This window comes from Microbacterium meiriae (assembly GCF_032364335.1).
Taxonomy (GTDB): domain Bacteria; phylum Actinomycetota; class Actinomycetes; order Actinomycetales; family Microbacteriaceae; genus Microbacterium; species Microbacterium meiriae.
In genome coordinates, this window is sequence record NZ_CP133984.1 from 3,044,356 (window position 1) to 3,155,489 (window position 111,134).

Genomic DNA, 111,134 nt, shown 5'->3' on the forward strand with positions numbered 1-111,134 from the left:
CGCCATGGACACGCGGGCGGACACCGACGCCGACAGCTTCCGGGCCACGGGATCCTCCGTTCACAACTCCGTCATGTTGACGTTAGCACGCGGCCCGACCTACCATGTTGACGTGAACACGCCCGAATCTCCTGAGTTGCGCACGGAGCGTCTCGGCGCCGGTGTCGTCAAGCGCCCGACCACCCTCGCCGACGGCCGTGAGCTCATCTACTACGACGACCCCGACACGACCCTCGGCGCGGAACGGTCGGTCGACGCCCGCACCCTCGCCCCTCGACCCGACACCGCGACCATGCGGCTCGACGTTCTCACGGGCGACTGGATCACCGTCGCCGCCAACCGCCAGAACCGCGTGATGATGCCGGGAGCCGACGCCGACCCGCTCGCGCCGCAGACGCCGGCGAATCCGTCCGAGGTGCCGTCCCGGTACGACGTGGCCGTGTTCGAGAACCGCTCCCCCGCGTTCGGCCCCGCTCTCGCCGAGCCCGTCGGCACCGTCCCGGGGGCGACGAACCCCCCGCGCGGCCTCGACGACCTCGCGGCCCTCGGACTCGGGCGCACCCGCACCGCCGTCGGCCGCTGCGAGGTCGTGTGCTTCAGCCCCGAGCACTCCGGCTCCTTCGGCACCCAGACCGCGACCCGCGCCCGCACCGTGATCGAGGCCTGGGCCGACCGCACGGCCGCCCTGTCCTCCCTGCCCGGCATCCAGCAGGTCTTCCCGTTCGAGAACCGCGGCGAGGCGATCGGCGTGACCCTCCCCCACCCGCACGGGCAGATCTACGCGTATCCCTACGTGACCCCGCGCACCGCCCGGGTGCTGGACGCCGTCGACCGCACCGCACCCGACCTCTTCGCCCGCATCCTCGCCGAGGAGCAGGCCTCCGAGCGGGTGGTGTTCCGCGGCGAGCACTGGACCGCGTTCGTGCCCTTCGCGGCGCGGTGGCCGCTCGAGGTGCACCTCATGCCGCATCGGCACGTGCCCGACCTCGCCGAGACCACGGCGGAGGAGCGCGACGAGCTCGCCCCGCTCTACCTCCGTCTCCTCCGCGGCGTCGACGCGCTCTACGACAGCCCCACCCCGTACATCGCCGCGTGGCACCAGGCTCCGGTCCACGTCGGCCGTGAGAGCGTGCGCCTGCACCTGCAGCTCACGAGCCCCCGCCGCGCCGCCGACAAGCTCAAGTTCCTCGCGGGCTCCGAGGCCGCGATGTGGGCCTGGGCCGCCGAGGTCGCCCCCGAGCAGGGGGCCGCCCGACTCCGCGAGGCCCTCGCTCGCGCCGACCAGGAAGCCTCCGCATGACCTCCGCACACGACGCCGCCGTCGACCTCTTCGCCGCCCTCGCCGGGCGCACGCCGGACGGCGTCTGGTCGGCCCCGGGGCGCGTGAACCTCATCGGCGAGCACACCGACTACAACGACGGCTTCGTGCTGCCGTTCGCGATCCCGCAGCGCACGGTCGCCGCCGTCGGCCGCCGTGCCGACCGGCGGCTCCGCGTCGCCTCGACCTTCGCGGACGAGCCGGTCGAGATCGCTCTCGACGACCTCGACCGTCTCTTCCCCACCCCGCCCGGCACGGCGCCCGCGGTGCCGGAGTGGGCGGCGTACCCGCTCGGCGTCGCCTGGGCGCTCCGCGCGACCGCCCCCGCGGCCACGGTCTCCGGCCTGGACATCGCGATCGCCTCCGACGTCCCGGTCGGGGCCGGGCTCTCGTCGTCCGCCGCGATCGAGGGCGCGACGGCCACGGCACTGAACGAGCTCTGGGACGCCGGCCTCGACGCGGTCGCCCTCGCCCGGATCGGACGCACGGCGGAGAACGAGGCCGTCGGCGCGCCCACCGGCATCATGGACCAGATGGCCTCGATGCTCGGGGAGCCCGACGCCGCAATCTTCCTCGACTGCCGCTCTCTCGCCGCCGACGTCGTGCCGCTGGGCATGGCCGACGCCGGCCTCGCGGTGCTCGTGATGGACACCCGCGTCACGCACGCGCACTCCACCGGCGGCTACCGGGAACGCCGCGCCGCATGCGAACGCGGAGCCGCGATCCTCGGAGTGCCCGCGCTGCGCGACGTCGCCGTGGCCGACCTCGCCCGCGCCGAGAGCCTGATGGACGACATGACCTTCCGCCGCGTGCGCCACATCGTCACGGAGAACCAGCGCGTGCAGGACACGGTGGCGACGCTGCGCACCGCGGGCGCACGCGGCATCGGCGACCTCCTCGTCGCGTCCCACGCGTCGATGCGCGACGACTTCGAGATCTCGACGCCGGAGCTCGACGCCGCGGTGGAGACCGCCCTCACCTCGGGGGCGGTGGGTGCGCGCATGACCGGCGGCGGCTTCGGCGGTGCCGCGATCGCCCTCGTCGACCGCGGTGCCGTGCCTCACCTCGCCGACGCGGTGCGGGGGCGGTTCGCCGCCGAGGGCTTCGTCGCCCCGTACCTGTTCGAGGTCAGCCCGTCCGCAGGTCCGCGCCGCGACGCCTGACACAATGAAGGGTCGAGCCGCCACCGCCGCGGCAGGAGAGGAACGCATGTCCTGGATCGTCACCGGCGGCGCCGGCTACATCGGTGCCCACGTCGTCCGCGCTCTCGCAGAGGCCGGTCTCTCCCCCGTCGTCCTGGACGACCTCTCCAGCGGCGTCGCCTCCTTCGTGCCGGAGGGCGTGCCCTTCGTGCAGGGCAGCATCCTCGACCGCGCCCTCGTCGAGGAGACCCTGCGCACGCACGAGGCGGAGGGCGTGATCCACGTCGCGGGCTACAAGTACGCCGGCGTCTCGGTCCAGCGCCCGCTGCACACCTACGCCCAGAACGTCGAGGGGACGCGGATCATCCTCGAGGCGATGGCGGCGGCGGGCGTCGCGAACATCGTCTTCTCCTCTTCGGCGGCCGTGTTCGGCACCCCGGACGTCTCCCTCGTCGTCGAGGACACCGCCAAGAGGCCCGCGAGCCCCTACGGCGAGTCGAAGCTCATCGGCGAATGGCTGCTCCGCGACCAGGCGATCGCCACCGCCGACTCCGACCGCCCGCTGCGTCACACCTCGCTGCGGTACTTCAACGTCGTCGGCTCGGCCGACCCGTCGGTCTACGACGTCAGCCCGCACAACCTCTTCCCCATCGTCTTCGAGGCGCTGATCGAGGGCCGCACCCCGAAGATCTTCGGTGACGACTACGACACCCCTGACGGCACGAACGTGCGCGATTACGTGCACGTCGGCGACATCGCCGCCGCCCACGTCGCCGCAGCGCAGCGCCTGGCCTCCGGCGCCCCGATCGAGCCCGCGTACAACCTCGGCTCCGGCGACGGCCTCAGCGTGAAGCAGATCATGGATGCGGTCGCCCGCGTCACCGGCATCGACTTCACCCCTGAGGTCGGCCCTCGCCGCCCCGGCGACCCGGATCGGATCGTGGCGACCGGCGAACTCGCGGCCCGCGACCTCGACTGGACCATGCGCTACACCGTCGACGAGATGGTGCGCACGGGCTGGGAGGCCCGCCGCGCCGCCGGCTGACCTCAGAGGTCGCGCGTGCGGATGGGGTAGAGCCAGAAGCACAGCCACCCGACGGCGGTGAACGCCAGGGGGATGACCGCCAGCATCAGCCGGATGCCGCCGTCGACGGCCTCCGGCTGCGCGTCGCCGAGCCCGGCGTCGAAGCCCGTCGCGGTCAGCACAGCCGCGGCGACGATCGCCTGGAGGACCACGGAGCCGCGCACGACGAACCCGTTCACGCCGAAGTACGCACCCTCGCGACGGTGGCCCGTGCGATGCGCGTCGTCGTCGATGATCTGGGCGAGCACGACCTCGAGGAGCTGCAGCAGCCCGCCGACGCCGACACCGACTGCGATGCCGACGAGAGCCGCCGCCCCCACGGAGGTCGGGACCAGGTAGCCGAGCACCGCGACCCCGAACACCGCGACGCTCCACAGCAGCGCCGTGCGCGGGGAGGTGCGCCGGACCACCGCGCTCCACAGGACGATCGACGGGATGGCCGTGAGGAAGATGGCGCCGAGCAGGAGGCTGCCCTCGCCCTCGGCCGCCCCCAGCGAGTAGCGGACGTAGAACGGGACGGCGGCGAGGATCACGGCGATCGAGGTCTGCACGCAGAGCGAGCCCAGCACGTACGGCACGAAGGCGCGGTTGCGGAACGTGTAGACGAGCTGGTCCCGCCAGCGCATGGCCTCGGAGGCGGCCTCGGGCACCCGGCGCTCGATCATCCCGCCGAGGAACGACCAGGCGAGCAGCACGAGACAGACGCCGGACAGCACGAGGGCCATCCCGGGCCAGCCGATCGCGTCGTAGAGCGCGGGGGCTCCTGCCGTGCCGAGCACCATGCCGAGGATCGCGAAGATCTGCCGCGGCACGTTCCCGCGGGCGCGCTCCTCCGTGGTGCGGAAGATCTCCGGGAACAGCGCCGAGATGTTCAGCACCACCACGACGAAGGCGATGTCGTAGACCGCGACGACCACGAGGAACCACACGATGAGCCCGGCCGCCGGGAGCGCGGGCGGCATCCAGACGAGGGCGAACGCGACGACGAGCGGCACGATGCCGAGCCCGATCCACGGGATGCGGCGGCCCCACGGCGTGCGGATCCGGTCGGAGAGCGCCCCGACGACCGGGTTGAGCGCCGCGTTGAGGATGCCGTGGGCGATCATCGCCGCCGCCACCCACCCTGCGGGGACGGCGAGGTGCGAGACGTAGAAGTACACGACGAACGCCGAGAACGTCTGCGTCATCAGCTGCGTCGGGAACCCCGAGGCCCCGAAGGCGATGGTCTGGGAGCGGGTGGGAGCGGCGTCGAGACGGCGGTCGCGCAGCCGTTCGCCGAGCGCCGTCACCGGGCGTCTCCGCGCTGCAGCTCCCGCAGCGCGCGCCAGCCGACGCGGACCAGGCCCTCCTCGGCGATCGTCTGCTGCACGAGCGGATCGTCGAGCAGCCGCAGCTCGTAGCCGCGCTTGGCCGCCGCGAAGTCCACCGCGGCGCGCAGCTCCTCACCGTCGGCCATCGGGTGCAGGTAGATCTCGGTGACACCGGGCGGGACGGCGCGCAGCACCGCGAGGAACCCGTCTCGCACCTGTTCGTACGACTCCTCATCGGCGGTGCCCTCACCGCGCAGCTCGAACGGATGCGTCCAGAGTCGATCGACGATCTCCACGCCGAACGCATCCGCCACCGCCGCCGCCTCGGTGAGCTTCGCCTGCAGCATCGGATCGGCGTCCGCTCCCTCCATCTCGCGGGGCAGGCGGAAGGGGAGGCCGTGCCGGGCGGCGAGGTCGAAGACGGCGCGCAGGAAGTCCCGGCCGGTCAGCAGCCCGTAGACGGAGCCCATGTGGTTGTCGAGGTGGGTCACGTCGACGCCGGCATCGAGCGCCGCCTGCAACTGCGCGGCGATCTCGGCGGCGACATCCTCCTCCGACGCGTGCTGCTCCACGGTCGCGACGTCGGCGGGGAAGAAGCCGTCGGCGTCGACGAGGGTCGACGAGCCCGCGGTGAGCGGACGCCACCGGTATCGGCGCCACTCGCTCGTGAGGACGAGGTGCACGCCCACGTCGAGGTCCGGGTGCGCGGCGGCGAAGGCGAGTGCTTCCGGGGACCAGGCACAGGGCACCATCACCGTCGCCGAGTCGATCCGGTCACGCGCCAGGAGTCCGGAGATCGCCGCGTTCGCGGCATGGCACATCCCGAAGTCGTCGGCGTTGAGGATGACCGCCCTGGCACCGGACGGCAACCCGAGTCGGTCGGCGAGAGCGGAGGAGGCGGTCATGGCGTGTCCTGTCGGGCGGTCAGCGGCCGGTGGCGGGTGCGCGGGAGGGTGTGAGGATCCGGGTGAAGACGTCGGCGCGGAGCGCGGAGGCCGCCTCACCCACAGCTCCGACGAGCGGCGCCTCCGGACCGAACGCCGAGGCGAGGAAACGGAGCGGCAGCTGCGCGGCGAACTCGTCCGCGACCCGCTCGATCGCATCCAGGAGCGCCGGGTGCACCGCCTCCCCGCCGAGGATGAAGGCCTCGGGATCGAGCACGAGGGCGACGCTGCCCGCCGCGAGGAAGAGCCGTCGTCCGATCTCCGCGACGAGGGCCTGCGCCGCCTCGTCTCCGCGTTGCGCCGCCTCCAGGTGGGCGAGGAAAGGCGCGTCGACATCCAGTCCGAGCCCGAGGGCGAGGTCGCGCACCACCGCGGCGCCCGCGACCGGGGCGCCGATGGGCACCGGCGTCTGCGGGAGGTACATCACCTCGCCCGCCACTCCCGAGAACCCGCGATGCAGCGCCCCGTCGATCACGATCCCCGCCCCGAGGTCGTCGTCGAGCAGCAGGAGCGCGAAGCTCGCGAGGTCGATGCCGACACCGGTGGTCGACTCGGCGAGCGCGGCGAGGTTGACGTCGTTCTCGACGCGGACCGGACAGTCGAGGGCTGCCGCGAGAGCCGAGCGGAAGGCGCCGCCGTCCGGTCCCTGGTCGTCGCGGATCGCACCGTCCGACGCGACGATGCCGGGCACTCCGACGACGGCGAGGTGGAGTGCGCCCTTCACGGATCGGCGGCAGGCCGCGACGAGGGCCGCGATGTGCGCGACCCGGTCCTCGCCCGCGGGGAAGGCGCCGTGCCGTTCGGCTCTGATGGTGCCGGTCGCGTCGACGAGGACGACGTGGGCGGCGTGATGGTCCACGTGCACGGCCGCCGCGACCCCGAGGGCGGGGTGCAGAGCGACCCGGCCCGCCGCCGGTCCGCGGGTGTCGCGGTCGACCCCGGCCGCAGTGACGGCTCCCGCGGCGTCGAGCATCCGCAGTACCTGGGTCACGGCCGTGCGGGAGAGGCCGGTCGCCGCCATGAGCTCGGCCCTGGTCTGCGGTCCGCTCCGGGCGAGGCGCTCGAGGATCGCGCGGCCGTTGAGCGTGCGGAGCAGGGTCTGCGGTCCTGCGAGGGGTCGTGACATGCGGCGGAACCTCTGGGGGGTCGATTCTCGTGCGGAGTCGGTGCCCGCCAGCCTGCCACATCGCGTCGCACCCGTCGACCCGTCCTTCCCGGCTGCGTCGCCTGCACGACCCGGGCACGGCCGCACGACAGAACTCGGGATTCCTCCCCACAGACGCACCCGTGTCGTGCAGATGTGACCGGGGAACCCGGAAGGACGTCGGCGGGCCCGCATAGGGTGGAGGGATGACGCCCCTGGTGATCCGAGACGCCGTCGCCGACGATGCCGAGGCCGTGGCCGGAGTGCATGTGCGCTCGTGGCAGGCGGCCTACGAGGGCCTCATCGACCAGGAGGTGCTGGACGGCCTGTCCGTCTCGGAACGGGCCGACGGGTGGCGCCGCATCTTCGCCGACCCGCTGCCTACGAGCCTCGGAACCCTGGTGGCCGAACGCGACGGCACCGTCGTCGGCTGGGCCTCGTTCGGCTCCGGCCGCGACCCCGACGGCCTGGACGACGCCGAGCTGTACGGCATCTACGCCGACCCGACCGCGTGGTCGACGGGGGCGGGGCACGCCCTCCTCGACGCGGCCGAGCAGCGCATGATCGATGCCGGCCACACCCGCGCCTACCTCTGGGTCCTCGACGGCAATGACCGCGCCGACGACTTCTACGCCCGGCACGGGTGGGAGCTCGACGGGGCCACGAAGATCGATCAACGCCCGCAGTTCACGCTCCGGGAGCACCGCCGCGTCAAGCTCCTCGCCCCGCGCTGAACGACCGCCGCGTCAGTCGAGCGCGCTCATCACGTGCTTGATGCGGCTGTAGTCGTCGAAGCCGTACTGCGACAGGTCCTTCCCGTACCCGGAGTGCTTGAACCCGCCGTGCGGCATGTCCGACACGAACGGGATGTGGGTGTTGATCCAGACGCAGCCGAAGTCCAGGTCGCGGGAGAAGCGCATGGCCCTGGTGTGCTCCCGCGTCCACACCGAGGCGGCGAGCGCGTACGGCACGTCGTTCGCCATCGTGAGCGCCTCCTCCTCGGTATCGAAGGGCTGCACGGTGAGCACGGGTCCGAAGATCTCGCCCTGCACGACCTCGTCGTCCTGCTGCACGCCGGTCACGATGGTCGCCTCCCAGAAGTAACCGCGGTCGCCCTGCCGCCTCCCACCGGTGGCGATGGTCGCGTGCGCCGGAAGCCTGTCGATGAAGCCCTGCACCTGAGCGAGCTGGGCCGCGCTGCTCAGCGGCCCGTACAGCACGCCCTCTTCGTCCGGCACCCCGGTCCGCGCGTGCGTGCGGGTCCGCTCCACCAGTGCGGCGACGAGCTCGTCGTGCACCGACGCGTGCACGAGCACCCGGGTCGCCGCGGTGCAGTCCTGGCCCGCGTTGAAGAAGGCCCCGGTGACGATGCCCTCGACCGCCTTCTCGATCGACGCGTCCGGGAAGACGATCGCGGGCGCCTTGCCGCCGAGCTCCAGGTGCACGCGCTTGACGTCGTCGGCCGCGGAGCGGGCCACGGCCATCCCCGCGCGCACCGAGCCGGTGATCGCCACCATCTGCGGTGTCGGATGCTCGACGAGGGCCGCTCCGGTCTCGCGGTCGCCGAGCACGACGTTGAGGGTGCCCGCGGGGGTGTGCGCGGCGACGATCTCCGCGAGCAGCAGCGTGGTGAGCGGTGTGGACTCGGCCGGCTTCAGCACGACGGTGTTCCCGGCGGCGAGCGCGGGAGCGATCTTCCACACCGCCATGTTCAGGGGGTAGTTCCACGGCGTCACCTGCCCGATCACGCCGATCGGTTCCCGGCGCACGAAGGAGGTGTGCCCGGGGAGGTACTCCGCGGCGGCTCGACCCTCGAGGCTCCGTGCGGCCCCGGCGAAGAACCGCAGCTGGTCCACCGACTGCAGGATCTCGTCGGCGACGAGCGTCGCCCGCGGCTTGCCGGTGTCCTTCGACTCGAGGTCGGCGAACTCCTCGGCCCGCGCGGCCATGTCCTCGGCGATGCGGAACAGGGCGAGCTGGCGCGCACACGGCGGGGTGTCCCGCCAGGTCGGGAACGCCGCCGCGGCCGCGGCATACGCGGCGTCCACGTCGGTGCGGTCGGAGATCGGGATCTCGCCGTAGGCTTCCTCCGTCACCGGATCGATGAGCGGCAGGCGCCCGCTCCCCGATGCGGTGACGGCGCGACCGCCGATGAAGTTCTGCAGGGGCACGGTCATCGTCGACGGTGAGGACATAGCGACATGGTAGCCATCCGAGCGCGGAATCTGTAGCTTTTCGTCCACAGATCGACGGAATCAGTTGCGAAGGGCGGGTCAGAATGTCACGATCGGTACATGAGTCCGAAGACGCCTCCCCCCGCCCTCGACGACATCTCGAAGCGCATCGTCGAGCTGCTGCAGGAGGACGGGCGGCGTCCCTATGCGGAGATCGCCCGCGAAGTAGGGCTCAGCGAGGCCGCGGCCCGCCAGCGCGTGCAGCGCCTGACCGAATCGGGCCTGATCCAGATCGTCGCCGTGACCGACCCGCTGCAGCTCGGCTTCCACCGCATGTCGATGATCGGGATCCGGGTGTCCGGCGACCCCCGCGCGATCGCTGAGGAGCTCACGGCGATCCCCGAGCTGGCGTACGTCGTCGTCACCCTCGGGACGTTCGACATCCTCGTCGAGGCGGTGTGCGAGGACGACGACCATCTGCTCGACCTCATCGCCACCCGCATCCGCACCATCCCCGGCATCATCCAGACGGAGAGCCTGCTCTACGCCGGCCTCTACAAAGACCTCTACAACTGGGGAACGCGCTGACGCGCTCCCCTCGCATCGGAGTGAACATGGGCACCACGGTCTTCGAACGCCGTCGTCCTTCGCAGTCCGTCGTCGACGACGCCCTGCGCGACACGGCCCTGTCGGTCTTCTGGCTCGACGACGTCGAGCGGCCCGCGCATCCGCCGCTGCGCGGCACCGTGCACACGGACCTCGTGGTCGTCGGCGGCGGCTACACCGGGCTCTGGACGGCCGTGCGCGCGAAGGAGCGGGATCCGGAGCGGAAGGTGGTCCTCCTGGAGGCATCCCGCGTGGCCTGGGCGGCATCCGGACGCAACGGCGGCTTCTGCGAGTCCAGCCTCACGCACGGCCACGAGAACGGCGTGAACCGCTGGCCCGAGGAGATCGACCGGCTGGAGGAGCTGGGCCACGAGAACCTCGACGGCATCGCCGAGACCGTGCGGCGGTACGACATGGATGCCGAGTTCGAGCGGACGGGCCAGCTCGCGGTCGCCGTGGAGCCGCACCAGGTCGAGTGGCTGCGCGAGGAGGAGGGCTTCCTCGACCGGGAGGCGGTGCAGGCGGAAGTGCATTCCCCCACGTTCCTCGCCGGCGCGTGGGACCGGGAGGGCAGCGCTCTCGTGCACCCCGCGAAGCTGGGCCTGGAGCTCGCACGGGTGGCCGTCGAGCTCGGCGTGGAGATCCACGAGCACAGCCTCGTCCGGCGGATCGAGGGCGCGGACTCCGGTCCGGTGACCCTCGTCACGGAGCACGGCCGGGTGACCGCCGACGCGGTGGCGCTCGCGACGAACGTGTTCCCCTCGCTCCTGAAGCGCAACCGCCTCATGACGGTCCCGGTGTACGACTACGTGCTGATGACGGAGCCGCTGTCGGCCGAGCAGCTCGCGTCCATCGGGTGGCGCAACCGCCAGGGGCTCGCCGACAGCGCCAACCAGTTCCACTACTACCGGCTCACCGCCGACGACCGGATCCTGTTCGGCGGCTACGACGCGGTGTACCACTTCGGCGGCAAGGTGCGCCCCGCGTACGAGGATCGGATGGAGAGCCACCGACGCCTGGCCTCGCACTTCTTCACCACCTTCCCGCAGCTCGCCGGCCTCCGCTTCACGCACCGCTGGGCCGGAGCCATCGACTCCTCGAGCCGGTTCTGCGCGTTCTTCGGCACCGCCCGCGGCGGTCGGGTCGCCTACGCCACGGGGTTCACCGGACTCGGGGTCGGGGCCGCGCGGTTCGCGGCCGATGTCATGCTCGACAAGCTCGACGGCGAGGAGACCGAACGCACGCAGCTGCGGATGGTGCGCGAGAAGCCGATCCCGTTCCCACCGGAGCCGGCCGCGTCCGTCGGCATCAACCTCGTCCGCGCCGCGATGGACAGGGCCGACCACAACGAGGGGCGCCGCAACCTGTTCCTGAAGACGCTGGACGCCCTCGGCATGGGCTTCGACTCGTGACTGCGCTCACCCCGGGAGCCGTCGTCGACGCGGGGAACCTCGCGCTGACGCACGCCCCGCTGCCCGACGAAGACGTCCGCGACGGCGCGCCGACCACGGCCTACACGGTGCTCGACGATGCCGGCGGGATCGAGATCGGCGTCTGGGAGATGACGCCGGGCACGGCGGTGGACGTCGAGGAGGACGAGGTGTTCGTCGTGCTCTCCGGTCGCGCGACCGTGACATTCACCACACCCGCGCTCCCGCCCGTGGGACTCGGCCCAGGGTCCGTGATGCGGCTCACGGCCGGCATGCGGACGGTCTGGACCGTGAACGCGACCCTGCGGAAGGTCTCGATCGGGATCTGACGGCTCGTGCCGAGCGCGTCCCACTCAGGCCCGGCGGACCTCCGCGTGCGGGATGCGTGCGGCCATGACCCGCACCGCTTCCGGGTTGTCGTCCACGAGCACCGCCTCCCGACCGAGTGCGGAGGCCACCGCTCCGGTCGTGCCGCTTCCGGCGAAGAGGTCGAGCACCCGATCGCCCGGTCGGCTGGACGCGGTCACGATGCGCCGGAGGATGCCCTCGGGCTTCTGCGTCGGATACCCCGTCTTCTCCCGTCCGGTCGTCGGGACGATCGTGTGCCACCAGACGTCGGTCGGGAGCTTGCCGCGCGCCGCCTTCTCCGCGGTCACCAGCCCCGGAGCCATGTACGGCTCCCGGTCGACGTCGTCGGAGTTGAACACGTACGTCCGCGGGTTCTTCACGTACACCAGGATCGTGTCGTGCTTGGTGGGCCACCGCCGCCGGGATTTCGCGCCGTAGTCGTACGCCCAGATGAGCTCGTTGAGGAAGCAGTCCCGGCCGAACACCGCGTCGAGCATGACCTTCGCGTAGTGCGCCTCGCGGTAGTCGAGGTGCAGGTACAGGGTGCCGTGGTCGGCGAGCAGCCGCCAGGCCTCCTCCAGCCGCGGCATGAGGAAGGCGCCGTAGTCGTCGAAGCTGTCGTCGTACGCGCGCAACATGCCGCGCACCCGCTCGTACCGGTGTCCGTGGAAGCCGTGCCGCACCTCCGGCCCGCCGACCGCGTGTTCAGAACTCAGGAGATCCGACGCGGTTTCGGCCGATTGGGGGCTGCCCCCGTCCGGATCCGCCGATTCTTCCGGAGTTGTGAACGTGCGGCGGGCGGTGACCACCTGCCGCTCCCGCACTCTTCCGGTGTTGAACGGCGGGTCGAGGTAGACGAGCGTGAAGGACCCGGACGGCAGGGTCGCCGCGACGGCGAGGTTGTCCCCCTCGATCACCGACACCCGCCCCGGAACCTGGACCCCTGAGCCACCACCCTGGGTCCCTGAGCCTGTCGAAGGGCTTGAGCCTGTCGAAGGGCTCACGGAACCCGATGCAGCCACGCGTCGGTCGAGAACTTCGACTCCACCAGAGCCTGGGCATCGGCGTACTCGTCCGGCGTGATGCCGCCGTCCTCGGCGGAGGTGAGCGAGCGGAACGTGTCCTTGAAGCGCTCGATGATCTCGGCGCGCTCCAGTCCGGTCTGGCTGCGCAGGGGGTCGACGCGCTTGGCGGCCGAGGTCGTGCCCTTGTCGCTGAGCTTCTCCCGGCCGATCCGCAGCACCTCGGTCATCATCTGGCCGTCGATGTCGTAGGAGAGGGTGGCGTGGTGCAGCACACCTCCGTTCGCGAGGCGCTTCTGCGCGGCGCCGCCGATCTTGCCGGTCGGGCTCGCGATGTCGTTGAGCGGCTGGTAGACGGCGTCGATGCCGAGCGAACGGAGCGCCTGCAGCACCCAGTCGTCGAGGAACGCGTAGGAGTCGGCGAAGGTCATTCCGGCGACGAGTGACGCGGGGACGTACAGCGAGTAGGTGATGATCTGCCCCGCGGCCATGAGCATCGCTCCGCCTCCGGAGATCCGGCGGACGACGTCGAAGCCGTGCTTCGCAGCGCCCTCGGGGTCGACCTCATTGCGGTACGACTGGAACGACCCGATGACGACGGCCGACTCGTCCCACTCCCAGATGCGCAGCGTCGGACGCCGACGCCCCTCGCCGACGCGGGAGGTGAGCACCTCGTCAAGGGCGAGGTTCATGCGCGGCGAGACCGCCTTCTCGTGGACGATCTCCCAGTCGAAGTCGCCCCAGCCGGGCGCCGTGACGAGCGCGCGGCGGACGGCGGTGCCGACCGCCTCGGGGGTGAAGCCGAGCAGCTGGGCCCCCTCGGGGAGGGCGCCGCGGACGGCCGCGGCGATGGCCGTGGCGTCGGACTCGACGGGGAGACCCTCGACAGCGGCGTTGATGTCGTCGAGCGCGGAGTCCGGTTCGAGGAAGAAGTCCCCGGCGAGCCGGAACCGCGCGATCCGGTCGTTCTCGACCTCGAGGTCGACGACGACGAGCTTGCCCCCAGGAACCTTGTATTCACCGTGCACGGATCCAGCTTAAGGCGCGCGGTGCCCCCGTGGTCAGCCGCCGAGCACGACCACGCGCTCCCCTGCCCTGATCGGCGTGGAGTAGCGGTTGCCGGGCGTCGGCAGGGGGCAGACGAACTGGTCGGAGAACGCGCAGGGCGGCAGGTACGCCCGGTTGAAGTCGAGCACGGCGGAGCCGTCGGCGGCGGGTTCGTCGACGGGGAGGAACCGGAACCGATACGTCTCCAGCCCGTTCGTCCCGTCCGCGAAGACCGCGCTCAGCGCTCCGCTCCCACTGCGGGTGACGGTGAGCTCGTGCGGGGCCCCGGCGAGTTCGAACCGCAGGCGTCCGGCGATCGCGGTCTCGCGCTCCTCACCGTCGACCGAGGTGACGACGATCCGCTCGTCGGGCGCGGGTTCGAACGTCGCGGGGAGCCGCCAGCGCTCGTCCGGGGCGTACGCGTCGATCGCCGTGAACCACTCCCGCTGTGGACGATCCGGATTCCAGACACGGAGTGCCAGCAGTCCGTTGCGATCGAACACCCGCAGCTCGCGCCGCCCGAGGCGCAGCGTCTGGGCGCCGCGGAGGGTGACGACCGACCCCGACGGTCCGAGCTCGCTGCCGCGGATACCGCCGTCACCGGTGAGGGCCCAGAGTCCGGGGACGCCGTCGACCGCCGCGGGTTCGGTGATGAGCCAGTTCGTCGACTCCAGCGCGGACGGCCCGTACTCCGACCCCGCATAGCGTTCACGCGCCGCATGCCACTCATGCCAGTCCGTCAGGAAGCTCATCGCCGCGGGCCCTCCCCCTCGCTCGTGCGGATGTGCCCCGAATCTAGGGCTGCCCCCACCTCCCGTGGCCTCCCTCCGTCACACGCCTTCACCGCGCGTCATCCCACGTCACACTCCCCCGCGGTCCCCGCGCACCTCCCGCGGGATCAAACCCGTCCCTCGACGCACCTTCCCCCGCCCGTTCCTGATCCCGCCACCCGTGCGCAGCCCCCGCGCACATCCCGCGGGATCAAAACCGTCCCCCATCGCACCCTCCCCCGCCCGTTTCTGATCCCGCCACCCGTGCGCAGCCCCCGCGCACATCCCGCGGGATCAAAACCGTCCCCCAGCGCGCCCTCCCCCGCCCGGTTCTGATCCCGCCACCCGTGCGCAGCCGCCGCGCACATCCCGTGGGATCGAAATCGCCCCCAGCGCGCCCTCCCCCGCCCGTTTCTGATCCCGCCACCCGGGGTCGTCCGCGGCGCGGCGGAAGCCGAAGATGCGCCGCGCCTCCGCGCCCCCTATTCGCGGGGCGCGGGTGATTCCCGCCGCCACCGGCGCGCGATTCACCGTGCGTGTTCGAGAAGGCTCTCCCGAGGTCCGTCCCGGGCACGAAAGTGATCCCGCGGCAGTGGCGGCAGGCACAACATTGATCCCGCGGGATGTCCGGAGGCTCGAAGGTGTTCTCGCGGGCGGTGACGGGAGGCGCGGCCTTGACCCGACAGGTCATCGTGGACGCGGACTCACCGGCGCACCCACGCACAGTGCGTGTTCGAAAACGTTCCGCTGGGGCCTGTGCCACGCGCGAAAATGATCCCGCGGGACCGGGGGAAGGGGCGAAAGTGATCCCGGACCGTAAAGGGACCGGAACCGGACCGGGACGGACCGGGACGGGACGGAACGGGACTGAACAGGCCGGGGAAGGGCCGGACCGGGATCGGCCCCGAACCCGGGACGGGAGTCAGCGGGCGGGGATGTGGGCGTCGAGCCAGGCGAGGACGTCGGCGCGCACCTCGTCCTGCTGCAGCTCCTGGAAGATCTCGTGTCGGGCGTCGGGGTAGACGAGGGTCGTGACGTCGGTGAGTCCGGAGCGGCGCCGGTACTGGTCGGCGAGCTTGTGGACGCTGCGGGGACCGCCGACCGGATCGTCACGGCCGACGAGGAGGAGCATCGGGAGGTCGCGCGCGAGGTGCGTCGCCGGACGCCCGTACAGTCGCGCCGCGTCGAGCAGACCGAAGAGCTTGAGCAGAGGCACCCCCGTCGTGAGCGGGTCCTCCTCGAAGGCCTTCCACACCGCGGGGTCGCGGCTCAGCCACTCGTACCCGGTCGCGTCGTCCGCGGCCCACGCGGCGTTCAGCGGCGCCGGGTTCAGGGAGCGAGGCGTGCGCAGCGCCGAACCCGACAAGATCACCGCATCGAAGGCCTCGGCGTGCTCGTTCACCAGCATCTGCGCGAGGAACGACCCCCACGAGTGCCCGAGGAGCACGAGCGGAAGGCCCGGGTTCTCGTCGCGGATGATGCCGGTCAGCTGCCAGATCGCATCCTTGGCCGCCCGGAGACCTCCGGGCCCGAGCCGTCCGAGCCGGGCCGGATCGCCGTGCTGGCGCATGCCGGTGCGCCCGTGCCCACGGTGGTCGTCCGCGTAGACGGTGAACCCGGCTCCGGTGAGCGCGGCGATCAGCGCCGGATACCGTCCTGCGTGCTCGCCCACCCCGTGCAGGAGCTGGACGACACCGCGGGGCGTGCCCTCCGCGGGGTGGACGTCGTAGACGATGGCGATGCCGTGGCTGTCGGTGTACTCGCGGGTCTCGGTCATGGGTCGGCCCTACCGGTCGGTTCCCGCGAGAGCGTCCCGGATCGCGAAGGCGATGTCGCGGTCCGTCACCTCGTAGCCGCCGACCCCGTCGGAGGCGGAGCCCATGCGCACGCCGCCGTCCTCGGTCACCGCCCGCTTCGCGGAGAAGTGGAGGGCGTCGACGCCGGCCGCGGCGAGCACCGGAGCGCTCGCGACGTCGACGCCACTGCCGGCCATGACCTCGATCTGCCCCTCGGCCGCGGCGACGAGCGCGCGCAGGGTGTCGATGCCGTCGATCGCGGCCGATGCCCCTCCGGACGTGAGCACGCGCCGGAGCCCGAGCTCCCTCGCGGCCCGCAGGGTCGCCACCGGGTCGGCGGTCACATCGATCGCGCGGTGCAGCGTCGCCGGAGCTCCCCCGGCCGCATCCCGCAGCCGCGCCATGGCATCGAGGTCGAGCCGCCCCTCGGCGTCCAGCGCGCCGATCACCACGCCCGACGCGCCTGCGTCGACCGCGTGCCGCACGTCGCGTTCGGCGACGGCCAGCTCGTCGGCGCTGTAGTGGAAGCCGCCGGCGCGCGGACGGATGAGGACGTGCACCTCGGGGCCGTTCGCCCCCGCGGCTTCGAGCGCGAGCTCCAGGGTGGCCGGCGACGGGGTGAGCCCACCCAGGGCGAGGGCCGTGGCGAGCTCGACGCGGGCGGCGCCGACCTCGGCGGCGATGCGCACTCCGGCGGGGTCCTGGACGGCGATTTCGAGAGCGATCGTTCGGGTCACCCCTCCATTGTGCCCGCTGGCCTCGGCTCCTCCCGCCCCCGCAACGGAAATATTAGATAGACTAACTAAGTATGTCTGCGTCCGATGATTCCCTGCACCTCACCGCCACAGACCTGCGCATGGCCACGTTCCGGCTCGCCCGCCGGCTCCGCTGCGCCCGCGCCGCCGACATGATGAGCGACACGCAGCTCGCCGTTCTCGCCGAGCTGCGCATGAACGGCCGGCGCACGATCTCCACCCTCGCCGAGCGCGAGCGCGTGACCGCCCCCTCGATGACGAGCATCGTGAACGGCCTGGAGGAGCAGGGCTTCGTCGCCCGCACCCCGGACGAGGACGACCGCCGCCGCGTGCAGGTGGACATCACCGCCGCCGGCGTCGAGGTCGTCGTCGAGACCATCCGCCGCCGGGACGTGCTGCTGGCCGACATGCTCCGCGAGGTCGACTACACCGAGGAGGAACTGACGACGCTGCGAGAAGCGAGCGCCCTGATGCGGAGGGTGGTGGAGCGATGAGCGCCATGTTCCGTTCCTTCGCGAACATCAACTACCGGATCTGGTTCGCCGGCGCCCTCGTGTCGAATGTCGGCGGATGGATGCAGGCCACAGCCCAGGACTGGGTCGTGCTGACCGAGCTCACCGACAACGACGCGACCGCGATGGGCGTCACCATGGCGCTGCAGTTCGGCCCACCGCTGGTGCTGGTGAGCCTGACCGGCTGGGTCGCTGATCGCTTCGATCGGCGGAAGATCCTGCTGACCACGCAGACGGCGCTGCTCGGCCTCGCGATCGCGGTCGGATCCCTGCTGCTGGCCGGCGTGATGACCCTGCCGATGATGCTCGCGTTCGCCCTCGGGTTCGGCATCGTCAACGCGTTCGACGCACCCGCCCGGCAGGCCTTCGTGTCGGACATGGTGTCCGCCACGGAGACCTCCAACGCCGTGGCGCTCAACTCCGCCTCCTTCAACCTCGCCCGTATGATCGGCCCCGCGGTCGGCGGTCTGCTCATCGTCGCGATCGGCTCCGGTTGGGTGTTCATCGTCAACGCCGCGACCTTCCTCGCCATGATCGTCGCGCTGATGCTCATGCGCACGCACCTGCTGGCGCCGCGGCCGAAGAACCGCAGCCGCGGCGGACTCGCCGAGGGTTTCCGGTACGTCTGGGCGCGCAGCGACCTCAAGGTCGTGTTCGTGACGGTGTTCCTCATCGGCGCGTTCGGCATGAACTTCCCCATCTTCGCCTCGACCATGGCGCTGGAGTTCGGAGCCGGCGCCGACGGGTACGGGGTGCTGAGCTCGGTGCTCGCGATCGGCTCCCTGATCGGCGCCCTCCTCGCCGCGCGGCGGGATCGCGCGAGGGTGCGCGTCGTGATCCTCGCGGCGGGCGGCTTCGGGATCGCGGCCTTCGTCTCGGCCGCGATGCCCAGCTACCTCTCCTACGCGGTCACGCTCACGTTCACCGGCTTCATGATCGTGACGCTGCTGACCACGGCCAACGGCTACGTGCAGATCACCACGGATCCGGCGCTCCGCGGCCGCGTCCTCGCCCTCTACATGGCCGTGATCATGGGGTCGACCCCGGTCGGCGCACCGATCGCGGGCTGGGTGGCGGACACGTTCGGCCCCCGCGCCGCCATCATGCTCGGCGGGACGGCCGGCTTCATCGCGTGCGCGATCGGGGTGACGTGGGTGCTGACGTCGGGGAGGCTGCGCCGCGAGGAGAGCAGCCGCTTCCGCCTGACCCTCGACGAGACGCGCCCGCTGCGCGTCGTGCAGCCGGTCGAGCCGGTGGACTACACGGAGAAGGCCGCGGCGACGACGCCCATCCGGCTTCCTCGACGCGACGACGAGTGAGCTGCGGGCGGGTTTGTCAACGCCTTCCTCATCACGGCCCGGCGGTCGTAGCGTCGTGTCATGGACGAGAACATGAGCACCCCGCACCCGCAGGATCCGGCCGAAGGCGCTCCCGGCGTCGACGTCCCTGACGAGAACTCCGGCCAGGGCGACGGCACCGGCGGCGCGATCCAGGGCGACAGCTCCCGCGGCGAGTCGACCGGCGGCGCCATCCAGGGCAGTTCCGGCCCCGGCCACGACGCGCCGCTGGGCGGCGACGAGAACACCGAGGACGAGCTCGCGGCCGACAACGCCGCCGAGGAGGACACCCTCCGCACGCTCGACCCCGACTCCCCGCCGGCCTGAGCCGTCGACCCACCCCTTTCGAGACGAGCCACCCCCTTGCGAACGTTCGCAAGGAGGTGGCTCGTGCAGAAGGGGGTGGGTCGGCCGCGGTCAGGCGTCGAGCACCACCTTGAGCTGCTCGATGGCCCAGTCGAGCTCGGTCGCCCGGATGACGAGCGGGGGCGCGATGCGGATGGTCTGCCCGTGCGTGTCCTTCACGAGCACACCTCGGTCGAGCAGCTTCTCCGCGATCTCTCGGCCCGAACCGATCGCGGGGTCGATGTCGACGCCCGCCCACAGCCCGGCGATGCGCACGCCCGTGACACCGTGGCCGATCAGCGGCTGCAGCGCCTGCTCCAGGTGTGCGCCGAGTGCCCGCGCACGCTCCTGGAACTCGCCCGTCTGCAGCATCTCCACCACGCGCAGGCCGACGGCCGCCGCGAGCGGGTTGCCGCCGAACGTGGAGCCGTGCTCGCCGGCACGGATCACGCCCAGCACATCGGTGTTCCCCACCACGGCCGAGACCGGGAGGATGCCACCGCCGAGCGCCTTGCCCAGCAGGTACAGGTCCGGAACGACACCCTCGCGGTCGCACGCGAACGTCTCGCCGACACGTCCGAGCCCGGCCTGGATCTCGTCGGCGATGAACAGCACGTTCTTCTCGTCGCAGATCTCACGGATGCGGCGGAGGTACCCCTCCGGCGGGATCACCACACCGGCCTCGCCCTGGATCGGCTCCACGAGCACGCCCGCCGTGTCCTCGGTGATCGCCGCGGCGATCGCCTCCGCGTCGCCGAACGGCACGCGGTCGAAGCCGGGCGTGTAGGGACCGAAGTCGTCGTGCGCGGTCTCGTCGTCGCTGAAGCTCACGATCGTCGTCGTACGGCCGTGGAAGTTGCCCTTCGCCACGACGATCCGCGCCTTCCCCTCGGGGATGCCCTTCACGCGGTAGCCCCACGCCCTGGCGACCTTGATGCCGGTCTCCACCGCCTCGGCGCCCGTGTTCATCGGCAGGACGAGCTCCTTGCCGCAGAGCTCGGCGAGCGCGGCCGCGAAGGGCTCCAGCATGTCGCTCTGGAACGCCCGGCTGACGAGCGTGACCCGACCGAGCTGCTCGGTCAGGGCCGCGACGAGCGCGGGGTGACGGTGCCCGAAGTTGACCGCGGAATAGGCCGCGAGCAGGTCGAGGTAGCGCTTGCCCTCGACATCGGTCACCCACGCTCCCTCGCCGCGCGCGATCATCACCGGCAGCGGGTGGTAGTTGTGCGCGACGTGCGGCTCCGCGACCGCGGTGGGTCCCTGAGCCTGTCGAAGGGTCGCTGAGCTCGTCGAAGCGCCCGCCGTCTGCTCGATCGTCACTTCGCACCCCGCAGCTCGAGCGTGCAGCACTTGATCCCGCCGCCACCGAGGAGGAGCTCGGACAGGTCGACGGTGATCGGGTTGTAGCCGCGCTCCCGGAGCTGCTGCTCAAAGCCCTTCGCCCGCGGCGAGATGATGACGTTGTAGCCGTCGCTCGAGGAGTTCAGGCCGAACACCGCGCCGTCCTCGTCCGACACGAGGATCGCGTCGGGGAAGCGCTTCTCCAGCTCGGCACGGCTGGCGTCGTCGAAGGCTCCGGGGAGGTAGGCGATGTTCGCCCGCTCGGGGCCGCCGTTCTCCACGCCCTGCACGGGGTCGAGCACCGCGATCGCGGTGTCGAGGTGGTAGAAGCGGGGGTCGGTGAGGTTCAGCGACACGACCTCGCGGCCGAAGACCTCGCCGACCTCGCGGTGGCTGTCGCCGGTGGAGCGGAACCCGGTGCCGGCGAGGATCACGTCGCCGACGAGCAGGAAGTCGCCTTCGCCCTCGTTGACCTCCTCCGGCATGACGGTGTCGTAGCCGGCGGCGCGGAACCAGTCGGCGAAGGCCGGAGCCTCCCCCTGCCGCTCCACGAACCGGAACTCCGGCACGTAGGCGCGCCCGTCGATGAGGAAGCCGCCGTTGGCCGTGTAGACCATGTCCGGGTAGCCGGGGAGCGGATCGATGAGCTCGACCTCGTGGCCGAGCTCGACGTACAGGTCGTAGAGCTTCTGCCACTGGGCGACGGCGTTGGCGGTGTCGGTCGGCCGCGACGGCTCCATCCACGGATTGATGGAGTAGTTCACCGTGAAGTGCTCGGGACGGCACATCAGGTAGTGGCGGCGGTGCGCGGTGCGCGTGGGGGCGGTGGTGACGGCGGTCTCCGGCGTCGACATGGATGCTCCTCGTGTGAACGGGCGCGGCGGACGCTGTCCAGGGGCCCGGCGGTCCTTCGACCCCCTGCTCGGAAGAGGCGGAGGGGAAGATGCGACTCGGGCACGCCGGTGACCATTGTGCCACCGGACCCTGGGCGCCACCAGCATCCGTCCCGTGTCGCCGTCAGCCCTCGCGCTGCGTCACCACGACCTTGCCGACCGTGTGCCCGGCCTCGACGTGCGCGAGCGCCGACACAGCATCGTCGAACGGGTATGCGCGCTCGATCACGGGGACCAGGTGCCCCTCCTCCACGAGCTCGAGCAGCTTCGCGAGGATCTCAGGGCGCGGGGTCGCCGCGAGGGACACGACCCGGGGTCCGCGGACCGAGAGCACGGCGGCGCGGATCATCCGCGGCACCGGACCGAGTACCCGTCCGCCGTCACCGGTCACCAGCACCACGCGACCGCCCGTGCGGACGAGGCGCTGCAGTTCGCGGATCGGCACACCGCCCGCGAGGTCGATGACGGCGTCGAACCGGGCGGAGGGCAGGTGTGTGAGCGGAGACGTGCGGTGGTCGAGCGTACGCACGGCTCCGAGGCGCTCCAGCAGCAGGGCGTTGTGCGCGCCGCACGTCGCCCAGACCTCGGCCCCGCGGAGCGCCGCGAGCTGCACGGCGAAGGTCCCCACGCCGCCCGACGCTCCGATCACGAGGACCCGCTGTGCGCGGTGCCGCAGCCCCACCCCGGCGGCGTCGAGCGCCTGCCACGCGGTGCCTCCGGCGATCGGCAGGCACGCAGCCGCCTCGGGTGTCACGTCGGGCGGGACGGGCACGACGCGGTCGGCCGCGATGCGCGCGGCGCCGGCGAGCCCTCCTCCGCCCTGCAGCTCCCCCACCACGAGTTCGCCGAGCTCGGCGTTCACCACGTCCGCGCCGACCGCCACGACGGTGCCGGCGACGTCGAGCCCGCGCACGGGGTTCTTGGGGCGGGCGAGCCCGAAGAACGGCCGGACCAGCAGCGGGTCGCCGAGGAGCAGCCGCACGTCGCCGGCGTTGAGGGCGGTGGCCTGCACGCGCAGCACGACCTCGCCCCGACGCGGCTGGGGGACGGGCTGCCGGGTCAGTGCTGTCCCGGCGGCCGGGCCGTAGGTCTCGCGGGTCCAGGCGGGCATGGTCTCGGTCATGCGGCACCTCCGGGGTCGGTCGGATACGCGAACAGATCGTCGATCCCGACGCCGAACGCCCGGGCGATCTGGAACGCGAGCTCGAGTGTCGGCGAGTACTTCTGCTGTTCGATCGCGATGAGGGTCTGCCTGGTGACCCCGATCGTGCGGGCGAGCTCGGCCTGCGTGAGTCCGGCGCGCTCGCGATGGGCGCGGATGGTGTTGGAGACGAGGGTGGGCTTGACCATCAGCGCAGCCCTCGGCGGTACGCGATCGCCCGGGCGACACCGCCGACGACGGCCGCCACGAGGAACCCGGCGAACATCGTGTTCGCGATCCAGAACACGTCGGCGCCGAGACCGCAGAGGACGATGACCCCGAGGCCGGCGATGGTGACGAAGGCCTGCTCCACGCGGGCTCCCATCCGGCCGATGTCCCGGTCGCGGATGTCGGAGCGGCCGACGCCGTCCGGATCGGACATCCCGGCGATGATGCCCCAGAGGATGCTGATCAGGATCGTCCCGACGATGCCCCCGCCGATCGTCCACAGCATCAGCGGGAACCAGTCCGACGCGGTGAGCGGTCCGCCACCGGCCTGCTGCATGAGCAGCAGCACGTAGACGACCGCGACGATCGGACTGACGATGAGCCCGGCCCAGACGTTGCGCTCCTCGTAGACCATGCGCTTCCCCTCGTGTCAAAGATTCTTGACACGAGAGTACGTCCGCATCACACCTGTGTCAAGAATCTTTTACACCCGCATTCCGTCCCGCGCAGTCTCTTCCGGGATCACAATCGCACCCCCGAGCCGCCGCTCCCGCCCGTTTCCGATCCCGCATGTCCTGCGCAGCCCGAAGCGGGATCGAAAACGCGCCAGCCAGGGGCCGGGAAGGCACCTTTTCGAGCCCGCACCGCACTGGCACCGGCACCCGCACCCGCACCGGAACGGGCGGGGGTCAGATGACGGAGGCGCTCCAGGGGTCGGGGTTTCCGTAGCGGTGGGCGGTGATCGAGACGGACTGCTCGTGCACGAACGGGAGGAGCTCGATGCGGGCCGCCGCCGTCACCTCCGCGTCGTACACCGCGAGGTCCGGATCACCGCCCGTCGCCACCGCCAGCGCGGAGCGCAGCGCCGCCACCGACTCCCGTCCGCCCACGAGCCGCACGCGCTCATGCCGCGGAAGCACCGGAACCCCCGCGTCTCCCGATGCTCCAGCCTCCTCGGCCACCCGCATCCGCTGGAGCCACTCGGCCTCGGTCTCCAGGAACACCACGGCGTCGAGGTCGCCCAGAGCATGCCGCACGCCCGCCGGAAGCCCGACCGGAGTGGACACGACGGAGCCCGCCCCCGCACGCACCCCCGCGATCACGACCCGCAGCAGGTCGTGCAGGGCGGCGTCCTCGGTGGCGCGGATCTCCACCGGCACGGGCCGATACCGGAAGAGGTTGCGCTCGATCTCCAGCCGCGAGACATCCCGCACCCGGCCGAACTCCCGGTCCCAGGCCAGCGCGTCCGACAGGGCGGACCGTCGAAGCCACTCGAACGACTCGAACGGGAGGGAGGGCTGCGCGGCCTCGATGAGCCCCGTGATCCGGGAGTCGAGCCCGCGCAGGTGGAGGGTGCTCGACGCCGGGGACCCGTGCTGCGCGCGCCACGTTCCGAGCCCGATGAGGTGGTTCGGCCCGCCGGGCTTGGCACCGGCGCCGACGGAGGAGCGCTTCCACCCGCCGAACGGCTGCCGCTGTACGATCGCTCCCGTCGTGCCGCGATTGACGTAGAGGTTCCCGGCCTGCACGCGGTCGAGCCAGAAGGCCAGGTCGTCGGGATCCTGGGTGTGGAGCCCCGCCGTGAGACCGTAGGCGACCGCGTTCTGCAGGTCGACGGCCTTCGCGAGGGTCGGGGCGTGCATGATCCCGAGGACCGGTCCGAAGAACTCCTCGGTGTGGAAGCGGGAGCCGGACTGCACGCCGACCCGCACGCCGGGGCGCCAGAGCCGTCCGCTGCCGTCGTCGGCGGGGTCCAGGGCGGGTTCGATAAGCCACCGCTCGTCGCCCTCCAGCTCGGAGAGGGCCCAGGCGAGCTTGCCCTCGGGCTTCTCGATGACGGGGCCCACCTCGGCGAGCGGATCCGAGGGCCACCCGACCCGCATCGAGCGGACCGCGTCGGCGAGCTGACGCGCGAAGCGCTGCGAGCGCCCCACCGGCCCGACGAGGATCGCGAGCGACGCCGCGGAGCACTTCTGCCCCGCGTGCCCGAACGCGCTCTTCACGAGGTCGGCCACGGCGAGGTCGAGGTCGGCCGAGGGCGTGATGATCATCGCGTTCTTGCCGCTGGTCTCCGCGAGCAGGGGCAGGTCGGGGCGCCAGGAGCGGAACAGCGCCGCGGTCTCCCACGAGCCGGTGAGGATCACCCGGTCCACGGCCGCGTCCGTGATGAGGGCACGGCCGAGGTCGCCTTCCTCGATGTCGACGAGAGCGAGGGCCTCGCGGGGCACGCCGCCCTCCCACAGCGCCGCCACGAGCACCGCCGCGCACCTGCGTGCCTGCGGGGCGGGCTTGAGGACGACGCCGGACCCCGCGGCGAGCGCCGCCAGAACGCCACCGGCAGGGATCGCGAGGGGGAAGTTCCACGGCGGAGCGACGACGGTCACCCTGGCGGGGACGAACACGGCACCGGAGATCGCATCGAGCTCGCGGCACGTCGCGGCGTAGTACCGGGCGAAGTCGACGGCCTCGCTCACCTCGACGTCGGCCTCGGCGAAGACCTTGCCGGTCTCCGCGGCCGCGACCTCGATCAGCTCCCCGCGGCGGGACTCGAGAGCGGCCGCCGCGCGCAGCAGCACCTCCGCCCGCTCGGCCGCGGGACGTGATCCCCACGCTGCCGCCGCGCCCTGCACGCCGCGCACGATGCGGCCGAGGTCATCGGCGTCATCGACACGGGCCGCGTCCAGGACATCCCTCCCGACCGTCGAGTCCACGAGCCTCGCACGGATCCCCGCCGCCCACTCGCGATTCGCGGGGAGGGCGAGGTCGGTGTCGGCCGTGTTCACGAAGCCCGGCGCGCCCCCGGTGTCCTCCCCGCGCTCGCGCGCGGCGTACACGGCGGTCTCGAGGTAGGCGCCGGTGTCGGTGTCGTCGGAGCCGCGCACGATGCCGAGCACCGCCTTCGTGAGGTCAGCCTCCGCCGCCGGACCGACCGGGGCGGGGCGCACGGACTCGTGCACGGGCGCGAGGCGGTCCTGGGTGCGCCGCGGGCCGAGGCCGAGGGCCGGGTCCCCCGCCCGGTCTAGGGCGTCGAGGAAGCGCTCGGCCTCCCGCGCGAAGAGAGACTCGTCGTCGTGCAGGTGGAACGCCGCGGAGAGGAAGTTCTCGGACGACGCGTTCTCCTCCAGCCGCCGCACGAGGTAGCTGATGGCCACATCGAACTCGGCGGGCGCGACGACCGGTACGTACAGCAGCACCGGACCGACTTCGCGGGACACCGCCTGCACCTGCCCCTGGGCCATGCCGAGCAGCATCTCGAACTCGACCGCGTCGCGGACGCCCCGCTCCCCGGCGAGCAGCCACGCGTGGGCGATGCCGAAGAGGTTGTGGCCGGCCACCCCGATCCGCACCGAGGTCGTGTGCTCGGGCTGCAGCGCCCAGTCCAGGCAGCGCAGGTAGTTGGCGTCGGTGTCGAGCTTCGTGTCGTAGGGCGCGGGCGTCCATCCGTGCAGGGTCGCCTCGACGTGCTCCATCGCGAGGTTCGCGCCCTTCACGAGGCGCACCTTGATGCGGGCCCCGCCGTGGATCACGCGATCCTGTGCCCAGGCGGTGAGCTCCTGCAACGCCGGCAGCGCGTCGGGCAGGTAGGCCTGCAGCACGATCCCGGCCTCGAGTCCGGTGAGCCGAGGGTCCTCCAGGATCCGCGTGAAGACGGCGATCGTGAGGTCGAGGTCGCGGTACTCCTCCATGTCGAGGTTGATGAAGGTGCCGTCTTCCGCAGCCGTCACGTAGAGAGGGAGCAGCCGGTCGATGACCCGCTCGACGACCTCGTCGAAGCCCCACATCGAGATGCGGCTGACGATGGCGGAGACCTTGACCGACACGTAGTCGACATCCGGACGCCGGATGAGCTCGTGGATGCCGTCGAGCCGCCGCTGCGCCTCCGCCTCCCCGAGCACCGCCTCCCCGAGGAGGTTGAGGTTCAGTCGCGACCCCGACTCCCGCAGCTTCTCGATCGCGGGTCCGAGCTTCGCGGGCCGGGCGTCCACCACCAGGTGCCCCACCATCTCGCGTAGCGCCCGCCGCGCGATCGGCACGACCGGCGTCGGCAGCACCGGGGCGACCCCGCCGCCGAGCCGCACGGCGGAGCGCAGGTACCACGGCAGGAACTCCGGCACGATGGGCGCGATGCGGCGCAGCTGGGCGGCCGCAGCGGTCAGGCTCTCCGGCCGCATCACGCCGTCGACGAAACCGAGGGTGAACGGCAGGCCGTTGGCGTCGCGGAGGACGCCGGCGAGACGCTCGGCGGCGGGGTCGACGTCGGCCGCAGCCGCCTCGATCACCCAACGGCGCGCGAGTTCGACGGCCTGATCGGCGAGGGATGCGGATGCCCCCGCCTCCGCGGAGGATGACGACGACTCTGCCATGTGACCACCCTAGGTCTCCGGTCGCGGAATCCCGGGGTGCCCGACCGGGCGGGCCGCAGCCGGGTCAGTTCCAGATGCTGGGGGCGGGCGTGCGCACGGGAGGCAGAGCGGACGCGGCGGCCCAGTCGTGCACCCACGCGTCGATCTCGGGCACCCCGTCGGGCTTGCCCACCGCGGCGAACAGCTCCTCGTTGCTGACCGTGCCGCCGGACCGGCGCAGCACGCGGGCCCGCACGATGGCCCTGGCGTAGACCTCGCCGGCGACCACGGCCCGGTGCTCCAGGAACAGCGCCTTCTCGTCGTGCCCGATGAAGCGGGACTGCACCTCGAACCGCTGCCAGAGCTGGAGCGACTTGCGGAAGGTGATGGTCTCGCTGGAGACCACCGCGTACCAGCCCTGCTCCTTCATCACGTCGAACAGCCCCGTGCGGATGAGGTGGTCCCAGCGGCCGAGGTCGAACAGCGACAGGTACCGGCCGTTGTTCATGTGGCGGAGGATGTCGAGGTCCGTGGGCAGGGTGGTGACAGTGACGGTGCCGACGGCGGTCGGGTCGAGGGTCTTCCCCTGCCGTACGCGACGACGCGCACCGAGGATCACGAGGAGGGTCCGCCAGATCACATTCACGAGCACTGATCGTAGCCATCCGCGCACGACGGTCGAACTTCGTTGTCCGATTCCTCCATGCCGTCGAAGGGCCTCCCACGGGCCGTCACCCCGATTTCCGATTTCCACGGACCCGCCGTAGAGTCACCGCATGAGCGCCGAAGCCCAGCCCGAAGTCATCGTCCGTCCGGTCCGTGATGTGGATGCGGAAGCCCTCGGTCGCGTGCATGCGCAGTGCTGGCACGAGACCTACGATCACCTCATCAGCAAGGCGGCGCTGGAGAAGGTCTCGCCCCGCCGTATGGCCGAGCTGTGGACGCACTGGGCCTCGCAGGGCCCCGACTTCAAGATGAACGCGGCGCTCGTCGACGGCGAGATCGTCGGCTTCGTCGGCTCGGGTCCGGCTCGCGACAAGGACGCCCCGGCGTTCCGCGAGCTGTACTTCATCTACCTGCTCGACGCGTACCACTCGACCGGCATCGGGCAGAAGCTGTTCGACGCGGCCGTCGAGAAGGACGAGCCGCTCTACCTCTGGGTCGCCGAGGACAACCCTCGCGCGCACCGGTTCTACACGCGCAACGGGTTCCACCTCGACGGCGCGGCGCACACCGAGCCGTTCCTGGGCGAGACGCTCACCGAGGTCCGCTTCGTGCGCCCCTGACCCTCGTCCTCACCGAAAGGGCCGCCCCGCGGGGCGGCCCTTTCGTCTGCGCTCAGAGGCGTTCGATGATCGTGACGTTCGCGACGCCGCCGCCCTCGCACATCGTCTGCAGGCCGTACCGTCCGCCGGTGCGCTCCAGCTCGTTGAGCAGGGTCGCGAGGATGCGGGTGCCCGTCGCGCCGATCGGATGCCCCAGTGCGATGCCGCCGCCGTTGACGTTGACCTTCTCGTGCGGCGCACCGGTCTCGCGCATCCAGGCGAGCACGACCGAGGCGAACGCCTCGTTGACCTCGAACAGGTCGATGTCCTCGATCCGGAGTCCCGTACGCTCCAACGCGTGCCGGGTCGCCGGGATCGGTGCCGTGAGCATGAGCACGGGGTCGTCGCCGCGGACGGAGACGTGGTGGATGCGGGCCCGCGGCGTGAGGCCGTGCTCCTGCACCGCCCGCGCGCTGGCGATGAGCACGGCACTCGACGCATCGCTGATCTGCGACGCGACCGCAGCGGTGATCCGCCCGTCGGGCGCGAGCGGCGGCAGGCCGGCCATGCGTTCGAGGGTGGTGTCCCGGCGCACGCTCTCGTCGTGGTCGAGCCCGGCGAGCGGCGCGATCTCCGCCGCGAACCGCCCGTCGTCCTGGGCCTGGGCCGCCCGGCGGTGGCTCTCCAGCGCGTACCGCTCCATCTCCTCCCGTGAGATGTCCCACCGCTCGGCGATGAGCTCCGCTCCGCGGAACTGCGAGATCTCCTGGTCGCCGTAGCGCTCCTGCCATCCGGGCGACTCGGCGTACGGCGTCGTGAAACCGTACTCCCGGCCGACGGTCGCGGCGGCGGTGAGCGGGATCCGCGACATGTTCTGCAGCCCGCCGGCGATCACGAGGTCGCTGGTGCCACTGAGCACCGCCTGCGCGGCGAAGTGCACGGCCTGCTGACTCGATCCGCATTGCCGATCGATCGTGACGCCCGGCACGTGTTCCGGGAAGCCGGCGACGAGCGACGCGGTGCGCGCGACGTTCCCGGCCTGCCCGCCGATCGCATCGATGGCTCCGAGGATCACGTCGTCCACGGCGCCGGGGTCGATGCCGGTCCGGTCGACGAGGGCCCGCAGACTGTGCGCGCCGAGGTCGGCGGGGTGGATCTCCGCAAGAGCGCCGCCACGGCGTCCGACCGGCGAACGGACCGCGTCGACGATGTAGGCCTCTGCCATGATCTCCCTCTTCTCAGTCCTCCGTGCCGGCCGGCAGGAGCAGCCGGAAGCGCTCGCACAGCACCGGCATGTCGGGTTCGTAGCCGCGCGGGTTCTCGGAGTGGGTGCGCCAGTAGCGCTCGTGCACCTCGCGCCAGTGCGCCAGGGTACGATCCCCCTCCCCCTCGGCGAAGGCGTGCGCCTCGTCGACCTCGTCGAACGGAACGATGTCGATCGCCGTGGTCTCGATCACGGCGCGCGGAGCGCCGGTCCCATCGAGGATGATGCTGAGCTCGCCGACGGTCGGCAGCGGATCCCCCGACTCTTCGTAGTCCCAGAGAGAGGACGCCGTGCCCACCTTGATACCCGCGAGCACGAGCTCCAGGAGCTCGTCGGCGTGCTCCGGCGTCGCGCCGAAACCCCACGCCTCGGGAAGAGGCTCCGGCAGGTGGGGCAGCGCGATGCGGGCCTCGCGCCAGTAGTCCTCGATGGCGGTGCGATCGGTCATGGATCAGCGCCCCGAGACCTTGCCGAACGCCTTCGCGATCGGGGCGAGCACGAGCGGACGCGCAGCGACCCAGGCGACCGCGATCACGACGAGCGAGGCGATGAACACCCAGAATCCCGTCCACGTCGCGGCATCCTGCGCCGCGAACATGTGGTTGAGGTTGCGCAGGAAGCCGGTCAGCATCACGAGCGCGACGTGCGCGATGATGAACGCCACGAAGTAGAGCATCACCGGGAAGTGCAGGGCGCGCGCCCACTCCACCGGGTACGCCTTCGACAGGCGCTCCGCCCTCTTGGGCCAGAGCCCCGACATGCGGAACCCGGTGACCGCGGCGAGCGGCGCCGCGAGGAAGACGGTGACGAAGTAGGCGAGCTGCTGCAGGCTGTTGTAGTTGTTCCAGCCGTTCTCGTGCGGCCAGTCGAACGAGATGTACTGGAGGGCCGCCGACAGCGCGTTCGGGAACACCTCCCAGCTCGTCGGCACGATCCGCACCCAGTGCCCGGTGACGAACAGCAGGACGACGAAGATCACGCCGTTGACCAGCCACAGGATGTCGAGCGCCTGGTGGAACCAGAGGTTCAGGCTGATCTTGCCCTTCGGGTTGTTCCGCGGGGACCAGAACACGCTCGGCCGCTTCTCGGTGCGCACCTGCAGCCCCGAGCGGATGATCAGCACGATCAGGAACATGTTGAAGAAGTGCGCCCAGTTGACCCACGGCGCGAAGCCGGGCTCGACCGGGATCGGTGGCTCGTACTCGCCAGGGAAGGCCGCCAGGAAGTCCTGCATGAACGGGAGGCTCAGCAGCGTGCGGACGAGGGCCACGGCCGCGGCCGCGAGCACGCCGAGGGCGGCGGCGCCGAACAGCGTCGCGATCGCCTGGGTCCATGTCGGGCGACGGCGAGCGCCGGAGACGGTCGATGAGGCGGCGGCCGGGAGATGCCGCGGTGCTCGACCGTTCCAGACCGTACGGGTCCAGGGCAGCGGCGCGCTGATGTCGGCGCCGGTGGCGAGCGCGGTCCCCGGGACAGCGGCCGGCTCGGAGACGAGGGTCGCGGACGGCGCCGCCGTCTCCGGGATCGCGGAGACATCCGCCGCCACGGCCGGGGACGGAGCGGAGGTCGGACGGGCGGGCACGGTCCCCGCGGGGGGCCAGGGCTCGCCACCCGGGACTCGGGGCAGTCCGCGGCGGACGCTCTCGCCTGCGGCGGGCGTCTCGGGAGCGGGCGCCGCAGCAGGAGTCCGAGCCGGCGCGGCGGACGACGCGGCGGCAGCGGGCGCGGCAGGAGGCGCAACGGGCGCGGCGGACGCCGCGGCGGAAGGTGCGGTCTCGCCCGGCACCACGGCGGGTGCGGACGGCGCCGCGGGCGCGGCCGCGACCGTAGACGGCGGCCAGGGCTCACCGCCGGGAACGCGCGGGAGACCCCGGCGGAGCGCCCGACGCGGCGCGGCGTCCGGCTGCGCAGCCTGGACGCCGGTGGCGTCCGGCGTGACCGCGGTGGGGTCGTCCTCCCCGCCCTCCGGCGTCGCGGAGACCGGCGTCGCCACCGGCGGATCGACGACGATCTCGGCCGGGCCCGCATCGACGGTCTCGACCGTCGCATCGGCGGGCGGCCACGGCTCGCCGCCCGGCACCCGCGGAAGCCCGCGGCGCAGCACCCGCGTCGCCATGACTACTTCTTCCGTGCCTCGAGCGCGGCGATCACCTGCGGGACGATCGCGAACACGTCGCCGACGATGCCGAAGTCGGCGACGTCGAAGATCGGCGCCTCCGGGTCCTTGTTGATCGCCACGATGTTCTTCGACGTCTGCATGCCGGCGCGGTGCTGGATCGCGCCGGAGATCCCGAGCGCGACGTAGAGCTGCGGCGACACCGAGACCCCGGTCTGCCCGACCTGGTGGGACTGCGGGATGTAGCCCGCGTCGACCGCGGCGCGCGAGGCACCGACGGCCGCGCCGAGAGCGTCGGCGAGCTCCTCGACGAGCACGAACTTCTCCTTCGACGCGAGACCGCGGCCACCGGAGACGACGCGGGTCGCTCCGCGCAGCTCGGGACGAGACGAGGTGGCTTCGACGGTCTCGACGGGGCCCGCCGTCGCGGCGACCGCTCCGGACGGGGTGACCGCGAGCTGCTCGACCTGCGGGGAGGCGACCGCCTCGGCCCTGGCCTCCACCGCGCCCTGGCGCACCGTGACGATGAGCGTGCCGTACGTCGCGGCCGCATCGACGAGATACGCCCCGCCGTAGACCGAGTGGTGGGCGACGATGCCCTCGTCGTCGCGGGAGACCCCGACGGCATCCACGGCGAGAGCGCTCTTCGATCGCACCGCGAACCGGCCGGCGACATCACGCCCGGAGATCGAGTTCGAGATGAGGACGGCTTCGGGCTGCACCTGCGCGGCAGCGGCCTGCAGCGCGTCGACGATCGGGACCGTGAGCGCCGACGGGTCGCCCTCGGCCGTGAGCACGACCGCGGCTCCGGCCGCCGCGGCCGTGGCGACCGCGGTCTCGGAACCGCCGACGATCAGCGCCACCGGGGTGCCGATGCCCGCCGCCGCGCCGAGGAGTCCGGCGGTGCTGCTGGCGAGCTCGCCGGACGGGTCGACGTCGAGGAGCACGAGGATCGGGTTCTCGGGGTACGCCATGTCACACCAGCCTGTTCTGCACGAGGAACTCGACGAGCTTCTCGGCGGCATCGCCCTCGTCGGTGATCTTGACACCGGCCGCCCGCGGAGGCTTCTCGGAGACGGCGGTCATGATGGTGCGCGGAGCCGCCGCGGGGTCCGCCGACACGTCGAGTTCGGCAAGGGACAGCACCTCCAGCGGCTTCTTCTTCGCCGCCATGATCCCCTTGAAGTTCGGGAACCGGGCGTCAGGGAGCGCCTCGGTGATGGAGATCACGGCGGGCAGCGGCGCGGTCACCTGCTGGTTCCCCGCGTCCGCACCCCGGGTGCCGGAGATGCCGTCGGCCGTGATCTCGACCGCGGAGAGGGCGGTGGCCTGCGCCCAGCCGAGGTGCTCGGCGAGCATCGCGGGCAGGACGCCACCGGCGCCGTCGGTGGACAGGTTGCCGGTGATGACGAGGTCGGGGGCGCCACGGCGGATCGCGGCGGCGAGCACCTCGGCGGTGAGTCCCAGGTCGGCGCCGACGAGCTGCTCGTCGACGATGTGGATCGCGGAGGCGGCGCCGATCGCGAGGGCGCGTCGCACCGACGCGGTCGCGCTCTCCGGCGCCATCGTGAGGGCCACGACCTCGGTGCCCTCGTTCTTGTCGGCGTAGGAGAGAGCGACCTCCAGGGCCCGTTCCGTGATCTCGTCGAGGACCACATCCCCGGCGCTGCGATCGGCGAGGCCGGTCTCCAGATTCAACGTGCGATCACCATAGGTGTCCGGCACCTCTTTGACCAGGACGAAGATCTTCATCGAATGCTCCTCACGACACGCTGAGTCTATCCGCCCGCTCTTCTATGTAGCCAAAGGCAGAGGGATCCGCAGGCTGCACCCGACATTTCGGTCACGAATGTATACATAGTCGACAGTTGCCGTCCTCGGCTCGCCGCTGGCGACCGGGGGCGCCCTACGCCGGTACCGTAGAGACGTGGTCCGACCCCGCCCGCTTCCCGTCGACCCGCTCGCCGAGGCGAAGCGGCAGTGGATCGCGCACGGCTGGACCGAGGCCGCAGACGGCATGACGGTCGTCACGTCGGTGATGCGGGCCCAGCAGCTCCTCCTCGCCCGCGTCGACGCGGCCCTCAAACCCTTCGCGCTGAGCTTCGCGCGGTACGAGGTGCTGCGGCTGCTCGCCTTCAGCCGGGCCGGACGACTGCCGCTGTCGAGCGTCGTCGCGCGCCTGCAGGTCCACGCCACCACCATCACCAGCACCGCCGAACGGCTCGTGCGCGACGGCCTCGTGATCCGCGAACCGCACCCCCACGACGGACGCGCCGCGATGCTCGCCCTGACCGACGCCGGGCGCGACCTCGTCGAGCACGCCACGACCGCCCTCAATGCCGACGTCTTCGCCGACCCCGGCATGAGCGAGGCCGACGCCGCGGAGCTCGTCGCCATCGTCGCCCGCCTGCGCCGTGACGCCGGCGACTTCATCGATCCGCGCCCGCTCCCCGAACCGCTCTGATGCCCCGGTTCGTGCTCGACACCGTGATCGCGGCGCCCCGCCCGGTCGTCTTCGCCGCGGCACTGGACCCCGAACTGCATCTGCAGTCCATGGCGCGCTACAGCGAGACCATGATCGAGGAGCCTGCGGGCGGCGCGTTCACCGAGGGGTCCACGGTGACCTGGCGCGCGCGGCACTTCGGCATCCCGTTCCGTCTGCGCTCCGTGGTGTTCGACATCGACGCGCCGCATCGGTTCACGGACCGTCAGATCGCCGGACCGTTCCGCGAGCTCCGGCACGAGCATGTGTTCGAGGAGCACCCGCGTGGCACCCTCATGCGGGACACCGTCGTGTTCCGGTCGCCTTTCGGGCCCCTCGGCCGCCTCGTCGACGCCCTGGTCCTGGGGCGGTACATGGAGCGGCTGATCGCGGAGCGCAACACCGCCCTCGTCGCCGCGATCGAGGACGGCGGGCGTACTCTTCCTGCATGAGCGAACTGCGCGTGCACACCGTCCTCACCGGTCGCGGTCCCGCCGCGGCGATCCTCCTCACCGACGAACAGGTGGCCTCCTTCGGCGCGGGGAAGACCTTCCCGGTCGCGGTCACGATCGGCGGCCGCACCGCCCGCCTGCGCCTGGCCCGGATGGGCGGCGAGAACATGATCGGTCTCAGCAAGGCCGCCCGGGCGGACCTCGGGGTCGAGATCGATCAGGAGGTGGACGCCGTGATCCGGCTCGACACCGCAGAGCGGACGGTCGAGGTGCCGCCCGCCCTGGCCGCCGCCCTCGACGTCGACCCCGCGGTGCGCGCCGCCTTCGACGCGCTTTCCCCCTCAGCCCGCAAGGAGCACGCCAGGGCGGTCGCCGGCGCCAAGCAGGACGCGACGCGCGAGCGCCGGATCGCGAAGATCGTGGAGTCCCTGCGCGGCTGACCCGTTCACAACTCAGGAGAACTGCGGCCGACCGGGCCCCGACACCGCAGAACGCCGGCTCCGCGACCGATCCTCCTGAGTTGTGAACCGCGATCAGCGGTTCTGGAAGTCCGGCGTGCGCTTCTCGCGGAAGGCCGACATGCCCTCCTTCTGGTCGTGCGTGTCGAACAGCGCCGCGAACGCCTGCTTCTCGTGGGCGAGGCCGGCGGACAGCGTCGTCTCCATCGCCGCATCGAGCGCGGCCTTGGCGGCGTAGACCGACGGCAGCGACTTCGACGCGATCGTCTCCGCCAGCGTCGTCGCCTCGGCCAGGAGGTCCGTCGCGGGGACGACGCGGGACACGAGTCCGGAGCGCTCCGCTTCCTCGGCCCCCATGAAGCGGCCGGACAGCACGAGCTCCGTGGCCTTGTAGTACCCGACCGCGCGGATGAGCCGCTGTGTGCCGCCCATGCCGGGGATCACCCCGAGGTTGATCTCCGGCTGTCCGAACTTCGCCGTGTCCGCGGCGAGGATGATGTCGCACATCATCGCCAGCTCGCAGCCGCCGCCGAGCGCGAATCCGGAGACCGCCGCGATGACCGGGGTGCGCACGGCAGCGAAGTCGTGCCAGACGCCGAAGTGGTCGGTCTCGAGCATCTCCGCCGCGGACATGCCCTCCATCTCCTTGATGTCGGCACCCGCCGCGAAGGCCTTCTCGGAGCCGGTCAGGATGATCGCCCCGATCCCGTCATCCGCATCGAAGGCCTGCGCGGCCGCGGTGACCTCCTCGGCGAGCCGGCTGTTCAGCGCGTTGAGCGCCTCCGGACGGTGGAGGGTGATCCACCCCACGCGTCCGCGCTGCTCCACCAGGATCGTCTCGTACTCGGTCATCGCTGCCGCCTTCCTGTCGTTTGTCATCCACCCTCCCCTTCGAATCGCCCGATGTGCTGCATTTCGGCCGGATTCGCGACCATTCAGGCGATTCGAAAGCCGGGGTCAGCCGCGGATGTCGGTGATGATGCCGGAGAAGTCGCGGGCGGCGCCGTCGCCGGCGGCGTAGGCGGCGTACAGCTCCTGCGCCAGACGACCCATCCGGGCATCCGTCGAGGTCTGCTCGATGGCCTGCAGCGCGAGACCGAGGTCCTTCGCCATGAGGGCTCCGGCGAACCCCGGCTGGTAGTCCCGGTTCGCGGGGCTCGTGGGCACCGGGCCGGGGACGGGACAGTTCGTGGTGAGTGCCCAGCACTGCCCGGACGCCTGGGACACCACATCGAACAGGGCCTGATGCTCGAGCCCGAGCCGCTCGCCCAGCACGAAGGCCTCGGCGACGGCGATCTGCGACACCGCGAGCACCATGTTGTTGCAGACCTTCGCCGCCTGACCGAGCCCGGATCCGCCGCAGTGCACGATGCGCTTCCCCATGATCTCCAGCAGCGGAAGCGCCGCCGAGAAGTCGTCGTCGGAGCCCCCGACCATGAACGCCAGGGTTCCGGCCTCCGCCCCGACCACACCTCCGGAGACCGGGGCGTCGATGTGCCGATGGCCCGCGGCGAGCGCGAGCGCATGGGCGGCCCGCGCCTCGTCCACCGCGATGGTCGACGACTCGATGAACAGCGTCCCGGGGCGCGCGGCCGCCAGCAGCTCCGTGCGGTAGGCCTCGATGACGTGCTTCCCCGCCGGGAACATCGTCACCACGACCTCCGCGTCCGCCACCGCCTCCGCGCCGCTCGCGGCCACGGGGATCCCGGCCGTCCCCGCCGCCTCGATCGCCGCGGGCACGAGGTCGAAGCCGTGCACCTCGTGTCCGGCGGCGACGAGGTTCTTCGCCATCGGCAGGCCCATGTGCCCGAGCCCGAGGAAGGCCACGCGGGTCACGAGGCGCTCCGCATCGACGTCGACCCCGCGGGTCGCAGCATCTCCCGCCCCACGATGAGGCGCATGATCTCGTTCGTCCCCTCGAGGATCTGGTGCACGCGGAGGTCGCGGACGATCTTCTCGATGCCGTAGTCCTGCAGGTAGCCGTAGCCGCCGTGGAGCTGGAGCGCGCGGTTGGCCACCTCGAAGCCGGCGTCGGTCGCGAAGCGCTTGGCCATCGCGCACCGCATCGTCGCGTCCGGCGCCTTCTCGTCCACTGCCTGCGCGCCGTCGCGCATCATCAGCCTCGCCGCCTGCAGGTCGGTGCGCATGTCGGCGATCGCGAAGAGGATCGACTGCTTCTCCGCCAGCGGCTCCCCGAACGCGACGCGCTCGTGCACGTATTGCACGGCCTTGTCGAGCGCTGCCTGCGCACCGCCGATCGAGCACGCCGCGATGTTGAGGCGTCCGCCGTTGAGCGCCGACATCGCGATCGCGAAGCCGCGGCCCTCGTCGCCGAGCATCGCGGACGCCGGCACCCGCACGCCGTCCATGATCACGGGACGGGTGGGCTGCGCGTGCCACCCCATCTTCTTCTCCGGGGCGCCGAAGCTCAGGTTCTCCGCGTCGCCGGGCACGAGGAAGGCGCTGATGCCCCGGGCTCCCGGCTCGCCGGTCCGCGCCATGACGACGTATACCGCGGCCTCACCGGCTCCGGAGATGAACTGCTTCACCCCGGTCAGCACGTACTCGTCGCCCTCGCGGACGGCGCTGGTCGCGATGTTCGCCGCGTCGGATCCGGCTCCCGGCTCCGTGAGGCAGTAGCCGCCGAACTCCTGCATGGCGGTCAGCGACGGCAGCCAGCGCGACCGCTGCTCGTCGTCGCCGTAGGTGTCGATCATCCACACCACCATGTTGTGGATGGAGATGTAGGCGGCCACCGCAGGGTCGGCCTTGGCGAGCTCCTCGAAGATGGCGACGGTGTCGACGCGGGTGAGCCCCGTGCCGCCGAACTCCTCGCTCACGTAGATCCCGCCGAGGCCGAGTTCGCCACCGCGCTGGAGCGACTCCCGCGGGAACAGGTGCTTCTCGTCGCGTTCGGCGGCGAACGGAGCGAGCTCCGCATCGGCGAACTCCCGCACGGCGTCGAGGATCGCCTCGCGCTCCTCGTCAGTGGTGGTGACAGTGGTCATGGTCATCGCGTGTCCTTAGTGCATGGTGGGGATCACGAAGCTCGCGCCCTCGCGGATCCCCGACGGCCAGCGGCTCGTCACGGTCTTGGTCTTCGTGTAGAAGCGGAAGGCGTCGGCGCCGTGCTGGTTGAGGTCGCCGAAGCCGCTGCGCTTCCAGCCGCCGAACGTGTAGTAGGCGATCGGCACCGGGATGGGCACGTTCACGCCCACCATCCCGACCTCCACCCGGGCGGCGAAGTCGCGGGCGGCATCGCCGTCGCGCGTGAAGATGGCGACGCCGTTGCCGTACTCGTGCTCGGAGGCCATACGCAGCGCCTCCTCGTAGTCGGCGGCGCGGGCGATCACGAGCACGGGGCCGAATATCTCCTCGCGGTAGATCGCCATGTCGGTCGTCACGTGGTCGAAGAGCGTCGGCCCGAGGTAGAAGCCCTCCTCGTGACCGGGGACCGTGAACCCGCGGCCGTCCGCGAGCACTGTCGCCCCTTCGTCGATGCCCTGCTGGATGTACCCCTCGACCCGCTCGACGGCTGCCCGCGTGACCAGGGGGCCGTAGTCGACGTCCGGCGCGAGGGACGGCCCGACGCGCAGCTGGGCGACGCGTTCGGTGAGCTTGGCGGCGAGCGCATCCGCGGTCTCCTCGCCGACCGGGACCGCGACGGAGATGGCCATGCACCGCTCCCCCGCGGAGCCGTAGCCGGCGCCGATGAGGGCGTCGACGGCCTGGTCGAGGTCGGCGTCGGGCATCACGATCATGTGGTTCTTCGCGCCGCCGAAGCACTGCGCCCGCTTGCCGTGAGCGGCCGCGGTGGCGTAGATGTACTCGGCGATGGGCGTGGAGCCCACGAAGCCGACCGCGCGGATCCGGTCGTCGGTGAGCAGCGTGTCCACCGCCTCCTTGTCTCCGTGCACGACGTTGAGGACACCGGCGGGCAGGCCCGCCTCGAGGAACAGCTCGGCGAGACGCACGGGCACCGAGGGGTCGCGCTCGCTCGGCTTGAGCACCACGGCGTTGCCGGCGGCGAGGGCGGGGCCGGCCTTCCACAGCGGGATCATGGCGGGGAAGTTGAAGGGCGTGATCGCCGCGACGACCCCGAGCGGCTGCCGCATCGAGTACACGTCGATGCCGGCCCCGGCACCGGTGGAGTACTCGCCCTTGAGCAGGTGCGGGGCCCCGGCGGAGAACTCGATGACCTCGAGACCCCGCTGGATGTCACCCTTGGCGTCGTCGACGGTCTTACCGTGCTCGCTCGCGAGGAGTTCGGCGAGCGAGGTCATCTCCTGCTGCACGAGGTCGAGGAACCGCAGGAGGACGCGGGCGCGCTTCTGCGGGTTGGTCGCCGCCCACGCGACCTGCGCCTCTTCGGCGTTCGCGATCACGCGGCGCACCTCCTCCGCGGACGCGAGCGGCACCCGGGCCTGCACGGCTCCGGTGCTCGGGTCGAAGACGTCGGCGAAGCGGCCGTCTTCCGGGGTGACATGCGTTCCGCCCACGAAGTGCGGGATAGTACGGGTCATTGTGCGACATCCCTCCGTGCCCTCTTTGGCACATCGGCGAGTTTACTCCGACGACCGTGAAAATACGAGGACGTCCTTGTATCTCTCGGCGTCGGGCAGACGAGTGGCCGCACGGCGCCGTTCGCCCCTCGTTCACCCGCTGGCCACCTGGGCCGATTACAAATGCAGATGCACGGCACAGACTCAGACCGGATCGGGTAGTCGCGTCTCCCGTGCACACGGTGAGCACTCTCGCTCCCGTCGCGGCCCCCACGCCGCGAGACCCCCGCCGAATCGGGTCGGCGGGGGTCTTCTTCTTCCCCTTCGAATCGCTTGCCTTGCTCTATTTCGCCCGGGGATCGAGCAAAGTGCGCGATTCGAACCCGGGCTGTGGAGACCGGACCCAGTCCGACAGCAGCGGTGCGAGCGTGGGGGCATGGGACGACGACACGAGCTTCCGGCCGGTTTCGGGGTGGACTTCGCGGTACGGACGGCGCGGCTGCACGGCGTGAGCCGAGGTCGATTGCGCGGATCCGACCTCGAGGCTCCGTTCCACGGCGTCCGCGTGCACCCGCGAGCGGACCCCGTGATCGCCATCGCTGACCTCCCCCGCCGCGACCTGGGTCTCCCTCGGCACGCTGCCGCTCGCGGACCTGGTGGCGCTCGGCGACTACTTCTGCCGACGCTGGAGGCCGGGAGTCGGGCGGCCGGATGTCGCGAGGCAGCCCTGGGCGACGATCGATGAGCTGTGGGAGATGCTGGCGGCATCCAGCCCGGATCTGGAGCCAATCGCGCGACTCGAAGGAGAACTAGAATCGACCAGGCGCCGCGACCCTGGCGCCGTCGCCCCGCGTCCGCACCCCGACGCCGCTCACCCCGAGGACCGCACCATGTCCGCATCCGCCCCTGTGTCCGAACCCGTCACCGTCTCCATCCGCCGCGAGGTCGACCCGGAGCGCATCGCCGAGGCGACCGCGTGGGTGCAGACCGGGGTGAACCTCGCGACGAAGTACCCGGGCTTCCTCGGCTCCGGCTGGGTCCGTGCCGGCGAGGACTCCCAGGTCTGGCACATGCTCTACCGCTTCGCGAGCGAGGACGCGCTCACCGCGTGGGAGCAGTCCGGGGAACGCGCGTGGTGGCTGTCGATGGGCCAGGGCTTCGTCCGCAGCGAGAGGTCCAAGCGCCGCTCGGGCATCGAGGGCTGGTTCGACGAGCCGTCCACCGGCTCCATCCCCGTCGTCGACCCGGACGGCACGACGAGCACCGTGACCGTCGCCCCGGCGCCGCCGCGGTGGAAGCAGGCCGTCTCGATCTGGCTCGGCTTCTTCCCCGTGAACCTCGCGTTCACCTACGCCATGAGCCCGGTGCCGGGATGGGACGCCGTTCCGCTGTGGCTCCGCGTGCTCATCACCACCCTCGTGCTCACGCCGATCATGACGTACTGGGTGCTGCCGTTCGTCACGCGCTCCCTGCGGAACTGGCTCGCCCGCTAGCGGGACCGTCCCTCAGGAGCCGGACTCCGGCCCCGGGGTGACGCCCTTCTTCGCCGGTTCCACGAGCGAGAGCGGATCGGCGATGTCCTCCAGCGACTTCCCGGCCGCACTGACGCCGAAGACACCGCACACGACCCCGCCGAACATCATGATCGCGGCACCGAGCACGTACCCCCAGAACAGCGGACCGCGGTCGCCCGACTCCGCGCTCGCACCGATCAGCGCGCCGTAGAGCACCGGAGCGACCGCGCCGACGAGCTGCCCGATGGAGAACACGTAGGAGATCACCTGGCTGCGCAGCTCGAGCGGGAAGATCTCGCTCACGGTCAAGTACGCGGCGGACGCACCGGCCGAGGCGAAGAAGAACGACGCGCACCAGAACGCCGTGTGCGTGCCCGCGTTCAGCACACCCGCGTTGAAGAGGAAGGCGCTGACGAGCAGGATCAGCCCCGCGAGCACATAGGTGCCGAACAGCATCCGCCGACGACCCCACGTGTCGAAGAAGTGGCCGAGGATGAGGGCGCCCGCGAGGTTGCCGACCGCGAAGACGATGAAGTACTGCGATGCGGACGCCGGCGGGGTGTCGTAGAAGTTCTCCAGCACGAGCGCGTAGGTGAAGAAGATCGCGTTGTAGAGGAAGGACTGCGTCACCATCATCGTGATGCCGACGAGGGTGCGCCGCGGGTACTTCTTGAACAGCACCTTCGCGATCACGAGGAGCGGGACGCTGCCGTACTCCTTGACCGTGATGGCCTTGCTCTCGTCCACGGGCTCGATCGACTTGCCCTCCTTGCGGATGCGCTCCTCGATCTCGTCGACGTTGCGCTCGGCCTCCTCCTCGCGGCCGTGCGTCATCTGCCAGCGGGGGCTCTCCGGGATGTGCCGCCGCAGCCAGATGATGAGGATCCCGAGGATCGGACCGACGAAGAAGCTCAGCCGCCAGCCGATGTCGGCGGGGAGGAGGTCGGTGTTGAGGAAGAACATGTTGGCCACGGCGCCGAGCGCCGCACCGCCCCAGTAGGTGCCGTTGATGGCGATGTCGACGCGGCCGCGGTACTTCGCGGGGATGATCTCGTCGATGGCCGAGTTGATGGCCGCGTACTCGCCGCCGATGCCCGCCCCGGCGACGAAGCGCCAGATGTAGAAGAACCAGGGGGCGAACGCGAGACCGGCGACGGCCGACCCGACGAGGTACACCCCGAGCGAGAGCAGGAAGAGGTTCTTGCGGCCGAGGCGGTCGGCGAGGCGGCCGAACACGAGGGCGCCGAACACCTGGCCGAGCAGGTAGCAGGTGCCGGCGAGCCCGACCTCGGCCGGGCCCATCCCCAGCGTCTGCGCGTAGCCGTTGGCCGCGACGATCTGCACCTCGAGGCCGTCGAGGATCCAGGAGAACCCGAGTCCGACGACGATCATCCAGTGGAAGCGCGACCAGGGGAGCCGGTCCATGCGCGCGGGGACGAGCGACCGGACCTCCTTGACGGTGACGTCGGACGCGGACATGGGGCCTCCTTCTCGCGGGACATGCTTTCGTCCCGGATCCGGTTTACTCCTCCCGGAAATCCGCCGCATCCGCTTGACCCGGGGGCCGTCGGCACGCTACTGCTCCGAATCGCGCGAATGGCTCCATCCCGCGGTGAGATGGAGCCATTCAGGCGATTCGAACGGAGAGGTCAGCCGGCCACGTGCCGCTCGTCGGGGCCGTCGTAGTGGGACAGCGGACGGATCAGGGCGTTCGCGCCGGCCTGCTCGATGACGTGGGCCGTCCATCCCGTCACCCGCGCCGCGACGAACAGCGGCGTGAAGGTGAGCGTGTCGAAGCCGATGAGGCTGTACGCGGGACCGGACGGGTAGTCGAGGTTCGGGTGGATGCCCTTGCGCTCGACGAACTGCGACTCCAGCGCGTCGTACAGCTCGGCGACGTCCTCCCGGCCGTAGTGCGCGACGAGGGTGTCGAGCGCGGCTTTCATGGTCGGCACCCGTGAGTCGCCGTTCTTGTAGACGCGGTGTCCGAAGCCCATGATCTTGCGCTTCTCCGCGAGAGCCTTGTCGAGCCAGGCCTCGACGGCATCCGCCGATCCGATCTCCTTGAAGATGTGCAGCACGGCCTCGTTCGCCCCGCCGTGCAGCGGGCCCTTGAGCGCACCGATGGCCCCGACCACAGCCGAGTAGATGTCACTGAGGGTCGAGGTGATGACCCGGGCCGTGAAGGTCGAGGCGTTGAAGGAGTGCTCGGCGTAGAGGATCATCGACCGGTTGAAGGCGTCGACCACGACCGGGTCGGCCTCCTCACCGAACGTCATCCAGAGGAAGTTCGCCGAGTAGTCGAGGTCGTCGCGCGGAGGGATGAGCTCCTGGCCACGACGGCGACGCTGACCGTAGGCGACGATGGCCGGCAGCGCCGCGAACAGGCGGATGCTGCGCGCCAGGTTCTGCTCCGGGCTGCCACCGGCGTCGAGCACCGAGCCGCCGGCCTCGGGGTCCGATGCGCCGATCAGGCTGACCGCGGTGCGCACCTCGTCCATCGGATGCGCCTCGAGCGGCACGAGATCGATCGCTGCCTTGACGTTGTCGGCCAGGGCGCGGTGCTTGCGCTCCTCCAGCCGGAACGCGGCCAGCTCGTCGCCCGTCGGCAGCTCGCCGTTCCACAGCAGGTACGCCACCGCCTCGAAGGACTGCGTGTCGGCGAGCTCCTGCACGGGATAGCCGCGGTAGAGCAGGCTGTTCGTCTCGGGGTTGACCTTCGAGATCGCGGTCGTGTCGACGACGACGCCCGCGAGGCCCTTCTTGATGTCCGGCTCGGTCATGGTCACTCCTTCGTAACGGTGAAGTTGAAGACGCCGGAGTCGAAACGGTTGTACGACTCGTAGTCGATCAGCTCGTAGAGGTCGGCGCGGTGCTGCATCTCGCCGAGCTTCGAGGTCAGGTGCCCCTCGTCGTTCAGCGTATCCAGTGCGCGGCCCGCGGCCCCCATCGAGATGCGCAGCAGCGACACCGGCCAGATGACCATGCGCACCCCGGCATCGCGGAGACTGTCGACGGAGAACAGCTCGCTCTTGCCGAACTCGGTCATGTTCGCGAGGATCGGCACGTCCAGCGCCGCGGCCATGGCCTCGAACTCGCCGATCGTGCGCATCGCCTCGGGGAAGATCGCATCGGCTCCCGCGTCGACGAGCGCCTGGGCCCGGTCGATCGCCGCGTCCAGCCCCTCGATCGCCCGGATGTCGGTGCGCGCCATGATCAGGAAGTTCTCGTCACGGCGGGCGTCGGCGGCTGCGCGGATGCGCTTGATCGCGGTGTCCTCGTCGACCACGGCCTTGCCGTCGAGGTGGCCGCAGCGCTTGGGGTTGACCTGGTCCTCGATGTGCGTTCCCGCGAGGCCGGCGTCCTCGAGCTCCTGGATCGTGCGGGCGACGTTCATCGGCTCGCCGAAGCCGGTGTCGGCGTCGACGATCGCGGGGAGGTCGGTCATCCGGGCGATCTGCTTCGCCCGCCCGGCGACCTCGGTGAGCGTGGTGAGGCCGATGTCGGGCAGGCCGAGGTCGGCGGAGAGCACGGCGCCCGAGATGTAGACACCCTCGAACCCCTTCTGCTCGATCAGTCGGGCGCTCAGCGGGTTGAACGCGCCGGGGAAGCGGAGCAGCTCCCCGGAGGCGAGCCGTTCCCGGAACAGGCGCCGCTTCTCGGCCGGCGTCGTGGTGGAGTACAGCATCAGTTGCTCCCCTTCGATCGGTGTTCACAACTCAGGAGACCGGCGGGGGAAAGAGCCGTGTAGGCGGTCAGCCGACGCGTTCCGCGCCGATTCTCCTGAGTTATGAACGGCGTGGGCATCAGAACAGACCGGCGGGCGCCGCGGCGTCGTCGAGCAGACCCGGCTTCGCGACGATCGAGAGCTCGGCGACCTCGGCGGCCGTGAGCTCGGGCAGGCGCTGCACGAGCTCCAGGAACCGCTCGATCTCAGCGGCCTCGAGCACGGGCTCCGCGAGCAGGCGGAACTTGGCGATGTAGTTCTCCCGTGCGAACGGTCGGGCACCGAGCGGGTGGGCGTCGGCGACGGCGATCTCGTCCACCACGGTCGAACCGTCGGTGAGGCGGATCTCGACGCGGCCGCCGAAAGCCTTCTCGTCCGGGTCCTCCGAGTGGTAGCGGCGCGTCCACTCCGCGTCCTCGGCCGTGGTGATCTTGTGCCACAGGGCGACGGTGTCGGGGCGGCCTGCGCGCTCCGGCGTGTAGGAGTCGACGTGGTGCCAGCCGCCGTCCTGCAGCGCCACCGCGAAGATATACGGGATCGAGTGGTCGAGCGTCTCGCGGGACGCCGTCGGGTCGTACTTCTGCGGGTCGTTCGCACCCGAGCCGATCACGTAGTGCGTGTGGTGGCTGGTGTGCAGCACGATCGAGGCGATGTTCGCGGGGTCACGGAGGGCCGGGTTCGCCGTGCCGAGCTTGCGGGCGAGGTCGATCCACGCCTGCGCCTGGTACTCCGCGGAGTGCTCCTTCGTGTAGGAGTCGAGGATCGCGCGCTTGGGCTCGCCCGCAGCGGGCAGCGGCACCTCATAGGCGGCGTCCTTGCCGTCAAGCATCCAGGCGATCACGCCGTCCTCCCCTTCGTAGATCGGCGCGGGGCTCGTCTGTCCGCGCATCGCCCGGTCGACCGCCTCGACGGCCATCTTGCCGGCGAAGGCCGGGGCGTGCGCCTTCCACGTGGAGATCTCGCCCTTGCGGCTCTGCCGGGTGGCGGTCGTGGTGTGCAGCGCCTGGCCGACCGCCTGGTAGATCGTGTCGACGTCGAGGCCGAGGAGGGTGCCGATGCCGGCGGCGGCGGACGGGCCGAGGTGCGCGACGTGGTCGATCTTGTGCTTGTGCAGGCAGATCGCGCGCACCAGGTCCATCTGGATCTCGTAGCCGGTGGCGATGCCGCGCACGAGCGCGCTGCCGTCCTTGCCGGTGTGCTGCGCGACCGCGAGGATCGGCGGGATGTTGTCGCCCGGGTGCGAGTACTCGGCGGCGAGGAACGTGTCGTGGTAGTCGAGCTCGCGCACGGCCACGCCGTTCGCCCAGGCCGCCCACTCCGGGCTGGTGCGGCGGTCGAGCGGTGTTCCGAAGAGGTTGGCGCCGGCACCACCGGTGGACACGGGGTGGCTGAACGCCTGCGCGCGGGCTGCGACGATCGGCGCACGGGTGAGGGAGGCCGCGGCGACGGACGCGTTGTCGATGATGCGGTTGATGATCATGTCGACGACGGGCTGCTCGACCTCGACCTGGTCGACCGCGACCTCGGCGATCTTCCAGGCGAGCTGGTCCTCACGGACGAGGTTCTCGGAGCTGGCGTGCACGCGGACGTGGTGGGTGACGGTCATGAGTGTCCTTCGCTGTCGGGGAGGGAGTCGAGGATGCCGGTGAGCGCGTTGTGCAGGTGCACATGCGTGGCATGGGCGGCGAGGTCGCCGTCGCGGGCGGCGAGCGCCTCGGCGATCGTGCGGTGCTCGGCCGCGGAGGCGGCGAGCCGCGCGGGCTTGTCACGGGCCATGCGCCGCACGCGCACGAGGTGGGTGCGGACGGTGCGCAGCGCCGCGGCGATGTAGTCGTTGGCGACGGCGTCGTCGAGGGCCGCATCGAACCGCGCGATCAGCGCGTAGTAGGCGTCGCGGCCCTCCGCCCTGGTGAGATCCACGTGCGCGAACTCCGCGGCGAGCGCGGCGAACCGGTCGGCGTCGCCCCGGACGGCCGCGAGGCGGGCGGAGGTCTCCTCCAGCGCGCGGCGGATCTCGAACAGGGACCGGATGTCGTCGGCGTCGAGGTCGGCGACCACGGTGACGCGGGGCGACTGCTGCACGACCAGACCGTCGGCGGCCAGACGACGCAGCGCCTCCCGCAGCGGCGTCCGGCTCACGCCGAGGCGCTCGGCCTGCTCCACCTCGCCGAGCACGAAACCGGCCGGCAGCTCCCCGGACTGGATGCCGTCCAGGAGCGCCGCATAGGCGCGATCACCCATGGACGTGCGCTCGACCGGGAGGACCATATCGCCAGTGTATACATAAGTGGTCCCCAGCAGGCCACCCGTCTTATTCAGGCGGTGCATTCGTATACATAGTCTCCGCTCAGCCGTTCCCCCATCCGGGCACAGCTTCGGAGATCGCCGGGGACACGCCGCACGGCGGGGCCGCGGGGCGGCGTGCCGGCCCTGGAGTCCGAAGTCGTGCCCGCGGGACGCCGCTCAGGAGGCGGGGCGGGGCTCGCCAAGCTTCACCACGACCACACCGGCGAGCACGAGCACGCCACCGACGGCCTGCAGCGGACCGGGGAGCTGGCCGAGCAGGAGCCAGCCGAAGAGGAGGGCGGCCACGACCTCGGCGAGCGCGACGAACGAGGCGAGCCGCGAGCCGAGCATCCGTGTCGAGACGATGCCGAGCACGTACGCGAGGGCCGTCGCGATCACGCCGATCGCGAGGACCGGCACGAACCACGGCACCGCGCCGAAGCGGTAGTCGACGTCGGAGGTCGTCCACGCGAAGGGCAGCACCCCGACGAGCGCGGCGAGACTCAGGCCGACGGCGCCGAGCAGCAACCCGCTCCCCGCGAGCGCGATCGGCGGTATGCCGGTGTCGGCCCGGGCGGACAGCACGAAGTAGCTCGCGGCCCCCACCATCGCACCGAGCGCCCAGAGGACACCGACGACATTCACCTGCGCGCCGGTGACGATGTCGAGCATGAGGACGAGCCCGACGAAGGCGATGCCGGCACCGAGGACGCTGGGCCGCGTGGGACGCTCTCCCCGACGCAGCCAGAGCCAGACGAGCACCGCGACCGGGGCGGTGTACTCGATGAGCAGAGCGATCCCGACGTCCATCACCGCGACAGCCTGGAAGTAGCAGAGCTGGGTGGCTGCGACGGCGAGCAGGCCATAGGCGGCGACCATCCCCGCGTTCTGCCGGAGCGCACGCCACCGTCCCCGCAGCGCGAGAAGAGTGGGGACGAGCAGCACGAGCGCCGCGACCCACACCCGCACGGTGACGGCGGCACCCGGCGTCCACCCCGCATCGATGAGTCCGCGCGCCCAGGCCCCGGAGGACCCGAACGCGAAAGCGGCGGCGATCGCGAGCGGGAGCCCGAGCCGCACGCCGGCCCGGGTCCGGACGGCGTCATCAGCCACAGCGCTCATGGGAGATGACGCTACGCCGACGGGAGTAAGCTGTCAACATGGTCTTCACCGATGACACCGAGGACGCACTCCGAGCGGCGGTCTGGCTCGCGAATTCGGCGGAAGAGCCGGACACCCTCGTGGATATCGACGACGAGAAGACCTTCCTCCAGGTGTTCCCGTACACGGGACGGGTCGACAGGGACGCGGTGGAGCTCGACGACCTCCGCGCTCTGCGCCCGCGGCTCCGTGCCATGCTGCTGGCTCCGCGCGACGAGATGGCCGCGCACGTGAACGCCGCTCTCGCGGAGGTGCGTCTGACCCCGCGGCTCGTCCGTCACGACGAGCTGGACTGGCACCTGCACGGCCTGGCCGACGAGCGTCCGCTCGCGGAACGTGTGCTCGTGGAGACGGCGATGGCCCTGATCGACGTCATCCGCACGGACGAGGGATCGCGGCTCACCGTCTGCGCGGACGAGACCTGCCAGGCGATCGCGCTCGACCTCTCCCGCAACCGCTCCAAACGGTACTGCTCCACGAGCTGCGCCAACCGCAACGCCGTGGCGGCCTATCGCGCCCGGCGCGCCGCCGGCTGACCCCGTCGCCCGCCACGCACGGAGGCCGCCCTCTCCGAGCGGGATCTGATGCTGCCCGCCCTTCACAAACGATTATCGATTAGTGTAATGTCGCGAGCGGCCCTCCCTCATGCATCAGGAAAGGATCAACGATGATCAAGGCCCGAGTCCTCCCCCTCGCCGGCATCGCGGCGGTATCCGCCCTCGCCATCGCCGGCTGCTCGACCACCCCCGGTGACGACGGCGGCGATGCCGGCGGCGACGTCACCGTCCGCATGCTCGTGAACGTCACCCCGAACCTGACCGAGGAGTTCTGGAACGACCTCGTCGCCCCGTTCGAGGACGCCAACCCGAACATCGACGTCGTCATCCAGAACCCGGGTGCCGAGGGGGTCGAAGCCGCCGTGCCGCGTCTGCTGGCCGCCGGTGACGCTCCCGACGTCGTGCAGTCCATCGCCCCGACGACCAAGCTCGCTCCCGAGCTCGTCGACCTCTCGCAGTACGAATGGGCGTCGTCCGGTCCGCTCGCCGACCAGTACTCGATCGACGGCAAGAACTACATGGCCGGCATCGGCGTGCAGCTGCAGAGCCTCTTCTTCTACAACAAGACCGCCTTCGAGGAGGCCGGGATCACGGAGCTGCCGACGACCGTCGACGAGCTCACGGACGCCCTCGGGAAGCTCAAGGACGCAGGGTGGACCCCCGTCCAGACCGGCGGCGACTGGATGACCAGCCACACGCTGCAGGCGCTCGGACTGCCGACCATCATCGCCGACGACCCGGAGTGGTTCCAGGACATCTCGGCGGGCGACGTCACGTTCAGCGAGACCTACGGCGACGCGGTCGAGACCTACGCGGACTGGGTGTCCGAGGGGTACATCCCCGGCGACGCCCTGGGCATCAAGTACCCGGATGCCGAGCAGGCCTTCCTCTCCGGCAAGACCGCGGTGTACTCGATGGGCAGCTGGTTCGCCGGCACCCAGGCGAAGGCGACGGACTCGGCCGACATCGGCGTCTTCCGCGCCCCCGCGATGAGCGCCGACGAGCAGCCCGCGATGGGCGCCAACATCGCCAGCCCCTACTCGATCCTCAAGGCGAGCAAGAACCAGGATGCCGCGGCGAAGCTCATCGAGTTCCTCACCACCGACCAGACCGCGGTGAGCGACCAGCTCGCTGTCGACGGCAACTTCCGCGACGGCTACGAGTACGACATGACGCCGCTCGGCGAGGAGCTGCTGCAGATCGTCGCCGACACCCCCGCCGAGGCCTACACGCCCACCGGCGGTGGCTACGGCGAGCGCACCCTCCCCGACGGTTACGCGGGCGAGATCAACACCCAGACCCAGGCCCTCCTCGGCGGCGCGCCCGCCGACCAGGTGCTGCAGGCCATGGACGACTGGTTCGCCGCGAACGCCGGCTGACCCTCGAGGAGCCGGGGACACATCGTCCCCGGCTCCTCCCCGGCGCTGCTCCAGCGCCCTCCCCGCTTACGCGCCACCGAGAACGAGAGTGCCGCCATGACTCCGCCCACCACGACCGCGCCGCCTCCGGCCGCGGCCACCGCCCCGACAGGACCATCGACGCCGATGACCTCACCCGCCCCGCGCCGCCGCACCGCGCTGCAGCAGTGGCGGAACCGGATCCCCGGCATCCTCATGGGAGGCCCGGCGGTCGCCGTGTTCCTGGCGATGTTCGTCATACCGATGATCCTCGCGGCGGTGCTCAGCTTCACCGACTGGAACGGGTACAGCCTCAACTTCACCTTCGTCGGCTGGGACAACTACATCAAGGCGTTCCGCAGCCCGCGCTCGACGCAGGCCGCGATCTTCACGGGGATCATCGCCGTGGTGGGCACGATCCTCTGCAACGCCATCGGCCTCGCGATCGCCACCCTCATCGCCGGCCCCGGCCGCTCGAACACGATCCTGCGGACGATCTTCTTCTACCCGTACGTGATCAGCGCCCTCATCATCGGCTTCCTGTGGTCGGCGATGCTCTCCCCCACCGGCGCGGTCAACGGCCTGCTCGGCACCCTCGGCCTTCCCGCGATGCCGTTCCTCACCGATCCCACCTTCGCCAAGGCGAGCGTGATCTTCACGATCGTGTGGTCGCACTTCGGCTTCAACATGATCCTGTTCCTCGCCGGCATCAAGTCGGTCCCGGCGGAGTACTACGAGGCGGCGACGGTGGACGGCGCCTCGCGGTGGCAGCAGTTCCGCTCCATCACGCTGCCGCTCATCGCCCCCGTCTTCACCGTGAACCTCGTGCTCACGCTCGTCGGGCTCCTCAAGGCGTATGACGTGGTGCTGTCGCTCACCGACGGCGGGCCTGCCGGCTCGACGCAGACCATCGTCTACCAGATCCTCAAGGACTCCTTCGCGAACTCGGCCCTCGGCTTCGGCGCCGCGCAGTCCATGATCCTCCTCATCGTCACCGCGGTCGTCGGCCTCGCCGTCACCCTGGTGCGACGCCGCGCCGAGCAGAAGGCGACCGACTGATGAAGCAGACCCGCAACCGCCCGGCCCTCGCCGTCAGCGCGATCCGGTGGATCGTCCTCGGCGTCGTCGCGATCACGATGCTGATCCCGATGTACACGATGCTGATCAACGCCTTCAAACCGCAGGCCGACATCATCGAGAACCCCCTGCTGATCACTCCGCAGATGTTCACGTTCGACTACCTGTGGGCCGCGATCACGAGCAGCAAGTTCAACGTGATCGCCGCGTACGGCATCACGCTGCTGTTCGTGGTGCTGGTGAATCTGTGCTGCATCGCCCTCGCCGCGCCCGTCGCCTACGTGATCGCGCGCGGACGGTCGAAGTGGCACCTGGGACTCCTGCTGCTCTTCGTCTCCGGGCTCTTCATCCCGGGCCAGGTGACGCTGATCCCTGTGGTCTTCGTGCTGCGGGTGCTCGGGCTCATCAACACGATCCCCGGGTTCATCCTCTTCGAGACCGCGGCGACCCTGCCGGTGACGATCTTCCTGTTCACCGCCTACCTCCGTAGCGTGCCCCGCGACATCGACGAGGCGGCGTCCCTGGACGGCGCCGGTCCCATCCGCGCATTCTGGGCGTGCATCTTCCCGATCATGAAGCCCGTGGTCGCGACGGTCGTGGTGCTCAACTCGATCGGGGTGTGGAACGACTTCGTGAGTCCGCAGATCATCCTCGGGCCGAGCTCCGGGATCTACACCGTGACCACCGGGGTGTATGCGGCGGTCGGACAGTTCTCCACCGACTACACGCAGGTGTTCCCGACCCTCCTGCTGGCCGTGCTGCCCGCGATGGTGTTCTTCATCGTGATGCAGCGCCACATCATCGGCGGCCTGGTCGCCGGAGCGACGAAGGGATGACCGTGCCGGAGACCCCGCTCACCCGTCCGTTGCGCACGATCCCGGCATGGGCCGTGCTGCAGCGCCGGCTCTTCGCCGAGGTCGAGGAGGCCCGCCGCCTCTTCCGCGACCGCTACACGCTGCCGGACGGCCGACTCCGCGGCGTCGCCGAGTTCATCGACCGCGACGGCGTGGACGACCTGTACGAGCCGTTCTTCAACTGGCCCGCGTTCTACCTGCTCGGCGGCCCCGACGAGGTCCTCGCCGACGCCAAGCGGCACTGGGAGGGCGTGACCGTGCAGCTGGCCGAGGTGGGCATGCTCGCCGAGGAGTACGACAACGGCTACGACTGGTTCCACCAGGGCGAGTCGCTGCTCTTCCTCGCCGGCATCTGCGCCGCCGACCCGGCCGACACCGCGTTCGCCGCGCGCGCCGCCCGGTTCGCGGCCCTCTTCACCGACCCCGCGAAGGGCAACTACGACGCCGAGCGCAACATGATCCGCTCACCGCACAATGGTGCCCTCGGGGCCCGCGAGGGGCTCGACGAGAAGATCGTGCCGTACACGGCCGACCGGGACGAGATGCGCCCCTACGGCCTGCCGCTGCACGGTGTGGACGGGATCGCCTCGTGGGAAGACCTCGCCGATCCCGCGCACGCCCAGCGCATGGCGGAGGAGATGCAGCGCCGCGCGGCCGGTGACATCGCCGTGAACCTCGCCGCGACCTCCCTCGCCGCGAACCGCTGGCTCTACGACGGCCACGAGGAGGCGGCCGCGTGGATCCGCCGGTACGTCGACGGCTGGCGCGCGCGGGCGGACGGCGGGCTGCTCCCCGACAACGTCGGCCCGGACGGCACCGTCGGCTCCCTCCACGACGGCCGCTGGTGGGGCGGGCACTACGGCTGGGCCTGGCCGCACGGGCTGCACTCGGTCGGCATGAGCGCCCTGATCGGTGCCCTCAACCACGCGCTCGTCACAGGCGACGACGCCGCCCTCGACCTCGTGCGCACGATGCTCGACACCGTGCTCGCCGAGGCGCGCACGGGCAGCGTCGCCGAGTCCACCTACAGCCTGCGCGGCGGATGGATGGCCCGGCTCGGTGCCGCCGCCACCGAGCCGGGACTGCTCGTCCCCTACCGTCACGGCGCGGACGGCTGGTTCGACTACGGTCCGCTGCAACTCGACCTCCCTCTGTGGCTCTGGTGGTGGTCGCGACGGGCGTCTGACCGGGAGCGGCTGGAGACGGCGATCGCCGGTCTCCCCGACTCCACCGACCTCGTCGCGCCGTTCCGCGACAAGGAGGAGGCGGGCCACGAGGCCGGCTGGTTCGCGTATCTCTCCGGCGACCTTCCGGACTACCCGGTGCGGGCATTGGAGATGGCGCTCGGCCAGGTGGCGCGCCGTGCCGCGATGATGCTCGCCGACGACCGCGACCCCGACGCCGCGCACCTGCACTTCTGGCAGCGCGTGAACCCCGTCGTGACCGAGGTGCTGACCCAGCTCGTCGGCGGGGCTCCACAGGTGCTCTACAACGGCGGACTCGGTTTCACGGCTCTGCGCTACGAGGATGTGGACCGCGCGCGACCCGGGCTCCCGGAGGACGTCGCCGCGCTCGTGCACCGCCTCGACGACCACGGCATCGGCGTGCAGCTCGTGAACACCTCCGCCGTGCACACCCGCACCGTGCGGCTGCGCGGCGGGCGCTTCGGGCTCGACCGGATCGTCCGCGTCACGGCCATCGGCGAAGAGCCCGGCTTCTGGCCCGGCGCCTCGGGCACCTACACGGCCCCGGACGCCCCGCTCGTCACGACGACCCTCGATGTCGACGACGACCTCGTGGTGACCCTGCCCCCGGCGCACACCGCCGACCTCGACCTGACCATCGCGCGTGCGACCGGCTCGCCGCGCCACCTGTTCCCTGAAGGAGACGCATGAGCGCCGATCTGATCCGACCCGACTTCGCCCTTCCCGTGCGGGGTGGGGCCTACGAGCGGCCCTCGCGCGAGGTGGTCGACTCCTTCGACGCGATCTCCTCCGCCACCGCGTGCGCCAAGCTGCACGGGCTCGGGATCCGCCGCAGCTACATCGACGGGCCGGAGCCGCTGAGTCTCGGTCAGCGCGTGGTCGGCTCGGCGCTGACGCTGCAGTTCATGCCGCAGCGCGAGGACATGGCCTCCGGCGACGGTCAGGAGTACGCCGAGCGGCACACCGCCCTGTGGCACGTGCTCGAGGCCGTGCAGCCCGGCGACGTGCTGGTGATCCAGGCCTACGGCAGCCGCTTCTCCGGGTGCATCGGCGACATCCTGGCGCGTTACTTCGCACGCAAGGGCGGGGCGGGGATCGTCGTGGACGGCCGCATCCGCGACGCCGGCCGCATCCGCGAGCTCGGCATCCCGGTGTGGTCGACGGGCACGACCCCGCACTACGCCTCGCAGTCGGAGCTCGTGCCGTGGGCGTACGACGTGCCGGTCGCGGTGGGCGGTGCGCTGTGCATGCCGGGCGACCTCGTGGTCGCCGACGACGACGGCCCCGTCGTGGTGCCGCAGGCGATGGCCCCGCAGGTCGTGGACGACGCGCGCGATCATGAGGAGTGGGAGGTGTTCAGCCGCCGCCGCCTCGACGAGGGCGCGCGCCTGAGCGACTACTACCCGTTGACCCCCGACAGTCGCGAGGAGTACGAGGCATGGCGTTCCGTCCAGAGCTCCGTCCGCTGAACCCCGACGTCGCCGCGCGCGACGACGTCGGACTCGGTTGCGCGCCGATCGGCAACCTCTTCGCCCCCGTGGCGGACGCCGACGCGGTGGCCACCGTGCATGCGGCGCTCGCTCGGGACGTGCGGTTCTTCGACACCGCGCCCCTGTACGGGTCGGGTGAGAGCGAGCGGAAGCTCGGCCTCGCCCTCCGCGGCGTCCCGCGCGACGACTACGTGATCGCGACGAAGGTCGGCCGGGTGCTCGTCGATGCGGACGGCCGGCCGGTCTCGGGAGCCGCGAGCGGGCACGACTCGGTCGTCGATCTCAGCAGGGACGGCGTGCGGAGGAGCCTCGACGGCAGCCTCGCCCGGCTGGGCGTCGATCGCGTGGACGTGCTGCACCTGCACGACCCCCTGGACGTGGAGGCGGCGTTCGCGACAGCACTCCCGGCGCTCGTCGAGCTGCGCGACGAAGGGGTGGTGCGCGCGATCAGTGTGGGCCTCGGGCGGCTCGACCCCCTGGAGCGCTACGTCGCCGAGGCGCCGCTCGACGTGGTGATGGAGGCCGGACGACTCACTCTGCTCGACCGCACCGCCCTGGACCGGCTGCTGCCGACCGCGGCGGCCCGCGGCATCGGGGTGCTCGCGGCCGCCGTGTTCAACTCCGGCATCCTCGTCGACCCGGTCGGCTCGCCGTTCTTCGAGTACAAGCCCGCACTACCGGAGCTCCGGGAGCGGGCGCTGCGGTTGCAGGCCGTATGCGCGACGTACGGCGTGCGGCTCGCGGACGCCGCGGTGCAGTTCCCGCTGCGGCACGGCGCGGACGCCGTGGTCGTCGGGGCGCGGACGCCCGCGGAGGTGGACGCGTTCGTGGACGGCCTCGACGCCGAGCTGCCCGCCGCGCTGTGGGACGCTCTCGACGCGGAGGCCGCGTGATCGCGCGGCGCAGGAGCTGACGTGCGGATCGTCGACGCCCACGTGCACGTCTGGGATGCGGATGCCGTGCCGATCCCGTGGTTCCGCGACGACCTCGGCCTTCCCCGCCACGCCGCGGCCACAGACCTCGCGCAGGAGCTGGCCGACGCCGGCGTCTCCTCCGCCATCGCCGTGCAAGCCGCGGACTCGGTGGCCGAGGCGGAGTGGCTGACGGCGACGGCCGCCCGGGACCCGTACCTGCGGCGCGTGGTGCTGCAGTACTCGCCCGCGCCGGGACGTGCGGCCGGCGCCACGGCGGTCGCGCTCTCCCCCGCCGTGGTCGGCGTGCGCGCCGCGGTGCCGCAGTTCGCCGCTGACCTGTCCGATGTGGACGGCCTCGACGCCCTCGCCGACCACCTGGGCGCGACCGCCCGCACCCTCGAACTGCTCATCCGCCCGGAGCAGCTTCCCGCCGTGGCCGCCCTCTCCCGACGGCACCCCGGCACCGCGATCGTCCTCTGCCACCTCGGCCTCGGCGCCCGGACGGCCGATGCCGCATGGCTCTCCGCCCTCGCCGAGGCCGCGTCGGCTCCCGGGGTGTCGGCGAAGGTGTCCGGGCTCGACCTTGCGGCGCGCGGGGCGGACGAGTCGCAGGAACTGCTGCGCTCCGCATTCACCCTCTTCGGCGCGGACCGGCTGTTGTTCGGCAGCGACTGGCCGATGTCCACGCGGACCACGACCTACGCGGAGGTGCTCGCCGCGACCCGGCGGGCCCTTCCTCCCCTGTCCCCTTCCGAGGCTCGAGCATTCTGGTCCGGCACTGCCGACCGCCTCTACCCCTTCACGGCATAGCCCTCCGTCGCAGATCCTCACCGCGTCGCAGGGACTCTGGTCACCCGTGCGACCCCGGTGCGAAACCGCGACCCCGCGACGGAAGACCCCACCCCGGGACCCTTCCACACCCCCGTCGCGGATCCGCACCGTGTCGCAGGGGCTCCGGCCAGCCGTGCGACCCCGGTGCGAAACTGCGAACTCGCGCGGGGGTCAGTCGAGGAGGGTGCCGGCGGCGTGGGCGCGGAACAGGGAGGACGCGGCCTCTTCATCACCGTCGTCCAGCGTGTCGAGCAGGCCCTTGTGCCAGTCCGCGACCTCGTGCCAGTCCCCCGTGAAGGTGGGGTCACCGAGCACGTGCATGACGCGCAGGCTCGGCTCCAGGAGGTCCCACATGCGGGGGAGGTACACGTTGCCGCTGGCCTCGATCACCGCACGGTGGAAGGTGAAGTCGAGCTCGCGGAACCGGGCGAGGTCCTCCGCCTCGGCCGCCTCGTGCATCTGTGCGATGAGGCCGACGAGCTCGGCCCGGCGAGCCGGGTCGAGCGCTCCGCAGGCCAGCCGTCCGGCCAGCCCCTCCAGCTCGACGCGGGCGACCTTGGCCTGCGCCGCCTCCTCCGCGGAGTAGCTGGCGACGAAGTTGCCCTGATGGCGCACGTGCGACACGAGACCCTCGTGGGCGAGCCGCTTGAGGGCGTCGCGCACGGGCGCCTGGCTCACCTGCATCTGCCGGGCGAGCTGCGACTCCACGAGCTGCTCGCCGGGAGCCAGCGTGGAGTCCTTGATCATCGCCTTGATGAGCGCGTAGATCTGATCAGACAGCAGTCCGCGCTGCAGTCCGGCCGTGCCGAGAGCATCCGTCATGACCATCAGTCTACGTCCATTATCGACTATCGCTAATGGACGCGGCCGTGAGCCAGGCATCCGCGATGAGGGCGGATCCGCGGGGCGTCGGGTGCACCCCGTCCGGCGCGAGCTCGACGACCGGATGCTCCTCCGCGGCCGCCGTGAAGACATCGTGCAGGGGCACGAACGCCGCCCCGTGTTCCGCGGCGAGAGCCCGCACCGCCGCCCGCTTCCCGTCGAGGTCGTCGAGCCATGCGCGCTGCTCCTCCGTCACCGGGAGGAAGTACGGCTCCATGAGGATCAGCCGCGGGGCGTGCGCCGCCACCGCGCGGCCGAGGAGGTCGCCGAGCGTCGCCTCGAAGTCCTCGGCCGGGGTCGGGTCGTCGCTGTCGAACCGCCGCCACATGTCGTTCACGCCGACGTACACGGTCAGCAGCTCCGGCGCCGTCGGCAGCAGCTCCGCGTCCCACCGGGCGGCGATGTCGCGGGCGCGGTCCCCGGCGATCCCGAGGTTGCGGACCGTGGCTCCCGCCGCCTGCAGCTCGGGCGCGAGGAGCGACACGTAGCCATCGCCGAAGGACCCGGGGTCGGAGCGATCGCGCCCCGCGTCGGTGATCGAGTCTCCGATGAAGGTCACCCGCATCGTGGCACGTCCTGTTCGTCGTTCTTGAGCTTGGGTCGCACCGAGATCGGGAGCTCGACGCTCGCGCCAGCGTACGTCACGGTGAGCGTGTGGTGCGGGCGGACCTTGCTGCTGTCGAAGCCGCTGACCATGTCGGCCGTCACCTGCTGCGTGGTGCGGGAGCCGTCGCTCCAGTCCACCCCCAGCAGCATGCCGGTCACGTCGAGCTCCTCGCCGCGCACGTACCGGGTCTTCGGGTCGGCCTCGGGGGCCCAGCAGATGCCACTCACCGTCGCGGGCGGAGGCGTCGGCCGCACGGCCAGGGTGTTCGTCTTGCCGTAGTGGTAGACGTTGAAGAAGCCGTCGGCACCGATGCGGAGGTTCTCCCTGGCGTCGACCATGTTCCACACGGTCACGTCGTCCACCCGGAGCACGATGCGGGTGCCACCGTCCTCGGCGACGGCCCCGAACTCGATGCGGTGCGTGGAGCCCGGCTCGATGACCGTGTTGGGGATGCTGTCGAGCATGGTCTGGCCCGGGGTCCAGCTCTGGAACTCGATCACGTCCTCCTTGATCACCGCGAGGTAGCCGGTGTTGGAGTTCTGCCAGGCGGGGAGCCCGGTCTGATCGGAGCGCGCCTGGAAGCCGTACCAGCCGCCGTCGAAGGCGCCGAACTCCGCCTCGAACTGCAGCAGGGTGTCGCCGAAGCGCTCGGCCTCGTAGCCGTGCACGCCCTGGCCGCTGATCACGACGCCGGTGTCGTCCACGGCGATGTGGTCGGACTGACTCCAGTTCGCGCCGTCCTTCAGCTGTCCGTCGAGGCGGGTGGTCGGGTACTCGGCGTCGTCCACGGTCACGGTGACCGTGTCGCTGAGGCTCGGGTCGGCGACCGAGGTCGCGGTGATCGTCGCCGTGCCGGCCGCGACTCCCGCGATCCGGCCGCCGGAGACCGCGGCGACCTCCGGGGCATCGGTCGTCCAGGTGACCCGGGCGTCGCTGGCGTCCTCCGGGGCGACCGTGGCCGCGACGGACCGCCGCTCCCCCACGGTCAGTCCCACGGCGTCGGCATCCAGGCTCACGCCCGTGACCGGCACGCCGGAGAGCGAGAACCCGATGTCGTCGAAGTCGAGCGAGGCGTAGTTCTCCACGTAGAACCCGACCCGACCGGCCTTGCCGGGCCCGGGGTCGGCACCTTCCAGCGCGATCGTCCCGTTGACGGAGATCCGGATCTGCCCGTCCTGCACAGCGATGCGGACGTGCGACGTCTCCCCGGGGGTCAGACCCTGCGCCGCCGGCACGACCTTCTCCGCGACGACCTTCCAGGCGTCGTCGAAGATCGTCCAGGTCGGCCCGGTCGCGGCCTGGCGGAAGCGGATGTAGCCGCCGCCCTTGCCGTTGCGGTCGTAGACGATGAGTCCCGCGTTGGCGGGGGTCGTCGCCGGCGCCGTGACGTCGAAGTCGAGCACGAACTCCGTGAAGTCCCGCGGCAGGATGCTGTTGGCGCCCTTGAGGATGCGGTACACCTTGTCGCCCGATGCATCCACCTGAATGGAGCGGTTCGGGTCGGTCGGCCAGCCGTTCGCCCCCGACTCGAAGTCGGTGAAGTGCAGCACGCCGTCACCCTCCTCGACGATCACCTCGATGGTCGCGGTCTTGGTGGCATCGGCCTTCGCCGTCGCCGTGACCGTGGTCGTGCCGGGGCCCATGCCGAGCACCACGCCCTTGTCGTTCACGGTGGCGACGGCGGCATCGGCCGAGGCGTAGGTCACCGCGGCGTCGTCGGCGTTCCACGGCAGCGGCACGGCGCGCACGCGCACCTCGTCGCCCGCGTCGATCGTGAGCGTGTCGCTGTCGAACGCGATGCCCTCGAGCGGGACGGTCTGCGGCTGCTGCGTCTGCCCGATCGTGCCGTCGACCCCGATCTCGCCGAAGGCGATGGACTCGAAGCCCGGGATCTGGTCGAACACGGCCGCATCGGCCTTCAGCGTGTAGTCGCCGTTCGCGGCGTCCACGAAGCCGGGGTCGGCGTCGGCCACCCAGTTGTCCTCGTAGTTCAGGAGGTTCTTCCCGTCCTTCGCGCCGTGTTCGTTGACGCCGGCCATCCGGGCCCGGTTCGGGTTCCACACGACGTTCTCGGCGAAGGTGCTGTGGTTCGGGAAGTGGTGGTCGTCCTCGAAGAAGTGCGCGAGCTCGGGGTACTTCGTCAGATACGGCGTGCCGACGAAGTCGTTGTTGTCGGCGAACACCTTCTCCCAGGCCGGCATGTAGTCGCGGTCGACGACGTTGCCCTCCTGATTGCCCATCCACTGCTCGTAGTTGTCGTACGGGGCGTAGGCGTCGACGAAGACGTTGTTGCGCGCCTCGATGTAGTCGGCCGAGCCGCTCTTGATCGCGCCGTTGCCCATGTTCACGAACACGTTCTTCTCGATCGTGAGGTCCCACGTGAAGTTGTCGGCGTAGATGCCCTCGACGCCCGCCATGCCGACGCCGATGTCGTGGAAGTAGTTCTCACGGAACACGTGGCCGCGCTGCTGCGGGGTCTTACCGGAGTTCATGTAGATCGCACCGAGGTCGTGGAACTGCTTGCAGACGTCGTACACCTCGTTGCGCTCGAACAGGTGGTCGTTGCCGTGCACGATGATCCCGGGATGTGGGGCGTCGTGGATCTCGTTGTCCCTGGCGATGTTGCCGACGCCGTCGAACATCACGCCGGGGTTGTAGGCCTTGTGGTAGTACGCGAAGTCGGCGATCTCGGAATTCTCGACCCGGTTGCGGCCGGGTTCGAGCGTCGTCTTGTCACCGCCCTGGAGCACCACGCCGACGCCGCCGACGTGCGTGAGCCGGCTGTCGGTGACGGCGTGGTCGCGGCCGCCGCGGTTCACCGGGATGCCGTCGTAGGTGTAGCGGCCTGGCGAGTTGATGAGCACGCCGCCGTCGGTGAAGTTGCGGATGTCGCTGTGCGAGATCGTCACGTGCGAGCCGCCGAGGATCACGGCGGCCGTCGCGCGTCCGTACTCCATCACGAGGTCGTCGAAGTTCACATATGAGGCGCCGTCGGCGCGCAGCATCGGCTCGTCGAGGGTCGTCACCGTCACGGCGCCGCGACCCGACGTGAACGCGGCATTCGGGATGAGGTACAGCTTCCCGGCGTCGCGGTCGATGTAGTACTCGCCGGGGGCGTCGAGCTCCTCCAGCAGGTTCTGCGCGAAGTGGAAGTCGGGGAACCAGCTCTTCATGATCCCGGACATCTCGCCGTAGCGGAGGGTGATGGTCTTCGCCTCGGTGTCGATGCTCTCGATCTTGTTGTACGACCACTCCCAGCTGTAGCCGAAGATGCCGTCCAGCCAGACGTCCTCGGCCTGCGTCCAGTGCTTCGGGCGGTCGTAGCCGTAGCTGAACGTGCCGCCGCGCTCCTGCAGGTCGGCGTCGTTGCGGTCGGGGCCGGCGTCGACGATGTCGCCCATCTGCACGGTCGGGGTGGCCGCGTCGGCGTTGGGCCAGCGCGCGAGGGTCATGCCCTGGCCGTCGATGAACAGCTCCATGGGCGGGGTGGTGCTGACGTCGTTGGCCTTCCAGTAGCCGTGGCGGCTGAGCTGGCCGTAGTCGGTGATGCCGAGGTCGGCGAGGTCGATCCCGACGACACGGTCGCGGGCAGCTGGGTCGATGATGCGGTCGGTCACCGCCGCGTCGTCGACCGCGGCGAACTGGTCGCGCGGCAGCTCGCGACCGCCGGTGAGGGTGGCAGTCTCCCCCGGGTACGAGCGGTAGGTGATGGGGGCGTCGGCAGTGCCCGAGTCCTGCGCGCCGATCTCGAACGACGCCGAGCGGGGGTACGTGCCCTCCCGGAGGTACACCGTGAGGCCGTCGTTCGGGAGCGCGGAATCCGCCTTCAGCGCGCGGATCCGGTCGCGGGCGCCTTCCAGCGTCGCGAGGGGGTCGTCGATCGTGCCGGAGGCCGCGTCGTCACCTCCCGGCGCGAGGTAGAGGGCGTCATCGTCCGCGGCCGCAGCCGCCGACGGGACCGCCGCAGCGAGGGCGGATCCGAACACCGCCGCCAGGGTCAGGCTTGCCAGTACACGCTTCATCGCGTCTCCGAACTGTCGCTTCCCGCACGGCCGATGCGCGCGGCGCCGCGGGAGCGGCTGCTCCGACAGTAGCCAATCGATAATCGACTAGCAAGGATCGATACTGATCGTTTCGGTTCTGCGACGCGACAGCACGACGTCAGACCGTTCGGCTCCGATCGCCACAGAGGGTGGGGCACCAGGCCCACTTCCAAATCGACTCACAGCCGACAACACCACGAACGCCGACGCGATCAGCTGATGATCGTCAGCCCCGATGAGGGTGGGGTGCCGACCGTCCATCCGATACTGGTACAAGCTTCGGCACCACCCATCAGCGGGGTCGCCGCGAACGGCGCTCGCGCGTCCGGCGCGCCGGACGCGCCGAACAGAGCGACGGCGCTCGGGGCTCCGGTCGTATAGGCGCTGCCGTAGTGCACCCCGTCGAACCCTGCACCGTCGAGCGCCCCCGCCCACGCTTGAGGCACCGCGTAGTCATGCATGGTGACCAACTCCCGAACCACACCGAAGTCGGCTGCGTCCTCATGGCTGACCGCGGCACATTGGTACGGGATGGGCGCAGCGATCGTGGACACGATGAACTCGTTCGCGAATGCGAGGTCGACGACCCTCGTTTGGGAGACCTTCTCGCGCACCCGCTCACGAACTGCCGTAGCCAGAGAGGTGGCAGCGCAACAGGTACCCCTGTCACCACGGAGATTGAAGCGCCCTCCAGGCCCGTTGTCGAACCACCACGCGGAACGATTGACGGCGTGAGCGCGGAGCATCACCTGTCCAGCCGGAAGGGCCTCGGTCGGGAAGGCGCGCAACACACTGGGGCTAGGCGGCGGGCCTTGGACGGCGCTCATGCCGCCCACGCCGACGCATCATGCTGCGCGTCGCGCAGAACGCCGTCGAGGTCGCCACTGATCAAGCGGTCGATGTTGCGGGGACGGGGTTCACCATTCTCGTCCTGCGTGACGCCGTTCAACCACTGCGCCCAGGTCCATGTGCTCATGGTTCCCACCGCGAGCGCGCGCAGGACACGGTCGAGACCAGGGACGATGGCGCCAGCACGGACCTGAAACGTCGGATAGAGATTGATGCCGTCCGACGTCGTCACCCGAAGGATCCGGTGCTCCTTGACGGCTTTCGAGACCCCGGAGCGCGTCATGTTGAGTTCGCGTTGCAGTGCGCCGCTCGTGAAGCAGGGGCCGACGATATCAGCCCAGGGGTTCTCGGCTGTCCCGAGCCGCTCGACCATTGTGCGGGCGACAGTGGTGGCAGGTCCGAGAGCACTGAGGTTCGTCCCCCGACCGGCGAGGCTGACGAGCTGCTCGTATACGTCCTCCGCGATCTCTTTCGCACGTTCCTGCTGCTCGCGCTGAGCTCCCTCCGGTGCCATCAACGACATCTCGGGCCTCCTTGTCGACTATGTCAACCAGTCTGCGCTTGGATGTCAACCGCGTCAACCCGTCATCCGAGAAGCGCAACAGCCAGCGCTACCGCGACGCCCGAGCCGCGAGGAGGGACGTCGGGATGTGCCCGATCGCGAGGATCACCGCGGCGAGCGCGATCCACGGGTTCTGCAACCAGGCCGCAGCGCCGAGGAAGGCGGCCACCGGCGCGAGAGCCATCGGCACCGGGATGCCGAAGACGGTGTCGAACAGCGCCGACGCGGGCCGGCCGCGACGCAGGTAGCGGATCCAGAGGGCCCCGTACGCGAGCACCGCCAGCGCCATCGGCACCGCCCACCCCCACGCGATTGCGCCGGTCGCCGTGATCGCCGGGACCGTCATGCAGAGCGCCTGCCCTGCCCTCTCGAACACGAGGAGCACACGGGGCACCGCCGGGCTCTCGAGCTTCGGCCTCGGCGGGAAGGGGATCAGCAGCAGGTTCGGCAGGAAGATCGCGAGACTCACCGCCAGGCCGAGCAGTGAGAACCCCATGTCGTGATCGTACCGAGCGCGCCATCCGGGTGAATCAGTTCACAAAGCAAACACTTTCCACCACTTTCTGACTATTGCGCTCTCCAGTTGACGTCGCCGTAATCTGCCGGAAATACTGAGGAAGCCCGAGACCGCACCGCGAGAGTGCGGACACATCACCCCAGGCCAAGGATGACCTAGATGACAGAACAGACCATTTCCTCACAGATAGGAACAGGTCGCCGGCCCCGTCGCCTCTCGGACGGGATGTTCGCGCTCCTCCTCACGGCACCCGGCCTCGCGCTCCTCGCCGCCGTCGTCGTGTACCCGCTGATCACGGCCCTCATCACCGCGTTCTACAAGCAGAGCCTCGTCGAACCCGGCCGTGAGTTCGTCGGCTTCCAGAACATCGTCGACGTGCTCACCGGCGAGTTCTTCCCCCTCCTCACCCAGACCCTCGTCTTCACCCTCGGCACGACCATCGCGCCGTTCGTGATCGGCTTCGGCCTCGCCCTCGCCCTGAACACGCGCATCCGCGGCGCCAAGGTGCTCCGCGGCCTCATGCTCATCCCGTGGCTGATCCCCGGCGTGGTCGTGTCGTTCCTGTGGATGTGGATCTTCAACGCCAACTACGGCGTGCTCAACGCGGCCCTGGAGACCGTCGGCCTCATCGACTCCCCCCAGGCGTGGCTCGCGAACCCCACCACCGCCATGATCGCCGTGATCGTCGCGAAGACCTGGCAGTCGTTCCCCTGGATGATGGTCATGCTCCTCGCCGGCCTGCAGACCGTGCCGATCGAGCTGCACGAGGCCGCCGAGATCGACGGCGCCGGCACCGTCCGCCGCTTCTTCTCCATCACGGTCCCGCAGATGAGCGGGATCATCGGCCTCGTGATCCTGCTGGAGTTCATCTGGAACTTCCAGCACTTCGACATCATCTACGTCCTCACCGGCGGCGGTCCCGCCGGCTCCACCCAGACGTTCGCGACCGCCGTGTACGAGACCGCGTTCGACGGCTTCGACCTCGGCCACGCCGGGGCGATCGGCCTGCTCTGGATGATCCTGCTGATGGCGCTCGTCGTCGTCTACGTCCGCCTGTCCGAGAAGGGAGAGAAGCGATGACCGCCGTGCTGACCGAGGAGACGGTGGCCGCCGTCTCCGCCCCGCCCGCCGCACCCCGTCGTCGACGCCACCGCGCCGACCGCCGTGCCTCCACCGTGAGCGCCTGGATCGCCGTCGTCGTGTTCGGCGGGTTCGCCCTGCTGCCGGTGTACTGGCTGCTCGCGACCTCGCTGACCCCGCGCACGGAGGTGTTCAGCTACCCGCCGAAGCTGTTCCCCACCGAGATCACGTTCGAGGCCTACGCCGCCCTCGCGAACAACCCGGCCCTGTTCGGCTACCTCCGCAACAGCATCGTCGTCTCCGTCATCACCGCGATCCTCTCGGTCCTCGTGTCGGCCTACATGGGCTACGCGTTCTCGAAGTTCCGCTATCGCGGCCGCCGCAGCCTCATGTACTTCGTGCTGGCGTCGCAGATGTTCCCGCAGGCGCTGCTGCTCATCACCCTCTACGCGGTGTTCTCGGCCTACGGCCTGCTCAACACCTACACGGCGCTCGTGCTGTCGTTCACGACGTTCACGCTGCCGCTGTGCGTGTGGATGCTGAAGGGCTTCTTCGACACGATCCCGGACGAGCTCATCGAGGCCGCCCGCGTCGACGGGGCCTCCCGCATGCGCATCATCCACTCCATCGTGCTGCCGCTGGCCGCGCCCGGCCTCATCGCCGCGGGGTTGTTCGCGTTCGTCCGCGGCTGGAACGACTTCATCTTCGCCCTCACCCTCGCCGGCCCCGACAAGCAGACCCTGCCGCCGGGACTCGTCAACACGTTCATCGGCGAGGCGTCCACCGCCTGGCCGGAACTCATGGCGGCCTCGCTGGTGGTCTCGCTCCCCGTGGCCATCGCGTTCATCGCCCTGCAGCGCTTCCTCGTCGGCGGGCTCACCGCCGGCGCGGTCAAGGGCTGACCCGCACCACCCCTCATCCGCAGTCCCTCGAAGAAGAGAGAGCACCCCCATGTCCGAGAACACCACCGTCTCCCGTCGCCAGCTCCTGCAGTTCGCCGGGCTCGGCGCCGCCGGCCTCCTCCTCGCCGGTTGCATGCCGAGCGGCGGCGGCAACGGCAGTCCGTCATCCTCCCCCGGCGCCGGGCTCGGCACCGGGGACTTCACCGCCACCGACTTCTCCTTCTCCAGCTGGTCGCTGACCGAGGAGGCCGCCGCCCCGGCGACCCGCGCGCTGCTCGACGGCTACAAGAAGACCAACGACGTCGGCATCACCGAGGTCTCCTTCCCCTACAACGAGTACTTCAAGCAGCTCATGCTGCAGGTGCGCGGCGGGCAGTTCACCGGCGCCGCGCACGTCGACGTCGCCTGGCTCGCCTCGCTGGCCGCGCTCGGCAAGCTGGAGGACGTCTCGGCACTCACGAAGGGCCGCGGCTACACCGCGTCGAGCCTGGAGGCCACGCAGCTCGACGGGAAGCAGTACGCATTCCCGTGGACCATCGGCGCGATCGGGCTCATCACCAACGCCGAGCTCCTGAAGAAGGCGGGGATCTCCACGTTCCCGACCACCGTCGACGACTTCGAGGCGGCGCTGAAGAAGCTCAAGGCCCTCGGCGGCGGCCTCATCCCCTACGCCGCCTCGACCAAGGCCGCCCAGCTCAAGGACGTCCTCATCTGGATGCAGACGTTCGGCAGCGACCTCGTCAAGGACGGCAAGGTCACGATCGGCGACGACGCGAGCATCGAAGCGGTCACCTGGTACAAGTCGCTGTACGACCAGGGGCTCATCGCCGCCGACGTCGACCGCTTCGACGCCCGCTCGCTGTTCTCCCAGGGCCGCGCCGCCATCTACGACGACGCCCCCGTGGGCCGCGCGTCCGTCACGAAGGACTCGCCGGATCCGGACCTCGCCTCCAAGCTCGTGCCCGAGTCCCGCCCCGTGCTGAAGAAGGGCGACACCCCGCGCGCCCTCGTCTGGGGTGGCGCGATCGCCATCGTCGGCGGCGGAGCCGGAGACAGCACCCGCACGGCCGGGGACTTCGGCCAGTGGGCCACGAGCGACCTGAAGGCGGTGCTCGGCGACTACGAGCTGCGCGGCCTGCCGCCAGTGACCGAGGAGGCGCAGGCCTCGAAGGAAGTGGCGTCCGACGCGTTCGGCTCGCGCTTCGCCGAGAAGATCACGGCGACCGCGACCACCAACCCGTTCTGGCAGTATCCGCAGTACGCCCAGATCGAGACCGTGATCGCCGACCGCGTGCAGGCCGTCCTCGTGGGACAGCAGAGCGCCAAGGACGCGATGGCGCAGGCCGGCGACCAGGCGCAGAAGCTGCTGGGCTGAGGAGCATCGCCATGAACCTCCGCTGGAAGGCCGGCGCCACCGCTGCCGCCGCCCTCACCGCACTCGTCCTCACCGCGCCGGCTCCGGCCGCCGCCGCGACCCCCGACGTCGAGACCGTGCCCGTCACGGTCGACAGCTCCAACCAGTCCGGCTGGTGGAACCCGCTCGTCGTCGACGGCGACGAGACGTACTTCGCCTACAACGTGCCCGGTTCGGTGGCGGCGAAGCACCAGGTGAACCTGGCCGTCCGCGCCGCCGACGGCACGTGGACATCGGGCTGCCTGCGCCTGGCGACCGGGGCCTGCGCGGAGTATGCGGACGACAACGGCCACAACCAGCCCTCGATCGCGATCGACGGCGACGGGTACATCCACGCGTTCGTCTCCATGCACCACGAGCCGTGGAAGTACTTCCGCTCCACCGTGCCCTACGACGCGACCTCGCTCGTCGACGTGAGCGCCGAGATGCCCGACGCCGGCGCCGCGATCTCCTACCCGGTCACCGCGCAGGGCGCCGACGGCGACATCTGGCTCATGGTGCGGGTGGGCGCCGACCCGCAGGCCCGCCGCGACGGGGTGCTGTACCGCTACGACCCCGCCGCCGGGACGTGGAGCCGGGAGACCACGATCGCCGCGGCCGTGAACCACTCCTTCTACCCGGACGACCTCGAGGTCGACGCGGACGGCAAGGTGCACGTGCTGTGGGAGTGGGGTCCGTGGCCCGCCGATCCCTACCGTCACCTCGGTTCGTACGCGGTGTACGACCCGGCCACGGGCGGCTTCCGCGACATCGCCGGGCAGGCGCTGCCGACACCGATCCGCCCGGACACCCCCGGCGCCGTCGTGTGGCGCGGCTACGAGCCCGGCGAGACCATCGGCGACGCCGTGCCGGCAGTGCAGACCGCGAAGATGGCCCTCGCCGACGGCGAGCTCGTGGGCGTGACCTACCGGTACGCGGATGAGACGGAGAACGCCTTCGACGTGCGATGGGCGACCTGGACCGGCTCGGCCTGGACGAGTGAGACCCTCGTGGACACGGACGCCCTGGGTGGCGGCGTGCAGACCATCGCCGCCCTCGACACGACGACCGCGGGCGGTGAGACCCGCGTGTACGCGGTGATCTCGGTGCAGGACTGCGGCATCACCCGCAGCCAGACCGTGCTGCTGACCGCCGGAGCCTCCGGATGGACCGCCGACACCGTGGGCGACCCCGTCGTGGGCCAGCAGCGGCTCCGCGCGGCGACCCGCGCCGCCGGCACCGACGTCGTCTACCTCAGCGCCCCCGCTGTTCCCGGCGGCGGGACGCTGCGGCACGCCGAGATCCCGCGCGACGGCCAGGCCGGCACCACCAGCCTCTCCGCCATCGTCGCCTCCCTCCGTGGCGACGCCGGCGGCGAGAACCTGGCGCTCGGCGGCACCGCGACCGCCTCGTCCCAGCTCCGCGCCGACACCGGCCCGGAGAAGGCCATTGACGGCGGGTGCACGGATGCGAGCCGGTGGATCTCGGCGGCCTCCGACACCCAGCCGACCATCACGGTCGCGTGGGACGAGGCCGCGCCGCTCGACGTCGTCCGGGTGCGCAGCGGCTACACCGTCGGGCCGCCGCAGACGTCGGTGCTGCGCGACTTCACCGTGCAGCTCCGGACCGCCGGCGGCTGGGTCACTGTCGGCACCATCACCGGCAACACGAAGACGACGGTCGTCGTCGACGCCCAGGGACGGACCGCCGACGCCGTGCGACTCCTCATCACCGACCCGTCCGACTCCGCCACCGACGTCGCCCGCGTCTACGAGATCGAAGCGATCGCCGCGCGCTGAGCGGCACCACCACCCCTCCCGAAAGGAACCCATCCCCATGCGCACCCAGACCGTCGAAGCCGACATCATCGTCGTCGGCGGCGGCCTCGCCGGAGTGAGCGCCGCCGTCGCGGCCGCCCGCCTCGGCCGACGTACCGTGCTGATCAACAACCGGCCGGTACTCGGCGGCAACTCCTCGTCGGAGGTGAGGGTCTGGGTGTGCGGAGCGACCGCCCACGGCAACCAGCGGTGGGCGCGGGAGACCGGGATCATCGGCGAGATGTACCGGGAGAACCAGTTCCGCAACCCCGAGGGCAACCCCGTGTACTGGGACGACGTGGTGCTCGACATCGTGCGCCGCGAGCCCAACCTCACGCTGTTCCTGAACACGGAGGTGCTCGAGGTCGAGGCCACCGGACCCGACGACGCCCGTCGGGTCCGGTCGGTCACCGGCTGGACGATGGGCTCCGAGATCCGCACGGTCTTCCGCGGGCCCCTGTTCCTGGACTGCACGGGCGACGGGCTGGTCGGCCGTCTCGTCGGCGCCCGGCACCGGCTGGGCAAGGAGAGCCGCAGCGAGTTCGGTGAGGACTGGGCGCCCGAGCAGCCCGTGCGCGAGTTCCTCGGCTCGACGCTCCTCTTCTATACGAAGGATCTCGGGCACCCGGTGAAGTACGTCGCGCCGGAGAGCGCGAAGGACATCTCGACCACCCCGATCCCCTCGTCGCGCATCATCCGCAGCGGCGACAGCGGCGCGCACTACTGGTGGATCGAGTGGGGCGGCACGCTCGACATCGTCGACGACAACGAGGCCATCCGCGACGAGCTGCGGTCGGTGATCCTCGGCATCTGGGACCACATCAAGAACTCCGGCGAGTTCGACGCCGACAACCTGACCCTGGAGTGGATCGGCAACATCCCCGGCAAGCGCGAGTACCGCCGCTTCATCGGCGACTACACGCTGCGCCAGCAGGACATCCTGGAGCAGACGTCGTTCGATGACGGCATCGCGTTCGGCGGCTGGTCCATCGACCTCCATCCCGCCGAGGGCATGTACGCGACGGGGGCGGGCGCGGTGCAGCGCTTCTCGGACGGCGTCTTCGAGATCCCGTTCCGCTCGCTCTACTCCGTCAACGTCGACAACCTGCTCATGGCGGGTCGCGATATCTCGGCCACGCACATCGCCTTCGGTGCCGCCCGAGTGATGGCCACGTGCGCGGCGATGGGCGAGGCCGCGGGCACCGCCGCCGCCCTCTGCTACGCGCACGACGCCACGCCCCGCGCGCTGTACGAGCACCATCGTGCGGAACTCCGGCAGACGCTGCTCCGCGCCGACGCCTCCCTCATCGGAGTCGCGAACGAGGATCCCTCCGACCTCGCCCGCACCGCCGCCGTCACCGCGTCCAGCACCCTGCGCACGATCGGCACCCCGGAGAGCACCCTGGCCGCGGCGACCCCGCACACCCTGACGGACGACCTCGGCATCGTCGTCCCCGTGCACCCGCGCCTCGACACGACCGAGCTGCTGCTCGGCGCCGAGTCCGACACGCAGGTCACGGTGGAGGTCTGGTCCACGGGCCGTCCGCAGAACATTGTGCCCGCGGTGCTCGAGCACCGCACCGTGATCGACGTCCCCGCCGGTGGTCCGTCCTGGGTGCGGGCGGAGACGCCTTTCGCCCCCAAGGACCCGCAGAACGCGATCATCGTGCTCCGCGCGAACCCGCAGGTGCAGGTGCAGCTCGCCGACGAGCTCCCGCCCGGAGTGCTCACCCTCGTGCACCGGGTCGACAACGACGACCGGAACGTGCAGGTCGACCGCGACGGTCTCCTCGTGCAGTGGCCGACCAAGCCGCTGCGCGGACGGGTGCCCGCGTTCCGCACGAGCCCGGACTCCGAGGCGGTCGCGCCGGAGCGCGCCGTCTCCGGGTACAACCGCCCGTTCGGCGGACCGCACCTGTGGGCGTCCGCCCCGGAGGCCGAGGGTCCGCAGTGGCTGCGCCTGGACTGGGAGCAGCCGGTCTCGGCCTCCGAGATCCGCCTCGTGTTCGACGACGACGTGGACCTCGAGCTCAACACCCTGCATCACCACCGCAGCCCCGACGAGGTGCTGCCCCAGCTCGTGCGCGACTACCGGGTCGAGGTGCAGCAGGCGGGTTCCGAGGAGTGGCGCACCGTGGCCGAGGAGCGGCACAACCGTCATCGCCTGCGGGTGCATCCGCTGCCGGATGACCTCGGTGCCTTCACGGCCGCCCGCCTCGTGGTGGAGCGGACGAACGGCGTCGCGGAGGCACGCGTGATCGCGTTCCGAGTGCAATCGTGACGGAGAGCGCTAACGTGAAGGGCATCCGTCGTCCCGGCGGAGACCGTCGTCCCTCCAGGAGGCCGCAGGTGACCACCTCGCCCGGCGGCCGCGTGCTCCCCGTCGCGCGGGCCACCCGAACGGGACTCATCGCGCTCGCGGTGCCGCATCTGGAGGAGCCGTACTTCGCGGAGCTCGGCTCGCGCATCGTCCGGGGCGCCGACGACCGAGGGCTGGCCGTGCTCATCGTGCAGACCGAGGGCGACCACGGCCGCGAGATCGACGTCGCCAACGGCGTCGGCCTGCCGCCCATCGACGGGCTGATCCACATCCCGCGCTCGCTCACGGTCGCCGACCTCACGCGCCGCACCTCCCCCGGGCCGCTCGTGCTGCTGGGCGAGCACATCCAGGTGAGCCCGTTCACGCACGTCACGATCGACAACCGGGCCGCCGCCTACACGGCCACCGAGCACCTGCTCGCGGTCGGCTGCCGCCGCATCGGATTCGTCGGACGCCGCGACGCCCGCCCCTCGGATGCCGCCGACCGTCGGCACGCCGGGTACCTGGAGGCCCTGGCCGCCGCCGGCATCCCGGCCGACCCCGCCCTCACCGCGCAGGTCGACGCCTTCACGGCGGAGGAGGGTGAGCGCGTCGCCGGGGCGATGGCCGCCGCGGTCCCCGACCTCGACGGCATCGTCTGCTCGAACGACTCCGTCGCCCTCGGTGCGCTGGCCGCCCTTCAGGCCCAGGGACGGAGCGTGCCGGGTGACGTCGCCGTCGTCGGCATCGACGACATCCGGGCCGCGCGCTTCGCCGTCCCCGCCCTCAGCACCATCGCTCCCGACCACGCCCGCCTCGTGGACGCCGCGTTCACGGAGCTCGAACGGCAGATCGCCGCGCCGCCGGGAGCGGATCTCCCGGTGCGGCACGTGACGGTCGGCGCCCGGCTCATCCCGCGGGCGAGCACGGCCCGATGACGGCGGCGGACTCAGTCCGCAAGGGCCGTCGCGAGCGCACGCTCGTCGCCGCCGTCGCGCGGCGCGACGTGCAGGGTGCCGACGTGCGCGGCGAGCAGCTCCCGCGCGCCGTCGTCGAGGCCGTCGTCGGTGACGAGGCGGTCGATGTCGCTGAGGTCGGCCACGGTCGTGAGCCCGACCACGCCCCAGCGGGTGTGCTCCGCGAGGACGACGACCTCCCGGCCCGCGGCCATGAGCGCCCGGTTGGTCTCGGCCTCCAGCAGGTTCATGGTCGTGATGCCGGCCTGCTCGTCGAGCCCGTGGGCGTCGAGGAACACGAGGTCGCAGTGCAGGTGCTCGAGGGCGCGGACGGCGACCGGCCCGACGAGCGCCTGGGAGGGCGTGCGCACGCCCCCGGTGAGCACGACCGTCTGCGTGTACGGAGCGTCGGCGCGGTCCGGCGGCGAGAACAGGTCGGAGACCGGCAGAGCGTTCGTGACGATCGTGAGCTCCGGGACGCGCACGAGCTCCCTCGCGAGCGCCAGGGCCGTGGGTCCGCCGGAGATGCCGACCGCCATGCCCGGCTCGACGAGGCCCGCGGCCGCCGCGACGATCGCCCGCCGTTCCGCCGAGGCCGCCGGAGCCGGAGCCAGGCGCTGATGACCTCGCGCCCGCACGCCGCCGCGGATGCGCTCGACCGCACCCTCCTCGGCCAGCTGATCGATGTCGCGCCGCACCGTCATCTCGCTCACCTGCAGCGTCGCCGCGAGCTCGACGATGGAGGCGGTACCGCGATCGCGGGTCAGGGCGAGGATGCGCTCGCGGCGTTCCGTGACCAGCACGCGGTCTCCTTCCGATGGAGCCTCCAGTCTGCCACGCACCCCCGCCCGCCCCACTCCCGGAACAGGATCCCTCAGCCCGCATGACCTTCCCCGAGCCCTACGCCACCTGGTTCCCCGATGCCGCATTCGACGGCAGCTACGGCCGGACCGAAGCCGACCTCCGTGCCGTGCTCCCGGTGCCCGCGCCGCCCGGGTTCGTCGACCGCTGGCGACGCTGGCGGCGGGAGGCCGCCACGGTGGACGCGGCCCCCGTCGTCCTCTCCACCTCCGAGGAGCAGGGCCGTCGGGTCTCCGTCGTCGAGCATGCCGGCGTCGACGGCGTTCGACTGCGCGCCTGGGTCGTCGAGCCCCTCCACGGCACGCCCCGCGCCGGCGTCGTGCACGGACACGGGTACGGCGGACGCGAGGCGGTCGACCTCGCGCGGGTGCCGGACGACGTCGCGGCGATCTATCCCGTGGCCCGCGGACTCGGCGTGCTGAACGCGGGAGTGGGTGCACCCGAGCCGACCCCGGAGCACGTGCTCGCGGGCATCGACGATCCGGAGCGCTACGTGCTCGGCCTGTGCGCGCGCGACCTGTGGCTGGCGGCCGACGTCCTCGTCTCGGTCGTCGGCGCGCTTCCTCTCTATTACGTCGGGGAGAGCTTCGGCGGCGGCATCGGCGCCCTCGCGCTGCCGTGGGACGACCGGTTCGTGGGGGCCACCCTGATCGTGCCGAGCTTCGGCCAGTACGACGAACGGCTGGCGGTGCCATGCCTGGGGAGCGGCGAGACCGTGCGTCAGCACGTGCAGCGCCACCCCGAGGCACGCGAGGTGCTGCGCTGGTTCGATTCCTCCACGAGCATCGGCTTCGCGGAGGTACCGGTCCGGGTGGAGGCGGCTCTCTGGGACCAGTACGTGCCGCCGCAGGGACAGTTCGCGGTCGCCGCGGGGGCCCGCGATCTCGAGCTGGCGGTGCTTCCGGCCGGCCATGCGGAGTATCCCGGGTGGGACGACGTGACGGCGGCCGCGATCCGCGACGGGCGCGCACATCTGGAGCGCGTGCTTGCCCGCTGAGACCGCCGCATGCGCGGCTCCTCGCGCGCGGGAGAGCACTGGACGCAACCTGTCATAACAGGTACAGTGAGCTTGTCATTACAGGTTGCGCGACGACGCAGCACCCGTTTCGAGGAGCATGGATGCCCGAGTACCAGACCCCGCCGATCTCCCCGATGGCGATCGCCTTCGACGCCGAGAAGCTCACCCTCTCCCCCGAAGGCCCCACGCTGACCCGGCGGATGTCCGACCTCGAGGGCCTGTTCCGCGACCACGACGCCTGGGCGGCCGCCGCCGCGGGCGAGGACCCGATCGTCTACACGGTCGTCAGCTCCCCTGTGCCCGAGATCGAGCGCGAGCTGCCGCAGTCGATCACGACGATCATGCCCGGCGACACCGGCGGCGAGCTCTGGATGACCAAGGGCCACCAGCACCCCGACCACCAGGGCGAGATCTACCTCGCGCTGCACGGCCGCGGCGGACTGCTCATGTTCGACGGCGAGCGCACCGAGTGGCTCGACATGCTCCCGGGCACCATCGGCTACATCCCGCCGGGCTGGGCGCACCGCTCCGTGAACACGGGGGACGAGCCCTACTCCTTCCTCGCCGTGTACCCGGGAGGTGCCGGCCACGACTACGGCTGGGTGCTGGAGCACGGCATGGGCTCGCGGGCGTTCCGCGCGGAGTCCGGCGTCGACCTGCGTCCCTACGCGGAATAGGCTCCGGCAATGATCATCGCCCACGACCTCGGCACGACCGGGAACAAGGCGTCCCTGCACCACGACGACGGCCGCCTGATCGCCGCGGTCACGGTGCCGTATCCGGCGCATTTCGCGGTCGGCGGCGTCGCCGAGCAGGACCCGGCCGACTGGTGGCACGCGGTCGTCACGGCGACCCGCGATCTGCTCGCGCGCACCGGTACCGCCGCCGCCGACGTCGCCGGGCTCGTGGTCAGCGGGCAGATGATGGGCGCCGTGCTGCTCGATGCCGACGGAGAGCCCGCGCGGCCGGCGATCATCTGGGCCGACACCCGCGCCGGCGCCCAGCAGCGCGAGCTCGAGGCGGCGGTCGGCGCCGCACGCGCCTACGGCATCCTCGGTCACCGCCTCAACCCCACCTATTCGATCGAGAAGGTCATGTGGGTCCGGGACAACGAACCCGAGGTGTGGGAGCGCGTGCGCCGGGTGTGCGTGGCCAAGGACTTCATCGTGCTGCGGCTGACCGGGCGGTTGGCCACCGACCGTTCGGACGCCTCCGGCACGAACGCGTACGACCAGGTCGCCGGCACGTGGTCCCCTGAGATCCTCTCCGCCGCGCGGCTCGATCCCGCCTTGTTCCCCGAGATCCTGGAGTCGACGCAGATCGCGGGCCCGCTCACGGCCGCCGCGGCCGAAGCGCTCGGGCTGCACACCGGCGTCCGCGTCGTCATGGGCGGCGGCGACGGACCGCTCGCCGCGGTCGGCTCCGGAATCGTGGCGCCCGAGGACGGCGCCTACGTGTGCCTCGGCACCTCGTCGTGGATCTCCTTCGCGGCGGACGCCCCGCTGCACGACGCCGCGATGCGGACCTTCACCTTCGACAACGTCGTCCCGGGCTCGTTCGTGCCGACCGCGACCATGCAGGCCGGCGGCGCCTCCGTGCAGTGGATCGCCGAAGCCCTCTCCGTCGACCCCGCGCACCCGGAGACGGGGCGCCTCGTCGCCGAGGCCGCGAGCGACGTCGACACCGACGACCTCTACTTCCTTCCCTACCTGCTCGGCGAGCGCTCCCCGCTGTGGGATCCCGACGCGCGCGGGGCCTTCGTCGGTCTCGCCCGCCACCACGGGCGCGCCCACCTCGTGCGCGCCGTGCTGGAGGGGACGGCGTTCAACCTCCTCACCTGCATCCAGGCGTTCCGCGAGGCCGGGGCGACGATCGACCGCATCGACGCGGTCGGCGGCGGGGCGCAGAGCGACGTCTACCTCGCCGTCCTCGCCGACGTCTGGGGAGTGCCGGTTCGTCGCCGCACCATCGTGGAGGAGGCGAACAGCCTCGGTGCCGCGGTCACGGGAGCCGTCGGTCTCGGCCTCACCGACTTCTCCGCCGCCCGAGCGCTCAGCGAGGTCACCGCCGAGTTCACGCCCGACCCCTCCCGGCATGCGGTCTACGCCGAGCGCCACGCGCGTTTCACCGACGCCTACACGGCCCTCGCGCCGTGGTTCGCCGGAAGGCCGCACTGATGGGCGTCATCCTCGTCACGAGCCGCTCCTTCTCGGACGGCGACCTCGACCTCGTCGGGCGCGCCGCGCAGGCCGGACACCGTATCCTCCGCGGACCCGCGCACCACGACCTCGACGAGCTGCGGATGCTGCTGCACGGCGCCGACGCCTGGATCGCCGGCACCGGACCGGTCACCGACGCGCACCTCGCCGCCGGCCCGAAGCTCAAGGTCGTGGCGCGCTACGGGGTCGGCGTCGAGGCGGTGGACCTCGCGGCGGCACGCGAGCGCGGCATCCCGGTCACGAACACCCCCGGCGCGAACGCCGACGCGGTGGCCGACCACGCGGTCGGCCTCATGCTCGCCGCCCTGCGCACCATCCCGGACGGCGACCGCCGCGTGCGGACCGGCGACTGGACCGTGCGCCGCGGCCGGGAGCTCGGCGCCGCGACGGTCGGCATCGTCGGCTTCGGGCGGATCGGCCAGGGGGTCGCGCGGCGACTGGGCGGGTTCGGTCCGCGGCTGCTCGCCTCCGACCCGTTCCTGCCCGCCGACCTCGTGCGGGACCGCGGCGCCGAACCCGTCACCCTCGACGACCTGTTCCGCACCGCCGATGTGATCACCCTGCACGCCCCCGGCGGGCAACAGCTCGTCGACGCGGACCGCCTCGCCGGGATGCGGCCGGGCACCGTGCTCGTCAACACCGCCCGCGGCGACCTCGTGGACGAGCAGGCCGTGGCCGACGCGCTCCGCGACGGCGTCCTCGCCGGGTACGCGGCGGACACCCTCGACGGCGACACGGCCGCGCACGACAGCCCCCTGCTCGACCCGGCGCTCGCCGACCGCGTCATCGTCACCCCGCACCTCGGTGCCCAGACCACCCAGGCCGTCGACAACATGGGCGCGCTGTCCCTCGACGACGTGATCGCGGTCCTCCGTGGCGCCGACCCCGCCCACCCCGTCCCCGTCCCCGCGTCCGCCCCCGAGGAGAACCGATGACCACCGCCGCGACGTCCGCCCCCGCCACCGCCGACTACATGGGCTTCGTGGGCGTCACCACCGCCTCGTCGTCGATCATGAAGGTGTTCCCGCTGTGGGCCGACATCCTCGGCCTCCCCACCCGGACCCTCGTCGGCCACGACCTGCCGATGGATGCCGACTCCGCGCAGTACCGCGCCATGGTCGAACAGATCCGCGACGACCCGCACCACCGCGGCGCGCTTGTCACCACGCACAAGATGAACGTGTACGCGGCGGCGTCCGATCTGTTCGACGAGCTCGATCCGTTCGCGGTGTCCTGCGCCGAGATCTCGAGCATCGCCAAGCGCGGCTCCACGCTGTCCGGCCGCGCGAAGGACCCGATCACGGTGGACCTGGCTCTGCGCGACTTCCTCCCCGCCGATCACTTCGCGCGCACCGGTGCCGAGGTTGTCATCCTCGGGGCCGGTGGTTCCGGCACTGCCCTGAGCTGGGCCCTCGCCGAGCGGGACGACGCCCCCGCGCTCATCACCGTCACCGCGCGCACCCAGGACAAGCTCGACCACCTCCGCGAGGTGCACCGCCAGCACGGCACTCCCGAGGGGCTGCTCCGCTACGTCGTCACCGAGACGCCGGAGGAGGCCGACGCTCTGGTCACGGCCGCCCCCGCGGGATCGGTCATCGCGAACGCCACCGGGCTCGGCAAGGACCGCCCCGGGTCGCCCCTGACCGACGCGGTCGTCTTCCCCCAGGGCGCGTACGCGTGGGAGTTCAACTACCGCGGCTCGCTGGAGTTCCTGCACCAGGCCGAGGCGCAGGAGGACGATCGCGCGCTGCACGTGGTCGACGGCTGGCGGTACTTCATCCACGGCTGGTCGCAGGTCGTGGCGGACGTGTTCGACCTCGACCTCACGCCCGAGACCGTCGAGCGCCTCGCGGAGGCTGCGGAGTCGGTGCGCTGATGCCCGCCGTGCGGACCGTCCTCGGCGACATCGACCCGTCGCAGCTCGGACGCGTGGACTACCACGAGCACCTGTTCCAGGTGTCGCCGCTGCTGGTCGAGGACGAGCTCGACGACGAGGCCGCGTCCGGCGAGGAGGCCGGTCTGCTGCGGGCGAGCGGCTTCGAGGCCATGGTCGACGCCACGCCGTTCGGCCTGGGCCGCGACCCCGCCGCCGTCGCCCGCATCAGCGCCGCGACCGGGCTGCATGTCGTCGCGACGACCGGTCGACACCGCGAGGCCCACTACGGCCCCGACCACCCGATGCAGGTGTGGGGCGCCGACCGCCTGGCCGCCCTGTTCGTGTCCGACCTCACGCGCGGGATGCCGGCGGATGACGCCGCGGTGTTCGAGACGCCAGACGTGCCCCTCGCCGCGGGCCCCGGAGGGGAGCCCGTGCGCGCCGGGATGCTGAAGGGCGGGGCCGACTACTGGCGCATCAGCCCGTTCGAGCGGACGACACTGGTCGCCGTCGCCCGGGCGCACCGGGAGACGGGAGCGCCCGTCATGGTGCATCTGGAGTTCGGCACCGCGGCCCACGAGGTCCTCGATCTCCTGGAGGCCGAGGGGGTGGCAGCGGATCGCGTCGTCCTGGCCCACGCCGACCGTGACCCCGACCCCGGTCTGCACGTCTCGCTCGCCGAGCGCGGTGCCCACCTCGGCTATGACGGCTTCGCCAGGCCGCGCACCCGGTCCGACGCGGAGCTGCTGGCGCTCACGGTCGCCGTGGTCGAGCGCGGGGCCGGCGACCGGATCCTGCTCGGGGGCGACGTCGCCCGTCGCACCCGGTACATCGCCTACGGCGGCATGCCGGGTCTCGCCTACCTCGGCGACCGCTACCTCCCGCGACTCCGCGAAGCCGTCGGCGATGACGCGGTGCACCGGATGCTCGTCACGACGCCGGCGCGCTTCCTGACCCTCCGCCCCTGACCACCCGAACCCGAGGAGTCGTCATGCCCGAACCCACCGTCCTCCACGCCGTCTTCACCGCGCAGCCCGGGGCCGCCGACCGCGTCGCGGCACTGCTGCGGGACTTCGCCGAGGTCGTCCGCGCCGAGGAGGGCAACATCGTCTTCGAGGCCCACCGCCTCGTCGACGACCCCGACCGCTTCTTCGTCTACGAGGTCTACCGCGACGAGGACGCCTTCCAGGCCCATCTCCACGCACCCGCCGGCGTCCCCTTCAACGCCGCGCTCCAGGAACTCATCGTCGAGCCCACCTCGATCCTCACGTTCCTCCGCCCCCTCTGACCCCCTCCCCTGACCCCTCTCCGTCTCCCCTCTCCGTCTCCCCTCACCGTCTCCCCTCTCCGTCTCCCTGTTTCACCTGCACGACCTCGCCACGCCCGCACGCCCATTCCGGCCCCCTCGTCGTGCCCCTGTCCTCCCGTCGTGCATCCGTCTTCGTCGTGCCCCGTCCCCCGTCTGACCGTCCCCGTGCGGCACGGCTCCGCTCGGCCCTCCGGTTTCACCTGCACACCCCTGTCACGACGGCACGACCGAACCGCCCCTCCGGTCACACATCGGTCCCCGCGTCGTGCATCCGCACCTTCGGTTGACCGTCCCACGGCCGAACGGCTCCACTCGGCCATCCGGTTTCACCTGCACGCCACCGCCACGACGGCACGACCCAACCGCCCACCCGGTCACACATCGGTCCCCGCGTCGTGCATCCGTCCCACCCTCGGTCCCATCCCCAGACCAGACCAGACCCCAGACCAGACCCTAGACCCCAGACCCCAGACCCCAGACCCATCCCAGACCCAGACCCAGACCCCAGACCCCAGACCCCAGACCGACCCGACCCGACCCCGGACCCTGTTCATCTGCACGACCCCGAGACGGGTGCACGAGGAAACCGGGGGTCCGATCGTGCATCCGCCCCGGGGTCGTGCAATCGGACCGCCGATCACCCACGGATCACGGACCACGGATCACGGACCACGGACCCGGAGCACCACTGAACACGACGAAGCCCCCCGCCCGAAGGCGAGGGGCTCCGTCGTGCGGGTCACTCGTAGAGGACCGCGGCGATCTTGTCGTCGTCGATGTTGTTCTTGTCGTACCAGTAGGAACCGGTGTCGTAGAACTCCTCGACGTCGTCGCCGTTGGCCGCGTCGTAGGCCGCCTGCACGACCTGGGCGCCGATGCCGATCGGGTCCTGCGTGATGGCGCCGGCCATCGTGCCGTCCTTGATGGCGTTGATCTGGGCTGCACCGGAGTCGAAGCCGACGATGGTGATCTTGCCCTTCTCCAGGCCGAGCTCGTTCACGGCGTTCACGACGCCGATGGCCGAGCCCTCGTTGGTGCCGTAGATGCCCTTGAGGTCGGGGTGCGCCGCGATGAGCGTCTTGGCGATGTCGGCCGACTTCAGGTGGTCGCCGTCACCGTACTGGATGTCGACGATCTCGATGTCGGGGTAGTCCGCCTCGATCTTCTCGACGAAGCCGTCGCGACGCTCGACACCCGTCGAGTTGATCTGCGAGTGACCGACGATGGCGACCTCGCCCTCGCCGCCGATCAGCTCGGCCATATGCTCGGCCGCCAGCGCGCCGGCGACCTTGCTGTCCGTCGCGGAGAGGCTGAGTCCGACGTCGCCGTTGCACGGGGCGTCGAAGTAGACGACGGGGATGTCCTTCGACTTCGCCTGCTCGAGCGGGGCGACGCACGCCTCGGGGTCGAGGGCGGCGTAGGCGATGGCGTCCGGGTTCTTGTCGATCGCGGCGGTCAGCATCTCGAGCTGCTGCGCGATCTCGGTCTCGGCGGCCGGGCCCTCGAAGGTGATCTTGACGCCCAGCTCCTGGGCCTTCTCCTCCGCACCCTTCTTGACGGCCTGCCAGAACTGGTGCTGGAAGCCCTTCGAGACCATGGCGATGTACATCTCGCCGTCGCTGCTGCCGGTGTCGCCGCCCGAGCCCTCTTCGATCACGTCGCCGCCGCCGGCACAGCCGGCGAACACGAGCGCGGATGCGGCCACGAGTGCCGCGAATGCGGTCTTCTTGCCGAATTTCATGGAAACTCCGTTGTTCTGTGTGGGTGCCGGCCAGGACCGGCGGGTGGACATTCGTGGTGCCTGTGCGGAGGGTTCCGCGGGATCCGGCCGGAGCCGGGGACGGCGGCGGGCACGGGTTTCGCCGCCGCCGTGTCTCAGGTGCGCTGGCGGTTGCGCAGCGAGTCGAGGAAGACGGCCAGCAGGACGACGACGCCGACGACGATGTTCTGCCACTCCGGCTGGATCGACATGATCCGGAGGCCGTTGACGAGGACGCTCATGATGAGCGCACCGATCACGGTGCCGAGGATCGAGCCGCGGCCGCCGAGCAGCGAGGTGCCGCCGATGATCACGGCCGCGATGGCCTGCAGCTCGTAGCCCGTGCCGATCTGCGGCTGGGCCGAGTCGAGGCGGGCGGCGATCACGATGCCGGCGATGCCGGTGAAGGCGCCGGCGAACATGTAGATGAGGATCGTCCAGCGGCGCGTGTTGACGCCGGAGAGGCGCGTGGCCTCCTCGTTCGATCCGATCGCGAACGTGTACCGCCCGAGGAGCGTCTTCGACAGCACGAGCCAGGCGACGATCGCGAGGGCCGCGGTGATGAGCACCGCGTTCGGGATGCCGGGGATGAGCACGCCGAGCGCGATCTTCTTGAAGTCGGGAGCCGAGGTGGAGAAGTAGATCGGCGCGACGTTCGAGATGACGAGGGCGAGGCCGCCGGCGATCATCATCATGGCCAGCGTCGCGATGAACGGAGGCAGCCGCAGGAACGTGATGTTCACGCCGTTGACCAGACCCATGAGCACACCGGTCGCGATGCCGCCGAGCACGCCCACCCACACCGGCAGGCCCAGGTTGGTGATGAGCACACCCGTCATCACGGCGCAGAGCGCCATGCCGGTGCCGATCGACAGATCGATGCCGCCGGTGATGATGACGAACGTCGTGCCGAGGGCGAGGATGCCGATGACCGCGGTGGACAGCAGCACCGTGGCGATGTTGCTGAAGGTGAAGAAGTTCGGGCTGGCGATCGAGAAGAAGATCACCAGGACGATCAGGGTGCCGAACGCGAGCGACTGCTGGAACTGCCGCTTGAGGAACCCGGCGACGTCGCGCTTGTCGGTGTCCTCGTTGACGGCCGTCTGGATGATCGTCGTCGTCGACGATCCGGACTGCTGTGGGGTGCTCATCAGTCTTCCTCCCCGTGGGCTGCGAGTTGCATGATCTTCTCCTGGCTGGCTTCCTCGTTGCGGAGCGTCCCGGTGATGCGGCCGTTCGCGAACACGGCGATGCGGTTCGCGACCCGGAGGATCTCGGGGAGCTCCGACGAGATGACGATGATGGACTTGCCCGCGTCGGCGAGCTGCTGCATGAGGCGGTAGATCTCCTCCTTCGCGCCGACGTCGATGCCTCGCGTCGGCTCGTCGAAGATGAGGATGTCGCAGTCGCGCATCAGCCACCGGGCGATGACGACCTTCTGCTGGTTCCCTCCGGAGAGGAGCTTGACGACCTGGTTGACCGAGGGGGTCTTCACCCGCAGCTGCTGGACGTATTCCTTGGTGCGGTTCTTCGCCTTGCTGTCGCCCATCCAGCCGATGCCATTCGCGTAGGAGCCGAGGGACGCGAGCACGGTGTTGAAGGTCACGTCCTGCTCGAGCATGAGGCCGAGCAGCTTGCGATCCTCGGAGAGGTAGCCGACGCCGTGCTTGACCGCGTCCGCGGGCTGCGCGATGCGGACGGTGCGCCCGCCGATCGTGATCGTGCCGCCGTCACGGTGGTCGGCGCCGATGACGGCACGGGCGGTCTCGGTGCGGCCGGCGCCCATGAGGCCGGCGAATCCGAGGATCTCGCCCTTGTGCAGCTGGAACGACACGTCCTTGAGGAGCTTCCGCGTGGAGAGCCCCTGCACGTCGAGCACGATGGGGTCGTTGAGATGCTCCCGCGCCTGCGGCCGCGTGCCCTCGTCGATCACGCGGCCGACCATCATCTCGATGATCGTCGGAATCGTGATCTCGGACTTGTCGAGTGATCCGATGTATGTGCCGTCGCGGAGCACGGTCACGCGGTCGGCGAGGCGGCGCAGCTCGTCCATGCGGTGCGAGATGTAGACGATGCCGGTGCCGCGCGCCTTGAGCTGCTCGATGAGGACGAAGAGGGTCTCGACCTCGCTGTCGGTGAGGGCCGACGTCGGCTCGTCCATGATGAGGACCTTGGCGTTGAAGGACAGCGCCTTGGCGATCTCGACCATCTGCTGCTCGGCCACCGTCAACTCTCCCACGCGCTGGCGGGGGTCGAGGTGGATGTCCAAACGCTGCAGCAGCTCGGCCGTCTGCCGGTTGAGCTTCCGCTCCGACAGGAACGGGCCCGTCGTGGGCTCGCGGCCGACGTAGATGTTCTGCGCGACCGTGAGGTCGGGCATCAGGTTGAGCTCCTGGTGGATGATCGTGATCCCCAGCTCCTGCGCCTGCAGCGGGCTGGTGAGCTCGACCTCCTGTCCCTCGAACGTGATCGTGCCCTCGTCCTTGGTGTAGATCCCGGAGAGGATCTTCATCAGGGTGGACTTGCCGGCACCGTTCTCACCCACGAGGACGAGCACCTCGCCGGCGCGCACCTCGAGATGCACGTCCTTCAGCGCCTGGACACCGGGGAATCCCTTGCTGATCCCCTCGACCCTCAGGATGGGTCCACTCATGCGCTCACCTGCTTCCTTGAAGGTTCTGTCGCGATTTCGGCGGACCGTTCCGCCGTAAACATCGGATCAATTCTGCGTCCTGCACCCGGGCCAGTGCAAGTTGTATCTAAATGTATCTAACGATCGGCGGCGGGGGAAGACCTGTAATAACATCTTGATCTCGAAGCGCCCGCGGGTCTCAGTGGAGGCGGATGGAGTCGACCGCCACGAGCTTGTCGCGGATGTAGGCGTTCGCGTGCGCCCCGAGTTCGTCGTTGTCCGTCCAGAGGTTGCGCCAGATGCCGAGCATGCGGCTGAGGTCAGGCGCGACCACGGCCGAGGAGAACGACTCGAACACGATGGGGCCGTCGTAGCCGATGCGTCCGAGCGCCTTGAAGAACGTGTCGAAGTCGACCGTCCCGGTGCCGAGATAGCCGCGGTGGCTCTCGCCGATGTGCACGTACCGCAGGGCCGGGGCCGCATCGAGCACCGGCGCGAACATATCCGACTCCTCGATGTTCATGTGGTACGTGTCCAGGTGGATGCCGAGGTTCGGACGGTCGACCTCAGCGAGGTACGCCAGCGCCTGCCGCGCGGTGTTCAGCACGTTGGTCTCGTAGCGGTTGACGACCTCGAGGGAGACGGAGACTCCCCGGTCGGCGGCGTGGTCCGCCACTCGGGCGATCGTCCGACGGCTCGAGGCGAGACCCTCGGGCGTGACCGGATCCATGTACTTCTTCATCGCGCTGTAGATCACGCCGCAGAAGTGCGTGCCCCCGAGCTCGGCGAGCACGTCGACCGCGCGGAGCAGGAGCGCCTCGCCCGCGGCCACCACGGCGGGGTCACCGCTGGTGATGTCGGTCTCGTCGGAGAGCCCGAGCGAGGCGCTGACCGCGAGTCCATGCTCCGCGAGGGCGGCCTTCGCGGCGGCGACGTCGAACGAGAACGGATCCATCAGCGGGAACTCGATGAGGTCGAAGCCCGCCTGCTTCGTCTTCTCGACCGCGAGCCGGATGCCGTCCGCGTCGAAGGTCCCCGTCCAGACGAGTCCGTGGCAGCCGATGTTCATGAGCGCTCCTCCGGCGGGTGTCCGGCACCGTCGCCGCGCGGACTTGGCACGTTACAAGTCCGGTGTGCGAGTCACGCTACGTCGCCGTCGACCGGGGTGTCAAGAACTTTCTTGGCACGTTACAAGTCCTCCGCTAGCCTGGGCGTCATCCGGCCGCACACCGACGGCCCCACCGCCGAAGGAGACCCATGTCCGCGAGCGTGAAGGACGTCGCGGCTCTCGCGGGGGTCTCGGCATCGACCGTGTCGAACTACCTCAATCACCCGCACGTCCTCGGCGCCGCCAGCCGCGAGCGGGTGCGCGCCGCGATCGCCGAGCTCGGCTTCGTGCCGAACGAGTCGGCCCGCCAGCTCCGCGCGGGATCGAGCAAGGCCCTCGCCCTCATCCTCCTCGACGCCTGGCTGCCGTACTTCAACGACCTCTCCCGCGGCGTCGACGACGTGGCCCGCGAGGGCGGCTGGTCGCTCTTCTTCAGCGACAGCGCCCGCGACGTCGCCCGCGAGGAGCAGAACATCGACATGTTCGAGGCCCACCGGGTGCAGGGCATCATCATCTATCCGCGCGGAGATGTCGTGCCGCGGCTGGAGCAGCTCGCGACGCGCGGGATCCGCTCGGTGGTCGTCGGCCCCATCCGGGATTCGCCCTCCGTGGCCGCGGTCACCTTCGACGACCGCGGCGGAGGACGGCTGGCCGGCGAGCACTTGCTGTCCCTCGGCCGCCGCCGCATCCTCTTCCTCGGAGCCCCGACGGTCAGCCAATCGAATGACCGCCTCGCCGGCCTGCGCGATGCGGTGGCGGGCACGGACGTCCGCGTCTCCGTCCTCGACGTCGAGCATCTGGCGACCGAGGACGGCCTCCGCGCCGGGGCAGGCCTCGTCGAGCTCCCGGCGGAAGAGCGCCCGGACGCGGTCTTCGCCGCGAACGACGGCGTGGCCCTCGGTGTGCTCACGCCGCTGCTCCGCCACGGCATCCGCGTGCCGGAGGAGATCGCGCTCGTCGGGTTCGACGACATCGCCGCCGCGCACCAGGGCGTGGTGCCGCTGACGAGCGTGCGGCAGCCCGGCTACGAGATCGGCCGCGCCGCCGGGGCCGCGCTGCTGCAACTCCTCGCCGATCCGACCGCTCCCCCGCCGGCGCCGACGCCGTTCCCGGCCGAGCTCATCGTGCGGGAGTCCACCGTCGGGCGGTGAACCCGGCGTTCACAACTCAGGAGAAGAGCGCGGCTCCGCGTCGGAACGGCCCGTCCAGCCGCTTTCGCCGACGCAGCTCCTGAGTTGTGAACGGAGTCAGGCCGAGGGGTGGCCGACCACGCCCTTCCGGAGCAGTGCGTTGCCGTACTTGCGCGTCTCCCCCGTGCGCACCATGAGGTACGCCTCCTTCGCGACCTCGTAGTACGCGAAGCGCTCGACGAAGCGCGTGGTGTCGAGCTCCGCACCCGCCGCGGCCATGAGCTCGCGTTGCACATCCAGCACCTCGCCGTCGGCCGAGGTCATCAGGTCGATGCCGGGCGCGTCGTCGAGTGGCAGCACGCTGCGGATCGCGGCCACGACCTCCGGCGTCGTGGTCCCGGGAAGTTCGACCACCCGTGCGCCCAGTCCCCACGCCGGGAAGTGCGCGTCGGCGACGACCACGGCATCGGAGTGCCCCATCCGGTCGAGATGCAGCAGCAGCTCCCCGGTCAGCAGCGGGTGGATTCCTTCGAGCACGGCGGCTCCTCTCGATCGGGGGGTCAGGACGCGGGGATCAGGCCCTCGGCGGCGAGGTTCTCCCACAGCGCGGAGGGGATCTGCAGCGAAGCGTACTCGGCGTTCTGCCGGAGCTGCGCCGGACGGCTGCCCCCGACGACCACCGAGCGCACCGCGTCAGACTGCAGCGGGAACCGGATCGCCGCGGCCGGCAGGGGCACGTCGTGATCGGCGCACACCGCGGCGATGCGCACGAGGCGGTCCCACAGCTCGTCGGGGAGCTGCCCGTACTCGTAGCGGCCGTCCCGTCGCGGCTCGTTCGAGGCGAGCAGCCCGGAGTTGAACACGGACGCCGCGACGATCCCGGTCCCGGTCTCGCGGCACGCGGGCAGCACGTCGATCGCGGCGGGCTGCTCCAGCAGCGTGTACCGACCGGCCACCATCACGAGGTCGAGGTCGGCCGAACGCACCGATGCCGCGAGGGCGTCCGACACCATCGAGCCGATGCCGATCGCGGTCACCTCACCGTCGGCGCGCAACTGCTCCAGGGCGGGAAGGGCCTCGGCGAGCGCGAGGTCGAGGTCGTGCCGCTCCGGGTCGTGCAGGTAGAGGAGGTCGATGCGCTCGATGCCCAGGCGCTCGCGCGACTCCTCCAGGCTCGTCCGGATGCCGTCCGCCGAGAAGTCCCACACGCGCTGGAGGTCGTCCGGCACGTGGAAGTCGTTCGCGGTGTCGAGGCCGCCGGCGTGGTCGGGGTTCGGGCGCAGCAGACGGCCGACCTTGGTCGAGAGCACGTACTCGTCGCGCGGCTTGGTCTGCAGGAAGGCTCCGAGTCGGCGCTCGGACAGCCCGAGGCCGTAGTGCGGAGCGGTGTCGTAGAAGCGGATGCCGCTCTCCCACGCCGCGTCGAGCACCGCCCACGCGTCGTCGTCGGACAGCTCACGGAAGAGGTTGCCGACGTTCGCGGCACCGTAGCCGAGGGTCGGGACGGTCAGGCGCTCAGGCGTGGACATGCGCACCCGTCCAGGTGTACTCCGCGATGCTGTCGGCCTTCATCTCCATGCCCGTACCCGGCGCGGTCGGAGCCATGTAGGAGCCGCCCTGGATGTCGGTCGGCACGACGAAGTGCTCGTGCAGGTGGTCGACGAACTCGATCAGGCGGCCTTCGCGAGTGCCGGAGACGGCGACGAAGTCGAACATCGACAGGTGCTGCACGGCCTCGCACAGCCCCACGCCGCCGGCATGCGGACACACCGGCACGTCGAACTTCGCCGCGAGCAGCAGGTTGGCGATGTTCTCGTTCACTCCCGCGACGCGGACGGCGTCGATCTGCATGACCGAGATCGCGTCGGCCTGCAGGAGCTGCTTGAAGATCATCCGGTTCTGCGTGTGCTCACCGGTGGCGACACGGATGGGCGCGACGCCGCGGGCGATCTCCGCGTGCCCGAGGATGTCGTCGGGGCTGGTGGGCTCCTCGATCCATGCGGGGTGGAACTCGGCGAGCGCGTTCACCCACTCGATCGCCTCGGAGACCTCCCAGCGCTGGTTCGCGTCGATCGCGATGGGGAAGTCCGGGCCGCACACTTCCCGAGCCTTCCGGAAGCGGCGGATGTCGTCGTCGAGGTCGGCGCCGACCTTGAGCTTGATCTGCGTGAATCCGTCGGCCATGGCCTCGCGGGCGAGGCGCTCGAGCTTCTCGTCGGAGTAGCCGAGCCAGCCGGGGCTGGTCGTGTAGCCCGGGTAGCCGGTGGCGAGGAGCTGCTGCTCGCGCTCGGCCCGGCCGGGCTCCGCCGTGCGCAGGATCTCCAGCGCCTCCTCGCGGGTGAGGGCGTTGGTGAGGTAGCGGAAGTCGACGAGGTCGACGAGCTCCTCCGGGGTCATCCGGGCGAGGAGCTGCCAGAGCGGCAGGCCCGCGCGCTTGGCCTTGATGTCCCACAGCGCGTTGATGACCGCGCCGATGGCCATGTGCATGACGCCCTTCTCCGGGCCGAGCCAGCGGAGCTGCGAGTCGCCGATGATCTCGCGGAACGTGCCGCCCATGTCATCGAGCAGCGGTTCGATCTCCCGCCCGACGAGGTGTCCGGCGAGCGCGTCGATGGCCGCGACCTGCACGTCGTTGCCGCGGCCGATCGTGAAGACGAAGGCGTGCCCCTCGATGCCGTCGGCGGCGTCCGTGCGGACGATGACGTACGCGGCGGAGTAGTCGGGGTCCGGGTTCATCGCGTCGGAGCCGTCGAGGCTCAGCGACGTGGGGAAGCGGATGTCGGTGGTGTCGAGGGCGACGATACGGCTCACGGGGTTCCTCTCCATGCGCGGGTCGTTCTTCCGCGCGGATCTCTTGGAGTGTAAACATCCGATGTCTATACTGTCAACGAGACCGGCCGCTGAGCAGCGGCCTCCCGAACGATCAGGAGAATCATGAAGTTCGCGCGGCTCGGCACCCCGGGGGCGGAGATCCCCGTCCTCCTGGAGGGTGACCGCTACCTCGACCTCCGCCCGGTGACATCCGATGTCAACGGCGACTTCCTTGCGGGAGACTTCGTCGCCCGCGTCGCCGCCGCCCGCGACGCCGGGGAGCTCCCCGAGCTGCCGGACGCCGCGACGATGCGCATCGGCGCCCCGATCGCCCGCCCGAGCGCGGTGATCTGCATCGGGATGAACTACGCCGCGCACGCCGCGGAGTCGGGGACGGAGCCGCCGACCATCCCCATCATCTTCCTCAAGACGCCCAACACGGTCGTCGGCCCCAACGACGCGGTGACGATCCCGCGCGGGAGCGAGAAGACCGACTGGGAGGTCGAGCTCGGCATCGTCATCGGCGCCCGCACCGCCTACCTCGACTCCCCGGAGGAGTCGATGGCGCACGTGGCCGGCTTCGTCGCCGCGAACGACGTGTCGGAACGGGACTTCCAGATGGCGGTGTCCGGCGGGCAGTGGTCGAAGGGCAAGATCGCCTTCGGCTTCAATCCCACGGGTCCCTGGCTGGTCACCCCGGACGAGGTGGACCATCAGGCGCTCGGCCTCCGCAGCTTCGTGAACGGCGAGCCGCGGCAGGACTCGAACACGAGCGACATGATCTTCACGGTCGAGCAGATCGTGCACCACTTGTCGCAGTACGTGACGCTCGAGCCCGGTGACCTGATCCTCACCGGCACCCCGCAGGGCGTGGCCCTGTCCGGCACGTACCCCTACCTGGCCGCGGGCGACGTGGTGGAGATCGAGATCGACGGCCTCGGACGCCAGCGCCAGGACTTCATCGCATGGGAGGCAGAGAAGTGACCCTTCGAACTCAGGGAACCGACGCGGAAGGCCTCGTGGCCATCGTCACCGGAGGAGCCTCCGGCATCGGCGCGGCGATCGCCGACCGTCTGCACGAGGACGGCGTCATCGTCGCGGTCCTCGATCGTGACACCACGCACGCCGACGAGCGGTTCGCCGCGTTCACCGCCGACGTCTCCGACCGCGCGAGCGTGGACGCCGCCGTCGCCGCCGTCGCCGAGCGCTTCGGCCGCATCGACATCGTCGTCAACAACGCCGGCGTCGGCGCACAGGGCGACATCGCCGCGAACGACGACGACGAGTGGGCCCGCGTCCTCTCCATCAACGTCACGGGCATCGCTCGGGTGACCTCGGCGGCGCTCCCCTGGTTGCGGACGTCCCCCGCCGCCGCCGTATGCAACACGGCCTCGATCGCCTCGACCACCGGACTCCCGCAGCGGGCGCTGTACTCCGCGTCGAAGGGGGCCGTGTCGGCGCTGACTCGCGCGATGGCCGCCGATCATCTGCGCGAGGGCATCCGCGTCAATGCGGTCAACCCCGGCACGGCGGACACGCCGTGGGTCGGACGACTGCTCGACTCCGCGGCCGACCCCGCCGCCGAGCGGGCCGCGTTGGAGGCACGACAGCCCCACGGACGACTCGTGAGCCCCGACGAGGTCGCCGCCGCGGTGGCCTACCTCGTGAGTCCCGCCGCGGGCTCCACTACGGGCACCTTCATCGAGGTCGACGGGGGGATGGCGCAGCTCCGCCTCCGCCCCGAGTGACTCGCTCTTCTCCGACGGCCCGGTGTCTCCCCGCGAGACCCCGGGCCGTTCTCGTCCCGTCCCGCCCCGTCCCGCCGTTCGGGATCAGAACCGCCCCTCCACTCCCCCCGCACGCCCCTTTCTGATCCCGCACACGGGTGTCCGCGCGGGCGGGACCAGAATCGCTCCTCGATGCGGCGGCCGCGGACCGTTTCCCATCCCGCACGCCTCGAGGCGCCCAGGAGGGACGAGCGTGAGCGGTACGGCACCCATCCGGCCGGGATCAAAAGCGGGCCTGGACGGGGCTCCGGAGGCGGCATATTGCCCCCGCCCCGCGGAGGGGCGGGGGGAGGGGAGCTAGAGGGAGTAGAAGGAGGTGGCGGTGGCGTGGAAGAGGGCGTCGTGATCGATGCCGCGGGACGTGGCCCACGTCGCCACGCCGTCGGCCCAGCGGCTGCGGGCGGACGGCTGATACACCGGAGAGCCGTCGGCGGGCGCGCGGGGATCGTCCGGCACCGCGGGGCCGACCGCCGACACGGGCCAGTCGCTCCCCCACATCAGGCGCTCGGGACCGAAGACGTCGGCCGCGGTGTCGAGGAAGGGTTCGAGCTGCGCCGGGCTCCAGTCCCCTCCGGCCTCCGCGGGCAGTCCGGACACCTTGCAGAACACCCCGGGGTGTCGCGCGAGCTCGGCGAGGTCGCGCTCCCACTCCACGGAGGGTGCGAGCGGGGCGGAAGCCGTCCCCACCTCCGGCTTGCCGAGGTGATCGAGCACGATCCGCAGCTCGGGGATCGCGCCGGACAGTCGTGCGACGTCGGGAAGCTGCGCGGCACGCACGCACGCGTCGAAGGTCCACCCGCGCGCCGCGACCTCGCGGGCCCCGGAGACGAAGGCCGACGAGAGCATCATGCCATCCGGCTCACCCTGCAGCAGATGCCGCACGCCGACCACGAGGGGTTCCGCGGTGAGGCTCTCCAGGTGCACCGTGGTATCGGTGCCGCGGTCGAGCCGAGCACCGGCGACGATGCCGACCACCCCGAGCCTTTCCGCCTGCCCTGCCACCCACCGCACCTCGCCGAGGAGGTCGTCCTCGACGGTCTCGGCCTGCACGAACACCGCCCGCTCGTCCGAGGCCGACGCGACCCGCGCGTGCTCGAGCTCGACGGCACCGAAGCGCCGCGCGAGCGGTCCCTCGAGCCACGTGTACCCGAGGGCCTCCGGGTCCCACAGGTGCAGGTGCGAGTCGAGGATGCGCATGCCCCCATCCTGCCGCAGACATCGGATGTTGTGCGAGGATGAGCGCCATGGCAGTGACGGACGAGGCGATCGAGAAGATCAAGGCGATGATCGTGTCGGGCGAACTGGCCCCCGGCGATCGCCTGCCCCCGGAGAAGGAGCTGTCCGAGCGCCTCGGCCTCTCCCGCAACTCGATGCGCGAAGCGGTCAAGGCGCTGGAGGTCATCCGCGTGCTCGACGTCCGTCGTGGTGACGGCACCTATGTCACGAGCCTGGAGCCGCACCTGCTGCTGGAGGCGATCGCGTTCGTCGTGGACATGCACGACGACGACTCGATGCTGGAGATGTTCGCCGTCCGCCGGATGCTCGAATCGCAGGCCACCGGGCTCGCGGCGACCCTGGGCACGGACGTGGCGATCGCGGCCCTGCAGGACGAGGTGGAGGCCGTCGACGCCTCCGTCGGCATCGAGGAGCTCGTCGATCACGACATCCGCTTCCACCGCGAGATCGTGGGCATGGCGGGAAACGCCTACCTCGCGAGCCTCATCGAGCACCTGAGCAGCCAGACGGTCCGGGCCCGGGTGTGGCGGGGGCTGACCGAGGGCGGCGCCGTGGAGCGCACCCTGTCGGAGCACCGCGCCATCGCCGATGCCATCGCCCAGCGCGACTCAGCACTGGCCACCTCCCTCGCCACGGCCCACATCGCGGGTGTCGAGCGGTGGTTGCGGCAGGCCGCCTCGGCCTGACCCGTCAGGCGCCGAGACGCTCCATCGCGGCGTCGAACTCGGCCGCTGAGCTGTCGCTGACCTCGTGGAACAGCAGCTGGTCGAGCACGTCGGGCGCGGCGGTGAAGTAGGGGACGCCGGCAGCGCGCAGCCCGGTGATGTCATCGGCCGTCCGCAGCGACGCGGCGAGGACGTTGGAGGCGCTGCCCGCGCACATCTCCTGCATCCGGGCGATGAGGGCGTCGCCGTCCATGCTCGCGTCGCGCATGCGCCCGAGGTAGGGCGCGATGTACTGGGCACCGATCGAAGCGCACGCGAGCGCCTGCGCGACGGAGTAGACCGCCGTGACGAGGACGGTGGCCCCGTCCCGGACGAGGGCCGAGGCCGCCGCGAAACCGGCTGCAGTCGCGGGCACCTTGACTGCCACCCGGTCGCCGAGCGCCCGGATGCCCTCCGCGTTCCGCAGGAAGGATTCCGTGTCGCCACCCCACGTCTGGAAGAACACCTCCCGTGCGCCCTCGTCCACCCAGCGGGCGTAGAGGTCGGGGATCTCCCCAACCGTCCGCCCGCCACGCTCGAGGATCGTGGGGTTCGTCGTGACACCGTGCACGACCCCCGCGGAGAGCAGCCGCGCGACACGGTCGGTGTCGGCGCTGTCGACGTACAGGCGGGGCGCGATCGCGGTCATCGGGGTCTCCTCGCGGGCAACCTGTCGTTACAGGTGGGGCTTCGGCTAATGTAATGACAGCTCCCGAACCTTGTCAAAGACCGGGAGTCCCGCGCTGTCGAGGAGGATCAGGAGCGAGATGACACCCGCACACCCCGGCGACCGCTCCGGCGTCGTCATCGTCGGCAGCGTGACGGCCGACGTCACGACCTTCTCCCAGCGGCTCCCGGCCCGCGGCGAGACCATCCTCGGCGACGAGTTCACGCTGATGCTCGGCGGCAAGGGCGCGAACCAGGCCGTCGCGGCCGGACGCTCCGGTGCCCGCACGAGCTTCGTCGGCTGCGTCGGCGACGACCTGTTCCACGACCTCGTGGTGGACGGTCTCACCGCCGCCGGCGTCGACCTCGCGCACCTGCGCACCGTCCCGGGCCCCACCGGCATCGCGCACATCCGCGTCGACGCCTCCGCGCAGAACGACATCGTCATGGTGCCGCTCGCGAACGCCGCCCTGAGCACCGAGCAGATCGACGAGGCCCTCGCAGCGCTCGCCCCCACGACCTCGGTGCTGCTCACCCAGCTCGAGACCCCGTCCGCCCTGACCGCCCACATCACCGCCCGGGGACGCGAGCACGGCATGACCGTGATCCTCGATCCGGCACCGGCGGCGGAGCTGGCAGCGGAGATCTGGCGGAGCATCGACATCGTCACCCCGAACGAGACCGAGGCATCGCTCATCAGCGGCATCCAGGTGACCGACGCCGCCTCCGCCGAACGCGCCGGACATTGGTTCCTGGAGCAGGGTGTGGGCGCCGCGGTCATCACGTTGGCCGGACAGGGGTCGTGCGTCGTCACCGCCGAGGGCGCCACCGTCGTCCCGCCGTTCCCCGTGGAGGCCGTCGACACCACCGCCGCGGGCGACGCCTATGCCGGCTACCTCGGCGCCGCGCTCGCGAGCGGAGCGGCCCTCACCGATGCGGTGCGGCTGGCGACCGCCGCGGGCGCCCTCACCGTCACGAAGCAGGGGGCCTCGCCCAGCCTCCCCCAACGCGCCGACGTCGAGGCCTTCCTCGCCGCGCGCACCGCGGCCCCCGTCGCGAACTGAACCAGGAGCACACGATGCGCAAGACCTCGACCACGATCAACCCCGCGCTCTCCCGCGTCATCAGCGAGACCGGGCACACCGATCTGATCGTCGTGACCGATGCCGGGCTGCCGATCCCGCCGGGCGCCGAGCGCATCGACCTCGCCTACCGTCCCGGCGCCCCCGCCTTCCTCGACGTGCTCGACACGGTGCTCGCGGAGCTCGTCGTCGAGGGCGCGACGGTGTCGGCCGAGGTCGCCGAGAAGAGCCCGGAGGTGCTCGACGCCCTGCGCGAGCGCTTCGCCGATGCGGGGTTCGAGATCGAACTGGTCCCGCACGTCGAGTTCAAGCGGCGCACGCACGCCGCCCGCGCCTTCGTGCGCTCCGGGGAGTTCACCCCGTACGCGAACGTGATCCTGCACGCGGGGGTGGCGTACTGATGTCCCTCATCGAGGACGCCATCGACCGCCACAGCGCGGCGCCCATGTACGACCAGCTCCGGCAGCTCATCATCGACGGCATCGCCCGCGACGGTCTGCAGCCGGGCGATCCTCTTCCCGGCGAGCACCGGCTGTGCGAGCGCTACGGCATCTCCCGCACGGTCGTTCGGCAGGCGCTGGCGCAGCTCGAGCACGAGGGACTCGTCGAGCGCGTCAAGGGCAAGGGCACGTTCGTCTCCCGCCCGCGCACGAGCGAGAGTCTCGTGCACACGCTCGTCGGGCTGTACGACGACGTCGAGCGGCGCGGCGGCCATGTGCACAGCGACGTCCTCCGCCACGAGCAGACCATCGCGGACGAGGAGGTCGCCCTGGCCCTGGAGGTGCCGGTCGGATCGCCGGTGATCGTGCTGGAGCGGCTGCGACACGTGGACGGCGAGCCCTGGTCGCTCTCGACCACGTGGATGCCCGAGGCGGTGGGGGCGGTGACGCTCGGCGCGGATCTCACCGAGGCGTCGCTGTACCGGCTGCTCGCCGACCACGGCATCATCGCCACGCACGGCGTCCGCTCGGCCGAGGCGACGGTCGCCACGCACGAGCAGGCTCAGCACCTCGGTGTGAGCGCCGGCTCCGCCCTCCTCCGTCTGCGCAGCATCAGCCGCAGTGAGCACGGCGTGCCGATCGAGTACTTCATCGCGTACCACCGCGGCGACCGCTCGCGCTTCGAGTTCCAGCTCCAGCAGGAGCAGTCCCAGGCGTCGTTGATGCACGTGGACGGATCGGGCGGCGCCTCCCCCGCGGGCACGGTGGGCTGACAGCGGCCCCGGTACGCTCGAGGCATGAGCGACTGGACCAGCACCGCGATCGCCCTGCTGGAAGCCGATGCCAACCGCAGCGCCGACACACACCTGCACCTGTTCCCGCTGCCGCCGGAGTGGGGCATCGACCTCTACCTCAAGGACGAGTCGGTGCACCCGACCGGCTCGCTCAAGCACCGCCTCGCGCGCTCCCTCCTCCTCTACGGGCTCGTCAACGGGCGCATCCGTGAGGACACGACCCTCGTGGAGTCCTCGAGCGGATCGACCGCGGTGTCGGAGGCCTACTTCGCCCGCATGCTGGGGCTGAAGTTCATCACCGTCGTGCCCCGGTCGACGGTGCAGGAGAAGATCGACCTCATCGAGTTCTACGGCGGAACCTGCCACTTCGTCGACCGCCCGGAGGACATGTCGTCGGAGGCCCAGCGCCTGGCGGCGGACTGCACCGGGCACTACCTCGACCAGTTCACCTTCGCGGAGCGCGCCACCGACTGGCGCGGCAACAACAACATCGCCGAGAGCGTGTTCAGCCAGCTCGCCCAGGAGCGGCATCCGATCCCCCGCTGGATCGTCACGGGCGCCGGAACCGGCGGCACCAGCGCGACGTTCGGCCGCTATGTGAAGTACCGCCGCCATGACACCCGGATCGCGGTCGTCGACCCCGAGGGCTCGGCCTTCTACGACGGCTGGGCGGGGACGGTCGACCCGCCGGCCGGGCGGCCCAGCCGCATCGAGGGCATCGGGCGGCCGCGGGTGGAGGCCTCGTTCGTGCCGTCCGTGATCGACGAGATGATCCAGGTGCCGGACGCGGGCTCCATCGCCGCGATCCGCCTCCTCCGCGAGCGCACCCTGCACTGGGCGGGCGGCTCCACCGGCACGAACCTCTACGGCGCGTTCCAGCTCATCGCCCGGATGCGTGCCGCCGGCGAGACCGGCAGCGTCGTGACCCTCATCTGCGACAGCGGTGTGCGCTACGCCGGCACGTACTACTCCGACGAGTGGGTGGCGCAGCAGGGGTGGGACCTCGCCCCGCACCGTGCGCGGCTGGAGCGGTTCCTGGAGACCGGCGTCTGGGCGGAGTGATCCCCGGGTTACGCTGACCCCATGACCACACTCATCCTCACCGTCGCGGGTGCCGATCGTCCTGGCCTCGTGGCCGCCGTCGCCGATGTCGTCGATGCCCACGGCGGCAACTGGGAGAACAGCTCCCTCGCCGAGCTCGCCGGCACGTTCGCGGGTGTCATCGAGGTGTCCGTGCCGACGGAGCGCACGGGGGAGCTCGAGACCGCGCTCCGGGCGATCCAGGGCCAGGGGCTGCTCACGCTGTCGGTGCTCACCGGCACGCCGGGGCCGTCGGAGGACGAGGAGCAGCTGATCGTGATGCAGGTGCTCGGCAACGACCGCCCCGGCATCGTGCGGGAGGTGTCGGCGGTCCTGAACGCGCACGCCCTGAGCATCGAGGAGCTCACGACCGAGACCCGGGAGGCCGCGATGGCCGGCGGGCGGCTGTTCGAGGCCTCGGTGATCGCGAAGGTCCCGCCGACGGTCGACCTCGACGCCCTGCGCGCCGACCTCGAGCGCCTCGCGTCGGAGATCCAGGTCGACATCACCCTCGGCTGACCCCGTTCGCCGACCCACCCCCTTCGGTGCCGCCCACCCCCTTCCGGACGTCCGAATAGGGCCGGGGCGCACGAAAGAGGGTGGCTCGGCCGGGAAACCAGGAGTCAGAGGCCGGAGTACCGCCGCACCCAGTACTCGGTGTAGGCGACGTGGGCGGACGCGGCGGCGGAGGCTGCCACCGGATCCGCGGCGGCGAGGCCGCGCAGGATCGCGCGGTGGCCGGCGTCGGAGTGGATCTTGAGCTCCGCGGCGTCCTCGGGGTCGGAGATCCGGTAGGCCCGGGAACGGGAGCGCAGCACGTCGATCAGGCTGGTCAGGGCCTCGTTGCCCGCGACCGAGGAGATGGCCATGTGGAACTCATGGTCGAGGCGGGACTGCGCCTCGAAGTCCGTCGTCGACTCGATCTCCGTGAGCACCTCGTCGAGTGCGGCCACCGTGTCCTCGTCGATGCGGGCCGCGGCGAGCGCCGCCGCATGGGGCTCGAGCACCCGTCGGAGCTCCGTCAGCTCCAGCACCCCCGCCATCGGCAGCAGCCCGACCGTGAGCGAGAGACTGCCGATGAGGTCGGCCGCGCGGAGCTCGCTGACGTAGCTCCCGGAGCCGTGCCGCGTCTCCAGCACGCCCAGTGCGGCGAGGGTGCGGATGGCTTCGCGGAGCGATCCCCGTGAGACGCCGAGCCGTTCGCACAGCTCTCCCTCGCTCGGCAGCCGGTCGCCGGGGCGCAGAGCGCCGTCGGCGATGAGGGCCCGCAGCCCGTGCAGCGCCGTGTCGAGTGCGCTCATCGTCATCCTCTCCGCCACTCCCCCACCCCTCGTGAAGTCTGTCGGACACACCGGCGGCCGCAAACTCGTATGACAACTATGTTTCATCTTCGCGGTTTCGTAGCCAAAACCGAAGCCGTGTGGCAAAGTTGTGCAACAACTCGCCCCCACTCACCGATGAGGTCCGATGCCCGCTCCGCAGTTCCCCGCTCCGCTCACGCTGAACTCCGGCCTGCGGGCGCGCGACGCCTGGCCTCTCGACCCGACCGTGATCCACCTCAACCACGGGTCCTTCGGGGCGGTGCCGTCGGTGGTGGTCGCCCATCAGGACACCCTGCGCCGCCGCGCCGACCTGAGCCCCGTCGAGTGGTTCCCGCGCATCGCGGAGCGGGTGCAGGAGGCGAGGGAGCGGACGGCTCCGTTCGTCGGCGCCCGCGCGGAGGACAGCGTGTTCGTGCCCAACGCCTCCGCCGCGGCCACCGTCGTCTACAACGCCCTCCAGCTCGAGAGCGGCGACGAGATCCTCGTCACCGACCAGGGCTACGGCGCCATCACCATGGGAGCCGAGCGCCTCGCCCGCCGGTTCGGCGCCGCCGTCCGCACGGTCGCCCTGCCCCTGCTCGCCGATGACGACGAGATCGTGGAGCTGTTCGCCGACGCCCTCACCCCGCGCACGCGGCTGCTCGTCGTGGACCAGATCACCTCGCCCACCGCTCGCCTGCTGCCGACCCGCCGCATCGCCGACCTCGCGGCCGAGCGCGGCGTGCGCACCCTCGTCGACGGCGCCCATGCTCCCGGCCTCATCCCGGACGCGGCGGCCGTCGCCGGCGGCGACTGGTGGTTCGGCAACCTGCACAAGTGGCCCTGCGCCCCGCGCGGCTCCGCCCTCCTGGTCACCACCGCCCCCGACCGCGACGAACTCTGGCCACTGATCGACTCCTGGGCCGCGCGGGAGCCGTACCCCGAGCGCTTCGACACCCAGGGCACGATCGACGCCACGACGTACCTCGCCACCCCCACCGCGATCGAGTTCATCGAGGCCGAGTTCGGATGGGCGGCCGCCCGCGAAGCCATGGCAGCGCGCGCCGACGCGGGGGCCGAGCTCATCGCCGAGGCCCTGCGCCCGTTCGGCGACGAGGACCCGCTGACCCCGCTCCCCTCACCGGTGCCGTCCATGCGCCTCATCCGGCTGCCGCTCGGCCTCGGTGCCACCCGCGAGGAGGCCGACGCGCTGCGCATGGACCTCCTCGACGAGGTCGGCGTGGAGACCGCGTTCACGAGCTTCCGCGGCGTCGGCTACTTCCGCCTCTCCGCGCACCTGTACACCGAGGCCGCCGACGTCGAGGCGTTCGTCGAGCGCTGCGTCCCGGCGATCCTGCGCCGCGCCGGCATCCGCCCCGCGGACGCCCTCATCCTCCCCTGACCCGCATCACCTCCCGCACGACCCACCCGAACACCCACCCACCCCCACCGAGAGGCACATCGTGAAGAACAAGATCTTGACGACCGCAGCCGGAGTCGGCACCGTCGCCGTCCTCGCACTCACCGGATGCTCCGGAGGCTCCGGCTCGTCCGGCGGCGACGGCAGCGTCACGCTCCAGATGGTCGAGAGCCTGACGAACCCGGCGCGCACCGAGCTGCTCCGCGGACTGCTCGACGAGTTCGAGAAGGACAACCCCGACATCACCGTCACCCTGGTCTCCCCGCCCACCGAGCAGGCCGACCAGAAGATCCAGCAGATGCTGCAGTCCGGCAAGGGCGTCGACGTGCTCGAGGTGCGCGACATCACCGTCGGGCCGTTCGCGAACAACGGCTGGCTCTACGACCTCGGCGCCGATCTGAAGAAGTGGGACGGCTGGGACGCCCTGACCGAGAACGCGCAGTCGGCATCGGTCGCGGAGGACGGCAAGAGCTACTTCGTCCCCTACGGCTTCTACGGCCTGTCGCTCTTCTACCGCACGGACCTCGTCGAGCAGGCCGGCTTCGACGGCCCGCCGCACAGCTGGAAGGACCTGCTGGAGCAGGCGTCCGCCATCCAGGACCCGTCGAACAACATCTACGGCTACGCCTTCCGCGGCGGCCAGAACGCCAACAGCAACGTCGTCGCGGCGATCGAGGCCTACACGATCGACGGCCTCGACACGGAGGACGCGTTCCTCATGGAGGACGGCTCGACGATCTTCGCCGCGCCCGAGGCCCAGGAGGCGGTCGACGACTACTTCGACCTCTTCAAGGAGGCCTCGCCGCCGTCTGCCGTCTCGTGGGGCTACCCCGAGATGGTCGCCGGGTTCACGAACGGCACCACCGCGTTCCTGCTGCAGGACCCCGAGGTCATCGCGACGGTGCAGGACTCCTCGCTGACCGAAGACCAGTGGGACACCGCCCCGCTGCTCGTCGGCCCGTCCGGCAAGGCCGCGCAGCCCCTCGCCGTCGCCGGCTGGGGCGTCGCGGAGAACAGCGAGCACAAGGAGGCGGCGGTCAAGCTCGTCGAGTTCCTGTCGTCGGCCGAGCCCGCCACCGAGTTCGCGCAGGCGAACAGCCTCGTCCCGATCATCGCGGCCGCCGCGGACGACGAGTTCTACTCGACCGGCCCCTGGACGAGCTACGTCACCATGACCGAAGACCCGGAGACGTACGTCAACGTGCGTCAGCCGCGCGGGGTGAGCTGGTGGACCGAGTGGATCCAGAAGTCCGACCAGGACGTGCAGAGCGTGCTGCTCGGCAACATGTCCACGAAGGACCTCCTCGCCTCGTGGGACGCGTTCTGGACCGAGAAGTACGCCGCGGAGAAGGGTTGATCCGTGGCCCGCACCATCCGTGAAGGGGGCTCCGTCGGCACCGCCGGCGGGGCCTCCCCGGCATCGCGTCGTCGCCCCTTCCGGGGTCGCACTGCGCTCACCCTGCTGGCGTTCCTCGCGCCGGCGATCGTCTTCGTCTGCTGGTTCACGTACTGGCCGATGCTGCAGGGCGCCCGCATGGCGTTCCACGACTGGAACCTGTGGGACCTGACGTCGACCCCGTTCGTCGGCATCGACAACTTCCTCGCCGTCTTCCGGGACCCGGCGTTCCCGACCGTGGCGTGGAACTCCGTGCTCTGGGTGGTCGGCTCGCTCGTGCCGCAGCTCGTGATCGGCTTCCTCATCGCTCTCGCCCTGCGCAAGCGATTCCGCTTCCGCGGGCTCTACCAGGCGCTGGTGTTCTTCCCGTGGGCGGTGTCCGGCTTCCTGATCGGCATGCTGTTCCGCTGGATGTTCAACGCCGAGTTCGGCGTCGTCAACGACCTGCTCATGAAGGCGGGGCTGATCGACGCGCCGCTGCCGTGGCTGGCCGATCCGAAGCTCGCGATGTTCGCCGTGATCGTCGCGAACATCTGGTACGGCGTGACCTTCTTCGCGATCATGATCCTCGCGGCCCTGCAGTCGGTGCCGGACGAGATGCTGGAGGCGGCGAGCCTCGACGGCGCCGGCAAGGTGCGGCAGCTGTTCTCGATCATCATCCCGTACATCTCGATGACGCTGCTGCTGACGATCCTGCTGCGCGTGATCTGGATCTTCAACTTCCCCGACATCATCTACGCGATGACCAACGGCGGCCCGGCCAACCAGACCCACATCATCACGACGTGGATGATCAACTACACGCAGCAGGGCAACTACGGCATCGCGAGCGCCATCGGGCTCATCGTCGTGGCGTTCCTCATGGTGTTCTGCGCGTTCTACCTGATGGCGATGCGGAGAGTGCAGCGATGACCATCACCTCATCCGTCCGGACCGGGTCCTCGGTCACCGAGACGCGCCGCATCACGGTGCCCGACCCGAAGGCCGCCCCGCGCCCGAAGCCCCGGGTGACGGTGGGCGGCGTGGTGCGTGTCGTCGGCCTGGGGCTGTGGCTGCTCATCACGCTGTTCCCGCTGTACTGGATCACGCTCACCGCGTTCAAGTCGCCGGGCACGATCAACCGCTTCCCGATCGAGTACTGGCCGAGCGAGCCCTCGCTGGACAACTTCACGAGCTTGTTCGAGAAGAGCTCGTTCGGGACGTTCCTGGCCAACTCGGCCATCGTGGCGGTGTCGGCCGGCGCGGTGGCGACGCTCATCGCGCTGCTCAGTGCGTACGTGCTGGCGCGGTTCGAGTTCCGCGGCAAGGGGGCGGTGCTCATCGCGTTCCTGCTGACGCAGATGATCCCGGCGTTCATCGCCCTGGGACCGCTGTACTCGATGATGACCGACCTGGGACTCGTCGACACCAAGCCGGGGCTCATCCTCGTCTACATCGCGATCTGCATCCCGTTCTCCACGGTCATGCTGCGGGGCTTCTTCGAGAACGTCCCCGACGCGCTGGAGGAGGCGGCGATGATCGACGGCTGCTCGCGCCTGGGTGCCCTGTTCCGGGTGCTCGTGCCGGTGATGACGCCCGGCATCATCGCGGCGTTCATCTTCAACTTCGTGAACTGCTGGAACGAGCTGTTCCTGTCGGTCGTGCTGATGAACACCGACGCGAACCGCACGGTCCCATCGGCGCTGAACGGCTTCATCTCCACGTTCAACATCGACTGGGGCTCCATGAGCGCCGCGGCCGTGCTGACCATCCTCCCGACGATGGTGATGTTCGCCCTCGCCAGCCGCTGGATCGTCCAGGGCCTCACGGCCGGAGCCGTCAAGGAGTAACCCGCCCGAAGAGCGCAAATGGTCCCATTCCGTCGCGGAATGGGACCATTTGCGCTCTTCGAAGGCTTAGACGAGCCGGGACTTCGGCGACACCGAGTACGTGTGCTCGGCGTCGCGGTTGACCGTGTCGCCGAGGGCCTCGTCGATCGCGGTCATCGTGTCGGCGTCGAGCTTCACGCCGGAGGCCTTGACCGTGTCGGCGAGCTGCTCCGGGCGGGAGGCGCCGACGAGGGCCGCCGCGACGTTCGGGTTCTGCAGCACCCACGCGATCGCGAGCTGCGGCATCGACAGCCCCGCCTGCTCCGCGATCGGCTTGAGGCGCTGCACCGCGGTGAGGATGTCGTCCTGCAGGAAGCTCTTGATGAAGCCCGCGCCCGAGTTCTGGTCGGTCGCCCGCGAGCCCTCCGGCACCGGCTGCCCCGGCAGGTACTTGCCGCTGAGCACGCCCTGCGCCATCGGCGACCAGACGATCTGCGAGATGCCGAGCTCCTCCGACGCGGGGACGACCTTGCCCTCGATGACCCGCCACAGCATCGAGTACTGCGGCTGGTTCGAGATGAGCTGGATGCCGAGCTGCTTCGCCAGCGCGTGCCCGTCGCGGAGCTGCTCCGCGGTCCACTCCGAGACGCCGATGTAGAGCGCCTTGCCCTGCCGCACGATGTCGGCGAAGGCCTGGAACGTCTCCTCCAGCGGGGTCTCGTGGTCGAAGCGGTGCGCCTGGTACAGGTCGACGTAGTCGGTGCCGAGACGCTGCAGCGAGCCGTTGATCGACTCCATGATGTGCTTGCGGCTCAGGCCGGTGTCGTTCGGACCCTTGGGACCGGTCGGGAAGTAGACCTTCGTGAAGATCTCGAGGCTCTCGCGACGCTGACCCTCCAAGGCCTTGCCGAGCACGACCTCGGCGGCCGTGTTGGCGTACGTGTCCGCGGTGTCGAACGTGGTGATGCCGGCATCCAGGGCGGCGTGCACGGTCTTGACCGCGGCGTCGTCCTCGACCTGCGAGGCGTGCGTGACCCAGTTGCCGTAGGTGATCTCCGAGACCTTGAGACCGCTGTTGCCGAGATAGCGATAGTTGACCATGGACCAACGCTAGTCCCGCCAGGGGGACCGGCGGGCCGGATCGGCCGCGATCATCAGGCGGTGGCGGGCGAAGGCCCGCGGCGGCGGGACGTGACCGCGGCCCCGACCAGCACCCCGACCGCGGAGAGCGCGCTGACCGCGTACAGGGGCAGCGCCCACGGGGAGGCATCGGCGCCGCTGATGCCGAAGGTGTCGGCGAGCCCCATGCCAGGGCCGAACGACGCGACGAAGTAGGCCGGCGCCCCGCCCATGAGCAGCGCGAGGAAGGTCATGCCGGCCACCACCGCCGGAGCCCGCGTGAGGAGGCAGACGACCGCCGTCCCGACTCCCAGGCACACACCCGCGCCGAGGATGCCGAGGACGGTCTGCGGCATGAGGCTCTCTCCGGCGTTCGACATCGCGGCCCTGACCTCGTCGAGGGAGAGGCCGCCCGGCGCCGCGGCGAGCGGGTTCAGCACGAGGATCTGCACGGCGGCGAGCGCGGCGTACGCGGTGACGGCGAGCACGCCCGCGACGCAGATCCAGAGGGTGGGGCGCGGCACCGGTGTCATGCGGTCACCCTAGGCAGGGCTGCTGAGAGTCTCCCGGTACTCGCGCCAGGCGTCGCCCAAGCGGCGCACCCCCTCGGTGAGCACGTCGTCCGGCGCGGTGAACGGCAGACGCACGTGGTCGTCCGGGGCGGCGGCCGAGACCGCGAAGGCCCCGGTGCCCGCGATGGAGACCCCGTGCGCCGCAGCGATTCGCGCGAGTGCGGACGCGGAGCCCCGCGGCAGCGCCGCCCACAGCGAGAGTCCGCCCCGCGGAGCGTCGTAGGTCCAGTCCGGTACGTGCGCGGCCATCAGGTCCTGCAACAGGAGGAGGCGTTCCCGGTGCACGCGACTGTTGGCGCGCCGGAGCTCCGTCGCGTGGGCGATGAGGTCGAGGGCGAGGAGCTGGCCGGGCACGCTCGTGGACTGATCGGCGAGCTGGCGCGCACCGCGCAGCCGTCGGACCAGGACGGGGTCGGCGCGCAGCCACCCGATCCGCAGCCCGGCCCAGGCCCACTTCGACACGGACTCGACGACGAGCACCGGGGCGTCCGGCCGTTCCGAGGCCAGCGTGGGCGGCACGATCCCGTCGAACGAGATGCCGGCGACGACGCGGTCCTCGATCACGGGCACCCCGTACTGCGCGGCGAGCTCGGCCACACGATGCCGCGCCGCCCCGGGCAGACGCGTCCCCGTCGGGTTCTGGTGGTGCGGGTTGAGCGCGACGAGCACGGGACGCAGCCGGGCGATCGCCTGCTCCAGCGCATCGACGTCGAGGCCGTCCGCCCCCATCGGCACGCCGTGGACCGTCCCGCCGCGCAACCCCACGGAGTCGGTCACGCCCGGCCACGTGATCTCCTCCGCGAGGACGACGTCCCCCGGCTCCACGAGCGCGTTGACGACGAGGCTGATGGCCTGCTGCGCGCCGTGGGTCACGAGGATCTGCTCGGGCGTGGTCGGCGTCCCCTCGGCGCGGTACATGTCGGCGATGAGTTCGCGGAGGGCCGGGAGACCCGCGGGGTCGGTCTCCGGGAGCAGGGCGAGGTCGAGCCTCGGCTGGTGGTCGCGGATGAGCTGCACCCCGAGGTCCGGGATCTGCGGGACCGTGCGGAGCAGGTCGATCGCGTTGGGGAGTGCCGAGAACAGCGCCTCGCCACGTCCCGGACGGCGGTCGGCCGCGGGCGCCGTCCTCGCCCCCGACACCCTCGTCCCACTGCCCTGTCGGCGCTCCACGAGACCCTGCTCCGCGAGGGACGCATAGGCGGACACGACCGTGCCCCGCGAGACCGCGACCACCGCGGCGAGGGCGCGTTCGGCAGGCAGGCGGTCGGCGGGGCGCAGCTCACCACTGCCGATCAGGGCGGCGATCCCTGCAGCGAGTCGGGTGGAGAGGGTGCCGTCGCCATGGGCCCAGCGGCCGAGGCGTGCGGCGAGCGCGGCCGCGGAGACCTCCCCGCCCTGGACGAGAGGGCCGGGGGCCGATCCGTGGGCCACCGGCGTCGCATTGGCCCTGTCGAGGGTGTCCATGAGACTCGATTCTGGACCAATGACAGTTCCCACGACCAGCTTCGGGCTCGATCTCGGTCCAATCGACCGGGATTGGACCATGGGCGAACTCCTCGACTGGCTCGGCGACGACGCCCGCACCCACGACCCCACCCTCCGCCAGCCGCTGGCGCTCATCGAGGCCGACGTGACCGGTACCCCGTGGCAGACCACCCCGTCGACGGTCGCCCTGACCCGTTCTCTCGCGCTGGCGTCCCGGTCCGGGGACCTCTCCCGCGTTCGAATCGCCCACTTTATCCCGAACCCGGCCGGGATGGAGCACAGTGAGCGATTCGAAAGGAGTCAGGTGACCTGAGCCCCGGGAGTGGTGACGATGTCGGCGCGGTCGCGGAAGCCCTCCGCCGTCACCCTGTCCAGGGCGACCTGCTTGCGGATGGCCAGCGCCTTCTCGTACAGGCTCGGGTCGCCGTAGCTCGTGAGCACCTTCACCAGCACGGGCAGCAGCTCGATCATGAAGAACAGCGCCGCGATGAGGATGTGCGCCCACAGGATCGTGGGCTCCTTCTCGCTCAGGCGGTTGAGGCCGCTGATCTGGCTCAGCAGTCCCACCGCCCCGGCGTTGCCCTGCGCCACGGAGTCCGCCCTGGCGTTGTAGGCCGCGAGCGCCTGCTCGTACGTGTCGCGCGCGGCGGGGAGCTCGTCCTGCGCCTGCTGACGGTTCTGCGACTCCGATGCCGTGGTGTTCTCCTTGGCGGCGCTTCCGGCAGCGGCGAGCTCCTCGTTGGCCGTGCGGAGCTGGGCGGCCAGTGCATCGTAGGTCTGCTGGGCCTCGGCGAGCTGGGCCTGCGCGGCCTGCGAGCTCGCCCCCTCGCCGTTCACACCGGTGCAGCCGGGAACGGTGCCGGCGCCCTCGCCGGTGAGCTCGCACTGATACAGCGTCCGCGCCTGGTCGATCACGGCCTGCTGCTCCGTGAGCTTGGCCGTCAGATCGTCGACCGTGGACTGGGCGGCGGACTCCGTGGCCGATGACGACTCGGTCCCGGCGACGATGCCCGTCGCCGCCTGGTTCTCGAGCGCCCCGACGCGCTCGGACGCCGCGTCCAGCGCCTTCTTCTCGGGCCCGGTCTCGAGCGCCTCCTGGTCGGACTGCGCCTGGACGATGTTGGTCGCGGCGACCTCCCGGGAGATGTCGTTGTGGAAGATCTGCAGCACGAGCGGCTCCGCGACGACGAACCCGATGATCGCCGCCATGATGACGCGGGGGATCGCGAGGCCGATGAGCTTCCAGACGTTGCGGGTCGACGTCATGGTCGAGGTGAGGAAGCGGTCGAGGTTGAAGATGATCAGTGCCCACACGATCGCGAGCGGGATGGCCAGCCAGACCGCCGCGCGCACCCCCGTCGTCAGGGCGAAGAGCATGGAGATCGCGCTGACCAAGGCGGTCCCGGCGAGCACGAAGAACATCTGCACGAAGCGCGGGGTCTCGCCGGGGACCCGGTCGAGGATCTCGCCCTCCGCCCCGCCGAGGATCGCGAGAGCACGGAGGCGTTCGGCGGCGGTGCGCCGGCGACGCGACTTCCGGACGCGCTGCGGGCGCGCCGGACGGTCGGGGGCGGGCTCCGCGTCGACCGGGGCGTCGGGCGCCGTCACCGGCTCGGACGTCGGGTCGTCGGACGCGACGTCGGGCTGCGCGGGTGTGTCGCCGGTCGGCTCGTACTCGCGCAGGAAGTCGAGGTCATCCGTCTCGGCGTTCGGGTCGCCGTCGATGATGATCCGACCCTGCGAGTCGAAGCGACCCGGGCGGTGGGCGGAATAGGGCATCCCGACAATCTACGAAACTCCGCCTGTGCATACCGTGGAAGACCGGGGCGAGAACCCTTCGAATCGCGCAGATCGCTCCATCTCGGCCGGGAATGGAGCAAGGTGCGCGACTCGAAAGAGTCAGCGGGTGAGAGAGGCCGCGTAGGCGGACAGGGCGTCGTCGAGCGTGAAGTGGCCGGCCGCGGCGAGGGTGCCCAGGCCGTGCATCAGCCCCCACAGCGACACGACGTCCGCCGGGCGGTCGAGCCCCGCCGCGGCGGCCGCCTCCGCGAGCACGCCCTCGAGCGCCTCGATCAGCGGGGCCATGGTCTCGGTAGGAGACCCCGGTACGCACACGGTGGGGTCGTAGACGGCATCGAACGCGTGGGGATGCTCGACGGCGAAGCGGATGTAGGCCGATCCTCCGGCGACGAGGGCGTCGTGCGGCGTCGCGGCACCCTGGGCCGCCACACGCACCTGCCGGAGGAGGTCGGCCATGCTCCGCTCGGCCAGGGCCTTGAGCAGCCCGAGGCGATCGGAGAAGTGGTGATAGGGGGCGTTGTGGCTGACGTTCGCCGCGCGCGCCACTTCGCGGAGGCTGATCTCGGCGGCCGGTCTCGTCTCGAGCAGCCGCATCGCGGCGTCCTCGAGCGCACGCGCCAGATCACCGTGGTGGTAGCCGTCCTTCGAACTTGACATAAGCAACATTGTTTCCTATGTTGACACTGTCCAACCAGGTTGACACTGTCCAGATAGGAACCGCATGTCCGCACTCGTCATCGACGGCCACCCCGACGCCCGCTCGCTCACCGCCGCCCTCGCCCGTCGTTACGCGGACGGCCACGGCGATGCGCGCCTGCTCGCGCTGCGCGACCTCGACTTCGACCCGAACCTGCGATTCGGCTACCGGGAGCGCATGACGCTCGAGCCCGACCTCGTCGACGCGCGGCGCGCGCTCCACGAAGCCGATGCGCTCGTGGTCACCACCCCGCTGTGGTGGGGCTCGGTGCCCGCACTGCTCAAAGGGTTCTTCGACCGCACCCTCCTCCCCCAGCAGGAGTACCGCTACACGAAGCGCGGACTCCCCCAGGGGCTCCTCCCGGCGCGGCACGGCCGGCTGCTCCTGCTCGCGGACACGCCCTGGTACGCCGTGCCGTTCACCGGAATGCCCGCGCACACCCAGGTCGCCCGCAACACTCTGCACTTCTGCGGCATCCGCGCCGTCCGCACAACGCGGATGCTGGGCGTGAAGCACGCTCGCCCTGCGACCATCACCGGATGGCTCGACCGGGCCGAGCGACTCGGCGCGGCGGATGCGGCTCGCGACCGCGCGCGTCAGGCCAGGGCAGCGGCAGCAGCCTCGTCCTCGGTCGTCGCCACGAGCTGACCGCAGGCGCCGTCGATCTCCTTGCCACGGGTGTCGCGGAGGGTCGTCGGGATGCCGGCATCGTTCAGCCGCCGCACGAACTCGTCCGTGACGTCCTTCTCCGACGACGTCCAGATCGAACCCGGCGTCGGGTTCAGCGGGATCGGGTTCACGTGCACCCACCCGCGACCGCGCTGGTTGAGCTTCTCCGCCAGCAGGTCGGCCCGCCACGCATGGTCGTTCATGTCCTTGATGAGTGCGTACTCGATGGACACCCGACGACCGGTCTTGGCGTAGTAGTCGTAGGCCGCATCGAGCGCCTCGTCGACCTTCCACCGCGAATTCACGGGGATGAGCTCGTCGCGAAGGTGGTCGTCGGGGGCGTGCAGCGACAAGGCGAACGTGACGGGGATGTTCTCGTCGGCGAGCTTCCGGATCGCGGGCACGAGACCCACGGTGGACACCGTGATGCCACGCGCGCTCATACCGAGACCATCGGGCTGCGGGGCGACCATGGTGCGCACCGCGTCCATGACGCGCTTGTAGTTGGCGAGCGGCTCTCCCATCCCCATGAAGACGATGTTGGAGACGCGCTCCATGCTGTGGTCGTCGCGCTTCTTGCCGCCCAGCTCACCGTTGGCGATGGCCCGGTTGGCCCGGACGATCTGCTCGATGATCTCCGCGGTGGACATGTTCCGGGTCAGTCCCGCCTGCCCGGTGGCGCAGAACGGGCAGTTCATGCCACAGCCGGCCTGGCTCGACACGCAGAGCGTGATGCGGCCGGGATAGCGCATGAGGACGGACTCGACGAGAGCACCGTCATGCAGACGCCACAGGAACTTGATGGTGTCGCCGCGGTCGGTCTCCAGTCGTCGCACCTCGGTCATGAGGGGCGGAAGCATGCCGGCGACCAGTTCGTCGCGGATACCGGCGGGGAGGTCGGTCATCTCCGCGGGGTCGGACGTGTAGTGCCGGAAGTAGTGGGTGGCGAGCTGCTTGGCACGGAAGCCGGGGAGCCCGAGTTCCTTCACCTTCTCGATGCGCTCGGCCGGGGTGAGGTCGGCGAGGTGGACCGGCGGCTTGCCGCGCTTCGGGCTCGCGAACTGCAGCAGGGGGCGCCCTTCCGCGTCCTTCTTCTGGGTCCAGCCCTCGGTCGCGGGGCGCACCTGCGGGGTACGGGTCTCGCGGATCGCCCCCGAACGGGACGACGCGGGCGCTGTCGCGGAGCGCGTCTCGGGTGTGCGGGGGTTCTCGGCCATCCCTCCAGGGTACCGGGATGCGGGTGGGAGGCACCTGGGCACGACCCCTCTTCCCTCGCCGCTCCACGGCTACTTGTAATGACAAGTTGCGGTGCGGAAGAATGGGCCCGTCCCCTCGATCAAGGAGCAGCATGTCCGACCGTCTCGCCCGCGCCCGCACCACCGGCATCCTCGCCGTCCTCCGCGCCCCGTCGCCGGAACTGGCCCTGGAGGCCTCGGAGGCGATCATCCGCGGCGGCGTCTCCGGCATCGAGGTGACCTTCTCGACTCCGGACGCCCCGGCCGTGATCCGCGAACTCATCGCCCGTCACGGAGACGCCGCGTACATCGGCGCCGGCACCGTCACGACGTCGGAGCAGGCGACCCAGGCCGCCGACGCGGGCGCCGCGTTCCTCGTCAGCCCGGGAACCCTTCCCGATCTCACGCGCGCCATGCTCGACACCGACCGCGTCGTGATGACCGGCGCGATGACGCCGACCGAGGTCATGGGCGCACTCGAGCTCGGGGTCGACGTCGTGAAGATATTCCCCGCCTCGCTCGGCGGCCCCGCCTACCTCGGGGCGCTGCGCGGACCGTTCCCCGACGCCCCGCTGATGCCCACGGGCGGCGTGAAGCCCGACAACCTCGCCGACTGGTTCGCGGCGGGCGC

107 protein-coding genes (2 of these 107 only partly in view) are annotated in these 111,134 nt (G+C 70.9%); 52 read left to right on the plus strand and 55 right to left on the minus strand.

The features are described 5' to 3' along the window. Positions 1–6, minus strand: partial view of a LacI family DNA-binding transcriptional regulator gene (locus tag RI211_RS14890; protein WP_315636836.1) — the 5' end (the start) only. 960 nt of this gene lie to the left of the window's left edge; only the first 6 of its 966 coding nucleotides appear in the window; its start codon is at positions 4–6; the stop codon falls past the left edge of the window. A gap of 67 nt (positions 7–73) precedes the next feature. Here RI211_RS14890 and galT point away from each other — a divergent pair, with 67 nt between their 5' ends. The 3 genes from galT to galE are packed head-to-tail and all read left to right on the plus strand — an operon-like array spanning position 74 to position 3,505. Beyond that, the gene (gene galT, locus RI211_RS14895; RefSeq protein ID WP_396654996.1) at positions 74–1,300 is read left to right on the plus strand and encodes a galactose-1-phosphate uridylyltransferase; all 1,227 of its coding nucleotides are present in this window, start codon (positions 74–76) and stop codon (positions 1,298–1,300) included. Beyond that, positions 1,297–2,481 carry a galactokinase gene (gene galK / locus RI211_RS14900; RefSeq protein ID WP_315636255.1) on the plus strand — a complete coding sequence of 395 codons (1,185 nt, stop codon included), beginning with the start codon at positions 1,297–1,299 and terminating at the stop codon, positions 2,479–2,481. The genes galT and galK overlap by 4 nt, the downstream gene beginning before the upstream one ends. A 46-nt stretch (positions 2,482–2,527) precedes the next feature. Next, on the plus strand, positions 2,528–3,505 hold the full coding sequence (galE, locus tag RI211_RS14905) for a UDP-glucose 4-epimerase GalE (protein WP_259953372.1): 978 nt from the start codon (positions 2,528–2,530) through the stop codon (positions 3,503–3,505). A gap of 2 nt (positions 3,506–3,507) precedes the next feature. On the opposite strand, the gene RI211_RS14910 is transcribed toward galE, so the two are convergent. Genes RI211_RS14910 through RI211_RS14920 form a run of 3 tightly spaced genes read right to left on the minus strand, consistent with a single transcriptional unit; the run spans position 3,508 to position 6,924 of the window. Continuing rightward, positions 3,508–4,833, minus strand: a complete 1,326-nt coding sequence (locus RI211_RS14910; RefSeq protein ID WP_315636256.1) for an MFS transporter — start codon at positions 4,831–4,833, stop codon at positions 3,508–3,510. Then, complete coding sequence (locus tag RI211_RS14915) at positions 4,830–5,759, minus strand: polysaccharide deacetylase family protein (protein ID WP_315636257.1); 930 nt, start codon at positions 5,757–5,759, stop codon at positions 4,830–4,832. The genes RI211_RS14910 and RI211_RS14915 overlap by 4 nt, the downstream gene beginning before the upstream one ends. Before the next feature lie 19 nt (positions 5,760–5,778). Beyond that, positions 5,779–6,924 (minus strand): ROK family protein, encoded by a 1,146-nt coding sequence (locus RI211_RS14920; protein WP_187662465.1) that lies wholly within the window; start codon positions 6,922–6,924, stop codon positions 5,779–5,781. A 224-nt stretch (positions 6,925–7,148) separates the two neighbouring features. Between RI211_RS14920 and RI211_RS14925 the strand changes: the two genes are divergently transcribed. After that, the gene (locus RI211_RS14925) at positions 7,149–7,676 is read left to right on the plus strand and encodes a GNAT family N-acetyltransferase (RefSeq protein ID WP_315636259.1); all 528 of its coding nucleotides are present in this window, start codon (positions 7,149–7,151) and stop codon (positions 7,674–7,676) included. A 12-nt stretch (positions 7,677–7,688) separates the two neighbouring features. On the opposite strand, the gene RI211_RS14930 is transcribed toward RI211_RS14925, so the two are convergent. Continuing rightward, positions 7,689–9,137, minus strand: a complete 1,449-nt coding sequence (locus RI211_RS14930) for a gamma-aminobutyraldehyde dehydrogenase (protein WP_315636261.1) — start codon at positions 9,135–9,137, stop codon at positions 7,689–7,691. A 99-nt stretch (positions 9,138–9,236) separates the two neighbouring features. Here RI211_RS14930 and RI211_RS14935 point away from each other — a divergent pair, with 99 nt between their 5' ends. Genes RI211_RS14935 through RI211_RS14945 form a run of 3 tightly spaced genes read left to right on the plus strand, consistent with a single transcriptional unit; the run spans position 9,237 to position 11,481 of the window. Next, on the plus strand, positions 9,237–9,704 hold the full coding sequence (locus RI211_RS14935) for an Lrp/AsnC family transcriptional regulator (RefSeq protein WP_025105441.1): 468 nt from the start codon (positions 9,237–9,239) through the stop codon (positions 9,702–9,704). Between the two features lie 26 nt (positions 9,705–9,730). Then, positions 9,731–11,134, plus strand: a complete 1,404-nt coding sequence (locus RI211_RS14940) for an NAD(P)/FAD-dependent oxidoreductase (RefSeq protein ID WP_259953362.1) — start codon at positions 9,731–9,733, stop codon at positions 11,132–11,134. Continuing rightward, positions 11,131–11,481 carry a cupin domain-containing protein gene (locus tag RI211_RS14945; protein WP_315636264.1) on the plus strand — a complete coding sequence of 117 codons (351 nt, stop codon included), beginning with the start codon at positions 11,131–11,133 and terminating at the stop codon, positions 11,479–11,481. The genes RI211_RS14940 and RI211_RS14945 overlap by 4 nt, the downstream gene beginning before the upstream one ends. Positions 11,482–11,505: 24 nt before the next feature. Here RI211_RS14945 and RI211_RS14950 read toward each other — a convergent pair whose 3' ends face one another. The 5 genes from RI211_RS14950 to RI211_RS14970 form a co-directional block, all read right to left on the minus strand. Further along, on the minus strand, positions 11,506–12,423 hold the full coding sequence (locus RI211_RS14950) for a DNA-methyltransferase (RefSeq protein ID WP_315636837.1): 918 nt from the start codon (positions 12,421–12,423) through the stop codon (positions 11,506–11,508). Positions 12,424–12,500: 77 nt separating this feature from the next. Beyond that, entirely contained in the window at positions 12,501–13,550 is a 1,050-nt protein-coding gene (gene lplAB, locus RI211_RS14955) for a lipoate-protein ligase LplAB (protein ID WP_315636266.1), read from the minus strand. 33 nt (positions 13,551–13,583) lie between these two features. Further along, the gene (locus RI211_RS14960) at positions 13,584–14,321 is read right to left on the minus strand and encodes a DUF1684 domain-containing protein (protein ID WP_315636268.1); all 738 of its coding nucleotides are present in this window, start codon (positions 14,319–14,321) and stop codon (positions 13,584–13,586) included. Positions 14,322–15,261: 940 nt separating this feature from the next. Next, positions 15,262–16,116: an alpha/beta fold hydrolase gene (locus tag RI211_RS14965; RefSeq protein WP_315636270.1), complete on the minus strand. Its 855-nt coding sequence runs from the start codon at positions 16,114–16,116 to the stop codon at positions 15,262–15,264. A gap of 9 nt (positions 16,117–16,125) precedes the next feature. Beyond that, positions 16,126–16,872 (minus strand): copper homeostasis protein CutC, encoded by a 747-nt coding sequence (locus tag RI211_RS14970; RefSeq protein WP_259953358.1) that lies wholly within the window; start codon positions 16,870–16,872, stop codon positions 16,126–16,128. A gap of 71 nt (positions 16,873–16,943) precedes the next feature. Between RI211_RS14970 and RI211_RS14975 the strand changes: the two genes are divergently transcribed. From RI211_RS14975 to RI211_RS14985, 3 genes are read left to right on the plus strand one after another with little or no spacing between them, the layout of a single operon-like run. Then, positions 16,944–17,384: a MarR family winged helix-turn-helix transcriptional regulator gene (locus RI211_RS14975; protein WP_187662473.1), complete on the plus strand. Its 441-nt coding sequence runs from the start codon at positions 16,944–16,946 to the stop codon at positions 17,382–17,384. Positions 17,385–17,389: 5 nt separating this feature from the next. Further along, positions 17,390–18,721, plus strand: coding sequence for an MFS transporter (locus RI211_RS14980; protein WP_315636838.1), 1,332 nt, complete (start codon positions 17,390–17,392; stop codon positions 18,719–18,721). A gap of 60 nt (positions 18,722–18,781) precedes the next feature. Next, the gene (locus RI211_RS14985) at positions 18,782–19,066 is read left to right on the plus strand and encodes a hypothetical protein (protein ID WP_025105431.1); all 285 of its coding nucleotides are present in this window, start codon (positions 18,782–18,784) and stop codon (positions 19,064–19,066) included. Between the two features lie 90 nt (positions 19,067–19,156). Here the strand turns inward: RI211_RS14985 and rocD are convergent, their stop codons facing one another. The 7 genes from rocD to RI211_RS15020 all read right to left on the minus strand — a co-directional run bounded on the left by rocD (position 19,157) and on the right by RI211_RS15020 (position 27,676). Then, entirely contained in the window at positions 19,157–20,404 is a 1,248-nt protein-coding gene (rocD, locus tag RI211_RS14990; protein ID WP_315636274.1) for an ornithine--oxo-acid transaminase, read from the minus strand. Continuing rightward, positions 20,401–21,279 (minus strand): dimethylargininase, encoded by an 879-nt coding sequence (gene ddaH / locus RI211_RS14995; RefSeq protein ID WP_187662474.1) that lies wholly within the window; start codon positions 21,277–21,279, stop codon positions 20,401–20,403. The genes rocD and ddaH overlap by 4 nt, the downstream gene beginning before the upstream one ends. 163 nt (positions 21,280–21,442) lie before the next feature. After that, entirely contained in the window at positions 21,443–22,441 is a 999-nt protein-coding gene (locus tag RI211_RS15000) for an NAD(P)-dependent alcohol dehydrogenase (RefSeq protein WP_315636276.1), read from the minus strand. After that, positions 22,438–22,668: a helix-turn-helix transcriptional regulator gene (locus RI211_RS15005; protein WP_060922632.1), complete on the minus strand. Its 231-nt coding sequence runs from the start codon at positions 22,666–22,668 to the stop codon at positions 22,438–22,440. The genes RI211_RS15000 and RI211_RS15005 overlap by 4 nt, the downstream gene beginning before the upstream one ends. After that, complete coding sequence (locus tag RI211_RS15010; RefSeq protein ID WP_315636279.1) at positions 22,668–23,102, minus strand: hypothetical protein; 435 nt, start codon at positions 23,100–23,102, stop codon at positions 22,668–22,670. Before RI211_RS15010 ends, RI211_RS15005 begins: the two co-directional genes overlap by 1 nt. A 274-nt stretch (positions 23,103–23,376) precedes the next feature. Further along, positions 23,377–27,051: a proline dehydrogenase family protein gene (locus RI211_RS15015; RefSeq protein ID WP_315636281.1), complete on the minus strand. Its 3,675-nt coding sequence runs from the start codon at positions 27,049–27,051 to the stop codon at positions 23,377–23,379. Positions 27,052–27,115: 64 nt separating this feature from the next. After that, on the minus strand, positions 27,116–27,676 hold the full coding sequence (locus RI211_RS15020) for an acyl-CoA thioesterase (protein WP_187662479.1): 561 nt from the start codon (positions 27,674–27,676) through the stop codon (positions 27,116–27,118). A 130-nt stretch (positions 27,677–27,806) separates the two neighbouring features. Between RI211_RS15020 and RI211_RS15025 the strand changes: the two genes are divergently transcribed. Beyond that, complete coding sequence (locus tag RI211_RS15025; RefSeq protein ID WP_060922628.1) at positions 27,807–28,316, plus strand: GNAT family N-acetyltransferase; 510 nt, start codon at positions 27,807–27,809, stop codon at positions 28,314–28,316. Between the two features lie 52 nt (positions 28,317–28,368). Here the strand turns inward: RI211_RS15025 and RI211_RS15030 are convergent, their stop codons facing one another. From RI211_RS15030 to RI211_RS15050, 5 genes are read right to left on the minus strand one after another with little or no spacing between them, the layout of a single operon-like run. Further along, entirely contained in the window at positions 28,369–29,520 is a 1,152-nt protein-coding gene (locus RI211_RS15030) for an acetyl-CoA C-acetyltransferase (RefSeq protein ID WP_315636284.1), read from the minus strand. Between the two features lie 13 nt (positions 29,521–29,533). Next, on the minus strand, positions 29,534–30,007 hold the full coding sequence (locus tag RI211_RS15035; RefSeq protein WP_268777072.1) for an ASCH domain-containing protein: 474 nt from the start codon (positions 30,005–30,007) through the stop codon (positions 29,534–29,536). Between the two features lie 3 nt (positions 30,008–30,010). Next, entirely contained in the window at positions 30,011–31,675 is a 1,665-nt protein-coding gene (locus tag RI211_RS15040; protein WP_315636286.1) for a cytochrome b/b6 domain-containing protein, read from the minus strand. Positions 31,676–31,677: 2 nt separating this feature from the next. Further along, complete coding sequence (locus RI211_RS15045) at positions 31,678–32,649, minus strand: electron transfer flavoprotein subunit alpha/FixB family protein (RefSeq protein ID WP_315636288.1); 972 nt, start codon at positions 32,647–32,649, stop codon at positions 31,678–31,680. Position 32,650: 1 nt separating this feature from the next. After that, positions 32,651–33,427 carry an electron transfer flavoprotein subunit beta/FixA family protein gene (locus tag RI211_RS15050; RefSeq protein WP_315636289.1) on the minus strand — a complete coding sequence of 259 codons (777 nt, stop codon included), beginning with the start codon at positions 33,425–33,427 and terminating at the stop codon, positions 32,651–32,653. Positions 33,428–33,602: 175 nt separating this feature from the next. On the opposite strand from RI211_RS15050, the gene RI211_RS15055 reads away from it, so the two are divergent. The 3 genes from RI211_RS15055 to RI211_RS15065 are packed head-to-tail and all read left to right on the plus strand — an operon-like array spanning position 33,603 to position 35,049. After that, complete coding sequence (locus tag RI211_RS15055; protein WP_315636291.1) at positions 33,603–34,139, plus strand: MarR family winged helix-turn-helix transcriptional regulator; 537 nt, start codon at positions 33,603–33,605, stop codon at positions 34,137–34,139. Beyond that, positions 34,139–34,609 (plus strand): SRPBCC family protein, encoded by a 471-nt coding sequence (locus tag RI211_RS15060; protein ID WP_187662486.1) that lies wholly within the window; start codon positions 34,139–34,141, stop codon positions 34,607–34,609. Before RI211_RS15055 ends, RI211_RS15060 begins: the two co-directional genes overlap by 1 nt. Beyond that, positions 34,606–35,049: a YdeI/OmpD-associated family protein gene (locus tag RI211_RS15065; RefSeq protein ID WP_315636294.1), complete on the plus strand. Its 444-nt coding sequence runs from the start codon at positions 34,606–34,608 to the stop codon at positions 35,047–35,049. The genes RI211_RS15060 and RI211_RS15065 overlap by 4 nt, the downstream gene beginning before the upstream one ends. Positions 35,050–35,142: 93 nt before the next feature. Here the strand turns inward: RI211_RS15065 and RI211_RS15070 are convergent, their stop codons facing one another. The 4 genes from RI211_RS15070 to RI211_RS15085 form a co-directional block, all read right to left on the minus strand. Beyond that, positions 35,143–35,919 carry an enoyl-CoA hydratase-related protein gene (locus RI211_RS15070; protein WP_315636839.1) on the minus strand — a complete coding sequence of 259 codons (777 nt, stop codon included), beginning with the start codon at positions 35,917–35,919 and terminating at the stop codon, positions 35,143–35,145. 105 nt (positions 35,920–36,024) lie between these two features. Further along, positions 36,025–36,903 (minus strand): 3-hydroxyisobutyrate dehydrogenase, encoded by an 879-nt coding sequence (gene mmsB, locus RI211_RS15075; protein WP_292795081.1) that lies wholly within the window; start codon positions 36,901–36,903, stop codon positions 36,025–36,027. Next, on the minus strand, positions 36,900–38,081 hold the full coding sequence (locus RI211_RS15080; protein ID WP_268777066.1) for an acyl-CoA dehydrogenase family protein: 1,182 nt from the start codon (positions 38,079–38,081) through the stop codon (positions 36,900–36,902). The genes mmsB and RI211_RS15080 overlap by 4 nt, the downstream gene beginning before the upstream one ends. A 9-nt stretch (positions 38,082–38,090) precedes the next feature. Then, positions 38,091–39,590, minus strand: a complete 1,500-nt coding sequence (locus tag RI211_RS15085; protein ID WP_315636299.1) for a CoA-acylating methylmalonate-semialdehyde dehydrogenase — start codon at positions 39,588–39,590, stop codon at positions 38,091–38,093. Between the two features lie 869 nt (positions 39,591–40,459). On the opposite strand from RI211_RS15085, the gene RI211_RS15090 reads away from it, so the two are divergent. Then, complete coding sequence (locus tag RI211_RS15090; RefSeq protein WP_062765537.1) at positions 40,460–41,062, plus strand: antibiotic biosynthesis monooxygenase; 603 nt, start codon at positions 40,460–40,462, stop codon at positions 41,060–41,062. 12 nt (positions 41,063–41,074) lie between these two features. Here the strand turns inward: RI211_RS15090 and RI211_RS15095 are convergent, their stop codons facing one another. From RI211_RS15095 to RI211_RS15120, 6 genes are all read right to left on the minus strand, one after another. After that, the gene (locus RI211_RS15095) at positions 41,075–42,562 is read right to left on the minus strand and encodes an MFS transporter (protein WP_315636302.1); all 1,488 of its coding nucleotides are present in this window, start codon (positions 42,560–42,562) and stop codon (positions 41,075–41,077) included. 170 nt (positions 42,563–42,732) lie between these two features. Further along, positions 42,733–43,866: a bifunctional 2-methylcitrate synthase/citrate synthase gene (locus tag RI211_RS15100; protein ID WP_315636304.1), complete on the minus strand. Its 1,134-nt coding sequence runs from the start codon at positions 43,864–43,866 to the stop codon at positions 42,733–42,735. 2 nt (positions 43,867–43,868) lie between these two features. Then, a complete protein-coding gene (prpB, locus tag RI211_RS15105) occupies positions 43,869–44,771 on the minus strand; it encodes a methylisocitrate lyase (protein ID WP_187662494.1) in 903 nt (300 codons plus the stop codon). 118 nt (positions 44,772–44,889) lie between these two features. Then, on the minus strand, positions 44,890–46,416 hold the full coding sequence (locus RI211_RS15110) for an MmgE/PrpD family protein (protein WP_315636307.1): 1,527 nt from the start codon (positions 46,414–46,416) through the stop codon (positions 44,890–44,892). Then, positions 46,413–47,078: a GntR family transcriptional regulator gene (locus RI211_RS15115; protein ID WP_187662496.1), complete on the minus strand. Its 666-nt coding sequence runs from the start codon at positions 47,076–47,078 to the stop codon at positions 46,413–46,415. The genes RI211_RS15110 and RI211_RS15115 overlap by 4 nt, the downstream gene beginning before the upstream one ends. 195 nt (positions 47,079–47,273) lie before the next feature. Further along, positions 47,274–48,218, minus strand: coding sequence for an EamA family transporter (locus RI211_RS15120; protein ID WP_315636309.1), 945 nt, complete (start codon positions 48,216–48,218; stop codon positions 47,274–47,276). A 38-nt stretch (positions 48,219–48,256) separates the two neighbouring features. On the opposite strand from RI211_RS15120, the gene RI211_RS15125 reads away from it, so the two are divergent. From RI211_RS15125 to RI211_RS15160, 8 genes are all read left to right on the plus strand, one after another. After that, positions 48,257–48,793: a CGNR zinc finger domain-containing protein gene (locus RI211_RS15125; RefSeq protein ID WP_210675806.1), complete on the plus strand. Its 537-nt coding sequence runs from the start codon at positions 48,257–48,259 to the stop codon at positions 48,791–48,793. 131 nt (positions 48,794–48,924) lie between these two features. Further along, entirely contained in the window at positions 48,925–50,193 is a 1,269-nt protein-coding gene (locus RI211_RS15130) for an ABC transporter substrate-binding protein (protein WP_280565958.1), read from the plus strand. A 96-nt stretch (positions 50,194–50,289) separates the two neighbouring features. Continuing rightward, a complete protein-coding gene (locus RI211_RS15135; protein ID WP_315636315.1) occupies positions 50,290–51,270 on the plus strand; it encodes a carbohydrate ABC transporter permease in 981 nt (326 codons plus the stop codon). Beyond that, a complete protein-coding gene (locus RI211_RS15140) occupies positions 51,270–52,124 on the plus strand; it encodes a carbohydrate ABC transporter permease (RefSeq protein ID WP_101848193.1) in 855 nt (284 codons plus the stop codon). The genes RI211_RS15135 and RI211_RS15140 overlap by 1 nt, the downstream gene beginning before the upstream one ends. Beyond that, positions 52,121–54,037 (plus strand): DUF8034 domain-containing protein, encoded by a 1,917-nt coding sequence (locus RI211_RS15145; protein ID WP_315636320.1) that lies wholly within the window; start codon positions 52,121–52,123, stop codon positions 54,035–54,037. Before RI211_RS15140 ends, RI211_RS15145 begins: the two co-directional genes overlap by 4 nt. Then, the gene (locus RI211_RS15150; protein WP_259953317.1) at positions 54,034–54,816 is read left to right on the plus strand and encodes an RraA family protein; all 783 of its coding nucleotides are present in this window, start codon (positions 54,034–54,036) and stop codon (positions 54,814–54,816) included. Before RI211_RS15145 ends, RI211_RS15150 begins: the two co-directional genes overlap by 4 nt. After that, positions 54,786–55,730, plus strand: coding sequence for an aldo/keto reductase (locus tag RI211_RS15155; protein ID WP_315636323.1), 945 nt, complete (start codon positions 54,786–54,788; stop codon positions 55,728–55,730). The genes RI211_RS15150 and RI211_RS15155 overlap by 31 nt, the downstream gene beginning before the upstream one ends. 21 nt (positions 55,731–55,751) lie before the next feature. Continuing rightward, a complete protein-coding gene (locus RI211_RS15160) occupies positions 55,752–56,561 on the plus strand; it encodes an amidohydrolase family protein (protein ID WP_315636325.1) in 810 nt (269 codons plus the stop codon). A 192-nt stretch (positions 56,562–56,753) separates the two neighbouring features. On the opposite strand, the gene RI211_RS15165 is transcribed toward RI211_RS15160, so the two are convergent. The 6 genes from RI211_RS15165 to RI211_RS15190 all read right to left on the minus strand — a co-directional run bounded on the left by RI211_RS15165 (position 56,754) and on the right by RI211_RS15190 (position 64,021). After that, complete coding sequence (locus RI211_RS15165; RefSeq protein ID WP_187662504.1) at positions 56,754–57,404, minus strand: GntR family transcriptional regulator; 651 nt, start codon at positions 57,402–57,404, stop codon at positions 56,754–56,756. 19 nt (positions 57,405–57,423) lie between these two features. Next, positions 57,424–58,029 carry an SGNH/GDSL hydrolase family protein gene (locus RI211_RS15170; protein ID WP_315636328.1) on the minus strand — a complete coding sequence of 202 codons (606 nt, stop codon included), beginning with the start codon at positions 58,027–58,029 and terminating at the stop codon, positions 57,424–57,426. Next, positions 58,020–62,093, minus strand: coding sequence for an Ig-like domain-containing protein (locus tag RI211_RS15175; protein WP_315636329.1), 4,074 nt, complete (start codon positions 62,091–62,093; stop codon positions 58,020–58,022). The genes RI211_RS15170 and RI211_RS15175 overlap by 10 nt, the downstream gene beginning before the upstream one ends. A gap of 233 nt (positions 62,094–62,326) precedes the next feature. Continuing rightward, positions 62,327–62,941: an RES family NAD+ phosphorylase gene (locus RI211_RS15180; protein ID WP_315636331.1), complete on the minus strand. Its 615-nt coding sequence runs from the start codon at positions 62,939–62,941 to the stop codon at positions 62,327–62,329. Further along, complete coding sequence (locus RI211_RS15185; RefSeq protein ID WP_315636333.1) at positions 62,938–63,486, minus strand: hypothetical protein; 549 nt, start codon at positions 63,484–63,486, stop codon at positions 62,938–62,940. The genes RI211_RS15180 and RI211_RS15185 overlap by 4 nt, the downstream gene beginning before the upstream one ends. An 88-nt stretch (positions 63,487–63,574) precedes the next feature. Continuing rightward, positions 63,575–64,021: a hypothetical protein gene (locus RI211_RS15190; RefSeq protein ID WP_315636335.1), complete on the minus strand. Its 447-nt coding sequence runs from the start codon at positions 64,019–64,021 to the stop codon at positions 63,575–63,577. 246 nt (positions 64,022–64,267) lie between these two features. On the opposite strand from RI211_RS15190, the gene RI211_RS15195 reads away from it, so the two are divergent. The 6 genes from RI211_RS15195 to RI211_RS15220 all read left to right on the plus strand — a co-directional run bounded on the left by RI211_RS15195 (position 64,268) and on the right by RI211_RS15220 (position 72,471). Beyond that, positions 64,268–65,122 carry a carbohydrate ABC transporter permease gene (locus tag RI211_RS15195; RefSeq protein ID WP_187662508.1) on the plus strand — a complete coding sequence of 285 codons (855 nt, stop codon included), beginning with the start codon at positions 64,268–64,270 and terminating at the stop codon, positions 65,120–65,122. Further along, a complete protein-coding gene (locus RI211_RS15200) occupies positions 65,119–66,024 on the plus strand; it encodes a carbohydrate ABC transporter permease (protein WP_101848185.1) in 906 nt (301 codons plus the stop codon). The genes RI211_RS15195 and RI211_RS15200 overlap by 4 nt, the downstream gene beginning before the upstream one ends. 49 nt (positions 66,025–66,073) lie before the next feature. Continuing rightward, positions 66,074–67,399: an extracellular solute-binding protein gene (locus tag RI211_RS15205; RefSeq protein WP_315636338.1), complete on the plus strand. Its 1,326-nt coding sequence runs from the start codon at positions 66,074–66,076 to the stop codon at positions 67,397–67,399. An 11-nt stretch (positions 67,400–67,410) separates the two neighbouring features. After that, positions 67,411–69,216, plus strand: coding sequence for a BNR-4 repeat-containing protein (locus RI211_RS15210; protein WP_315636340.1), 1,806 nt, complete (start codon positions 67,411–67,413; stop codon positions 69,214–69,216). Between the two features lie 37 nt (positions 69,217–69,253). After that, a complete protein-coding gene (locus RI211_RS15215) occupies positions 69,254–71,515 on the plus strand; it encodes an FAD-dependent oxidoreductase (protein WP_315636342.1) in 2,262 nt (753 codons plus the stop codon). Between the two features lie 68 nt (positions 71,516–71,583). Then, positions 71,584–72,471, plus strand: a complete 888-nt coding sequence (locus RI211_RS15220) for a LacI family DNA-binding transcriptional regulator (RefSeq protein ID WP_231919662.1) — start codon at positions 71,584–71,586, stop codon at positions 72,469–72,471. Positions 72,472–72,482: 11 nt separating this feature from the next. Here RI211_RS15220 and RI211_RS15225 read toward each other — a convergent pair whose 3' ends face one another. After that, complete coding sequence (locus RI211_RS15225; RefSeq protein WP_315636345.1) at positions 72,483–73,292, minus strand: DeoR/GlpR family DNA-binding transcription regulator; 810 nt, start codon at positions 73,290–73,292, stop codon at positions 72,483–72,485. An 80-nt stretch (positions 73,293–73,372) separates the two neighbouring features. Between RI211_RS15225 and RI211_RS15230 the strand changes: the two genes are divergently transcribed. The 7 genes from RI211_RS15230 to RI211_RS15260 all read left to right on the plus strand — a co-directional run bounded on the left by RI211_RS15230 (position 73,373) and on the right by RI211_RS15260 (position 79,751). After that, entirely contained in the window at positions 73,373–74,347 is a 975-nt protein-coding gene (locus RI211_RS15230; protein ID WP_315636347.1) for an acetylxylan esterase, read from the plus strand. Between the two features lie 122 nt (positions 74,348–74,469). Continuing rightward, positions 74,470–75,045 carry a glucose-6-phosphate isomerase family protein gene (locus RI211_RS15235; protein WP_025105385.1) on the plus strand — a complete coding sequence of 192 codons (576 nt, stop codon included), beginning with the start codon at positions 74,470–74,472 and terminating at the stop codon, positions 75,043–75,045. Between the two features lie 9 nt (positions 75,046–75,054). After that, the gene (gene xylB, locus RI211_RS15240) at positions 75,055–76,545 is read left to right on the plus strand and encodes a xylulokinase (RefSeq protein WP_315636350.1); all 1,491 of its coding nucleotides are present in this window, start codon (positions 75,055–75,057) and stop codon (positions 76,543–76,545) included. Continuing rightward, positions 76,545–77,522: a phosphoglycerate dehydrogenase gene (locus RI211_RS15245; protein WP_315636352.1), complete on the plus strand. Its 978-nt coding sequence runs from the start codon at positions 76,545–76,547 to the stop codon at positions 77,520–77,522. The genes xylB and RI211_RS15245 overlap by 1 nt, the downstream gene beginning before the upstream one ends. Further along, a complete protein-coding gene (locus RI211_RS15250) occupies positions 77,519–78,463 on the plus strand; it encodes a shikimate dehydrogenase family protein (RefSeq protein ID WP_315636354.1) in 945 nt (314 codons plus the stop codon). The genes RI211_RS15245 and RI211_RS15250 overlap by 4 nt, the downstream gene beginning before the upstream one ends. Next, positions 78,463–79,431, plus strand: a complete 969-nt coding sequence (locus RI211_RS15255; protein ID WP_315636356.1) for a phosphotriesterase family protein — start codon at positions 78,463–78,465, stop codon at positions 79,429–79,431. The genes RI211_RS15250 and RI211_RS15255 overlap by 1 nt, the downstream gene beginning before the upstream one ends. A 23-nt stretch (positions 79,432–79,454) precedes the next feature. Continuing rightward, positions 79,455–79,751 carry a putative quinol monooxygenase gene (locus RI211_RS15260; RefSeq protein ID WP_126894150.1) on the plus strand — a complete coding sequence of 99 codons (297 nt, stop codon included), beginning with the start codon at positions 79,455–79,457 and terminating at the stop codon, positions 79,749–79,751. A gap of 760 nt (positions 79,752–80,511) precedes the next feature. Here the strand turns inward: RI211_RS15260 and RI211_RS15265 are convergent. The 4 genes from RI211_RS15265 to RI211_RS15280 all read right to left on the minus strand — a co-directional run bounded on the left by RI211_RS15265 (position 80,512) and on the right by RI211_RS15280 (position 85,232). Next, positions 80,512–81,513: an ABC transporter substrate-binding protein gene (locus RI211_RS15265; protein WP_071329175.1), complete on the minus strand. Its 1,002-nt coding sequence runs from the start codon at positions 81,511–81,513 to the stop codon at positions 80,512–80,514. A gap of 134 nt (positions 81,514–81,647) precedes the next feature. Further along, complete coding sequence (locus RI211_RS15270; RefSeq protein ID WP_025105378.1) at positions 81,648–82,682, minus strand: ABC transporter permease; 1,035 nt, start codon at positions 82,680–82,682, stop codon at positions 81,648–81,650. Next, positions 82,682–84,184, minus strand: a complete 1,503-nt coding sequence (locus RI211_RS15275) for a sugar ABC transporter ATP-binding protein (RefSeq protein ID WP_025105377.1) — start codon at positions 84,182–84,184, stop codon at positions 82,682–82,684. The genes RI211_RS15270 and RI211_RS15275 overlap by 1 nt, the downstream gene beginning before the upstream one ends. Positions 84,185–84,362: 178 nt before the next feature. Then, positions 84,363–85,232: a sugar phosphate isomerase/epimerase family protein gene (locus RI211_RS15280; protein WP_315636362.1), complete on the minus strand. Its 870-nt coding sequence runs from the start codon at positions 85,230–85,232 to the stop codon at positions 84,363–84,365. Between the two features lie 188 nt (positions 85,233–85,420). On the opposite strand from RI211_RS15280, the gene RI211_RS15285 reads away from it, so the two are divergent. Next, positions 85,421–86,422 carry a LacI family DNA-binding transcriptional regulator gene (locus RI211_RS15285; protein ID WP_315636364.1) on the plus strand — a complete coding sequence of 334 codons (1,002 nt, stop codon included), beginning with the start codon at positions 85,421–85,423 and terminating at the stop codon, positions 86,420–86,422. Positions 86,423–86,518: 96 nt separating this feature from the next. Here the strand turns inward: RI211_RS15285 and RI211_RS15290 are convergent, their stop codons facing one another. Genes RI211_RS15290 through RI211_RS15300 form a run of 3 tightly spaced genes read right to left on the minus strand, consistent with a single transcriptional unit; the run spans position 86,519 to position 89,212 of the window. Further along, complete coding sequence (locus tag RI211_RS15290; RefSeq protein WP_315636366.1) at positions 86,519–86,938, minus strand: RbsD/FucU family protein; 420 nt, start codon at positions 86,936–86,938, stop codon at positions 86,519–86,521. A 23-nt stretch (positions 86,939–86,961) separates the two neighbouring features. Next, positions 86,962–87,930, minus strand: a complete 969-nt coding sequence (locus RI211_RS15295; protein WP_315636368.1) for an aldo/keto reductase — start codon at positions 87,928–87,930, stop codon at positions 86,962–86,964. After that, the gene (locus RI211_RS15300) at positions 87,917–89,212 is read right to left on the minus strand and encodes an L-fuconate dehydratase (protein WP_315636369.1); all 1,296 of its coding nucleotides are present in this window, start codon (positions 89,210–89,212) and stop codon (positions 87,917–87,919) included. The genes RI211_RS15295 and RI211_RS15300 overlap by 14 nt, the downstream gene beginning before the upstream one ends. 123 nt (positions 89,213–89,335) lie before the next feature. On the opposite strand from RI211_RS15300, the gene RI211_RS15305 reads away from it, so the two are divergent. Both RI211_RS15305 and RI211_RS15310 read left to right on the plus strand, forming a co-directional pair. Then, on the plus strand, positions 89,336–90,196 hold the full coding sequence (locus tag RI211_RS15305; protein ID WP_315636371.1) for a fumarylacetoacetate hydrolase family protein: 861 nt from the start codon (positions 89,336–89,338) through the stop codon (positions 90,194–90,196). Beyond that, entirely contained in the window at positions 90,178–90,960 is a 783-nt protein-coding gene (locus tag RI211_RS15310) for an SDR family NAD(P)-dependent oxidoreductase (protein WP_259954354.1), read from the plus strand. Before RI211_RS15305 ends, RI211_RS15310 begins: the two co-directional genes overlap by 19 nt. A gap of 336 nt (positions 90,961–91,296) precedes the next feature. Here the strand turns inward: RI211_RS15310 and RI211_RS15315 are convergent, their stop codons facing one another. Then, positions 91,297–92,196: an amidohydrolase family protein gene (locus RI211_RS15315; RefSeq protein WP_315636375.1), complete on the minus strand. Its 900-nt coding sequence runs from the start codon at positions 92,194–92,196 to the stop codon at positions 91,297–91,299. A gap of 47 nt (positions 92,197–92,243) precedes the next feature. Here RI211_RS15315 and RI211_RS15320 point away from each other — a divergent pair, with 47 nt between their 5' ends. Continuing rightward, the gene (locus tag RI211_RS15320) at positions 92,244–92,921 is read left to right on the plus strand and encodes a FadR/GntR family transcriptional regulator (RefSeq protein ID WP_315636377.1); all 678 of its coding nucleotides are present in this window, start codon (positions 92,244–92,246) and stop codon (positions 92,919–92,921) included. 4 nt (positions 92,922–92,925) lie between these two features. Here RI211_RS15320 and RI211_RS15325 read toward each other — a convergent pair whose 3' ends face one another. After that, the gene (locus RI211_RS15325) at positions 92,926–93,588 is read right to left on the minus strand and encodes a transaldolase family protein (RefSeq protein WP_315636379.1); all 663 of its coding nucleotides are present in this window, start codon (positions 93,586–93,588) and stop codon (positions 92,926–92,928) included. A 118-nt stretch (positions 93,589–93,706) separates the two neighbouring features. Here RI211_RS15325 and RI211_RS15330 point away from each other — a divergent pair, with 118 nt between their 5' ends. The 5 genes from RI211_RS15330 to RI211_RS15350 are packed head-to-tail and all read left to right on the plus strand — an operon-like array spanning position 93,707 to position 97,520. Next, a complete protein-coding gene (locus RI211_RS15330; RefSeq protein ID WP_315636381.1) occupies positions 93,707–94,669 on the plus strand; it encodes a ribokinase in 963 nt (320 codons plus the stop codon). 14 nt (positions 94,670–94,683) lie between these two features. Then, positions 94,684–95,088: a D-ribose pyranase gene (rbsD, locus tag RI211_RS15335; RefSeq protein ID WP_187662530.1), complete on the plus strand. Its 405-nt coding sequence runs from the start codon at positions 94,684–94,686 to the stop codon at positions 95,086–95,088. Continuing rightward, entirely contained in the window at positions 95,088–95,900 is an 813-nt protein-coding gene (locus tag RI211_RS15340; protein WP_315636384.1) for a GntR family transcriptional regulator, read from the plus strand. The genes rbsD and RI211_RS15340 overlap by 1 nt, the downstream gene beginning before the upstream one ends. 24 nt (positions 95,901–95,924) lie before the next feature. Next, entirely contained in the window at positions 95,925–96,983 is a 1,059-nt protein-coding gene (locus RI211_RS15345; RefSeq protein ID WP_187662532.1) for a PLP-dependent cysteine synthase family protein, read from the plus strand. A 21-nt stretch (positions 96,984–97,004) separates the two neighbouring features. Next, positions 97,005–97,520 (plus strand): glycine cleavage system transcriptional repressor, encoded by a 516-nt coding sequence (locus tag RI211_RS15350; RefSeq protein ID WP_187662533.1) that lies wholly within the window; start codon positions 97,005–97,007, stop codon positions 97,518–97,520. Between the two features lie 104 nt (positions 97,521–97,624). On the opposite strand, the gene RI211_RS15355 is transcribed toward RI211_RS15350, so the two are convergent. Beyond that, a complete protein-coding gene (locus RI211_RS15355; RefSeq protein WP_085605550.1) occupies positions 97,625–98,302 on the minus strand; it encodes a FadR/GntR family transcriptional regulator in 678 nt (225 codons plus the stop codon). Between the two features lie 166 nt (positions 98,303–98,468). On the opposite strand from RI211_RS15355, the gene RI211_RS15360 reads away from it, so the two are divergent. From RI211_RS15360 to RI211_RS15375, 4 genes are all read left to right on the plus strand, one after another. After that, positions 98,469–99,704, plus strand: coding sequence for an aminotransferase class V-fold PLP-dependent enzyme (locus tag RI211_RS15360; protein WP_315636388.1), 1,236 nt, complete (start codon positions 98,469–98,471; stop codon positions 99,702–99,704). Between the two features lie 61 nt (positions 99,705–99,765). After that, entirely contained in the window at positions 99,766–101,079 is a 1,314-nt protein-coding gene (locus RI211_RS15365) for an ABC transporter substrate-binding protein (protein WP_071329191.1), read from the plus strand. A gap of 3 nt (positions 101,080–101,082) precedes the next feature. Next, a complete protein-coding gene (locus RI211_RS15370) occupies positions 101,083–102,030 on the plus strand; it encodes a carbohydrate ABC transporter permease (protein WP_187662536.1) in 948 nt (315 codons plus the stop codon). After that, complete coding sequence (locus tag RI211_RS15375; protein ID WP_197971853.1) at positions 102,027–102,947, plus strand: carbohydrate ABC transporter permease; 921 nt, start codon at positions 102,027–102,029, stop codon at positions 102,945–102,947. The genes RI211_RS15370 and RI211_RS15375 overlap by 4 nt, the downstream gene beginning before the upstream one ends. A 66-nt stretch (positions 102,948–103,013) precedes the next feature. Here RI211_RS15375 and RI211_RS15380 read toward each other — a convergent pair whose 3' ends face one another. From RI211_RS15380 to RI211_RS15390, 3 genes are read right to left on the minus strand one after another with little or no spacing between them, the layout of a single operon-like run. Continuing rightward, positions 103,014–104,027, minus strand: coding sequence for an aldo/keto reductase family protein (locus RI211_RS15380; protein WP_187662537.1), 1,014 nt, complete (start codon positions 104,025–104,027; stop codon positions 103,014–103,016). A gap of 53 nt (positions 104,028–104,080) precedes the next feature. Beyond that, positions 104,081–104,578 carry a hypothetical protein gene (locus RI211_RS15385; protein ID WP_187662538.1) on the minus strand — a complete coding sequence of 166 codons (498 nt, stop codon included), beginning with the start codon at positions 104,576–104,578 and terminating at the stop codon, positions 104,081–104,083. A gap of 9 nt (positions 104,579–104,587) precedes the next feature. After that, on the minus strand, positions 104,588–106,081 hold the full coding sequence (locus RI211_RS15390) for an aminotransferase-like domain-containing protein (protein ID WP_315636394.1): 1,494 nt from the start codon (positions 106,079–106,081) through the stop codon (positions 104,588–104,590). Positions 106,082–106,160: 79 nt separating this feature from the next. Here RI211_RS15390 and RI211_RS15395 point away from each other — a divergent pair, with 79 nt between their 5' ends. Next, complete coding sequence (locus RI211_RS15395; RefSeq protein ID WP_315714370.1) at positions 106,161–106,415, plus strand: hypothetical protein; 255 nt, start codon at positions 106,161–106,163, stop codon at positions 106,413–106,415. Here the strand turns inward: RI211_RS15395 and RI211_RS15400 are convergent. Both RI211_RS15400 and RI211_RS15405 read right to left on the minus strand, forming a co-directional pair. Further along, positions 106,403–107,881 carry a DUF4407 domain-containing protein gene (locus RI211_RS15400; RefSeq protein WP_315636398.1) on the minus strand — a complete coding sequence of 493 codons (1,479 nt, stop codon included), beginning with the start codon at positions 107,879–107,881 and terminating at the stop codon, positions 106,403–106,405. The genes RI211_RS15395 and RI211_RS15400 overlap by 13 nt on opposite strands. A 120-nt stretch (positions 107,882–108,001) precedes the next feature. After that, positions 108,002–108,559, minus strand: coding sequence for a TetR/AcrR family transcriptional regulator (locus RI211_RS15405; protein WP_187662542.1), 558 nt, complete (start codon positions 108,557–108,559; stop codon positions 108,002–108,004). A 64-nt stretch (positions 108,560–108,623) separates the two neighbouring features. Between RI211_RS15405 and RI211_RS15410 the strand changes: the two genes are divergently transcribed. Beyond that, on the plus strand, positions 108,624–109,247 hold the full coding sequence (locus RI211_RS15410) for an NAD(P)H-dependent oxidoreductase (protein ID WP_315636401.1): 624 nt from the start codon (positions 108,624–108,626) through the stop codon (positions 109,245–109,247). Here the strand turns inward: RI211_RS15410 and rlmN are convergent. Beyond that, positions 109,196–110,485, minus strand: coding sequence for a dual-specificity RNA methyltransferase RlmN (gene rlmN, locus RI211_RS15415; protein WP_232089110.1), 1,290 nt, complete (start codon positions 110,483–110,485; stop codon positions 109,196–109,198). The genes RI211_RS15410 and rlmN overlap by 52 nt on opposite strands. 131 nt (positions 110,486–110,616) lie before the next feature. Here rlmN and RI211_RS15420 point away from each other — a divergent pair, with 131 nt between their 5' ends. Next, positions 110,617–111,134, plus strand: partial view of a bifunctional 4-hydroxy-2-oxoglutarate aldolase/2-dehydro-3-deoxy-phosphogluconate aldolase gene (locus RI211_RS15420; protein ID WP_187662544.1) — the 5' portion only. Its footprint extends 121 nt past the window's final position; 518 of the gene's 639 nt are visible here — the first part of the coding sequence; its start codon is at positions 110,617–110,619; its stop codon lies beyond the right edge, outside the window.

Excerpts from the sequence above, each read along its gene's own strand:
- galT (WP_396654996.1), top strand. The coding sequence starts at position 74 with ATGTTGACGTTAGCACGCGGCCCGACCTACCATGTTGACGTGAACACG.
- galK (WP_315636255.1), top strand. The coding sequence starts at position 1,297 with ATGACCTCCGCACACGACGCCGCCGTCGACCTCTTCGCCGCCCTCGCC.
- galE (WP_259953372.1), top strand. The coding sequence starts at position 2,528 with ATGTCCTGGATCGTCACCGGCGGCGCCGGCTACATCGGTGCCCACGTC.
- RI211_RS14915 (WP_315636257.1), bottom strand. The coding sequence starts at position 5,759 with ATGACCGCCTCCTCCGCTCTCGCCGACCGACTCGGGTTGCCGTCCGGT.
- RI211_RS14920 (WP_187662465.1), bottom strand. The coding sequence starts at position 6,924 with ATGTCACGACCCCTCGCAGGACCGCAGACCCTGCTCCGCACGCTCAAC.
- RI211_RS14925 (WP_315636259.1), top strand. The coding sequence starts at position 7,149 with ATGACGCCCCTGGTGATCCGAGACGCCGTCGCCGACGATGCCGAGGCC.
- RI211_RS14930 (WP_315636261.1), bottom strand. The coding sequence starts at position 9,137 with ATGTCCTCACCGTCGACGATGACCGTGCCCCTGCAGAACTTCATCGGC.
- RI211_RS14935 (WP_025105441.1), top strand. The coding sequence starts at position 9,237 with ATGAGTCCGAAGACGCCTCCCCCCGCCCTCGACGACATCTCGAAGCGC.
- RI211_RS14940 (WP_259953362.1), top strand. The coding sequence starts at position 9,731 with ATGGGCACCACGGTCTTCGAACGCCGTCGTCCTTCGCAGTCCGTCGTC.
- RI211_RS14960 (WP_315636268.1), bottom strand. The coding sequence starts at position 14,321 with ATGAGCTTCCTGACGGACTGGCATGAGTGGCATGCGGCGCGTGAACGC.
- RI211_RS14965 (WP_315636270.1), bottom strand. The coding sequence starts at position 16,116 with ATGACCGAGACCCGCGAGTACACCGACAGCCACGGCATCGCCATCGTC.
- RI211_RS14975 (WP_187662473.1), top strand. The coding sequence starts at position 16,944 with ATGTCTGCGTCCGATGATTCCCTGCACCTCACCGCCACAGACCTGCGC.
- RI211_RS14980 (WP_315636838.1), top strand. The coding sequence starts at position 17,390 with ATGTTCCGTTCCTTCGCGAACATCAACTACCGGATCTGGTTCGCCGGC.
- RI211_RS14985 (WP_025105431.1), top strand. The coding sequence starts at position 18,782 with ATGGACGAGAACATGAGCACCCCGCACCCGCAGGATCCGGCCGAAGGC.
- ddaH (WP_187662474.1), bottom strand. The coding sequence starts at position 21,279 with ATGTCGACGCCGGAGACCGCCGTCACCACCGCCCCCACGCGCACCGCG.
- RI211_RS15000 (WP_315636276.1), bottom strand. The coding sequence starts at position 22,441 with ATGACCGAGACCATGCCCGCCTGGACCCGCGAGACCTACGGCCCGGCC.
- RI211_RS15005 (WP_060922632.1), bottom strand. The coding sequence starts at position 22,668 with ATGGTCAAGCCCACCCTCGTCTCCAACACCATCCGCGCCCATCGCGAG.
- RI211_RS15010 (WP_315636279.1), bottom strand. The coding sequence starts at position 23,102 with ATGGTCTACGAGGAGCGCAACGTCTGGGCCGGGCTCATCGTCAGTCCG.
- RI211_RS15015 (WP_315636281.1), bottom strand. The coding sequence starts at position 27,051 with ATGGCAGAGTCGTCGTCATCCTCCGCGGAGGCGGGGGCATCCGCATCC.
- RI211_RS15025 (WP_060922628.1), top strand. The coding sequence starts at position 27,807 with ATGAGCGCCGAAGCCCAGCCCGAAGTCATCGTCCGTCCGGTCCGTGAT.
- RI211_RS15030 (WP_315636284.1), bottom strand. The coding sequence starts at position 29,520 with ATGGCAGAGGCCTACATCGTCGACGCGGTCCGTTCGCCGGTCGGACGC.
- RI211_RS15035 (WP_268777072.1), bottom strand. The coding sequence starts at position 30,007 with ATGACCGATCGCACCGCCATCGAGGACTACTGGCGCGAGGCCCGCATC.
- RI211_RS15040 (WP_315636286.1), bottom strand. The coding sequence starts at position 31,675 with ATGGCGACGCGGGTGCTGCGCCGCGGGCTTCCGCGGGTGCCGGGCGGC.
- RI211_RS15045 (WP_315636288.1), bottom strand. The coding sequence starts at position 32,649 with ATGGCGTACCCCGAGAACCCGATCCTCGTGCTCCTCGACGTCGACCCG.
- RI211_RS15050 (WP_315636289.1), bottom strand. The coding sequence starts at position 33,427 with ATGAAGATCTTCGTCCTGGTCAAAGAGGTGCCGGACACCTATGGTGAT.
- RI211_RS15060 (WP_187662486.1), top strand. The coding sequence starts at position 34,139 with ATGCCCCGGTTCGTGCTCGACACCGTGATCGCGGCGCCCCGCCCGGTC.
- RI211_RS15065 (WP_315636294.1), top strand. The coding sequence starts at position 34,606 with ATGAGCGAACTGCGCGTGCACACCGTCCTCACCGGTCGCGGTCCCGCC.
- RI211_RS15070 (WP_315636839.1), bottom strand. The coding sequence starts at position 35,919 with ATGACCGAGTACGAGACGATCCTGGTGGAGCAGCGCGGACGCGTGGGG.
- RI211_RS15080 (WP_268777066.1), bottom strand. The coding sequence starts at position 38,081 with ATGACCATGACCACTGTCACCACCACTGACGAGGAGCGCGAGGCGATC.
- RI211_RS15085 (WP_315636299.1), bottom strand. The coding sequence starts at position 39,590 with ATGACCCGTACTATCCCGCACTTCGTGGGCGGAACGCATGTCACCCCG.
- RI211_RS15090 (WP_062765537.1), top strand. The coding sequence starts at position 40,460 with ATGTCCGCATCCGCCCCTGTGTCCGAACCCGTCACCGTCTCCATCCGC.
- RI211_RS15095 (WP_315636302.1), bottom strand. The coding sequence starts at position 42,562 with ATGTCCGCGTCCGACGTCACCGTCAAGGAGGTCCGGTCGCTCGTCCCC.
- RI211_RS15100 (WP_315636304.1), bottom strand. The coding sequence starts at position 43,866 with ATGACCGAGCCGGACATCAAGAAGGGCCTCGCGGGCGTCGTCGTCGAC.
- prpB (WP_187662494.1), bottom strand. The coding sequence starts at position 44,771 with ATGCTGTACTCCACCACGACGCCGGCCGAGAAGCGGCGCCTGTTCCGG.
- RI211_RS15110 (WP_315636307.1), bottom strand. The coding sequence starts at position 46,416 with ATGACCGTCACCCACCACGTCCGCGTGCACGCCAGCTCCGAGAACCTC.
- RI211_RS15115 (WP_187662496.1), bottom strand. The coding sequence starts at position 47,078 with ATGGTCCTCCCGGTCGAGCGCACGTCCATGGGTGATCGCGCCTATGCG.
- RI211_RS15120 (WP_315636309.1), bottom strand. The coding sequence starts at position 48,218 with ATGAGCGCTGTGGCTGATGACGCCGTCCGGACCCGGGCCGGCGTGCGG.
- RI211_RS15125 (WP_210675806.1), top strand. The coding sequence starts at position 48,257 with ATGGTCTTCACCGATGACACCGAGGACGCACTCCGAGCGGCGGTCTGG.
- RI211_RS15130 (WP_280565958.1), top strand. The coding sequence starts at position 48,925 with ATGATCAAGGCCCGAGTCCTCCCCCTCGCCGGCATCGCGGCGGTATCC.
- RI211_RS15135 (WP_315636315.1), top strand. The coding sequence starts at position 50,290 with ATGACTCCGCCCACCACGACCGCGCCGCCTCCGGCCGCGGCCACCGCC.
- RI211_RS15140 (WP_101848193.1), top strand. The coding sequence starts at position 51,270 with ATGAAGCAGACCCGCAACCGCCCGGCCCTCGCCGTCAGCGCGATCCGG.
- RI211_RS15145 (WP_315636320.1), top strand. The coding sequence starts at position 52,121 with ATGACCGTGCCGGAGACCCCGCTCACCCGTCCGTTGCGCACGATCCCG.
- RI211_RS15150 (WP_259953317.1), top strand. The coding sequence starts at position 54,034 with ATGAGCGCCGATCTGATCCGACCCGACTTCGCCCTTCCCGTGCGGGGT.
- RI211_RS15155 (WP_315636323.1), top strand. The coding sequence starts at position 54,786 with ATGGCGTTCCGTCCAGAGCTCCGTCCGCTGAACCCCGACGTCGCCGCG.
- RI211_RS15165 (WP_187662504.1), bottom strand. The coding sequence starts at position 57,404 with ATGACGGATGCTCTCGGCACGGCCGGACTGCAGCGCGGACTGCTGTCT.
- RI211_RS15170 (WP_315636328.1), bottom strand. The coding sequence starts at position 58,029 with ATGCGGGTGACCTTCATCGGAGACTCGATCACCGACGCGGGGCGCGAT.
- RI211_RS15175 (WP_315636329.1), bottom strand. The coding sequence starts at position 62,093 with ATGAAGCGTGTACTGGCAAGCCTGACCCTGGCGGCGGTGTTCGGATCC.
- RI211_RS15180 (WP_315636331.1), bottom strand. The coding sequence starts at position 62,941 with ATGAGCGCCGTCCAAGGCCCGCCGCCTAGCCCCAGTGTGTTGCGCGCC.
- RI211_RS15185 (WP_315636333.1), bottom strand. The coding sequence starts at position 63,486 with ATGTCGTTGATGGCACCGGAGGGAGCTCAGCGCGAGCAGCAGGAACGT.
- RI211_RS15190 (WP_315636335.1), bottom strand. The coding sequence starts at position 64,021 with ATGGGGTTCTCACTGCTCGGCCTGGCGGTGAGTCTCGCGATCTTCCTG.
- RI211_RS15195 (WP_187662508.1), top strand. The coding sequence starts at position 64,268 with ATGTTCGCGCTCCTCCTCACGGCACCCGGCCTCGCGCTCCTCGCCGCC.
- RI211_RS15200 (WP_101848185.1), top strand. The coding sequence starts at position 65,119 with ATGACCGCCGTGCTGACCGAGGAGACGGTGGCCGCCGTCTCCGCCCCG.
- RI211_RS15205 (WP_315636338.1), top strand. The coding sequence starts at position 66,074 with ATGTCCGAGAACACCACCGTCTCCCGTCGCCAGCTCCTGCAGTTCGCC.
- RI211_RS15210 (WP_315636340.1), top strand. The coding sequence starts at position 67,411 with ATGAACCTCCGCTGGAAGGCCGGCGCCACCGCTGCCGCCGCCCTCACC.
- RI211_RS15215 (WP_315636342.1), top strand. The coding sequence starts at position 69,254 with ATGCGCACCCAGACCGTCGAAGCCGACATCATCGTCGTCGGCGGCGGC.
- RI211_RS15230 (WP_315636347.1), top strand. The coding sequence starts at position 73,373 with ATGACCTTCCCCGAGCCCTACGCCACCTGGTTCCCCGATGCCGCATTC.
- RI211_RS15235 (WP_025105385.1), top strand. The coding sequence starts at position 74,470 with ATGCCCGAGTACCAGACCCCGCCGATCTCCCCGATGGCGATCGCCTTC.
- xylB (WP_315636350.1), top strand. The coding sequence starts at position 75,055 with ATGATCATCGCCCACGACCTCGGCACGACCGGGAACAAGGCGTCCCTG.
- RI211_RS15245 (WP_315636352.1), top strand. The coding sequence starts at position 76,545 with ATGGGCGTCATCCTCGTCACGAGCCGCTCCTTCTCGGACGGCGACCTC.
- RI211_RS15250 (WP_315636354.1), top strand. The coding sequence starts at position 77,519 with ATGACCACCGCCGCGACGTCCGCCCCCGCCACCGCCGACTACATGGGC.
- RI211_RS15255 (WP_315636356.1), top strand. The coding sequence starts at position 78,463 with ATGCCCGCCGTGCGGACCGTCCTCGGCGACATCGACCCGTCGCAGCTC.
- RI211_RS15260 (WP_126894150.1), top strand. The coding sequence starts at position 79,455 with ATGCCCGAACCCACCGTCCTCCACGCCGTCTTCACCGCGCAGCCCGGG.
- RI211_RS15265 (WP_071329175.1), bottom strand. The coding sequence starts at position 81,513 with ATGAAATTCGGCAAGAAGACCGCATTCGCGGCACTCGTGGCCGCATCC.
- RI211_RS15270 (WP_025105378.1), bottom strand. The coding sequence starts at position 82,682 with ATGAGCACCCCACAGCAGTCCGGATCGTCGACGACGACGATCATCCAG.
- RI211_RS15275 (WP_025105377.1), bottom strand. The coding sequence starts at position 84,184 with ATGAGTGGACCCATCCTGAGGGTCGAGGGGATCAGCAAGGGATTCCCC.
- RI211_RS15280 (WP_315636362.1), bottom strand. The coding sequence starts at position 85,232 with ATGAACATCGGCTGCCACGGACTCGTCTGGACGGGGACCTTCGACGCG.
- RI211_RS15285 (WP_315636364.1), top strand. The coding sequence starts at position 85,421 with ATGTCCGCGAGCGTGAAGGACGTCGCGGCTCTCGCGGGGGTCTCGGCA.
- RI211_RS15295 (WP_315636368.1), bottom strand. The coding sequence starts at position 87,930 with ATGTCCACGCCTGAGCGCCTGACCGTCCCGACCCTCGGCTACGGTGCC.
- RI211_RS15305 (WP_315636371.1), top strand. The coding sequence starts at position 89,336 with ATGAAGTTCGCGCGGCTCGGCACCCCGGGGGCGGAGATCCCCGTCCTC.
- RI211_RS15310 (WP_259954354.1), top strand. The coding sequence starts at position 90,178 with ATGGGAGGCAGAGAAGTGACCCTTCGAACTCAGGGAACCGACGCGGAA.
- RI211_RS15315 (WP_315636375.1), bottom strand. The coding sequence starts at position 92,196 with ATGCGCATCCTCGACTCGCACCTGCACCTGTGGGACCCGGAGGCCCTC.
- RI211_RS15320 (WP_315636377.1), top strand. The coding sequence starts at position 92,244 with ATGGCAGTGACGGACGAGGCGATCGAGAAGATCAAGGCGATGATCGTG.
- RI211_RS15325 (WP_315636379.1), bottom strand. The coding sequence starts at position 93,588 with ATGACCGCGATCGCGCCCCGCCTGTACGTCGACAGCGCCGACACCGAC.
- RI211_RS15330 (WP_315636381.1), top strand. The coding sequence starts at position 93,707 with ATGACACCCGCACACCCCGGCGACCGCTCCGGCGTCGTCATCGTCGGC.
- rbsD (WP_187662530.1), top strand. The coding sequence starts at position 94,684 with ATGCGCAAGACCTCGACCACGATCAACCCCGCGCTCTCCCGCGTCATC.
- RI211_RS15340 (WP_315636384.1), top strand. The coding sequence starts at position 95,088 with ATGTCCCTCATCGAGGACGCCATCGACCGCCACAGCGCGGCGCCCATG.
- RI211_RS15345 (WP_187662532.1), top strand. The coding sequence starts at position 95,925 with ATGAGCGACTGGACCAGCACCGCGATCGCCCTGCTGGAAGCCGATGCC.
- RI211_RS15350 (WP_187662533.1), top strand. The coding sequence starts at position 97,005 with ATGACCACACTCATCCTCACCGTCGCGGGTGCCGATCGTCCTGGCCTC.
- RI211_RS15355 (WP_085605550.1), bottom strand. The coding sequence starts at position 98,302 with ATGAGCGCACTCGACACGGCGCTGCACGGGCTGCGGGCCCTCATCGCC.
- RI211_RS15360 (WP_315636388.1), top strand. The coding sequence starts at position 98,469 with ATGCCCGCTCCGCAGTTCCCCGCTCCGCTCACGCTGAACTCCGGCCTG.
- RI211_RS15375 (WP_197971853.1), top strand. The coding sequence starts at position 102,027 with ATGACCATCACCTCATCCGTCCGGACCGGGTCCTCGGTCACCGAGACG.
- RI211_RS15380 (WP_187662537.1), bottom strand. The coding sequence starts at position 104,027 with ATGGTCAACTATCGCTATCTCGGCAACAGCGGTCTCAAGGTCTCGGAG.
- RI211_RS15385 (WP_187662538.1), bottom strand. The coding sequence starts at position 104,578 with ATGACACCGGTGCCGCGCCCCACCCTCTGGATCTGCGTCGCGGGCGTG.
- RI211_RS15390 (WP_315636394.1), bottom strand. The coding sequence starts at position 106,081 with ATGGACACCCTCGACAGGGCCAATGCGACGCCGGTGGCCCACGGATCG.
- RI211_RS15395 (WP_315714370.1), top strand. The coding sequence starts at position 106,161 with ATGGGCGAACTCCTCGACTGGCTCGGCGACGACGCCCGCACCCACGAC.
- RI211_RS15400 (WP_315636398.1), bottom strand. The coding sequence starts at position 107,881 with ATGCCCTATTCCGCCCACCGCCCGGGTCGCTTCGACTCGCAGGGTCGG.
- RI211_RS15405 (WP_187662542.1), bottom strand. The coding sequence starts at position 108,559 with ATGTCAAGTTCGAAGGACGGCTACCACCACGGTGATCTGGCGCGTGCG.
- RI211_RS15410 (WP_315636401.1), top strand. The coding sequence starts at position 108,624 with ATGTCCGCACTCGTCATCGACGGCCACCCCGACGCCCGCTCGCTCACC.
- rlmN (WP_232089110.1), bottom strand. The coding sequence starts at position 110,485 with ATGGCCGAGAACCCCCGCACACCCGAGACGCGCTCCGCGACAGCGCCC.